The following is a 115,343-nucleotide window of genomic DNA, read 5'->3' as shown; positions in this document are numbered from 1 at the left end:
CTGACGAATTCGTGAGCGATAGTTCCGTCGTCGGCGATGTGAAGGAAGGCGAGCGTCGGCTCGGCACCGCCCTCGCGCAGGCTGCCGGGATTGAGCATCCACGTGCTGCCGTGGCGAACCCACTCCGTACGGTGCGAATGCCCGAAACAGACGAGATCGTAGTCCGGCCCGAGGGCTTCGGCGATTCTGGCGGAAAGGCCATCTACGGGACCGTAACCGAAGCCATGGACGAGGCCGACGGTTAGCCCGCCCACGCGCAGGGAGACGCGCACGTCAAGCTCCTGCGTAAGGGCATAGTCATCCACGTTGCCGGATACGGCGTGAAAACCGGGATGCTGGCACAGCCACGACCACACCGGATGGCCGGTGGTGTCGCCGCAGTGCAGCAACAGATCGGCACCGGCGAGGTAACGGTCATAGACCGCCTCCATCCACTCGGTGACCTCGTAGGCGTGCGTGTCGGAAATGACAGCAATCTTCATGTGCGCTCCGCTACTTGATGGGAACCGGCGAGGCGCTCATGAGGTACTTGAGATCGTCGTCGGTGAAGTACAGGCCAAGGCCCGTGTAGAAGGAGCTTCCGCCGTGCTCGCTGGCGAAGTCGTCCATACCGGCCATGGCATAGAAATTCTTGAGAAAATAGAGCTTGGCTCCGGCCTTGAGGTGCGGGGCGTCCTCGTCATCGAAGTCGTAGGCCTCGAAGGTGAACTTGAGGCGATCGTCCCACACGTAGTAGTCGAGTCCCGCACCGCCGGTGGATTCGAAGAGACCGCCGCGCAGGGCCAGATCGCCCCAGCGCTTGCCGATCTGCGCGTTGAAGGTGATTTCGTCGCGCTCGGTCTTTTCCTCGACCTCATGCGTCGTGGTGGGCTTGCCACCGTCCACGCTGGTGGTGGTAAAAGTTTCCGTCTCGCGGGTACGGCCGTTGGGGTTGGCGACCACGCCGACCATGTAGAAATGGTCGGCCGACGGCTCGATGAGCATGTTCAGATAGGTCTTGGTGTCGCCGGAGTCGGCGAGGTACTCGGCACCGAAGTCCACGCTGGTCTTGAAGGTCTCCTGCTTCTCAAGGTAGGTGTTGATGCCTTCGAGGGCCTTGTCCAGCTCGCGGGAGGTGGTGTCGTCGTTGACGAGCCTGCCGAGGGTGCCCTGCCCCTCATCGATCTTGCGGGCCACGCTTTCGAGGGATGCCACGGCCTCGTGCAGATTGCGTCCCATTTCCTCGTCGTTGACCAGCCGCCCGGCCGCGCCCTGCCCCTCGTCGATCTTGGCGAGCACGCTGTTGACGGTGGTCAGCGTATCGCGCAGGCCGTTGGATGCCGTCTCGAAATTCTGGATGATGGAGCCGATGCTCTGCTTGTTGGCGGAGGAAAGGTCCCGCAGGTCGCCGGAGAAATCGCGCATGTTGGTGACGATGAGGTCGATGCTCTCCACGTTACGCTGCACCATCTGGTTGAGCGTCACGGTGAGGTCGCGCAGGTTCTCGAAGGTGTCGCGCAGGCCGCGCTCGCCGTCCGGACCGCCAAGCACGCTGGAGACGCTCTTGGACACGGTGCCGATGTCGTCGGCGATCTGGCCGATCTTGTTCATGAGCACTTCAAGGTCGGCGCTGCGGTCAGAGCGCTGGATGACACCGCCCTCGGCAAGCTCCGGATAGGCCTCCGTACCGCCGGACAGGGCGACATACTTGTCGCCGAGCACACCACGGGTCATGATGCGGGCGACGACGTCGGCGCGCAGCCGCACACGGTCCTCAAGCTCAAGGACCAGCTTCGCGCGGCCGTTTTCGAGCTCGATACCGCTCACGCGGCCCACCTCGATGCCCGCGATCTCGACGGGAGCGCCCTCCTTGAGTCCGGTCACGCTGTCGAAGTAGACCACGAGGTCGTAGACACCACTACGCAGCAGTTCACGCTCGCCCACCTGAAGCGACATGTAGGCCAGCATGATTACCGCCACAAATACGAAAATGCCGACCTTGATCTCGGCTCCGCTCTTGCCTGCCATAAGCCTCTCTCTCTTTTCGTGTGATCGGTCCCCGCGCTACGGCGCGGTCAGGCCAATCCAATGGGACCGTCAGCGCGGCCCTCGATGAACTGTCGCACCACCGGATCATCCGAGGCGCGTATCTCGTCCGGGCTGCCACTGGCGATGATGCGCCCGTTGTAGAGCATAAAAATCTCGTCCGCGATGGCCATGGTCGCCGGAATGTCGTGGCTGATGACCACGCAGGTGGCCCCGAACTCGCCACGGGTGCGTAAGATGAGGTCGTTGATGGCCGCGGACATCACGGGATCGAGACCGGACGTCGGCTCGTCGAAGAGCACGATCTTCGGGTCCAGCGCGATGGCGCGGGCCAGGCCCACACGCTTGCGCATGCCGCCCGAAAGCTCGGCGGGCATCTTGTGCCCTGCGCCGGAAAGCCCCACCGCGGCGAGCTTGGCATCCACGATGTCCGCTATCTCCCGCCGCGACAGGCCGGAGTGCTCCACCAGCGGAAAGGCGACGTTCTCGGCCACGTTCATGGAGTCGAACAGCGCGCCCTCCTGAAAAAGCAGGCCGAACTGCCGCCGTGCGGCCACGAGTTCGCGCTCGGACAGGGCGGTGATGTCCTGCCCGTTCACCAGCACCCGGCCGGAATCCGGCCGCATGAGTCCGATGATGTGCTTGAGCAGCACGGACTTGCCCCCGCCGCTGCGCCCAATGATGACGCTCACGGAGTCGGGGCGGAGGGTGATATCCAGCCCGTCGAGCACCGTCTGCTCGCCGAAGCTCTTGCGGAGGCCTTCACATTGGATGATCGGTTTCATGGCTACATCATGAGTGCGGTAAGCACATAGTCGCTGGAAAGAATGAGTACGGACGACAGGACCACCGCCTCGGTGGTGGAGCGTCCCACGCCCTCCGCGCCGCCATGGGTGCCGAAGCCCTTGTAGCAGCCGACGAGGGTCAGGATGACGCCGAACACGGCCGCCTTGACCAATCCATTGTAGATGTCTTCAAGTTCCACGAGTTCGTAAATCTTGTTCATGAAGATGCCGGAGTTGATGCCGAGCATCTTCACGCCGACGAGATAGCCGCCCACCATGCCCACGAAGTCCGAGAGCACGGTCAGAAGCGGCAGCATGGCGAACCCGGCCAGAATGCGCGGCACGGCGAGATACTGCACGGGATTGATGGCCATGACCGTCAGCGCGTCCACCTGCTCGGTGACGCGCATGGTGCCAATCTCGGCGGCGATGGCCGATCCGGCGCGCCCGGTGACCATAAGCGCGGTGATGACGGGACCGAGCTCGCGCGTCATGGACAGGGCCACGGTAGCGCCGACAAGCGATTCGGCGGAAAACAGGCGGAAGGCATAGTAGGTCTGCAAGGCAAGCACCATGCCCGTAAACAGGGAGGTGAGCGCCACGACGAACAGCGAGCGCACCCCCACGAATTCCATCTGCCCAAACAGCAGACGGAAGCGGAAGGGCGGGCGCACCATCCACGCGCAAACATCCACGAAAAGCAGCGCCATGCGCCCCATTTCGCGGACCATTCCGATGGTTCCAGCCCCAAGCCATTCGAAAAATCGTGTGAACATCTCTCCCCGCGCCATCCCTCTTCATGATTCCGGGGCAGACTCGCTCCGGCAGAGTTTCGTCTTTATCATGCATTACCGCAATTTGCCAGAGAGCGCACGGGCCTTGCGTCCATGAATCCAGGCCATTCTTGACGCATCCCGCCCATGGCTTACAATGGATGCTCGAATTGTCACGAGTGAGCATGCGGAGGACCCCATGCCCGAGCTCTGTCCGTGCCCCAAGGTGCACGAGGACATCGTCAACGAAATCATTCGCGTGAACGATGAGCTGGCCCAGCTCAAAGACCTCGACGCGATACTCGACCGCGTGCTGACGCGGGCGCGCAAGGTCACGCGCGCCGACGCGGGCACGATCTACCTCGTCGAGGATGGTCGGCTTCGCTTCAGCTACGTCCACAACGACACCCTGTTCACCTCGTCCGTGAACAAGGAGGTCTACGCCAACTTCTCAATGCCCATGAACGACGACTCCATCGTGGGCTACGCGGCCGGGCACCGGGAGCTCATCGCCATAGACGACGCCTACGACATGCCGGCGGACTCGCCGGTGCGCTTCAACCCCGCCTTCGACATCAAGACGGGCTACCGCACGCGCTCCATCCTCACCTTCCCCATCACCACCTCGCAGGGAAGCGTAGTGGGCGTCATCCAGATCATCAATGCCAAGGACGACAACGGGGAATCCGTTCCCTTCTCCGAAGAGGCGAGGCACTACCTGCCGCTCTTCGCAACGACGGCTTCCGTGGCCATAGAACGCGCCATCATGACCCGCGAACTCATCCTGCGTATGATTCAGATGGCCGAACTGCGTGACCCCTCGGAAACAGGCGCGCACGTGCAACGCGTAGGGGCCTATTCGGCCGAAATCTACCACCAGTGGGCTCTCAACAAGGGCGTGCCGGAACACGAGCTCAAGAAATTCAAGGATCACATACGCATCGCGGCCATGCTGCACGACGTGGGCAAGGTCGGCATCTCCGACGCCATCCTCAAAAAACCGGCAAAGCTCGACCCCGACGAATTCGCGACCATGCAGTTCCACACGGTATTCGGGGCAAAACTCTTCACCAACTCGACCTCCGAGCTCGACGCCATGTCCGGAGAAATCGCCCTGCGCCATCACGAGAAATGGAACGGAAACGGCTATCCCGGACGCGTGAGCGACCTGCACGGGACGGTGAAAAGCCTCGGACAGCCCCTCTCTGGCAAAGCCATTCCCCTTGCCGCGCGCATCTGCGCACTGGCCGACGTCTTCGACGCGCTGTCGTCCCGACGCACCTACAAGCCGCCGTGGCCAGACGAAAAGATCATCACGGTCATCAAGGAGGATTCCGGAACGCACTTCGATCCCGACGTGGTCGAAAGCTTCCTGTCCATATGGGACGTCGTCACCGCCATCCGTGAAAAATTCACAGAAAACCTGCCCGAGGACGAACGCCCCAACCCGCAGGACGATGCCGCGAAGAAGGTTGCCGAGGATATCGAAAGGAAACGCGTCAGCAAAGATTGAGCGCATCCGACATCTACGTATTGCGCAGAGTGGACCGCTTTGTGCTCGCGCTTTCGAACACACGATTCCAGCATTTGTCACCCGGCAGGCTTCTGGTACTATCGCAGGATACCGAGGAGCAACCACCATGCACCCCGCCCTGACCTTCGCCCAACTCGTCGATCCGGACGAACTCCAGCACATCGCAGATGCGCTCCACGCCGCGGCTGGGATACCCTTCACCATCCTCGATCTCAACGGCACGGTACTGGTGCGCACCGGCTGGCAACGCATCTGCACGGATTTCCACCGCAAGAACTCCGTCTCCGCCGCCCGATGCCGAGAAAGCGACGCAAGGATCTACAGTCGGCTCGGCACCGCACCATACATCGAATACCGCTGCGCCAACGGCATGTGGGACATTGCCATGCCGATCATAGTTGAAGGCACGCATCTCGCTACGCTGTTCGTAGGCCAGTTCTTCTACGACGACGAACGCCCCGACGAAGACTTCTTCCGCAATCAGGCGAGGGAACTTGGCTTCGACGAAGCGGATTACCTGGCCGCACTGGCCGAAGTTCCATTCTTCAGCCGTGACAAGATGCGTAAAATCATGGACTTCAACTTGCACCTTGTGCGGTTTATTTCCCATCAAGCGCTTGCGAAACTCCAGCTTGAGGCGGAAATGGCCGAGCGCAAACGCGCCGAGGAGGAACTGCACGACCAGCTGACCTTCATCCGAACCCTCACCGACGCCATCCCCACCCCCATCTTCTTCAAGGATCAGGGAGGAAGCTACAGGCTGTGCAATACGGCCTTCGAGCAGTTCCTCGGGCTCCCGCGCGAGGAGATCATCGGCAGATCGGCACAGGAATGCGCTCCCGAGCCGTTCGGCAGCATTTACCGCGACATGGACCAGAAACTCATGCACGAAGGCGGGCTACAAACCTACGAGCTGAAGGTCACCACGCCCGACGGGGCTGAACGGACCGTCGTTCTCATCAAGACCAGGATCGGCAAAAACGCCCGCCACGAAGGCATCATCGGCATCATCATGGACATCACCGACCGCATGCAGGCCGAGCGGGAATCGCGCAGGCTACGCACGCTCCTTGACCGCACCTTCAATTCCATGCCGTCGATGCTCGTCGGCGTCACGCCGGACGGCACCGTGACGCAATGGAACCAGCGCGCCGAAGCCATGGCGGGAAGCGATACGCGGCCCGCGGAAGGCATGCCGCTGGCGGAGGCCTTTCCAGCGTTGGGGTTCTGCCTGAACATGATTCGAAGCGCCCTCGCCACCGGCCAACCGCAGACGCGGGAAAAGGTCCGCAGGACCACTGCCGAGGGCGCCGTCCGCTACGAGGACATCATCGTCTTTCCCCTTGCGGGCGAAGAGGTCGATGGTGCCGTCATCCGCGTGGACGACGTGACGGAGCGCACCCGCATCGAGGACCTCATGATCCAGACGGAAAAGATGATGTCCGTCGGCGGGCTGGCCGCGGGCATGGCCCACGAAATCAACAACCCCCTCGGCATCATCCTCCAGTGCTCGCAAAACATCGAACGCCGCTTCGACCCGCATCTCCCGGCCAACACCAAGGTTGCCAACGAATTCGAGGTGAATCTCGAAGGCGTTCGCCAGTACATTGAAAAACGTGGAATCGGCAACTATATCTCCGGCATTCGCGACGCGGCCAGCCGCGCGGCGCGCATCGTGCGCAACATGCTGGACTTCAGCCGCAAGAGCGAATCGACCCGCAAGCCGGAGGACGTGAACGCGCTGCTCGACAGGACACTTGAACTGGCATCAAGCGACTATGATCTGAAGAAGAATTACGATTTTAGGCTGATTCACATAGATAAGGACTACGCACCGGACCTGCCACAGGTGGAAATGGTGCAAACGGAGATCGAACAGGTGGTCCTGAACGTCTTGCGCAATGCGGCAGAAGCCATGGCCATGTCCGGCATGACCGAACAGCCGCACATCCTGCTGCGCAGCCGCAGGGATGGAAACCACGTCCGTATAGAGATTTCCGACAACGGCCCGGGGCTTGGGGAATCCACCCGCAAGCGCATCTTCGAGCCGTTCTTCACGACCAAGGAACCCGGAGTCGGCACGGGACTCGGGCTTTCGGTTTCCTATTTCATCATCACCAACAAGCACCGTGGCGACTTCTTCGTGGAGTCCGAGGAAGGCCACGGCGCAACATTCATCATCCGCCTTCCCATCTGAGTGTTGCGCAATCGCGCAACACTCGCAAAACGCGCCACACGCAACGCGCTGCCACCAGCGCCCAGCCCTTCCCGAGGTGGGAAACGGCTCGGCGCCAACGCGTAGCGACACGGCGCGACAAACATCCACCGTTCACTTCGGGCAAACACATGCGGCGGCCACCCGGTGTGATGGCCGCCGCACAATCCCGCGGTGCGTCATGCGCTACCGCTAGTTCTTTGCGCGCTGCTCGCGCTCAACGTCCTGCCGCACGGTCTTGAGGTCGATGACGATGGGGTCGATGAGGGTGAACCCGCTGGGATCGCACCAGTCCTCCTCGTCCGCCCAGCGGCCGTCGTACATGACGTTGTCGATGACGAAATAGTTCGGCTCGCCCATCACACGGTCCCAGCGCTGCACACTGAAACTGAACAGGGTGGGATCGAAGTCCTTCACGTCATGCCACATCCACTGGAACTTGCAGTATTCGTCGTCGAAGCCGAGCACGGCGAGGAACTTGGCCTTGCTGTTCAGGTACAGGCGGCGGCGAATCTCGATGACGTCGCGCGTGATGAGCGACTCGTCGAATTTCACGGGGGTGTCGTTCGTCAGCACGCGCACGTTGCTGTCGTCGCCAAAGCGCATGCCGTATGTGGCGGTGTTGCCCTTGCGCCACCAGGACAGATACTTCTGCTTGTAAATATCTCTTCCCTGTTCCCGTATCCGTTGCGCGGTCTTCTCGGAAATCGGATGCAGGGCGAGGTCACAACTGGGGCCGGCGATTTCAAAGGTCAGGTTCATTGCGTACTCCTCCTATTTTGGGCACTTGCCCGAGTCACAAAGCAACCAGCGTGCCAATGCACACCGTCCAGGAAATCAGCCAGCCTCAAGGCTTTCCGCGCGGCTTTTGCGCAAGATGCATTGCGAGACTCACCGCGGTGCATCTTTTGCGACATTTCCAGCCAGTTGCGCGATACCAAAAAATCATCCCTCGGTCCGTCCCGTCGTCTTCGGACCGACACAGACGACAAAGGCCCGGCGGGAGGCCGGGCCTTTGCGATGGGAATGGGCGCTCGCGTCATCCCCGAATTCTCTACTGCCCCGCAGGTTGCGGAGCATCATGCACAGTGCGCATCCCTCCACGCCAGTCTACGCGCGCGAAGGGAAAGGAGTGGCGGATTCCGCCCTACTCCTTCTTCTTGCCGTTCTTGCGGGTCCACCACGAGGTGTCGGGACCAAGGAACCACCAGTCGGACTGGTCCGTGGTGCTGATCTTCTCGGCCAACGCCTTGCCCTGCGGGGTGCGCAGGCGCTGAAGCGCGCTCTCCAGCCATTTCGTGGCGTACGTGTTGCCAAGATCGGCCTGTTCCTTGAGGTTCAGGATGAAGTCGATCTGGTCGGCGTCCTGCGCAAGCTGCGCCTCAAGGCTTTCAGTCGTCTCCAACTCCTCCCACAGGGACAAGATGCCCTCGGAGAGACCCGTCCCAGCCGTGGCGTCACGCAGGGCGCGGGTACGATCCGAGGAATTGTACATACGGTTCACGTAATTGAAATCGGCCGTGCGCGCCTCGTGCAGGTCGTGAAACAGGCACAGGAGCGTGGTCCGCGCCGTGTCCGCGCCCGCCATCTCGGCCAGCACGTAACCGGTCACCGCCGTACGGAAGCTATGCTCCGCCACGTTTTCGCTGCCCGTTCCGAGAAACTGGTAGCCGGTGCGGGGCGTCTTGCGCAGCATGCCCACTTCGAAAAGGAAATCCGCCAGTCGCTTCAGGCGGTCCATGTCCAGATTCTTCAACGCCGGAGACTGGGCCTCCGGATGTGCGTCATTCATGTGCTTGTGCCTTGTCGGCGGACTACGATCGGTAGTCCGCGTTGATGCTCACGTAGTCGTGCGTCAGGTCCGAGGCGAGCAGTTCGCAGCCGCCCGGCCCCCGGCCAAGGGAAATCCTGATGTCGATGTCCGGTTTGCGAAGATGCGGAGCCAGCAGGCTATCAAAGTCGATATCCACGGGCTGTCCGGCCTCGAAGATGACCAGTCCGGCGATGCTGATGCTCACGTCCTCGGGCATGAAGGCCGCTCCGCTCCGCCCAAGGGCCGCGGCGATGCGCCCCCAGTTGGGGTCCTGACCGAACATGGCGGTCTTGACCAAGGGGGAGTTGCCAACGGCCCGCGCGGCCATGTCGGCCTCTGCGTCGTCGCGCGCACCGGAGACGGTGATGCGCACCACCTTGGTGCCACCCTCGGCATCCTGCACGATCATGTACGCCAGCGAGCGGCACACCTCGCGCACAGCATCGGCCAGCGCCGTAGCGCCGATGTCGTCCACACTCACGCCACTGGCTCCGTTGGCCAGCCCGAACACCGTATCGTTGGTGCTGGTGTCGCCGTCCACGGTGACGCAATTGAAGCTCGCGTCCACGGCCTCGCGCAGCATGCTCCGCCACACCTGCGGCGGAACGGCGGCGTCGGTCAGCACGCAGCCGAGCATGGTGGCCATGTTCGGGCAGATCATGCCCGCACCCTTGGCGAAACCGAGCACGCGCACCTGCGCGTCGCCCTCGCCGACGGATGCCCACGCCACCTTGGCGAAGGTATCCGTGGTCATGATCGCCTTGGCGACGTCGAGGGGACCATTGGCGCCAAGCGTCTTCGCGAGCTGCGGCACGGTCTCGCGCCAGAGGTCCATCTTGAGCTGCTGTCCGATGACGCCGGTAGACGCGCACAGCACGTCGCACTTGTCAACGCCCACCGCACGGCCCACCAGTCGCAGAGTTTCGCGGCAGTTGGCGAGGCCCTCGTCACCGGTGCAGGCATTGGCCTGACCGGAATTGATGACCACGGCCATGGCCGTTTCGGACTCCACGAGGCGCTCACGAGAGACGAGCACCGGAGCGGCCTGAAAACGGTTCGTGGTGAATACACCCGCCGCGGAGGCGGGAGTGTCGCTAAGCACGAGCGCAAGATCGTTCCGGCCGGGCTTCTTGAATCCCGCTGCCGCCGTTGCGAATCTGAATCCCTGTGGGACAAGCATTTTCGTTTCCCCCATGCGTGATGGAACCGGGATGATGCCGCCGGGCTTGCCGGAAGACATCCTGCAAAAACCACCGCGTCGCCTGCGCGGATGCCCGCGCAGCGCCCCCGTGGGGGCTGAATCGACAAAGGCGAAGGGCCTTCACCCCCCGCCTTCATCACAAAGGCCAACCGGCCTGGAACCGCAGCCTATCGGCCGCAGCACTTCTTGAATTTCTTGCCGCTTCCGCAAGGGCAGAGGTCGTTGCGGCCCACCTTCGGCTCGTCGCGGCGCACGGGTTCCTTGCGCTGCGGCTCGGCCTTGGCGGAACCGCCCCCGGCATACTGCACCTTGGTCTCCTGCTCCTTGTGCTGGAAATCGTCCTCGTGGACCTCGGTGCGCAGGCGCAGACGGCACAGGGAACGCAGGCAGCCTTCCTTGATGCGGTCCAGCATATCCTGGAACAACTCGAAGCCCTCGCGCTTGTACTCCTGCTTGGGGTCCTTCTGACCATAGCCGCGCAGGCCAATGCCCTCGCGCAGGTGATCCATGTTCAGCAGGTGCTCCTTCCAGTTGCGGTCGAGGCTATCGAGCAGGAAGAAGCGGAATATCTCCCAGTACATGTCCGGCGCGCCGGTGCGCAGGGTGTCCAGCTTGGCGGACACGGCGGCCTTGGCGTCGTCGAGGGTGGGCACGGCGTGCTTGAGGTCCTCGGCGCGGCCGAGGTCGAAGATTTCGTCCAGACGCCCAGCGACGAACTCGGTCTCCTCCTCACCGCTCTTGGACGAACCAAGCGCGGCGTAGAGGCCTTCGAGCGTTTCCCCGGTAAACTGGCCGATCATCTCCTCCAGCTCGTCCTTCTCCGCAGCCATGATCTCGCGGCGCTGGGAGTAGATGACCGTGCGCTGCTGGTTCATGGTGTCGTCGAAGTCGAGGAGCTGCTTTCTGATGTCGAAGTTGTGGCCTTCCACCCGGCGCTGGGCGTTCTCGATGGCGCGGGAGACCATGCGGTTCTCGATGGCCTCGTCGTCTTCAAGGCCGAGCTTGTCCATGATGCCGGACAGCCGGTCAGAACCGAACAGGCGCATCAGTTCGTCGTCGAGGGCGAGATAGAAGCGCGAGGAGCCGGGATCGCCCTGACGGCCGGCGCGGCCGCGCAACTGGTTGTCGATGCGGCGGGACTCGTGGCGCTCCGTGCCGAGGATGTGCAGGCCGCCCAACTCGCGCACGCCCTCGCCGAGCACGATGTCCGTGCCGCGACCGGCCATGTTCGTGGCGATGGTGACCTTGCCGCGCTGTCCGGCCTCGGCCACGATCTCGGCTTCCTGCTCGTGATGCTTGGCATTGAGCACGCTGTGCGGAATGCGCTTTCTGGTCAGCATGGTCGAGAGCATCTCGGACTTCTCGATGCTGGTGGTACCCACGAGCACCGGGCGGCCAGAGGTGTGCAACTCGGCCACCTCGGTGGCGATGGCCTTGTACTTGGCGTCCTGATTCTTGTAGATGACGTCGGGGTGGTCCTTGCGCACCATCTCGCGATGGGTGGGGATGACCGTCACTTCAAGATTGTAGATCTGCTGGAACTCCACGGCCTCGGTGTCGGCCGTGCCGGTCATACCCGCCAACTTGTCATACATGCGGAAGTAGTTCTGGAAGGTGATGGAGGCCAGCGTCTGGTTCTCAGCCTCGACCTTCACGCCCTCCTTGGCTTCGAGTGCCTGATGCAGGCCATCGGAGAAGCGGCGGCCGGGCATGAGGCGGCCCGTGAACTCGTCGACGATGACGACCTGTCCATCCTTGACCACGTAGTCGTCGTCGCGCTGGAAGAGCTTGTGTGCCTTGAGCGCCTGCAACACGTGGTGCTGGTAGGTGATGTTGGCCGGATCGTAGAGGTTCTCGAGTCCGAGAATCTGCTCACAGTGGGCGACACCGTCGTCCGTGAGGGCCACGGAACGCGCCTTCTCGTCCACGGTGTAGTCCGCCTCGCCCTTGAGCTGGGCGACGATGGAGTTCATCTGCGCGTACATGCCCACAGACGCCTCGGCCTGACCGGAAATGATCAGCGGGGTGCGGGCCTCGTCGATGAGGATGGAGTCCACTTCGTCGACGATGGCGAAGTGCAGGTCGCGCTGGACCAGCTGGTCCAGATAGAACTTCATGTTGTCGCGCAGGTAGTCGAAACCGAATTCGTTGTTGGTGCCGTAGGTAATGTCCGCACCGTAGGCGACCTTGCGCTCCTCGTCGGACATACCGTGGAGCACGGTACCGACGGACAGGCCGAGGAAGCGATAGATGTTGCCCATCCACTCGGCGTCGCGCCGGGCGAGGTAGTCGTTGACGGTCACGACATGCACGCCGCGACCGGTCAGGGCATTGAGCACCACGGGCAGCGTGGCCACGAGGGTCTTGCCTTCACCGGTGCGCATCTCGGCGATACGGCCATCATGCAGCACCGCGCCGCCGATGAGCTGCACGTCGAAGTGACGCATGTTCATGGTCCGGCGACCGGCCTCGCGCACCAGCGCGAAGACTTCGGGCAGCATCTCGTCGAGGCTGCGGCCATTCTCCACCTGCTGCCGCAACTCGGCGATATGCGTCGGAAAATCGGTGTCACCAAGCTTGCGGACGTTCTCTTCATGGGCGTTGACCCTGTCCACGATGGGGCGAAGCCGCTTGAGGTAGCGCTCGTTCTTGGTTCCGAAAAGCATCCGGCCAATGGCACCGATCATATGTGTCTCCTGATGTATGTTCTGCGCACCGGGCACACCGGGCGTCATTCCTCGAAATGCAGTGCGTCGAGCCAGTGGGCCACGCGGACTCCCCGTGGAGCCGAGGCCGCAAGCTGAAGCACGCAGCCGCTGCACCCGGTGAGGACCACGGTCCCCTCGACGGCGTCAAGCCCGTCCCAGCATGCATCGGCCACCTGCGCCGACAATTCCGGCGCGGAAAGTTGCAGCACCCCGCCCATGCCGCAGCAGCGGGCACGGTCAGGAATGCGAAGTCGCCCACCAAGGGCCTTGCGCAGCAAGCGGGCATCCGGATCGTCCTGCGGAGCGTGGCAGGGGCGATGATAGACCACCGCCGCCGGACCGCCGTCCTCCACGCGAAACCCGCCATCGGCCACAAGCACCGACAGGGGCACCAGCGCGGCGGCAAAGGCCGCGGCCTCCGCCGCGTCAGCGAACAGCGTCGCATCGGCGGCATACTCGGCAAGCCCGGCATGGCAACTGGCGCAGAAGGTGACCATACGCGGTCGCCCTGCGGCACGCCATGCGGCCACGTTGCGGGCGCGGGCCTTGGCCTGTTCGACACCGAGCCCGGCGTGCCCGAGGGTTCCCCCGCAGCAGCCGAAATCCGGCATGGACTCGACCTCCGCACCGCACCACGACAGGAGCGCCGTGGCCGCGCGCACATAGCGTCTGCGCACGTTCGATGCGAGGCAGCCCGGAAAAAGTACGGTCTTCTCCCCTGGAGCGCAAGCGGGCGCGACATCGGGGACAATCCACGGCGTCACCGTCTCCTCGGCGGCCATGGCCGAAAGGCTGCGCAGCGTCCGTGCAGCGCGGGATTCGCTCCCAGCGGGAGCAAGGCGCACCGCCGCCCGGCCAAGGCGCGCGGCGGCAGGCCACGACAGGCGCGACGAGCCGATCCACGCCTTCCACAGCCAGCGTGCGAAGCCCGGATGCGCCTGCCGGACGCGGGCCACGGCGAGGGGCACATTCACCTTCTGGGGGCAAACCTTCGCGCAGCGTCCGCAGGACAGACACATGGACGCCAGACGCGCCGCGTCATCCTCGCAAAGCGTCTGCGGAGCCTCGCGCAGGCGGAGGAGCAACAGCATCTTGCCGCGTGGGCCAAGCTCCTCCCGTCCTGTGGCGGCCACCAGCGGGCACACCTCAAGGCAGCGTCCGCAGAGGATGCACTGGGGTTCGTTTCGGCCCTCGGCCTGTTGGGTTACCTTGTCTTCGTCAGTCATGCGGGTGGATGCGCCGGGCGGAAATGCGGGGAAAAGGGCGGCGCAATGCAGGACAATAAGACCGAGGGTGGCGGTCGTCAATGAACCCGCGCACATTCCTAGGAAAGGCTGGACATACCGTGATGCGGGATATAGACCTCGATACCCGAGCGTCTACTCAACCGACACCATGCAGGATACAGAAATGACTGGCAGAACGGACCGCGCGCGCCTTTTTCCCTTTCTCACGCTTCTTCTCGCCGTGCTCCTGTGGAGCAGTTCCTTCATCGCCATGAAGATCGTGCTGCGCTCTTTCGACCCCTACGTCATGATCTTCGGCCGTCTGTTCATCGCCAGCATTGCCCTACTGCCGTTCCTGAAGCTCCTGCGCGAGGTGCGCTACCAGCCCGGCGACTGGAAATACCTGTGCTTCATGGCCCTGTGTGAGCCGTGCCTGTACTTCGTCTTTGAATCCAACGCACTGCGGTTCACATCCGCGTCGCAGGCGGGCATGGTCACGGCGACCCTGCCGCTCCTCGTGGCCGTAGCCGCCGTGCCGCTGCTGAACGAAAAGATTTCGCGCTCCATGATGGCGGGATTCGTCATGGCCGTGGGCGGCGTGGTCTGGCTGAGCCTGTCCGGCGAGGCCTGCGAAGGTGCGCCCAACCCCGCACTCGGCAACACCCTCGAAGGGCTGGCCATGTGCGCGGCCACGGGCTACATCGTCACCCTCAAGCGCCTGTCCTTCCGCTATTCCCCGCACTTCCTCACCGGCTTTCAGGCAGTGGCCGGAGCGACGTTCTTCCTGCCGCTGCTCTTTCTGCCGAGCACCGTGCTGCCCACGCACTTCCCCCTCGACGCCACGCTGAGCATCGTCTACCTCGGCCTCGTCGTGACCCTTGGCGCCTACGGCATGCACAACTACGCCGTGAGCAAGATCCCCGCGAGCAAGTCCACCGCGTTCATCAACCTGATTCCGGTCTTCACCGTGATCATGGGCTGGCTCATCCTCGACGAGCGCTTCACGCCGCAGCAGTTCGCGGCCTCGGCCCTCGTTCTGGCGGGCGTCATCATCAGCCAGCGGCGGGACCGCTGAACATGGCCTTGGCGGCGCGGACATCCTGCGCGCTGACCATGTCGAGCAGAATCAAGACTTCCTCCATCGACAGTTCCGTGCGCGTTCCGCGTCGGTACTCCTCGGCCTTGCGCAGGTTTTCCGGCGTCAGCTTCTCCACGCTCACCAGCCACTCGGCAGGCGTGCGCGGAGCGGGCCGCCCCTTCGCGGGCGCGACGGTGACCTGCGCGGAATCCTGAAGCTCGTCGCGTAGCACGCCCACCCGGCATTCCAGCTGCTCCTGCGCATCACGCAGCCGGTCGCGCTCAAGCTCCGCAGAAGAGAGGCGATCCATCAGCCGCATGCGCTCCAACTCCAGCCCACGCATCACCGCCCGATAGTCCGCGCATACCCGCGACAACCAGAAGCCGCCGATGCCGCCCAGCACAAGAAGCACCGCCGCCGTGCACATGATGCTCATCGCGCGGCCGCCTCGCGTCGTTTCGGGCGTCCGCCGGGCACCCGGCGCTCGAAGTCAGCCACCTCGCGTTCAAGCGTGGCCACGGTCTGGCGTCTGGAGCGGATGTCGGCGCTCAGGCACACATACTCATCCTCCAGCTTCTGCACCTCGCACTTCAACGCATTGATGCGCTCCGTATAGTCGCGACGGACGCAGGTATAGTGGAACAGCGAAAAACCGATACTTATCAAAGCCAGAAAGATGCTGGCAAACGTTTCCATGGACCATCCCCCCTCTTCGCGGCGCAGTCGTCGCATGGCGACAATAGTGAATGAGCCATGCCAAGGCAACATCCATCATCGCCACACCATGATTGCGCACACAACAATCATGCAAAAGCACCGTTTCAGCAGACGGATATACCATGGGCTATCACGAGACACCCGCCACATCGACAGGGACCGCATGCAACGATGAGGAGAAAAGGAGACCGCGCCGACAGCGCCGGACGCGCGATGACATGACGTCAGATCACGACGAAGCCTTCCGCTTCGCGTTCTCCATGTCGTAGGACGAAACGAGATCGAGCATGACGAGGACGTCCTCCAGCTCGTAAGGACTTTGGGAGCCTGCCTTGAAGTCTTTGGCCTTCTGGAGATCCTCTGGACGTAGCTTCCCGGACTGCATCAGGTACTCCACTGCGGACGATGCCCCGCCGGATTCGGTGAACGAGGCCAGCCCGTGTGCCGCCTGAACGAGGGCGATGCGCTCGCTGTTGAGCTCCTCCTCCCGCTCCATCAGCACGTCGCGCTCGGCCTTGAGGGCTTCAAGCTCGTCATCGAGCTGTTGTAGGCCGTATTCCAGCGTGCGGATGGCGTCGGTGTAACCCCGGATCATCCGCGAGTAGTAGGCTGGCCCTGCACACAGGAAGAGCAGGATCAGCACGGAAAGATAGAGCACCGTCATCGACGCCCTCCCCACGCCCGCGCTCGCGGCGAGGCGTCACCCCTTGCGCGCCGCGACCTTGGCACTGTGCACCTCTTCGGGGCTGACGATTTCGAGCAGCACGAGAATCTCCTCGATGGTCGATTCGCTCCCGCTGCGAGTGCGAAATTCCTCGGCCCGGGCAAGGTCCTCCGCAGTGATTCGGCCCATGGACTGCAAAACGGAGAGCGGTGTCTTTTCGACATTGGAAGCCGCCTCTTCCGCAGCCCTCCTCTCGCGCTCGCCCTCCCAGCGCAGTTTCTCCAGCTGCTTTTCCAGTAGCCGGACGTTCTCGCGGCGCACGGCCAAATCATTGCGCACGTCGCCGAGTTCCGTCTCCTTGCGCCGTGCCTGAAGCCGAAGCGTCTGAATCCGCGCTATGTAGCGCGCCCGCGCCCCACGCACATACAGACTGAAGGCAATGGCCCCAGCCAGCATGACGACGCAGACGACGACGAAATTCATCACTCCCCCTTTCCGAAGAGAGCCAAACGCATGGAGATTCCTTTCACCATGTACGCAACATTCCGGAACTATTCAAGACTTGCGTGATGATTGCGCGTTCGGCAGCGCTAGCCAACAGGCCGAAACATGGCGAATCAGTATGCCTTGCCGGGATTGAGAATCCCATGCGGGTCGAAAACTGCCTTCACCTGCCGCATGATCTCCAGCTCGCGTCCCCCGATCTGCCTGTCGATGTAGGGACGCTTGGTCAGGCCCACCCCGTGCTCGCCGGACATGGTCCCCCCCACGTCGAGGACGATGCCGAGCACCGTTTCCTTCAGGGTCCGCGCCCGCTCGCCCTCGCCGCCCGCCGCGTCGTGCATGATGTTCACATGCAGGTTCCCGTCGCCCAGATGCCCGAACACGAGCACCGTCAGCCCGGCCTCGCGTCCCGCATCGCGGATGCGTGCCACGGCCTCGGCCACGCGCCCACGCGGCACGGTCACATCGTCGCTCATCTTGTCCGGCGCGACACGAAACGACGCGGGATTGATGAGCCGACGAACCTCCCACAGGGCTTCCTCATCCGCGCCCATGCCCCGGGCCATGAACGACGGCGACGAAGGCGCAAGCGCCGTCTCCAGCCGTTTGAGTTCCAGCGGCAGGGTCTCGCCGCTGCCGTCGAGCTTGAGCAGCAGCACGGCCTGCGTGCCCTGCGGCCACGGCGCATCCGTGACCTTCGCCAACGCGCGCAGCACCTCGTCGGCCATGAATTCCATGGCCACGGGCAGGATGCCCGCGCGGAACACGTCGCGCGCGGCGTCGAGCGCCGCTTCCAGCGCAGCGAACCCAGCCAGCACAGAGGCCGACGCTTCGGGACGTGGCAGGAGCTTCAGCGTCACCTCGGTGATGAAGCCAAGCGTGCCCTCCGCACCCACGAAGAGCCGCGTCAGGTCCAGCCCCACTACGTTCTTGTGCGTACGCCCGCCCGTGCGAATCACCTCGCCACCGGGCAGCACGGCCTCAAGCCCCAGCACATAGTCGCGCGTGACGCCGTACTTCACGGCCCGCATGCCCCCCGCATTGGTGGACACGTTGCCCCCGATGGTCGAAATACGCACGCTGGCGGGGTCAGGCGGGTAGAAAAGGCCCTTGGCCTCGCAGGCGCGCTGGAGATCGGCAGTGACCACGCCGGGCTGCGCCACGGCCACGAAGTCATCGCCGCTCACCTCCACGATGCGGTTCATGCGCAGGGCCGAGACCACCACGCCGCCGCCCTTGGGAGTGCAGTCGCCCACCACGTTGGTCCCGCGCGAGCGCGGAAACAGCGGGACGCGCTCCTCGTGCGCCCACTTGAGCAGGCTACGCGTCTGGTCGAGGGTTTCGGGGCGGACCACCGCCCATGGCTGCGCGAAGATGCGGCTGGAATCCGCGCCAAAGGCGCATGTTTCCTCCGGCGTGAGCACGCAGGCGTCGCCGGGGAAAAGGTCGGTGAGGAAGCGTTTCTGGGTGGCTGTGAGCATTGCGGTCTGGGTGCCTCCGGCGGCCGGGAGAAGGGGAACCCCCTTTTTGAAAGGAAAAAAGGGGGTTCCCCTTCTCCCGGACCCTCATCCCTTCCCCCAAAAACCTTTACTTGGCGGGCGGGGAAAAAAGAGGGGGAGGGGGGTAGAAAGATGGTTGTGCCCGCGACGACAATGGTACGGAGTGCGCGAGGAAAAGGGAAGAGGGACGCAGGGATGGAAACGACGCAGCCGCCCGGAGGCGGCTGCGGAGAAAGACGAGGGGGAGCGGGCGGCGCTATTTGTAGCGCGCCACTTCGCGCTCGGTATCACGCGCGATATCGCGATTCTTGATGTCGTCGCGACGGTCGTAGTTCTTCTTGCCGCGCCCGAGGGCGATCTCCACCTTCACGCGGCCACGGGTGAAGTAAATCTTAGTGGGCACCACGGACAGGCCCTTCTGCTCCACCTTGGCGGCAAGGATCAGAATCTCGCGCGCATGGAGCAAGAGCTTGCGCTCGCGCTCCGGCTCGTGACCGGTGTGCACGGCATGCTCGTAGGGTGCGATATGCACGCCGATAAGGAACGCCTCACCATCAGCAAGGCGCACGTAACCGTCCTTGAAATTCACCCGGCCCTCGCGCAGGGACTTCACTTCCGAACCCATGAGCGCAATGCCTGCCTCGAAGGTTTCGAGAATCTCGTAATTGCGCCAGGCGTTCTTGTTCTGGGCGATAATCTTGATGCCGGACTTCTGGGGAGTGTTTGCCATGGATGCCTAGACGAAATCGTCCACGTCGAGCAAGGACGAGTAGAATGTGAGTTCCTCGGGGAATCGCTGAAAAATGGAATCCATCACGAGGCGGTTTATGCGGGTCACGGTGCGACATTCGAGGATGCGCCGCAGCAGCTCCTTGCATTCGTCCATCGTGGTCTGCCTAATGATGCGCTTGATGCCCGGAATGGCCTGCGGATTCATGCTGATGGAGTCGATCTGCATACCCAGAAGAATGGGGATGCAAAACGGGTCCGACGCCACCTCGCCGCACAGGCTGACCTCTATCCCGCCCTGATGCGCGGCGTCCACCACCAGCTTGATGGAGCGCAGCACCGCCGGGTGCAGCGGCTGATAGAGGTACGAGACGTCCTTGTTCGTCCGGTCGATGCCGAGCGAATACTGGATGAGATCGTTAGTGCCGATGGAGAAGAAATCCACCTCGCGGGCCAGCAGTTCGGCCGTCATCACCGCCGAAGGCAGCTCCACCATGATGCCGACGGGAATGTCGGAGGCGTGGGGCAGCCCGTCGCGCTTGAGCTCCTGCTTGACCTCGAAGAGCACCTTGTTGGCCTCGCGCAGTTCACGCAGGCCGGAAATCATCGGATACATCATGGCGCAGTTGCCTTCCACGCTGGCGCGCAGGATGGCCCGAAGCTGCGTCTTGAACATCTCCTTGTGCCGCAGGCAGAAGCGGATGGACCGCAGGCCGAGGGCGGGATTGCGCTCCTGCGTCTGGCCGTACTGGGACATGTACTTGTCCGATCCGAGATCCAGCGTGCGGTAGACGACCTTGCGCCCGTCCATGATCGCCGCCAGATCGCGATACTCCTCGTAGAGTTCGTCCTCGCTCGGCAGCGTCTTGCGGTTCATGTAGGAATATTCGGTGCGGTACAGGCCGATGCCCTCGCCGCCGTGATCCAGAACCGCCGCGACCTCCTCGAAGAGTTCGATGTTGGCCATCACCTTCACCCGGTAGCCGTCGATGGTCTCTCCGGGCTGGTGGCAGTTGCGGTGGATGTTCTTCTGGTACGACTCGAACCTGTTCTGAAGGTCCGTATAGCGAGCCAGTTCGTCCTCGTTGGGTTCCACGAGGATGCGCCCCTTGAGCGCGTCTATGATGATGAACTGCCCGTCCTGCACGTTGTCCTCAAGCCCCACGACGCCCACGATGGCCGGAATCTGGAGCGAACGAGCCAGAATGCCGGTATGCGAGGTCTTGCCGCCCTCCGCGGTGGTGAAGGCCATGATCTTGTCGACCTCAAGCCCCGCCGTGTCCGACGGAGCGAGATCGTGGGCAAGCAGGATGACGCGCCCCTCGATGGCCTTGAGGCCCGTGGACAGGCCCATGAGCTTGGACAACACGCGGTCGGCCATGAGCCGCACATCCTGAATGCGGTCGCGGATGTAGTCGTCCTTGATGGCCGAGAACGCCTGCTCCATGTCCTTGACGGCCTTGAGCAGCGCCCACTCCGCGTTAATGCGCATGTCCTCGATGTAGAAACGGGCGGACTTCGCAAGCTTCGGATCGCGCAGGATGGTGATGTGCGAATCGATGAGCAGCGCGTGGTCGCGCAATTCCGGCGGCAGGCTCTCGCGCACCTCGGAGAGTTCCGCTGCCGCACGGGCGATGGACTCCTCCAGACGCGCCACCTCGTCGGACACGATGTCCGCGGCGATGGACTGCCTCGGGATGAAACCGTAGAGCCTGCGGTTCATGAAGAAGGCCTTGCCGATGGCAATGCCCGAAGACACCGGAATGCCCGTGATGACCTTGGTCGCCACTATTTCTCCTCGCCGAAGCGGGTCCGGAACAGTTCGATGAGCGCGGCCAGCGCCTCGGTGGCGTCGTGCCCGTTGGCCCGAAGCGTCAGCCCGCAGCCTTGCGGCGCGGCAAGGGTCAGAATGTCCAGAATGCTCTTGGCATCCACTTCCTGATCCTGCGTCGCCAGCCTGATTTCAGCGTCAAACCGCTGCGCCTCCTGGGCCAGCCGCGCAGCGGGGCGGGCATGCAGCCCCAGCTCGTTGCGCACACAGACCTCGGCGCTTCGGTAGCCTTCTTCCTCAGCTCCCGGTTCGATCACCGCATCCTCCAAAATGTATGTTCTCGCCCTATGGGCGTCGTCGTCATCTCTCATTCGGCCCGTCACGAGAAAAGCCCCGCGACGATGCGCTCCAGCCATGGGTAGCCGAGATACCCGGCCACCAGCAGCGCCACGATGATCTCGCGGGACAGCCCGGCGGTGAACACCACCCCGGCAAGTCCCCCGAGTGCGAGCACCGCGGCCAGCCACTCGTACCATAGGAAGGGTTCCGGCCATGCCAGCACCCACACCAGCACCACAAGGGCCGCGTTCAGCATCTTGACGCGCTGGCCCCAGTTGATGAGATCCCAGCGCTTCAAGGTATGCACGAACTGCAAGCCCTGACGGAACCCGGCAAAGAAGGTGTATGCCTTGAAGGCCTGAAGCGCCAGAAAGCACACCACACCCAGTACCACGGCAAGCCAACCATAGCCAGCCGCCCACAGAAGGAAGGTGGCCAGCGACCACAAAACCAGCACACTGCCGCCGAAGAACGAGTCCCCGATGGCCGACAGCGCATAGATCGTGGTGCCGCGCAGGCTCTCGAAGCTCTCGGGAGCCAGAAGCCCGCGCGAAATTTTCATCTCCACGCCGAGGAATATGCCCACCAGCAGCGGAGTCCAGAAGGGATGCGTGTTGTAGTGCCCAACGTAGCGCTTGCGCGCGCGGCGCAACTGCTCGCCGGAGCCGTAGATGGCCCGCAGGCCGGGGTCCATGGCGTTGGCCAGCCCCACGTTCTGCATGCCGCGCGTGTTGAAGCCCGCACCCACGAAAAGGGTGCGCACGAAGCAGTCGTGCAGCACGCGGGCGTTGGGGAATACCCTTCGCCCGGCCGCATCGGTGCGTCTTGTCGCGCCAGCCTCGGCCACTCGCCCTCCCGGGTTTCGGGGCTACTCCTGTGGAGTCTCGTCCCCCAGTTCATTCAACAGCGCATAGACGTCCTTGGACGACCATCCCTCCACGCGCTCAAGCACCCTGCGCACGACCTGACGCGGTTTGCCGCCGCGCTCGCGTTCCTCGCGAAGCACATCGAGCAGTTCATCGCGCTCGGCCACCTCGACCTCGGCCGGCGGGCCGATCACGATGGTGAATTCGCCAAGCATGGGGACGTCGAGAGCGTCGAGGTCGTCCAAGCGACCATATATAAATTCCTCATGCGTCTTGGTCAATTCCCGTGCAATGCACACCTCGCGCGCGCCCAGAACCTGCGCCGCGACGGCGAGGCTCTCCATAAGGCGATTCTTGCGCTCGAAGAAGACGAGGGTGGCCCCGGTGGCCCCATGCGCGGTGAGCAGCCGAACCTTGTCGCTATCCTTGCGGGGCAGGAAGCCGAGAAAAGTAAACGGCAGGGGTGGCAATCCGCAGGCGCACAGGGCGGTGAGCGGTGCGCTCGGCCCCGGCACGGGAACCACGGCCAGCCCCCGCTGGCGGCAGGCGCGCACCAGCGTGAAGCCGGGGTCGGACAACAGCGGGGTGCCCGCGTCGGACACCATGGCCACGCTCTTGCCCTCCTCCAGCGCGGAGACGACGTGCTCCACACGCTGGTCCTCATTGTGCTCGTGAAAGCTCACGAAGCCGTGCGAGGGAATATCAAGACGCTGATAGAGCTGACCTGCGCGACGAGTGTCCTCCGCGAGGACGACCTCGGCATTGGCCAGCACGAAACGGGCACGCGGCGACAGATCGTCGGCGTTGCCAAGGGGAGTTGCCACGACGTACAGCGCCGGGCGCAAAACTTCTTCGTTCACGACGTGTTCTTTCATTTCGGGATGTAAGCGATGCAAAACGCGCGACCGCAATGATGGCTGTACGCGCTTTCGCCCAGCGGGACAATGGAAAAGGATTCGCCTACCAGGGCTGCCACGGACAGGCCCCGAGGCCGGAATGCGTCAGCTCGAAGGCATTTTCGAGATGCTCGATGTCTGGTGCGTCGCCGTTTGTGCCGTTGAGCACGGAAACCATGTCGAAGCGGCAGGGGCGTCCCCACGCGTCGTGGATGGTGAGGTACTCGCCCGCCGCCCGCGAGAGGCGGGCCTTCTTGGCGCGGTTCACGGCACCGCAGGGGTCGGCCATCGCGCCATTGGTGCGCGTCTTGACCTCGACGAAGACGATGGTGCCGCCCTGATCGCAGATGAGGTCCAACTCGCCGCTACGGCAGCGCCAATTGCGTTCGACGACGCGATATCCGTGCGCGCGCAGATAGTCCTCTGCGGCGCGCTCGCCCTTCTCTCCGGTTTCTAGATGCCGGGCAGACACAGCGCCTCCTCCTTGGATGTCTCTCCGGGAAGCACGCCCCGGAAGGTCATGCGATGCATCCGGCATGGCCCAAGCCTCCGGATGGCCTCAAGATGTACCTTGGTACCATAGCCCTTGTGCACTGCAAACCCATAACCGGGATAGCGGACATCGAGCTTGATCATGAGCCTGTCACGAAAGGTCTTGGCAAGGATGGATGCTGCGGAAATGGCCGGAATCTTCCCGTCGCCGCCCACCACGGTCTGCTGGGGCGTATCGAGGGGAACAGGCTGGTTGCCGTCCACGGCGAGGAAAACGGGGGGAATGCGAAGGACGCCCACCGCGCGGCACATGGCCGTCAGCGATGCGCGAAGGATATTAATGCTGTCGATCTCGCCGGGCCACGCCACGCCGATGCCCCACGCGAGGGCCTGCGACTTGACCAGCGGTTCGAGAACCGAACGTCTCTTTTCCGTGAGTTTTTTTGAATCGGCAAGACCCGGAAGGTCGAACCTTTCGGGCAGAATGACGGCGGCGGCGACGACCGGACCGGCGAGACAGCCCCGCCCGGCCTCGTCTACGCCTGCAAATGGCCGGGGATAGGAATCCCCGGCCATTCTCTCACATGCAAGCAACGGCATGGATACGGTCTCCTGCCGCCTGCGGCGCCCCCGGCCGGGACGGCCGGACGGCATCCAGCGGAACTAATCCCACTGGTTCTTGGTCTTGATGCGGGCAGCCTTACCCTTGCGCTGACGCAGGTAGTAAATGCGGCCACGGCGAACCTTGCCCTCGGCGAGCACTTCAACGCGCTCGATGAAGGGGCTGTTCATGGGGTAGATGCGCTCCACGCCCACGCCGTCGGAAACCTTGCGCACGGTGAAGGTGCTGTCAAGGGTACCGCGCTGCACGCGCAGCACAACACCCTGGAACACCTGGATGCGTTCCTTCTCGCCCTCGATGATGCGCTGATGCACCTTGACGGTGTCACCGGCCTTGAACTGAGGAATGTCCAGGCGGAGGTGTTCACTCTCGATCTTACGGATAGCGTCCATATTAAAACTCCTTCACGGGATATTTTACGTCGTCCGAAAACATTTTAATACGCGTCACCGAGGACGCGGTCAACGATAATGGCCGTGGCCGAACGAACGGAGAGGTGGTTGTACCTTCCGATGCCGCGCACGGGCCGCAACACCGCGTCGGCGTCCTCCATCACTTCCGGGGCCAGCCCGGAGGCCGTACCCATCACCAGCAGCACGGGTTTGTCCGCCAGCCATTGTCTGACGGCGGGCACGCTCGCGTTGCCAGCGCCACGGGCGGTCGTTGCCACCACAACCGGCCTCTGCCCTGCTCTTCGTTCCACGTCGGCGATGATCTCGAAAAGATCACTGGCCGTGCGGATGGCTCCGAATGCGTCGGTCCGGTCGCGGTTCGCTCGCTGACCGGGCCCGTCGACCCAGTGCCCGACGAGACGTTCGAGCAGATTGCGCTGATCGGTCAGGGGCGTTGCGATGTAATAACCCCCGAGACCATAGGTGCGCGAAACGCGGGCTATATCGTGAACGTCGAGGTTTGTCAAAGACACAGCAACGGTTTGCCCAAATTTATTGAGCACCGGTGCATGTAGCAACGCAACGTACAAATTGCGCCCAAGCGTTTCAATGCCGCCCTGAGCGCGAATTTCGCGAAGCACCTCGATGTCGTCGCCGGTGAGCGACGCTTGTTCCAGAATGTCCGGACGGTTGGCGAGGGTGACTTCCAGCGCCTTGTGCCTGCGCCATGCGGCGATACGGCCATGATCGCCACAGGTCAGGATGTCCGGAACAGACTGCCCACGGAAGACCGGTGGCCGCGTGTAGTGCGGATATTCCAGCAGTCCGTGCGAAAAGCTCTCCTCGTCGCCGGAATCCTCGTGGCCCATAAACTCGGGCACGAGCCGCGCCACGGACTCGATGACGCACAACGCGGCGGCCTCGCCACCGTTGAGCACGAAATCGCCCACGGAGACGCCCTCAATTGGATACTGATCGAAGATGCGCTCGTCGATGCCCTCGTAGCGGCCACAGATGAGCGTCAGATTCTCCTGCGCGGCGAGCTCGCGCGCAAAAGCCTGATCGAGCGGACGCCCACGCGGGGTGAGCGCCAGCATGCGTCCGGGAGTCTCGATACTGTCGAGCGCACGGGAAAGCGGCTCGCACATCATGACCATGCCGGGGCCGCCGCCGTAGGGGCGGTCGTCCACGGTCCGGTGGCGATCCTCGGTGAAGTCCCGCGGGTTGGTCCGGGTGAAGGCCACGAGTCCCTCCTCCGCCCCCTTGCCGAGCATGGCGCTGGACAGGGGGGAATCGAAGAACTCGGGAAAGAGAGTGACGATATGGAACTTCACGTGAAGCGTTTCCTTGGGATGGCCGTGCCGCGTAGCGCGGCCCGAGGGGTCAGGCGTCGTCGCTAAGATAGAGATCGAGAAGTCCGGGCGGCGGAGCTATCTCCACGAATCCGGCCTCCAGATCAACGGCGAGAACGAACTGCTCCGCCACGGGAAAGAGGACCTCGCGGCCGTCCGGCGTTTCGATGGCCCAGATTTCCTGTCCCGCGGGCGTGAGCACCTCGCGCACGACACCGAGCGGCTCGCCGCCTTCCAGGCGCACGGCAAGTCCCTCGATCTGATGGATGTAGACCTCGTCGTCCGAGAGGTCGGGAAGTTCGGTCTCGCGGACGAGGATTTCGCTGCCGCGCAATGCTTCGGCGGCGGAACGGTCCTGCGCGCCTTCGAAGACGAGCAGTACCATGCCCTTGTGCTCGCGCCACGACACGATGCGCACACGGCGCATGCGGGGTGGTTGCGGACGAGCGGGACGACGGCCGCGACCTGCGGGTACCGGATCGGGAGCTGGCGCTTCCGCTGCGGGACGCAGGTGGACGACGTCCACGAGATCAAAAAAAGAAGGGGAGTCCGCGTACAGACGTACGCAGACTTCCCCCCTGAGTCCATGAGGTTTGGTCACCTCGCCAACGAGGACGAGGTTCCCGCTCCCGGCTTGCATGCCGAATGATTTGCTCATCACGGAATACGCGCATGTACCGTATACGGCACACCACGAGCGTGTCGGCTCATGGGAGCACGAGACGGAACCGCTGGCCGCGAGGCCGGCGTTCCTACTCGATGATCTCCAGCACGGCCCGTTTTCGGGCCTTGGTGGAGGCTGCCCCGATGATGGTTCGCATGGCCCTGGCGGTGCGGCCTTGCTTGCCGATCACCTTGCCGAGGTCTTCCTTGGCGACCTTCAACTCGATCACCGAAGTCTGCTCTCCCTCGATTTCCGAAACCTCGACCGCCTCAGGATTGTCGACCAAGGATTTCGCAATATAGGAAATCAGATCCTTCAACATGATGACCTCCGGCTAGGGAATCGACGGGGTGTGCGAACACTTCGCCGCGTGGTGTCCGTACGAACGGATGCTACTCGCTGGCAGACTCGGCCTTTTTCAGCAGGGAACGGACGGTGTCGGACGGCGTGGCGCCGCGCTCCATCCACTTCTGCACCTTCTCGGAATCGACGACGATCTCAGCAGGCTTGACCATGGGATTGTAGTGACCCAGGAAATCAAGCGCACGGCCATCACGGCGCGTGGTGCTCTCGACGGCGATAATCCTGTAGAAGGGACGCTTCTTGGAACCCATGCGGGTCAGTCTCAGTTTCAGAGCCATGTGGTTTCCCCCATTCTGATAGATAGTATTACAATTGAAAGAAAATGCAAGCAGTCTGCGCGTAACTCGCAGCCACTCGACCGCGATCCGAGCCGGAACCGGGCACACACCGATGCCCGCAACGATCCGGGATTACTTCTTTTTCTTCTTGTTCTTGCCGGCTGTCTTCTTGCGCTTCTTGCGCTCGGTCTTCGCCTTGGTGGAACCTGCGGATGCACGTCCTCCCTCGGCGTCACCCATGTCGCCCATGCCAGGCATTCCGGACATTCCCGGCATTCCACCGGGCATGCCGCCCATTCCGGGCAGACCCTTGGGCATTCCGGGCATACCCGGCATACCCTTGGGCATGCGCGGCATCCGGGGCGTCTTGCCCTTGGTGCCGCCGCCCATCATCCGCTTCATCATCTTGCGCATCTGCTCGAAGTTCTTCACCAGCTGATTCACGTCGTTGACGCTCACGCCGGAACCACGGGCGATGCGTTCCTTGCGGCTGGCATTGATGATGGCGGGGTTGCGGCGCTCCTCCATCGTCATGGAACTGATGATGGCGTCGATGCGGCCCATTTCCTTGTCAGGAACGGAGAGGTTGCCAAGCTTCTCCTTGAGGCCCTTCATGCCGGGAAGCAGCTTCAGGATGCCTTCGAGGGATCCGAGCTTCTTCAGCCGGCGCATCTGCGTGCGGAAGTCCTCGAAATCGAACTCCGCGCGCTGAAATTTCTTGCCGATGGCCTCGGCTTCCTCCTGGTCCATCGTGGTCTGCGCCTTCTCGATGAGGGTGAGGATGTCACCCATGCCGAGGATGCGCGACGCAGCGCGGTCAGGATGGAACACTTCGAGGTCGTTGACCTTTTCGCCCATGCCCACGAACTTGATGGGCTTGCCGGTCACGGACTTGATGGACAGGGCCGCGCCGCCACGGGCGTCGCCGTCCATCTTGGTGAGCACCACGCCGGAGATATCGAGCTTCTCGTTGAAGGCCTCGGCGACGGTGACGGCCTCCTGGCCGATCATCGCGTCGGCGACAAAGAGAATCTCGCCGGGGGCGCAGGCGGCCTTGATGTTGGCCAGCTCGTCCATGAGCGTTTCGTCGATGTGGAGACGACCGGCGGTGTCGAGCAGGACGACGTTGCAGCCCTCCTCGCGCGCGGCCTCGATGCCCTTGCGGCAGATCTCCACGGGGTCCATGGACGTGTCGGACGCGAAGACGGGCACGTCCAACTGACGGCCCAGCGTCTGCAACTGGTCGATGGCCGCGGGGCGATACACGTCCGCGGGGACGAGGTACGGCTTCATCTTGCGCAGGCGGCGGAAGTGCAGGGCCAGCTTTGCGGCGGAGGTCGTCTTGCCCGAGCCCTGCAGGCCGACCATCATCACGACGGCGGGCTTGCCGCGCAGATCGACGTCCTGCGTCTCGCCACCGAGCAGGCCGACCATCTCTTCATTGACGATCTTGATGACCTGCTGGCCGGGGGTCAGGCTGCCCAGAACCTCCTGCCCGAGGCAGCGCTCGCGGATGCGCTCGGTGAAGTCCTTGACGACCTTGAAATTGACGTCCGCTTCCAGAAGCGCCAGACGAACTTCGCGCAGGCCTTCCTGAATGTTGGACTCATCGAGGCGACCCTGCCCCTTGAACTTCTTGAATGCCGATTCCAGGCGGTCTGAAAGGCTGTCGAACATAGTGTGTTTCCCGTCCCAAAAAAATAAAAGAGGTTCTAGTTAAAGAACCTCTTCCATTTAGTCAAGCTTGACACGGCGCGGGTTGTTTACCCGACGGCCATGCGAAGGTCAAGAGGTTCGCCGCGGTCGTTCGTCCAGTCGTTCTGCACGCCGCCACGGTATCGGTTCCGGTCCGGCCGGGCGGGCGACGTCACCGTCGCCTCGGCCCCCTCGGGTTCCTACCGTCCTTCGCCCCGTCAGGCAACAGACGCCCCGGCCACGCAGGCGCGGCCGGGGCATCCCTTTTTCCTTCTTTGGGCGGAACATCCGGCCTAGCGGAACCCCTTGGGATGATGGGCCGAATCTCCTGCGGTCATGTCGGTTCCGACATGGCACAGGCCGCAACTTCCGCCGGAACCGATTGGTCCGGCATTGCCGACATACTGCAACGAAGGAATATTGTCACGATTTTCCCCGTACCCACTGTCGGCGACTGCCGGGTATTCCGCATGCGGACTTCCGTGACAGGCCGCGCACATGAGCGCTCCCATGTCGTCCCTGCGCATGCGGTACAATCCCGTCGCGTCCCCGGTCCACACATTGAACGCGTCATCGTTCTCCGGCGGCTGGAAATCCACATGGCACGTCAGGCAATCCGGCTCACCCAGCCACGGCGTGCGCGCATTCACGTCCGCTACCCCCGCCACGGCGCGTGGAGCCAACTGCCGCATGAGCCGCTTGGCTCCCGGAGCGCCCCGCTCGTCCTCGCGCTTGAGCAGCGACAGGGCGTGATCCTCCAGCGTACCGTGGCAGTTCGTGCAGTCGAGTCCGCGCTCGGCATGCACGCCGCGCAGGCAACGCGTTGCACCCTGCTCCGCATTGGGATGGCAGTAGGCACAGGCCTCGGCGCCTCGGTCGGTGAGATAGTTGGCGTGCCAGCCGTGTAGCGCGGCAGGCAGATTGAGTAGCCCCGGCTTGCCTTCTGCGCCCAGCACCGGATCGGGATGGCAGCTCTGACAGAGCATGGGCTTCCCGGATTGGGCCGTGGCAAGCAGATCGGTCTTGCTGATGCGGTCGTGAACGGCCAGCACGTCGGCCGATGTCTCATCCGTGAAGCCCGCCACCCCGGCCACGCGCCATGCGCCGCCGTGGCAGTTGCGGCAACCCATTTCCGTTGACGTCGGTGCCACGGTCCGCGTGCGGGCGAGGAGTTCGCCCGTCGTCGCGTCATGCGCCTCCACAGTAAATAGAGGATATGGGTTGTACCCGCCCTCATCGGGATAGGGCGCCACGGGAATGAGTCCCGCCTCGAACGCACCGAGCTTCTCGTCGAAATGCATCTCTCCCGACAGACCATTGCCAGAAACGCCCACATTGGCTTCCAGCCGCTTGCCGAACAGGCTCTCGGCAAACGCCCAGAAGCGCACATGGCCAGAAGGATTCATGAAGGCATCGTCGGCGCGGTAGGTGATCTTCACACCCTCGGTCACCAGCTCCGGCGTTTCGCCCCGGCGCACCAACTGACAGTACAGGTCGTTGGCCGGGGGCAGCAGAATCCAGAAGGGATCGGAATCCGAAATGCAGTGCATGCCGAGGTTGTTCCACGCCAGCAGCACATATTCGTCGGCCTTTGGATCAAAGGGCGGCACGTCCACCGTACCGCCCGAACGGCGCACAGCCTCCGCAGCGAGGGGCACCTCCGCCGCGCCGCCATGCAACGTCTCCACGATGTAGGCGGCCAGAGCGCCGCGCTCCTCCTCCGTGCCGAAGAAGGGCGGCATGTAGTCGTTGAGCTTCCCCTGTCCGTTCAACTGCGAATCCATGCCCACGACAGTGAATTTCGCCGTGAGCGGCAGGATGTCGTTAGACGGGCCGCCCACGCTGTGACAGGCAAGGCACTGCTTGACAAAAATCTCGCGCCCGGCATCGAGGCGGTTTTCTTGGGTGATCTCGCGATGCTCCACCCACTTGGCGACCTTGAGAAACCCTTCCGCCTCCACCCGTGCGACATCGGCCACGGTTATGGCGTTGGAATAGGTGTGTCCGACGATGATCCACGGCCGCCGCGCCGCCTCGCGTATCCACTCAAAGGAACCGATCTGCACGAACCCGGCGGTCAGCAGCAGCACAGCCACGAGGCTGCCCAGCGAACGGGGCATGCGCGCGGCCATGAGCAGGCTGGCGGCGACCACCACCGGCCCTGCGGTGAGGAAGGCCCGCAAAAACGGCGCGATCTCGTTGTTGCGTCCCGTAATCATGGCCTGCGAAATCTCCGGCAACGCACCGAAGTACCACCACGCGACGGGTGCCATGAGCACCACGGGTACCGCCGCCCACATGGCGGCGAAACGCGTAAGCGTCAGCCGCAGGTCGTCATCCTCGATGCGCATGGCCGTCAGAAAGGCGAACAGCCCAGCGATGGAGAAGGCCAGGAGTGAACGGAAGACCAGCGAGGGCCAGAACGAGGGGTTGAAGAAGCCATCCCAGAAATTGCCCGTGGCCACCCAGTCCCCCGGCGTGAGCATGGAGCCGATGATGCCGTTGATCATGAACAGCGACAGCCAGCCGAAGCCGAAGTACAGCCACCCGACCAGCAGGTGCCGCCTGCGCTCCATGCTGTCGAAGGTGTAGTGGTACACCAATAGCGTGACGATCTCGCCAAGGAAGAACACCCACTCCGTGGCCCAGCCAAAGGTGTAGGTGCGGATGAGCGTGAGCGTGGCCGCGGGATTGGTCAGGGCGATGATGAACCAGATGGCTACGCCGGTCAGGCTGCCGAAAACCATGGTCAGCAGCAGAAAGAACAGCGTGTGCCCGCGCACGTAGTCGAGGATTCCGCGCGATGCGCGCCGGTGCCCGAGCATCTCCGTGAGCACGAGAAACAGCCCGCCGCCCACGGCGAAGTGCGCCACGAACACATGCACCACGGCGATGACCGCCACGAGGATGCCGCCCCCGAAATAGGGAATCTGCCAGACGGGATATTCCATGCTAGGCCTCCTTCCTGCGTGCGCCGGACGCCAGCTTCAGGACGAAACCGATCACCCCAAGCCCGATGACGAGGGCCACCACGAACATGACCATCGGAGAGTGCTGCCCCTGCGAGGGCAACTCCGCCACGCGATAATACGGGGCCAGATACGCCACGCGCACCAATTCGCGCAGAACGGCCATCACGGCCACCGTGACCACCAGCGCCCATGCCGCCGACCCCGGCCGCCCACGGAAACCGAGGACGAGACAGACCGCTGCACCAGCCAGTGCGGCGAGGAACACCACCGTATGCAGCGCGCTGCCGCCCATGAACGTCAGCATCACCTCACGGGGCATGCTCACCAACCACCACGACCCCACGGCCACCTGCGCGGCCGTGGCGTAGGCAAAGGCGCGCATGCCGCGTGCGGCAGTCTCCACGGCACCGGGCAAGCCCCTACGGCCGGGGCGGGACCAGTACAGGGCTTGTACCAGCCCGCCCACGGCCACCGAGGCGAGGACGAAATGTAGATAACGCGGAACGAGCGTCGGCTCGGCAAAATTGAGCACCGTGCCGCCGGGATTCTCGAAATAAACGACCCAGCGTTCGGGGGTCAGCATCATCGACAGGTTGTTGACGAAAAGAAAAGCCACCGCCAGAAGCGCGAGAACGACCACGAAAAGGACAGCCGTGCGCCGGCTCCTCAACGCATCGAACCGGAAATCGTAGAGATAGCTCGCGTAGTATGCGATGATGATGAGCGCGACGACCGCCAGCCAGTACACGCCCATCAAAATGTCGGACACGTAGAAGAACTGGCCGTAGAGCACCTGCATGAACAGGAGCGGGGCGACGCCGAAGTTCACGGTCAACGCCGTGACGGTCGGCAGCTTTCGCGAGACGTGCCGACATACCGGCGCGGTGCTGCCATGACCGAGGCCCTCGGCCAACGCCATGACCGCGCTGCCGACAAGCGCATTCATGAGCAGCAGATGCGCCACGAAGGTGACAAGCAACAGTCCCTGAAACCATTGCCATTCGACCTGAATGATTCCCGCCGCGGGGACGAGGGTTGCCGGGTCCATTCGCGCCTCCCGGAAATTTCAATGTTCACGAGTCATTGCTTCCCCGATACTCGTGCCATTCTTATACCGGACAACGAAAAAGGACAACCGATCAGCGGCGTGTCGGACAAAAATAACAGCTTGAAATTCGGACCCAAACCGCTACATTCCCGATGGCGGCGCACGGCCAGCCCTGCCCGACACCCATCATCGGACACACTGCCCATGAGCACATCCCATTCCCTGCTGCTGGACATCGGCAACACCAACACGAAAATCGCCCTCTGGTCTCCCGAGGCCGGAGAGCGCCCCGCCGCGGTCGCTACCGTGCCCACGCTGACGGATTCCGCCGACGAGTGGGCCGCGCGCCTGCTCCATGTGGCCCGGCAGTGGGACATCGACACCCGGACCGTGGCCGACGTGGCCGCCTGTTCCGTGGTGCCCGCCGCGTCGGAGATGCTCGACCGCGCAGCCCGCAAGGCCTTCGGCCTGCGCGCCCGCCTCGCTCCGGACACGCTCGCCATTGCCTTCGACAATATCGACGACGTGCCGGACAATGTGGGACCGGACCGCATCGTGGCGGCCTTTGGCGCACGCAGAAGCCTCGCGGCCCTAAACGTCATCGTCCTCGATTTTGGCACCGCGACCACCGTGGACTGCGTGCGGGGCAACACTTACCTCGGCGGAGTCATCTGCCCCGGCATGCGCACGGCGGCCAGCGCCCTTACGGATCGCACGGCCCGCCTGCCTGAATTGACCTTCGAGATCGACTCGCCGAAGCTCGCCTTCGGCTTCGACACCATGCGAAGCCTCAATCAGGGGTTCATCTTCGGCTTCGCCGCGCTGGCCGAGGGGCTTATCTCCCGCATGACCGACGCGCTCGGCGGCCCCGCCGCCGTCATCGCCACCGGCGGCCTCGCCCCGATAGTCGCCACGGTCTGCCCCGCGCTGGACGACGTGCGCCCGGACCTGATTTTCACGGGCCTCGTGCACGCCTGTATGGAAGGATAACGCCGCATCTGATAGGATGAGGCGTTTGACGGGACCGGCCCAACGTGGCACACGGCCCCTGCACATAGGCAATTTCAAACGATTTCAAATACAAGAGGAGCACATCATGAGCACCATCGTGAACGTCTGGGCCCGCGAGATTTTGGACTCGCGCGGCAATCCCACCGTCGAGGTCGAAGTCACCACCGAATCCGGAGCGCGCGGCGTCGCAGCCGTTCCCTCCGGCGCATCCACCGGCACCCGCGAAGCCCTTGAGCTGCGCGACGGCGATGTGGACCGCTACCTCGGCAAGGGCGTGAGCAAGGCCGTCGAGAACGTCAACGGCGAGATCGCCGAAGCCATCGTGGGCATGGACGTCACCCGCCAGGTCGCCATCGACACCACCATGATCCACCTCGACGGCACCGACAACAAGTCCCGCCTCGGCGCCAACGCCATGCTCGGCGTGTCCATGGCCTGCGCCCGCGCCGCCGCCGACTACGTCGACCTGCCCCTGTACCGATACCTCGGCGGCCCCAACGCCAAGGTGCTGCCCACCCCGATGATGAACATCATCAACGGTGGCGCGCATGCCCCGAACAATCTGGACATCCAGGAATTCATGATCCTGCCCCTGTCCGCCCCGACCTTCGCCGAGGCCCTGCGCATGGGCGCGGAGACCTTCCATCACCTGAAGAAGATCCTCTCCAAGGACGGCCACGTCACCTCCGTGGGCGACGAGGGCGGCTTCGCCCCCAACCTGAAGAGCCACCGCGAGGCCTTCGAATACATCATCCGCGCCATCGAGGCCGCCGGCTACAAGCCCGGCTTCGACATCGCCCTTGGCATCGACGCCGCCGCCAGCGAGTTCTACGCCGACGGCAAGTACATCTTCGCCGGTGAGGGCCGCGAGTTCACCGCCGCAGAACTGGTCGAGTACTACAAGGAACTCACCGAGGACTTCCCCCTCGTGTCCATCGAGGACGGCCTTGCCGAAGGCGACTGGGAAGGCTGGAAGCTGCTCACCGAAGAACTGGGCGACACCATCCAGCTCGTGGGCGACGACATCTTCGTCACCAACCCCGAGATTCTGGCGCAGGGCATCGATGAAGATGTGGCCAACTCCATCCTCATCAAGCTGAACCAGATCGGCACCGTAACCGAGACCCTCGACACCATCGAGATGGCCAAGCAGTCCGCCTACACCACCGTCATCTCCCACCGCTCCGGCGAAACCGCCGACGACTTCATCGCCGACCTCGCCGTGGCCGTGAATGCGGGCCAGATCAAAACCGGCTCCCTGTGCCGCTCCGACCGCATCTCCAAGTACAACCAGCTGATGCGCATCGAGGAGAACCTCGAAGACGACGGCTTCTACTTCGGCCCCATCATGGGCGAACAGTGGTTTGACATGGACTAGCATCCGGTTGTAACCACAGCCGCATCACATGCTCATCGGGGGCGCGGAAAGCACATTTCCGCGCCCCATCCCTTTCATCAGACATATTCAAGGGGGAACCGACCATGATCCTGCTGGATGGCAAGGCTACCGCTGCCGCAATCAGAAGCGAGTTGAAGGACAAAGTGGCGGCACAGGAGGCCCGTGGCATCAGAACGCCCGGTCTGGCCGTCATTCTCGTCGGCGAGGACCCCGCGTCGCAGGTCTACGTCCGCAACAAGGAAAAGGCCTGCGAAAACGTCGGCATCCGCTCGCTGGCCTACCGCCTGCCCGCAGACTCCACGCAGGACGCCGTGGAAGGCCTCATCCGCGAGCTCAACGCCCGCGATGACGTGGACGGCATCCTTCTCCAGCTTCCGCTGCCCAAGGGCCTCGACAGTCAGGCCTGCCTCGACCTCATCGCGCCCGACAAGGACGTGGACGGATTCCACCCCGTGAACATGGGCCGCCTCGCCCTCGGCCTGCCCGGCTTCGCCCCCTGCACTCCCGCAGGCGTCATTGAGCTGCTGCGCCGCCACAATGTCACCACCTCCGGCAAGCGCGCCGTGGTCATCGGCCGCTCCAACATCGTGGGCAAGCCCATGGCCATGATGCTCTGGGGCTACGGCGACTTCGCCAATGCCACGGTCACCGTGTGCCATTCCCGCACGCCCGAGCTCGCCAAGCTCTGCGCCGAGGCCGACATCCTCGTGGCAGCCATCGGCCGCCCGCACTTCGTCACCGCCGACATGGTCAAGGACGGCGCGGTGGTCGTGGACGTGGGCATCAACCGCACGGACGACGGCCTCGTGGGTGACTGCGATTTCGCAGCCATCAAGGACAAGGTCAGCGCCATTACCCCGGTTCCCGGCGGCGTCGGTCCCATGACCATCGCCATGCTGCTGGTGAACACGGTCAAGGCCTGCGAGAACCATCTCGGCCTCGCGAACTAGTCCGTTCCCCCGCACGAATGTCAAAGGCCCCGAGGCGCTACCCCGGGGCCTTTTTCTCATCAAATCGCCCAACTACTCCTCCGCGTCGGCCTCCGGATCGGCGAAGCGGTACCCGCCCTTGCCCTCCGCCTTCATGCGGTAGAGCGCCCTGTCCGCCAGCCGGACGAGGGTCTGAGCGTCGCAGCCGTGGTCCGGGCAGATGCTCGCGCCGATGCTCACTCCAACGCGACAGGTCACGTCGTCGCAGTCGAAGGATCGCGACAGCGCGTCCACCACGTCCTGTGCGTAGGAGGCCACGGCCTCGCGCCCGGCGACATTCCACAACAGCACAGCGAATTCGTCGCCGCCAAGGCGCGCGGCAAGGTCAGAGCGTCGCAGCCGCGAACAGATGCGCTGCCCCACGGCAACGAGAAGCGTGTCGCCCGTCTGATGACCGTAGGTGTCGTTAATTCCCTTGAATCCGTCGAGGTCCATGTACAGCACGGCCACGCGCTCGCCGGAGCGCTCGCTCTGGGCCAGCATTCGCTCAAGAGTCTCCTCGAACACGGCCCGATTGGCGAGGCCGGTCAGATGATCGTGCGTCGCCCGATGCTCCATCTCGCTTACGGCCTCCACATACTCCGTTATGTCCGAAATGATGCCCTCGATGCTCACCAGTTCGCCATGCTCCGTCCGGATGCCGCGCAGGCTGGCCCCGGCCCACATGACGCTTCCGTCGCGCCTTCGGGCCTTGAAGCGCATGTTGCGGATCACGCCCTCCAGCACAAGGCGCTCCAGCATGGCCTTGCGTTCCTCGTCGTGCACGAAAATGTCGCGACCGCTGTTCCTGACGGTGGCGACCATTTCCTCTGGCGAATCGTATCCGAACAGCTCGGCCATGGCGCGATTCACCCGCAGGAAGCGACCCTGTGGACTCGTGGAAAACAGCCCCTCGCTGGCGTTGTCGAAAATGTTGCGATAGACGTCCTCGGCGTTGCGCAGGGCGGTTTCCGTGGCGCGGCGACGGGTGATGTCCCGGCTTATGCCCACGATGCCGAGCAGATCGCCCTGCGCCCCCAAAAGCGGCACCTTTACCGCCTCCATGAGCGCGGGCGTCCCGTCAGCGCGCGTCACCCACACCTCGCGCAGGCTTGGCCGCATGGTGGCGAGTGTCTCGCTATCCTGCTCGCGAAACGACGAGGCCACCGATTCATCGAACAGCTCGTAATCACTCCGCCCGACCACTTCCTCCTGCGCACAGCCCGCGAAGGCGGCGAACGCGGCATTGCAGCTCCGGTACACTCCGTGCGCGTCCTTGTAGAACACAAGGTCCGGCACAGTATCGATGAACGACACGAGAAGATTGCGATTCTCGACGAGTTCGCGCATGTGCCGCCGCGTCTCGGTCACGTCCGTGAACACGCCCACCACGCCAAACGTGCGACCGTGCGCGTCGCGCAGCAGCTCCTTGGTCACGACGACGTCGCGCACGTCGCCGGGTTGCACCTCCAGACGAAGTTCCTGCCGCAGGACGGCCGGGCCGTCGCTGGTCAAAAGCTGCGCATCCATATGCATGAGGGCCTTGGCGGCCTCGGGCGGGAACACGTCGACGGCGGTCCGCCCCATTATCTCCTCGGCCGATCTGCCAACCATGTCCTCATAGGCGGGATTCGCCAGCCGGATGCGCCCCCCGGCGTCCATGAAGGACAACGGGCTTGGCGTGGCCGCCATGATGTGGCGCAGCACCTCGTGCTCGCGCCAGCGGAAATCGTCCGCGCCGCCGAGCCGCACTCGGCCCCGCACGCGCGGGAACCACCGCGCCCGCCTGCCAAGCGCAACGGCGCACGCCACGACCAGCGCGAGCCAAAAGACCGCCCACGCCGTCTGCGCGGAAATGGCCGCCACCTGTGCAGCCCCCGACATCAGTTCGCCAAGCGCCATGTCCGCGTCTCACCCCCGCTCGTCCGCGTCCGGAATCAAGCCTCCGGCTCCATGCGGAAAGGACGATAGTTGCCCGGCCAGAACGGCTGATCCGTCGGCGTATCCATGATGCCAGACTGCTTGGAGCGATCCAGCAGGTCGAGCACCGTATACATGATCTCCGGCCCGCGCAGCGTCCCAAGCGCTCCGCGCGCGGCGTGGACCTCGTCGAAAGCCGCCACATCGTCCACGCGCACCCCGGCCCCGGCCATGGCCACGGGAACGCACTCCCCCGAATGCACCAGCGGTCCGGAACTGGGCGCGCTGTGGTCCGCGGCCACCACCACAAGCAGGTCCGGATCGCCGAGCATCCGCTCCAGATGCCTGCCGATGGCCGCGTCGAGCGCCTCCAGCACCGCCACCTTGCCCTCGGGATTCTTGGCGTGGCTGGCCAGATCCGGGGCCTTGGAATGCACATGCACGAAATCGTGGGTGCCAAGGGCGTTCATGGCCGCATCCAGCCGCCGCGCAAAGTCCTCGCCGCAGTCCGCGCCATCCTCCATGCGCAGGCAGTCCATGCCCAGATACTCGCACAGCCCCCAGTACACCACGCCAGCACACACGCTTGCCCCGCGCAGGCCGAAGCGCTCGGGAAAGCGCTCCACCAGCCGCCGCTGCCCGGCGCGCTGGGTGACCATGCCGTTGACGGGCGCAAGACCGCGACGGCGCCGCTCGGCGTTGACGGGATGCGCGTCGAGACGGCGATGCGCCCACGTCAGATACTCGAGCAGAACGCGCGACGTGCGCAGTGAGGAATTGTCCGACGCATGATGCCACAGGGCGGCAGGCTCCGAGAGGGCCGCTCCCTCACGCATGGGATTGGTGTCCGTGATATGGGGCGACACGTCGCCCCGCAGGCGCAGGATGCCGAACAGCCCCGCGTAGGGATGGAATGATATGCCAATGCCGTCGCCCTCGTAGGTCGAGAGCTCCGCACACAGCGCGGCCGTCTCCTCCTCCGCCACGGACGGACGGTCCGAGTCGAGGAAAAGAACGCCACCCTCGTTGCGCAGGCTGGCCAGATGCGCCAGCACCGCCACGTCGCGCGGGCCGAGTGCGATACCCGCGCCAAGGGCCTCCAGCGCTCCGCGTCCGGGAAACTCCTGCAGGCGGTAGCCGAACAGGGCAAAGTGGGCGTTTTCGCTGGCCAGCGGACGTCCGGGCATGGACGCGTGATACAGCCCGCTGGCACCGGCCCGGGCCAGCCTGTCGAGATTCGGCATCCGTGCGGCCTGAAGGGGGGTACGCCCGCCAAGGGCGGCCTGCGCCCGGTCGCCCGCTCCGTCCAGCAGCATGAGCACGCATCGCTTCGGCATGGGACCTCCAGTCTCCACAGCATACACCAGAATCCGCTCCGATGCGACGCCCCCGTGCGGCTGTCCCCCCATCACGACCTTTGCCCTCCGCCCCGGCCTCTGCTAGGATGCTCGGGCGAAAATTCATCACAGCAGGAGTCACCCACCCATGAAACTCACCAGCAGTTCCTTTCAGGAAGGGACGCGCATTCCCATCCAGTTCACCTGCGACGCCAGCGACTTCTCCCCCTCTCTCGACTGGGAGGACGCGCCCGAGGGCACCGAAAGCTTCGCCGTCATCTGCGACGATCACGACGCCCCCGCCGGAACCTGGACGCACTGGGTCATCTACGGCATCCCCGGCGTGGCCTTCCGCCTCGCGGCCAAGATTCCCCGCACCGCGGAGCACCCCTCCGGCATGCGCCAGGGCGTGAATTCCTTCGGCAACATCGGCTACAACGGCCCCTGCCCGCCCGAGGGACACGGCAAGCACGACTACGTCTTCACCATCTACGCGCTGGACACGACGCCCGACCTCGCCCCCGAGGCCACCCGCGACGAACTCCTCGCGGCCATGGACGGGCACACCCTCGCCACGGCGCAGCTCACGGGCCACTACTCCCGCTGATCGCCCACGTCTTTTGCCCACAAGGGCGACACGCACCGGCCGGAGAAGCCCAGCCTCTCCGGCCGCGTCGGGCGCTCCACGATTTTCCCCTTCCACCGCCCAGTTACGGACTTTTCGACATTCCGGACGCAAAACATGCGCTGCGGGGCTGTGCGATTCCCGATGGTGTGCTATGGTGTGCAACGATTTCATCCGCGAACCAGCCGGAGGAACGCAATGCACCACAGACCGGGCATTCTCATCCTGTACGCGGGACTCGTGCTTGCGGCGGCACTGGCCGCCTGCGCCACGTATCCCACTGCTGTAAGCCCCGTGCCACAGGACATTCCGACCTGCGCGGCGGACTATCCGCCGGACGCCGTCTTCGCCGCGCGCGCCATCTTCGCCGCCATGCAAGGCCGCGACCTGCGCGGGGCGACCATCGACCAGCAGACCGCCGCCGGTCTCGTAGGCGACTTCGCCTTCCCCGGCTTCCACATCGACGCGCATCGGCTGCTTGAATACCGCGCCCGCGAGGACGGTCCAACGGGGCGCTACGCCAGCGGCATCGTCTCGCTTCGCGATGCGCACGGGCGCTCGGCCCGCTTCATGTACAGCGCCCTTTACGACGCGGACCGCGACGGACTGCGCATCGACGCCGCCGAAACCAGCGCGGTGTACACGCACAGCCCCGCCGTACGCGTGATGCTCGTCCCGGACGACCATCTCCCCGCCGAAAACGCCCTGCCCGACTCGTGGGACGAACTGTTCACGCTCTTCGAGGGTCTCGACGCCATGCCCGCAGGCGGCATCACCGCCGCGTCGCAGCTGGAGGGCCACCATCTGGCCATCTTCGTCATGGACCGCACCCCCGCCGGGGCCGATGTCGCCCTGACCATCGACATCGCGGACATCATCCGCCTCGACCCGGCGGTAACGCTTTCGCGCGAGCAGTACAGGGACTTCTACGGCTGGCGGGTGGCAGTGCTGCGTCCGCTCCCACGTCGCATGGCGTCGCTTTCCGAAGCGCCCCCCTGCGCCGACTGACGCGCTGACAGCCAAACAAAAAGGCCCGTGGGGAACACCCACGGGCCTTTTCTCATCCGCACCGTCGCGCGCTCGCCGACGGCCGGTTTCTAGAATTCGTAATCCACGCAGCGGCGCTCGGCGGCCACCTTGCGGATGAAGTCGACCACTTCGAGATGCAGGGGATGCACGGCGTAGCCCTGCAGGGCCTCAGCGTTCTCGAACACCGAATACAGCGCCACGTGCGACACGCCGCCCGCCGGATCGACGTTGATGCCGACCTCCAGCTCCACGGGGCCAGGCACACGGCCCTTGAGCGCTTCGAGGCGCTCCTTCAGCTTGGCGGCATTGCCAGCGGCGGTGTCGCCCTCGGCCTCGTCCTTCAGCACCCACAACACGATGTGCTTCAACATGACTCGTCGTCTCCCTGTTCGTTGAGTGATGCGGTCTGCGCGGCCCGCTGGGATTCGCGCTCGCGCTGGCGCTCCTGCTTGCGGATGGCCCTGCGGGCCTCGGCCTCGCGCCAGCGGCGATGGTCCTCGTCCGTTTCGAGGATGAGCGGCGGGACCTCGTGCGGTCGCCCGTCCTTGTCCAGCGCCACGAAGGTCAGATAGGCCGACGCGCAGTAGCGCTTCTCGCCGGTGAACATGTTCTCGGCCTCCACGCGCACGCCGACTTCCATGGACGTGCGGCCGGTGTAGTTGAGGCTGGCCTTGAAGGTGACCAGATCCCCCACGTACACGGGCTGCAGGAAGTCCATGCGGTCGATGGACGCCGTGACGGCGTTGGTGCGGCAATGGCGCATGGCCACGGTGCCGCCCGCTATGTCGATGTACTTGAGCGTCACGCCGCCGTGAACGTTGCCCGCTGGGTTGGCGTCCTGCGGCAGCATCCGCTGGGTGAGCATGGTGGTCGATTCGCGCTTGGTCTTTCCCTTCATCGTGTCTCCAATCCGGATGTATTCGGCACCAATTCGTGCCGGACGTCGTTGCCGGGTTCGAGGATAGCGCGAATCATCGCGTTTGTCCGCCCGGTCCGCCGCATGGTGGGAGGCGGCGGACCGGGCGGCCGGGATGAGTCGGCGGACAGGGCTCGTCCGCCGGGGGGTGGGGGCAATGCCCCCTGTCGCGCTATTTCAGGCGCTCGGCAAGGGCCTCGGCGATGTGCCGGACCTGAAGGTCGTCACCACGACGGCGCGCACCGCCGCGAAGCTGCATAACGCAGCCGGGGCAGTCGGTGAGCAGCTGTTTCGCGCCGGTCTTGGCGACGTTGTCGAGCTTCTTGTTGAGCAGTTCCTTGGATTCCTCGGGGAACTTCATGGAGAAGGTGCCGCCGAATCCGCAGCACACGTCCTCCTCGTCCGCCTTCACGTAGTCGAGCCCGCTGTCGCTGATGAGCTCCTGCGAGGTGCCGACCACGCCAAGCCCGCGACACAGGTGGCACGGAGCGTGGTAGGCGGTCTTCGTGGTTACGGCCACGTTCTGGAAGTCGTCTGCGCCGATGCCGAGCACGTCGCGCACGAAGGAGCTGAAGTCGATGACCTTGTCCGCGAACTGCTTCGCCTTGAGGGACATGGCCGGATCATCGGCCAGCAGACGGGGGTAGCTGTGCTTGAGCTGCGATGCGCAGGACGCGCACAGGGTGACGATGTAATCGTAGCGCGCGGGATCGAGCGCGGCCACGTTCTGCGCGGCGACCTCGGCGGCGTGGGCGGTCTCGCCCATCATCTGCAGAGGCAGACCGCAGCAGGACTGCTCCATGGGGAAGTCCATGTGCGCCTTGCCGTGGTCCATCACCTTCACGGCGGCGGCCATCTGCTCGGGGTACACGAAATCCTGCACGCAGCCCGCGAACAGACCCACGCGCAGCTTGGTGCCGGTGAGCTTCGGCTCAATCTCCTTCCACATGTCGCGGAAGGGCTTCTCGGCGATGGTGGGCAGGGCGCGGTAGTTGTGCTCCTTGAAGAACATGAGCGGCAGGTGGCGCAGGAAGCCTTCGCCGTCCTTGAGCGGAGCCTGACCGAGCTTGGCCGTGCGCAGCAGCGTGTGGAAGAGCTTGCGGTTCTTCATGAGCTTGCCAAGCAGGTCGGAATACGTGGGGTGGCCGTCCTCGTCGAGGATGCGCGAGTGGATCTCCTTGATGAGCCTCGGCAGGTCGATACCCGCGGCGCAGACCTCCTTGCATGCACCGCAGTTGATGCAGTTCTGCACGAGGTTTCTGGCCTTGTCGCGCCCATGGAAGAAATAGGTCAGGATGAGACCGATGGCACCGATGTAGATGTGGCCCATCTTGTGGCCGCCCACCAGTCGGTACACGGGGCAAACGTTGGCGCACGCGCCGCAGCGCACGCACCGGAGCACCTGCGCGAAATCGGGGTCCTCGGCCATGGCGCTACGGCCGTTGTCGAGGAACACGACATGCATTTCCTTGCGGCCGCCCTCGGCCGTGGCACACTCGTTGGCACCGGTGATCCACGTGACGTAGGAGGTCAGCGCCTGACCGGTGGCATTGCGCGGCAGGGCCTTGAGCACGCGCAGGGCGTCGTGGATGCTCGGGGTCAGCTTGTCCAGACCGCACAGGGCCACGTGCACACGGGGCAGCGTGGTCACGAGGCGGGCATTGCCCTCGTTGGTGACGAGGCCAATGGAGCCGGTCTCGGCGATGGCGAAGTTCGCACCGGAGATGCCCATGTCCGCCTCGGCGTAGTGGCGGCGCAGTTCGCGGCGGGCAACCTTGACGAGCTTCTGAATGTCGGACTCCTGCTGCTGGCCAGTCACTTCGCTGAACAGGTCGCGGACCTGATGGCGCGAGAGATGGATGGCAGGCATGACCATGTGCGAGGGACCTTCATGGCGCAACTGGATGATCCACTCGCCGAGGTCGGTCTCCACCACCTCGAACTCGTCTTCGAGGGCGTGATTCAGCAGCGTCTCCTCGGCGGTCATGGACTTGGACTTGACGATCTTCTTCACGCCGTTGTCGCGCGCGATGCGGGCGATGATCTCGTTGGCCTCGCCAGCCGTGCGGGCAAGGTGCACCTTCACGCCAGCGGCCTCGGCCTTCGCGCGGAACTGCTCGAAGAGTTCCGGCAGACGCGCGATGGCGGCGTCCTTGGACTCGGCGATTTCGGCGATGAGTTCCTTCTCGTGCATGTCGGCGAAGGCATTGACGCGGTTGGCGCGGTAGGCGGTGGCGAACTTGTCCATGGCCTCGCGCAGGAAGTCATCGCCAAGTGCCTCCTGACAGGACTTGCGGTACTCGGAAAGATTCGTGGACTTCTGCATGCTATTCGCCCTCCAGCAGCAGGATGTGGAGTTCCAGCGGACCATGCACGCCAAGGGCGAGCACGCGTTCGATGTCTGCCGTACGGCTGGGACCGGTGATGAAGGCCATGTAGCTCGGGGACGCGTCAACCATGTTCACGAACTCGCGCTCCACATCGTAGGACGTGGCACGAATGCGCGAGACGGGTAGCACGGCCACGTGATTCTCGCTGACCATGGTCGCCAGTCGCAGTTCCTCGCTGTTGGAGTTCTGGACGATGGTGCCGGTCTCGGCGATGCCGTACTCGGCCACGGTGAAACCGATGTCGATTCCTGCAAGGTGCTTACGCATCCCATCGCTGATGAGGGTCATTCCCTTCGCTTCGCATGCAGCGGCAAGGGCCTCGCGCTCCTCTCCCGCAAGGGCGGGCGCGGCGACGACCTTCGGCTGGGTCCGTGCTTCGCACATCTCGCCAGCGGCGTCGGACAGCGGCAGGCCACAGCCCGAAAGCAGCAACTGGCAGGCATCCTTCCTCTCGCACAGATCAACCGTGTAGGCGAAGGCCTCGGACATGCTCTTCACCATGGAGACCACCGCACCGACCTTCTCGGCGCGCTGTGTGAACTCCGTGACCAGAGTATCGACTGAACTCATTGTTGGTATCTCCCTATTGCGGGCGCGTAAGAGTCCCTATGCGAACCGCTTGCGGTCCGGTTTCATTGAACAAATGGCGGGTGGAGACACCAAAGACTCCACCCGCCGCAATGTCAAGCGGGAATGATCAGGACTTTCTCGTGATGAGGTCCATGGTCTGGAGAGCTATCTCTAGCTCCTCGTTGGTGCGGATGACGAACACGGGAATGCGCGAATCATCGGTGGAGATGCGCATCCACTCGTCGGGACGCTTGGCGTTGGCCTCGGCATCGATGACGATGCCGTATTCTTCCAGTCCACTTATGGAGTTGTAGCGGACGATGTCGTCGTTCTCGCCGATTCCTGCAGTGAAGATGACGCCGTCCACATGCCCCAGTTCGGCCATGTAGGCACCGATGTACATGCGTACGCGGTGGCAGGCCATGTCCAGTGCGAGCTGGGCGCGCACGTCGCCCTTCTCCCGCGCGGCGTGGATATCGCGCATGTCGGACATGCCACAGATGCCCTGCAGGCCCGCCTTCTTGGTCAGCAGGTCGTCGATCTGCTGGATGTCCATGCCCTTCTCGCGGGCGAGGAAGCCGATAATGGCGGGGTCGATGTTACCGGAGCGGGTGCCCATGATCACGCCACCCGTGGGGGTGAGTCCCATGGACGTGTCATAGCTCTTGCCCTTTTTGATGGCCGTGATGGAGCTGCCATTGCCGAGGTGCACCGTAATGAGGTTCAGCTCGTCGAGCGGACGCCCCAGAAGCTGGGCCGCACGCTTGGCCACGTAGTGGTGCGAGGTGCCGTGGAAGCCGTAACGGCGCACGTGCAATTCCTCGTACAGCTCGTATGGCACGGCGTAGTGATACGCATGCGGCGGAATGCTCTGATGGAAGGCCGTATCGAACACGGTGACGTGCGCCGCGTTGGGGAACAGGCGCTGGGCCACATTGATACCCGCGAGGTGTCCGGGGTTGTGCAGGGGCGCAAGCGGTGCGACCTCCTCGATGCCCTTCTTGACCGTGTCATCCACCAGCATGGGCGTGGTGAACTTCTCGCCGCCATGCACCACGCGGTGGCCGACGCCGTCGATCTCCGAAGTGTCGTGAATGACGCCGATGTTCGCGTCGATGAGCTTCTCGATGACCAGCTCCATGCCGACCTCGTGGTCCGGGATGGGCTGCTCGAAGACGCTCTTGGATTCGTCCGGAGTGCCGGGGTAGCGCTTGTGGGTCAGGCTGCCCATGTCGAGGCCGATGCGCTCCACCACGCCAGACGCCATGACCGAACGGGCTGCCATGTCGAACAGCTGGTACTTGATGGACGAGCTGCCGGAATTGATGACCAGTATCTTCATTGCCGTATCTCCCTCGCGGACCTAGAGCAGGCCCTTTTCGGCCTGTGCCTGAATGGCCGTGATGGCCACGGTGTTAACGATGTCGGGGATGGTGCACCCCCGGGAAAGGTCGTTGACGGGCTTGTTCAGGCCCTGAAGCACCGGCCCAATGGCCACGGCCCCGGCGGAACGCTGGACGGCCTTGTAGGTGTTGTTGCCGGTGTTGAGGTCGGGGAAGATGAACACGGTGGCCTTGCCCGCGACCTCGCTGCCGGGCAGCTTGGTCTGCGCGACATCGGGGTCCACGGCGGCATCGAACTGCAACGGGCCTTCGATGGCCAACTCGGGCACGCGCTCGCGAGCGATGACCGTGGCCTCCTTCACCTTGTCCACGTCGGCACCCTTGCCGGATGCGCCCGTGGAGTAGGACAGCATGGCCACGCGCGGCTCCACGCCGAAGATGCGTGCCGTCTGCGCGGACACAATGGCGATCTCGGCGAGCTGCTGCGCGTTGGGATTAGGGTTCACCGCGCAGTCGCCGAACACATGCACGCGGTCCTTCATGCACATAAGGAACACACTGGACACGATGGACGCATCCGGCTTGGTCTTCACAAACTCGAAGGCGGGGCGGATGGTGTGGGCCGTGGTGTTGATGGCGCCGGAGACCATGCCGTCGGCATGGTCCTTGTGGACCATCATCGTGCCGAAGTAGGTGGGGTCGAGCATCTTGTCGCGCGCCTCGTCCATGAGGATGCCCTTGTGCTTGCGGGACTCGAAGTAGGTCTGCGCGTAGTCGTCCAGCAGCTCCGAGGTGGCGGGGTCGATGAGCCGCGCGCCGTCAAGGTTGAGGCCCAGCTCGGAAATCTTGGCCGTCAGCTTGTCCATGGTGCCGAGGATGATGACCTCGCACACGCCGCGCCGCAGCAGTATCTCGGCCGCGCGCAGGATGCGATCGCACTCGCCCTCGGGCATGACGATGCGCATGCGGTGCTTCTTGGCCGTCTCCACGAGGTTGTACTCGAACATCTTGGGCGTGATGCGGGTGGAGCGCCGCGTGACGAGACGCTCGGACAGCACGGGTACGTCCACGTGGGCCTCGAAGGTGCCGAGTGCCAGCGCCACCTTGCGCTGGTCGTCCGGGTCGATGCGGCCGTAGAGTTCGGCGAGCTTCTGGGTGGTCTGGTAGGTGTGACCCTTGACCGAAAGCACGGGCAGCGGCACGCCGGTCCAGCCCTCGATGAGGCGATGCACGCCAGCCGAGGGTTGCAGCCCGCCGGTGAGCACCACGCCGGAGATGTCCGGATAGGCGCTCGACAGGCGCGATGCCAGCGCGGTGAGGATGATGTCCTCACGGTCGCCGGGGGTGATAATCATGCTGCCCTTGGAAATATAGCCGAGGAAATTGCCGATCTGCATCGCGGCGACGAGGAAGTCGCCAACCACCGTCTCGAGGCGGCCGTGCCCGTAGAGCACCTGCGCGTCGAGCCATTTCATGACGTCCTTGACCGTGGGATTGCCAAGGCTCTCCTCCTCCGGGATCACGAACACGGACAGCGGCTGAGTGCAACGCACCTTGCATTCGAGACTGGACACGATGCGCTCGCGGTCCGCGCCCTTCTCCGCCCTGTTGACCACGGCGGCCACGAGGTCCACGCCCTTCTCTTCCATCGTGTCGATGGTGATCTGGGCAGAGGCCACGATCTCCTCGTCAGTCTTGCCACGGCCGGAGACGACGAGCATCACAGGACAGCCGAGGTTGGCCGCGATGTCGACGTTGAGGTCGAACTCGAAGGCCGGGTCCTTGCCCTGAAAGTCCGTCCCCTCGCACAGCACGAAATCGTACTCCGCTTCCAGCGCCTTGTACTTGTTGAGGATGTTCTCGAGGAGCTGGGCGTGCTGGCCGCTGTTGATGAGTTCGCGGGCCTGCGCGAGCGTGCAGGCGAACGTGTCCTCGTAGGGGATGTCGAGCTTGAACTGCCGGAGGATGAGGTTGATGTCATGATCCCTGCCACTATCAACGCCATTGTTGATGATGGGGCGGAAGAAGGCGACGTTGCGCACGTTTCGCGTGAGCAACTGCATCACGCCAAGCGCGATGGCCGACTTGCCGCTTCGGGACTCGGTTGCGGTGATGTACAGATTGTTCGACATTGCGATTTCCTCTGTCTCCGGGCGGCGGCACCGTGCCGCCGCCCGTCGCGGTGTTTAGCCGAGCGTCTCCGCGTAGATCTCGATGGCGTGCTTCACGGCGATGCCGTCACCCGCCTGCGAAAGCATGTCGCTAATCTGCAGCATGCAGGCCGGACAGCCCGTGGCGACAACCTTGGCCCCGCTGGCCACGATGTTCTCGCGCTTGCGCTCTCCGATCTTCTTGGAGACGTCGTAGTGATAGAGGTTGAAACTGCCGCCGCATCCGCAGCAGCGGTTGTGCTCGCTCATCTCCCGGAACTCGTAGTTCGGGTTGGATCTGAGCAGGGCACGCGGCTGCGCCGTGACGTGCAGGGACTTATCCAGATGGCAGGGGTCGTGGTAGGTCAGCGGCGTGCCACCCTTGGGGGCTTCCGTAGGCACCTCGACGCCCAGCTTGTCCACGATGAACGCGTTGATGTCGATAGCCTTATCGGCCAGCGTCATGGCTGCGTGACGGATGGCGGAGGGCATCTCCGCCGCGAACTTGGGCCAGACTTCCTTGAAGGCCGCCGTGCACGAACCGCACGGCGTGACCAGATAGTCGAAGGGCATCTGGCCGAAGAGCTTCACGTTCAGTTCCACCAGCCGCAGGAAGGACTCCATGTCGCCGGAGGCGAGGGACGGCAGGCCACAGCAGGCCTGTCCCTCGGGCATGAACACGCCCACGCCGTGATGCCTGAAGATCTTGAACGCCGCGTGCCCCACCTGCGGGAAGAACTTGTCCACCGCGCAGCCGGGATAGAAGGCAATCTTCAGCCCGGACGCGCCCACGGCAGTATCGAGCGACGGCACCGCCGCGTGCAGCGGCTCCTTGGCCAGCGGCTTGAAGTGGCGCTCGCCAATGATCGGGCTCATGAGCCGCGAGCACGACGTGCCCACGATCTCGTCGGCCTTGGAGGTGACCAGTCCCTGGAACTTGCCCGCCGTGTCGAGCAGGGCATTGAACAGCTTGGGCCGGGTCAGCATGCCGCGCAGGATGGCCTTCTTGGCCGGGGACAGGCCAAGGTAGCCGTTCACGATGCAGCGCGCCTTGAGGAAGATGTCCATGATGCGCACGCCCGAGGGGCAGTTGGCCGCGCACGAGCCGCACAACAGACACTTGTTGAGCTTGTCCTTGACACCCTCGGCGTCGACGACCAGCTCGTGGGCGAGGTTTTCGAGCAGCGCGATCTTGCCGCGGGTGACGTCGGCCTCAGCCATGGTCTCCGCGAAAACGGGGCAGACGCCCTGACACATGCCGCACTTCATGCAGGCGGCCATCTGGTCGTCCAGCTCCTGAAGCATCGTCGCGAGTTTCTGCAAGTCTGCCATGTCGCTACGCTCCTATGATCTTGCCGGGATTGAGGATGCCCTTGGGATCGATGGCAGCCTTGATCTTCTTGGCGTAGGCGATGGTCGCGGGGGAGGTTTCCTTCTCCAGCCACTTGGCCTTGGCCAGACCGATGCCGTGCTCTCCGGACAGCGTGCCCTTGAGGGACAGCGCCACCTCGAAGATTTCATCCACCGCGTCCTCCACGCGCTTGAACTCTTCCTTGTCGCGGCGATCGCAGAGGATGGTCGGGTGCAAATTGCCGTCGCCAGCGTGGCCGAAGGTGCCGATGGTCACGTTGTACTTCTCGGCGATGCGGTTGATGGCGCGAATCATGGTTGGGATCTGCGAGCGCGGGACGGTGGCGTCCTCAAGCACGGTGGTCGGACGGGCGCGGGCGAGCGCGGGCAACGCGGCGCGGCGGGCCTCCCAGATCTTGTTGCGTTCGGCGTCGGAGCTGGCGGCGCGCACGTCGATGGCACCGATGCGCCTGGCGATCTCGACGACCTTCTCGGCCTCGTCGGCAACCTGCGCGGGGTGGCCGTCCACCTCGATGAGCAGGATGGCCGCGGCGTCGGTGGGCAGACCGGCCTTGGTGAAGGCCTCGACCAGTTCGATGGTCTTCTTGTCCATCAGCTCAAGGGTGCAGGGCACGATCTTACCGGCGATGATGGCGGCCACGGTCTCGGAGGCCTTGTCGATGGAATCGAACACGGCCATCATGGCCTTGTTGGCCGCCGGCGGAGGAACGAGCTTGAAGATGATCTCGTTGATCACGCCGAGGCTGCCCTCGCCCGCCACCTGAAGGGCGGAGAGGTTGAAGCCGGTGACGCACTTCACGGTGCGCGATCCGGCCTTGACCAGTTCGCCGTTGACGTCGAAGAAGTCCACGCCCATCACGTAGTCCTTAGTCACGCCGTACTTGAGGCCGCGCAGGCCTCCGGCGTTCTCGGCCACGTTGCCACCAAGGGTGGACACGGCCTGCGAACCCGGGTCCGGCGGATAGAACAGGCCACGCCGGGCGACCTCGGCCGCGAACTTGGCGGTGACCACGCCGGGCTGCACCACGGCGTACATGTCCTGCTCGTTGATCTCGATGATCTTGTTCAGGGAGTTGGTCAGCAGCACCACTCCCTTGCGGCCGGGAATGGTGCCGCCGGAAAGATTGGTTCCAGCGCCGCGCGGGGTGATGGGCAGCGCGTTCTCGTTGCACAGGCGCACGGTCTTGCCGAGTGCCTCGCTGGTGGTCGGGCGCACAACCAAGTCGGGGACCACAGGTTCGAGCACTGCGGCGTCGTACGAGTAGGCCTGTCTGTCGGCCTCGGCGTGCATCACATTTTCCTTACCGACTATCGCTTCAAATTCCTTGATCAGGGCATCGTTCATCTTGCTCTCCAGAAACAAATGGGCTGACGTTTGGCGTCGGGGAGCGGGCGGCCTTGCGGCCGCCCGCGGCCCGCTCATTTTCCTTTCCGTCGGAGTCCATGGCGCGCGTGGCACGCCATCCGCTTCCGATCGATCCTTCTTCCGCTAGAACAGGTGCGGGAAGAACACGAAGCTCAGCAGGCTGGCCACGATGCCAACCACGGTGCCGTACAGCAGGAAGGGCCACACGGTCTTCTTGAGGATCTGGCCTTCCATGCCGGAGAGGCCAACCACGGCGCATGCCGCGACGATATTGTGGATGCAGACCATGTTGCCCATGGCGCCGCCGACGGCCTGCGCGGCAACGATGATCTGACGGGGCAGTTCGAGGGTGGTGGCCACGCCCCACTGGAATTCGGCAAACAGCAGGTCGGACACGGTGTTGGAGCCGGTGATGAACGCACCCAGACCGCCCACGAAGGAGGCGAACATGGGCCACGCGTTGCCGACCATCGCCGCCACGGTCTTGGCCATGGCCAGCGGCATGGAGGGGTACGCATTGGGGTTCAGCAGCTCGTTGCCCACGCCGGAACCGCGGAAGATGGACACCAGCGCCACGGCGAAGAACAGCGCGATGGTGGGGTTCTTCATCTTGGCGATGGACTCGGTCCATGCGCGCTTGGCGTTTGCGCCGCTCATGCCGTGGATGAAGATGGTCATCACGGCCACGAGCATGAAGGGAATGGTGCCCGGCAGGTACAGGTAGGCGATGGAGGCGTCCACGCCCTGATAACCGAGGATATCGGTGAAGGAGACCTTCTGTCCGGCCAGAATGCCCTTGAGGCCAAGCTCGGGAATGCGGGTCAGCACGAGGATGAGGCCGATGAGGATGTAAGGCACCCACGCGCGGAACTGGCTCATGTGGGCCTTGAACTCGGCCTTCTCGTCAGGGGCGATGGAACCGGTCCACTCAGGCTCCCACTTGTCGTGAGGGCCGAAATCCCAGGTGTCCTCGGGCACGCAGAAGCCTTTCTTGGCACCGAAGATCAGAATGCCGATACCCACGAGACCGCCGATGAGGGCCGGGAACTCGGGACCGACAAACCATGCGAAGATCATGTAGGGAATGGTGAAGGACACTGCCGCGAAAATGCAGAACTTCCACGCCTTGAAACCGTCGGTCCAGCTACGGTTGGGGCCGAAGAACCGGGTGATGAAACCGAGGGTGAAGATGGGCAGGATAAAGATCATGGGCAGGTGCATGAGCGTCGCCCACTGACCCACCAGCAGGTTGAAGGACTCCATGCTGGTGAAGTTCACCCCGGCCACGCCGGAGACCACCGCAGCCTCGACGAGGTCCTTCAGGAACTTCAGGCCGAGCACCACGGGGGTGCCGACGGCGCCGAAGGTCACAGGGAAGGAGTTGAAGACGAGGCACATCACGGCTGCGGCCAGCGGCGGGAAGCCGAGGCTCAGAAGCAGCGGTGCGGCCAGTGCGGCGGGCGTACCGAAGCCGGCTGCGCCTTCGATGAAGGCCGCGAACATGTAGCCAATGATGATGGCCTGCACGCGGCGGTCACGGGAGATTCCCTGGAAGCCACACTGGATCGTCTCCATGCCGCCGCTGTACTGCAGCGTGTAGAGGATCAGGATGGCTCCGAAAACGATGATCAGGATGCCGATGGCGGTCACGAAACCCTGAACGGTAAGGGCCGCGACGTATCCTGCGGGAAGCTGCCACGCAAGCACAGCGCCGAGCGCGGTGACAAGCCACGCGACGGGCATGGCCTTGGTGGCGGGCCAGCGCATGCCGACCATCAGCACGAGGGCCAGCACGATGGGTAGAACGGCGACAAGGGCCAGGACTCCAATGGACATAGAAAGGCTCCTTGGAAAGCGAGTTAGAGGTTGAACGATAATCCGTTTTTTCCAAGAACAAGTTGCGTGCCAACTTCTACATGTTGCGACTTCTTCCATTATTCCGGGATATTGTCTTCACGCCCTCCCCTTCTTCGGCTCCGGGGCTATCGGAACCGGTCCGGGAAAACGGACTCCGGCCACGCTGCGAGTACAACATGCCGAAATAAAAGACATTATCCATTGCGAGAGTCGATTTGGAGGAGGAGAAGTGAGTAGGCAAGATCCGTCGAATGAGGATTCATGCCGATGATACCGCGATTTTCCGGGTTTTGAAAGCGCGTCCGACAAACTGGACGACACTCTCCGGTCCGGAAAAACGGACGTGTTCGCCATTGCGGACAACCATCGACCGTTGCGGGACAATGCTTGCTGACGCAACGTCCCAGTCTCCTCAACACGGTATCCCGCTGTGGTGGACACCCCTCTTCCCTGTTCCCGTACGGCGCAGGCACGCTTTGCCGCCGGAATCTGCGCACGGGCGCTTCGCAAGGCGCACCGCCGCTCCTGTCAACTCCACAAAAAAAGACGGGGCGCGGCGTGTCGCCGCGCCCCGTTTCAAGCGTTCGAATGAACCAGTAGGGGCTACTTCCCTTCGCGACCGTCGTCGCAGGGTTCGCCGCCCTTGGCGCGGGCATGCTCGGCGGTGTCGGACACCGCGCACTGCTCGCCAGCTTCGCCGCCCTTGAGCGTGACGCCCTCGGGTCCGATGACCGTGGGGCCTTCAAGAGACGCAAGCGCCTTGAAGTGCTCGAAGCGGTGCAGGTACTGGGTCTCGATCTCGGCACGCAGCTTCTTGGATTCCTCGGGGAAGGTGCGTTCGAGCAGACCGTAGCGGTTCTCGCCGGAGAGGAACTCCTGAAGCGAGCCGTCGGGGTCCTTGGATTCGAGGATGAAGGGGTTCTTGCCCTCATCGGCCAGCTCGGGGTTGAAGCGGAACAGCGGCCAGTAGCCGGACTTGACGGCCAGCTCCTGCTCGTACTGCGACTTGCCCATACCCTTGCGGATGCCCTGATTGATGCAGGGGGCGTAGCAGATGACGAGCGAGGGGCCCTTGTAGGCCTCGGCCTCCTGGAAGGCCTTCATCATCTGCTGCTTGTTGGCGCCCATGGCCACGGAGGCCACGTAGACGTAGCCGTAGGTCATGGCCATGCGGCCGAGATCCTTCTTGCCGGTCTTCTTGCCGGAGGCCGCGAACTTGGCGATGGAGCCGAGCGGCGTGGCCTTGGAGGACTGGCCGCCGGTGTTGGAGTAGACCTCGGTGTCCATGACGAGGATGTTGATATCCTCGCCGGAGGCCAGCACGTGATCCACGCCGCCGTAGCCGATGTCGTAAGCCCATCCGTCACCGCCGAAGATCCACACGGACTTCTTGGTGAAAAGGTCTTCCATGGCGAAGATGTCGCTCAGCACGGGGCTCGGCGAAGCCTCGCACAGCATGTTGCGCACGGCGTCGCCGTAGACTCTGGACTTCTCAGCGTCGTCCTTGTTGTCCAGCCAGTTCTGCATGGCTTCCTTGAGCGCATCCGGGATGTCGGACTCGATGGCCTCGCGCATGAGGTCGCACAGCTTGTTGCGGCGCTGGGTCACGCCAAGGGCCATGCCGTAACCGAACTCGGCCGCGTCCTCGAACAGGGAGTTACCCCAGGTCGGGCCCTGACCGTTGCGGTTGGTGCAGTACGGCGTAGTGGGAGCGGACGCGCCCCAGATGGAGGAGCAGCCCGTGGCGTTGGAGATGATCATCCGCTCGCCGAAGAGCTGGGTAAGCACCTTCACGTACGGGGTTTCGCCGCAGCCAGCGCATGCGCCGGAGAACTCAAGCAGCGGCTGGAAGAACTGGGAGTTCTTCACGCTGTCGCGCTTGGCGAGCAGGTCGCTCTTGTCGCTGATGGAGGCCTCGGCAAAGGTAAGATTGGCCACCTGCGCCTCGATCTGGGTGCCCAGCGGCTTCATGACCAGCGCCTTCTCCTTGGCGGGGCAGATGTCCGCACAGTTGCCGCAGCCCAGGCAATCCTGCGCGTAGACCTGCATGCGGTACTTCATGTCCTTCAGCTCCTTGGCACCCTTCACGTCGACGGTGACGAAGGTCTCGGGAGCGCCCTCAAGCTCGCCCTCGGTGGCCACGAAGGGCCTGATGGCGGCATGGGGACACACGAAGGCGCACTGGTTGCACTGGATGCAGTTCTCGGGAATCCACTCGGGCACGTTGATGGCCACGCCGCGCTTCTCGTAGGCGGCGGTGGACACCGGGAACAGGCCATCGGGCTCGAAGGCGGACACGGGCAGATCGTCGCCCTTCTGAGCGAGGATGGGCCGCACCACGTCGGTGATGAACTCGGGGGCGTCGTGGCCGCAGCCGCAGCAACACTCGTCGGAAGCCTCAAGCCAGGACTCGGGAACCTTGACCTCGACGATGGCGTCGATGCCACGGTCAACGGCCTGATGGTTCATATTGACGATCTTCTCGCCCTTCTTGCCGTAGGTCTTGGTGATGGCGTCCTTGAGCAGCGCCACGGCCTGCTCGAAGGGAATAACCTTGGAGAGCTTGAAGAACGCGGTCTGCATGACCATGTTGATGCGTCCGCCAAGGCCGACCTCGCCGGCGATCTTCACGCCGTCCACGGTGTAGAACTTGAGCTTCTTCTCGGCGATGGTGCGCTTGAGGGAAGCGGGCAGCTCCTTCTCCATCTCCTCCACGGTCCACGGGCAGTTCAGCACGAAGGTGCCGCCGTCCTTGATGCCGTCCAGCAGGTCGTACTGGTGGACGTAGGCCGGGTTGTGGCACGCGATGTAGTCCGCGGCGTTGATGAGGTAGGTGGACTGGATGGGCGAGGAGCCGAAGCGCAGATGGGAAATGGTGATGCCGCCGGACTTCTTGGAGTCGTAGGCGAAGTATCCCTGCGCGTAGAGGTCGGTGTTGTCGCCGATGATCTTGATGGCGCTCTTGTTCGCGCCGACGGTGCCATCGGAGCCGAGGCCCCAGAACTTGCACTGCACGGTGCCCGCGGGGGTGGTGTCGAGATCGGCACGCAGCTCAAGGGAGGTGTGCGTGACGTCGTCCTCGATGCCCACGGTGAACTTGTTCTTGGGCTGGGCCACCTTCATGTTGTCGAAGACGGCCTTGATCATGGCGGGGGTGAATTCCTTGGAGCCGAGGCCGTAGCGGCCAGCGATGATGGTGGGCATCTCGCCGCGCTCCATGAAGGTGGTGCACACGTCCTGATAGAGCGGATCGCCCAGCGCGCCGGGTTCCTTGGTGCGGTCGAGCACGGTAATGGTGGTCGCCGTGGCGGGTAGCACGGAGAGCATGGCCTCGGTGGACCACGGGCGGAACAGGCGGACCTTGATCAGGCCGACGCGCTCGCCCTTGGCCAGCAGGTGGTTGATGACCTCCTCGATGGCCTCGCAGGCGGAGCCCATGGCCACGACGACACGCTCGGCCTCGGGATGTCCGACGTAGTCGAACAGGCGGTAGCGGCGGCCAGTGATGGACTCGACCTTCTTCATGTTCTCGACGGTGAGGGAAGCCAGCTCGTTGTAGTACGGGTTGGCAGCCTCGCGTCCCTGGAAGTAGATGTCGGGATTCTGGGCGGTGCCGCGAATCTCGGGATGCTCGGGGTTCGCGCCGCGCTGGCGGAAGGCCTCGATGGCGTCCCAGTTCACGACCTTCGCGATGTCCTCGTACTCGATGACCTCGATCTTCTGAATCTCGTGGGAGGTGCGGAAGCCGTCGAAGTAGTGCATGAAGGGCACGCTGGCCTCGATGGCGGTCAGGTGCGCGACCAGCGCGAGGTCCATGGCTTCCTGCACGGAAGCGGAGGACAGCATGGCGAAGCCCGTCTGGCGGCAGGCCATGACGTCCTGATGGTCGCCGAAGATGGACAGCGCGTGCGCGGCGATGGCGCGTGCGGAGACATGGAACACGCCGGGCAGCAGCTCGCCGGAAATCTTGTACATGTTGGGAATCATGAGCAGCAGGCCCTGCGAGGCGGTGAACGTGGTGGTCAGCGCGCCAGCGGCGAGGGAGCCATGCACCGCACCGGCCGCGCCGGCCTCGGACTGCATCTGCCGCACGTTCACGGTCTGGCCGAAGATGTTCTTGCGGCCCTGGGCGGCCCACTCATCAGCCACTTCGCCCATGTTGGACGACGGGGTGATGGGGTAGATGGCGGCGCAGTCAGACAGGGCGTAGGCGATGTGTGCCGTGGCCGTGTTGCCGTCCATGGTCTTCATGTGTTTAGACATAAATCCTCTCCTTAAGATTTATGAACGGTTTCCGTCGCATTGGGCACGGGAACCGAGGACGTGTGGGAAAAGCGCCCAAGTCCAACAAGAACCGTGCCAGAAACAGCTTTGCAAAATTTCCAAGCGAATACGGGGCATTGCAAGAATGACATCCCCGCCAACCCCGTCGGCATAGCCCCGGAGGTCTGTTTTTCCGGACAGGAATCGGCGAAGGCCGTTTATTCGCTCAATCAGCAAGCTTCTACCACGTTCATTCTCTACCTTCCATTTCATGAAATCATTGTCCACTCAAAATCAGCCGAGTGGCAAAATAGACGGGTGGACGGACGACGCGCACCGGGAACGGCGAATGCCGTCCGCTTTTCCGGACAGTGGTCCATCCGTCCGAAAAAGCGGACCTCCGCTCATCCCTGCCGCGAGGCGATGCCCGTCTTCTTGAGCAGCGCGTAGTAATGGGAGCGCGACAATCCGGACACCTTGAGGATGCTGGCGAGGTCGCCATCGTAGCGCTCCATCAGGTATTCGAGGTAGCGCTTCTCCATGATGGTCTTGAAGTCGCGAAGGTTGGGCAGCGGCCCGACGAACAGCGCATCCAGCCCGGCGAACGGCGAGCCGCTCTTCGCGTCCACGGCGGGAACGTGCGTCGCCTCCAGTCCGGGACGGGGCGTCTCGCGGCAGGGACCGCCCTTCCCGCCGAGGCTGGCCTTGGCCACCTTGATGCGGATGTCGTGCGGCAGGTGCATGGCATAGAGCGTCTTCTCCTGCCCGGAGGCCACGAAGGCGCGCTCCAGCACGTTGAACAGCTCGCGCACGTTGCCCGGCCACGAATAGGCCCCGAGCACCTCGAAGAAGTCCGAGCCGAACCCCTTCACCGGCAGGCAGTACTCCTCGCAGAGGTTCGTCACGTGGTACATGGCCAGCGGCCGGATGTCCTCCGGACGGCTGCGCAGGGGCGGCAACTCGATGGTAATGGTCTTGAGCCGGAAGAGCAGATCCTCGCGGAAGCGCCCCTCGCGGACCATGGCCTCCAGATCCTTGTTGGTGGCGGCGATGAGCCGAAAATCACTCTGCTCCTCGCGCGTGTCGCCCACGGGCCGAAAGCGCTTTTCCTGCAACACGCGCAGGAAGGACTTCTGGAGCGACATGGGCATCTCGCCCACCTCGTCGAGGAACAGCGTGCCGCCGTCGGCCATCCGGACCAGTCCGGTACGGTCCTTGTCCGCGCCGGTGAACGCGCCCTTGCGGTGGCCGAACAGTGTGCTCTCAACAAGCGTCTCAGTGAGCGAGGCGCAGTCCACCACCACAAAGCGCCCGTCCTTGCGCGGACCGTTCTCGTGGATGGTGCGCGCGGTGAGTTCCTTGCCGGTGCCCGTCTCGCCGGTGATGAGCGTGGACGACACGGACCGCGCCGCCTGCGCGATGAGGTCGAACACGGCGTGCATGCCCGGCGCATGGCCGATGACCCTGTCGAGATTCAGGGCCACCACCGGGGCCTCGGCCTTCTTCTCCTCATGATACTTGAGCGCGCGCTGCACGCTGAGCATGGTCTGCTTGATGGGCGTGGGCTTGACGAGGTAGTCCCACACGCCACCCTGAATGGCCAATTCAGCGCCGTCGGGATCGCCCTGCCCGGTGAGGATGATGACCTCGGGCGCGTCGGGGATGGCCTTGATCTCGGCCAGCGCCTCCAGTCCGTTGCCGTCCGGCAGGCGAACATCGAGAAAGACCACGTCGAAACTGCCCTCGCGCATGGCGCGCAGTCCCTCACCCAGCGTGGCCGCACACTCGCAGTGCAACAGCATCCGCCGCAGCAGGCTCTCCATGGTGCCACGGACCTCGGGATCGTCGTCCACCACGAGAATCCTGCCGAATATGTTCTGATCATTGAGCATTGTCACGCAGCACATCCCTTATGGCTTCGGACAGGATGTTCCTGTCGTATGGTTTGAGCACGACCCGCACGATGTTGGCCTCGTCCTCGGCTGCGGCCATGGCCAGCTCCCGGCCGGAGACCATGATGATGGGCAGATGCGGGGCCACGCCGCCGATCATCCGCGCCAATTGCACGCCGTTGTGTCCCGGCATATCGTAGTCGGTGATGACGAGGTCGATTCCCTGCGTGTCCGCACCGAGCAACTCCATCGCCGCGTCGGCGTCACAGGCGGCGACGACTGCGTAGCCGAGCATCTCCAGCACGCGGGGAATGGTGGCCAACTGGTCCTCGTCGTCCTCCACGAAGAGGATGCGCCCGCGTCCGGGCCGCGCCTGCTCCGCATCAAGGGTGCGCTCCGCGTCCGCGCCGTCGGCCCGCGGCAGGCGGATGGTGAAGGCCGTGCGCAGGCCCGGCGCGCTGGACACCTCGATGCCGCCCTTGTGGACCTTGACGATGCCGAGCACCACGGCAAGCCCGAGTCCGGTGCCCTCGGCCTTGCCCTTGGTGGTGAAGAAGGGGTCGAATATCTTGTCCAGAATGTCCGTGGGAATACCCGGTCCATTGTCCGCCACGGAGAGCGAAACGTAGCTGCCGCGCGGCAGGTTGTGCAGTTCCGCGCCCTCGGCGTCCAGCTCCTCCACTTCGAGACTTATCTCGATGCGCCCGCCCTCAGCGCGCAGGGCGTGGAAGGCGTTGGTGCACAGATTCATGATCACCTGATGAATCTGCGTAGGGTCAGCCAGACAGGTGCCGAGATCGACGCCGATATGGGTGGAGACCTTGATATTGCGCGGCAGCGAGGCCGAAAGAAGGCCCACGGCGTCGCGCACCACGTCCTCGATCTTCACGTACTGGAAGCCCTCCTGCGAGGGACGGCTGAAGGTGAGTATCTTCTTGACCAGCCCGCTACCGCGTTGTGCGGCCTTGAGCACGCGTTCGAGGTCTATTCCGGCTGGCGTATCCGGCGCGACGTCGAGCAAGGCGAGTTCCGTCGAATTGATGATGGACGTCAGGATGTTGTTGAAGTCGTGGGCAATGCCACCGGCCAGCGTGCCGATGGCCTCCATCTTCTGCGACTGGAGCAACTGCTTTTCGAGGCTCGATTCCTTGGTCACGTCCTCGCAGGTGGACAGCGTGCCCATCACGTTCCCCTTCTCGTCGAGCAGCGGCACCTTGTTCACTTCGAGCATACGCGCCTCGCCACGCGCGTTGACCACACTGCGCCGCAGGCGACGGATGGGGCTTTCATCACGAATCACGCGCCGGTCCAGCGGTTCGGCCCAACGCAGGAAGTCGTCAAGCACCGGAATGCCCGACTCCGCGTGCCCGATGAGGCTCCCCGGAGAGGACAGCCCGAAGAATTCCGCGAAGTACCGGTTCGCGCCAAGATAGCGCTGATCGCTGCCCTTCCACGTCACCAGCATGGGGATGGTGTCCATGAGGATTTCCTGAAACGACAACTGCTTCTCCATCTCCATCTCCGCCGTGCGCCTTCGCGCGATGTTGCGCACGAGGAAGAGCGTGATGAGCATGAGCAGGAAGAAGCTGACCATGATCGTCCAGAACAGGCCGCGATCCACCTCGTAGAAGGCGCGCGGCGCGTTGAGGATGAAGCTGCCCGAGGGCAGGTTCCCCTCGCGGATGCCAAGACGCTTCAATTCATTGTAATCGAATTCGTAGCGCCCGCCGGTGGCCTCGTGCAACGGGATATTCTCCACAGCCTCGCCACCCAGCACGCGCAGGGCCATCTGCGCGGCCATACGCCCGTGCTCGCGTCCGGAAATGAGCTTGCCGCCCACGATGCCGTGCCCGAGCAGGAATTCCCAACTCGAATAGATGGGGGCGTCCGAATTGGCGGCCACAACCTCCAGCACCTCCGAGGCCGAATAGAAGCGTCCCTTTATCTTCTGATAGAACGGAATGAAAAAATAGAAGGTGTCCGACGGTGTCTCGCGCACTCGTGAGCGCAGTTCGTCGATGTCGAAGCGCGACCAGTACCGCACATCCATCCTATCCGCGAAGCGCGGCGTCGCGGCGAGTATCTGATTGCGGATGGCCACGCCAGTGACCGACTCGTCGCCGATGATGACCAGTCTGCTCTTTTTAGGGTGCAGACGCAGGGCCAGCCGTAGCGTGGCCTCGGCGTCGAAGTTCTCCACCACCCCAGTTACGCGCCGTCCCTTGATGCGGTCGGGGTGGTAGTCATTCACCCCGCAGAACACCACCGGCACGCCGGGAAAGAGCGCCTCCCCATTGTCGAGGATGAAGTCGAAGGCGTTGTTGTCCGAAACGACGATGACGTCGAACCGACGATTCCGGAATTTTTTGCGGTAGAGATCGCCAAGAATGGACGACACGAGTTCACCCTCGTACCGCTTGAAGTCCATGTACTCGATCTGGAGATCGACGTCACGGTGTCCGGCCAGCGCACCGCGCAGACCGTCGAGAATATCGTCCGACCACGAGTATCCGTCGTGATAGGAATTGAGATAGAGAATGTTTCCGCGCGCGCCCGCGGCCCCGTCGGAGGAGGCCCACGCGCCGGAGCACGCCGCCGCGAAGAGGAGCGCTAGGCCCATACGCGCAAGTATCTTGAGCATCGTCACCTCTGTGGATCGAAACATGGCGGGTCATCCGCCTTCGGTCCAACCCCTTACAAGAATCATTCCCTGCGTATCAGAGGCAGGGCGCTGTGCGCAAATCCCATCGTCACCCCGAAGACGCCCCACCGGCAACGCCAATTCCGCATACAACACTCCGATACGAGGCATGCACAGTAAGCGACTGAATGCAACGCAACTCCATAAGCAATGGTTGATTTTGCCATGCGCCGGAATACCCAATATGCAACAAACCAGTCAAAGCATCATACATACACGAGATAACAGGTTGGTTTCAAACGAGTTCAACCCCAAAAACGCCCAACTCCGGCCATTTTTCACTGAAACAACAGGTTGTTGCGCATTTTGGGCATTGACACTGTTCCCAATACATATGTAATAGACGTACCATATCGTTCATTTCCGATGTTTGAGGGGCATCGGTTGTGAGCGGGCATGACTCATGATAGTGGACCAGCCGTTGCTTCGTGATCTGGCGGACTCAACGGCGCCACACGTCAACAAGGAAGGTTCTTCCACCAGAAAAGTCCGCTGAAACGGAGGGGGATTTTGGCGACTCGATCCGAAAACAGCTCCACGGAACGCCTGTTGCAGACGATCCGTGAGGGGTCTACCGTGCATGCCGCAAGCGACGACGCCACCCGGCAGCCCACACGGCAGACGTCTCGCGACGTCAAGGCTTCCGTGCCGACAAGGGACACGCGGAAGGGACTGCTTCCCACCAAGGGCAAAGGCATCATCGTCGGTCTCGACATCGCCCATGACTGCCTTCGCATCGTCTCAATGGAACGCTCCGGCGGACGACATGTCCTGCGCTCGTTCCGGGAAGCTCAATATCCTCCGCAATCCGGCCCCGGCACACCGGGATTTCCGGAATTTCTCCGAACGCAGGTCAACGCGGCAAGCGCAGGCTCGGGCAAGCCCGAGGTCTGGGCACTTGTGCCCACCGCCGAAGCGGACCTCTGGCGGGTCCGCGTGCCGCGCGTGCCCAAGAAACGCGAATCGGAAACCATTTACTGGGCCGCCCGGCGCGACAAGCAGCTCAACGAGGCCGAAACGCTTCTGGACTTCGAAATCCAGGGCGAGGTCATCGACAAGGGCGTCCCGAAGCTTCAGGCACTGGCCTACACCATCCCGCATGCAGCGCTGCGCCGCATCCGCGACCTCGTCGAAGGTGCGGGGCTGACGCTGACCGGTGCCACCATCCCGCCGCTGGCGCTCCAGACGGCATGCCGCACAACGGGCATCACCCACGGCGCGGCCACCGCGGCCTCGGTCTTCATCGGCCGCAACTGGTCGCGCATCGACATCTTCGATCACGGCAACCTCGTCATGAGCCGCGGCATCAAGGCCGGGCTCGGCAGCATGGTCGACGAACTTCAGGCCAACTACACGCCGCCCACCGTCCAGCCTCCGGCTCCCGAACCGGTCGGCATGGAGGACGCGGAGGTTCCGCTTCTCGAACTCGAACTCGAACCGGAAACCGAACCGGCCGAGATCGAGATCGCGCCCATTCTCGAACTGGAAACCGCCCAGCCCGCCACGCCGGCCCAGCCGGAACCCGTGCGCGAGGCCGCGCCGACGCTCACGCCGGATCAGGCCCGCGATCTGATCATGGCCCGCCTGCTTGGCACGCCCATCGGGGCAGACGTTCCGGGTGCGGAAATGGATGCCGACGCTCTCCTTACCGCCATCAGTAGCGCCCTCGACCGTCTCGTCAGGCAGATAGAGCGGACCTTCGAGCACTACGTGAACACCGAAGGCGGCGATCCCGTCGGGCACATCTTCCTGTCCGGACAGGTGGCGGCCAGCGCGCCCATGAAAAACTTCCTCGCCACGCAGCTCAACATCGAGTGCGGATTTTTCGATCCGCTCGCCGCCGGGGAGGTCGCCCTGCAGGGCGTCACGCCGCCGAGCGATCTCGCCGAGCGCATGACCTTCAACATCACCGCGGCGCTTGCCATGTCGGACAACGCCCACACGCCGAACCTGCTCTTCACCTACAAAGACAAGCAGAAGGCGTGGCAGTCCGCGCGTCAGACACGGATGGTCTACTCGTCCTTCCTCGGCGCGGCGGCTCTGCTCGTCGGACTCTTCGCATGGCAGACGGGCGTCGCCTCCTCCGAGCAGGCGCACCTCGACGCCATCAACGCGGAGATAGCGGCCTACGCCCCGCCGGTGGACGAGCAACTCCTGCTCAAGCTGGCCTCCCAGGTCCAGACCAAGCAGCGCAACCTCAAGGCACTGGCTGAAAAGTACGAGGGCCTCGCCGTCCTAAGCGAAGTGTCAAAACTCACGCCGTCCAACATCCGGCTGACCAAGTTGGATCTCGAAATCGGCAGGCCGAGCGACACGGCCAAGCCCGCCAAGGGCAAGGCTCGCGGACACAACGCCGCCATCGACGAACCGAGGCTGCTCATCCTTGAGGGGCGCATCACGCAAGGCGGTGACGCCAAGGATTCCATCCTCGCGTCATACATCGTCAAACTGCAGAACTCGCCGCTGTTCGCCGATCCCATGATCCACAGCCGCGAGGCCATCGGCCCGGCCGCCGAAAGCGGACTGCACTTCATCCTGCACGTCAACGTCCAGAGGTAGCGGCCATGCGCAAGACACAGACTCTCCACAAAAGCAATCTGGTACGGGGGCTGGTGTGCCTCGCGGTGCTGGCCGTGTTCTTCACGCTTTTCAACCTGCGCACGGCGACCCGCACGAAGGACATCCGCCGCGAGACGCAGCGCGCAGAATCCGTGCGCCAACGCCAGCAGATACTGCACCCGCTGTATGCGGAATTCGTGAGCAGCCTCAAAACCCGGGCATCCTCACTGCCCCTTCCCGAGTCAACCACACTCGCCACGGGGGACATCGAAGGCGTCAAGCCGGACATCACTGCTCTGGCCCGCAGCTGCAACCTCCTCCCACAGTGCGTGAACTGCGACCCGCTGTCGCTGGCGCTGGAGGAGGGCCGCATGGCCGTGGACATCACCGTCACCGGCGGTCTCGGCGATTTTCGCGACTTCTACGTGGAACTCGGCGCGCTGCCCTATCTGCGCGACATCGAGCGCATGCGCGTGACGGAAGGCCCCGGTGTCACGAGCTTCCAACTCAAGGCCTGGGTGGCCGTGGATAACGGCTAGCCGCCGGAGGAACCAGCATGCAGAAACGCGAAATCATCCTGATATGCATCATGGGGGTGGCCATCCTCTACGGCGGCTACACGCTGCTGTTCCAGGACACCGCCAGCGTGCGCGCCAAGGGCAAGGACATCGCCGCCGCGGACCTCAAGGCAATGATCAAGGATATGCGGTCCATGGTTGCCAAAGAACGCCCGAGCGAACTGGACATGTACAAGCTCTCGCTCGCCGAGGGCACCGAAATGGCCGATCCCTTCCTCAAGCTGCCCAAGGCCGACCTGGCCGGGCAGGAGGAAAACGTCGTGGTCACCACCAACAGCACCGACTACGTCTACAGCGGCTACGTCGAGTTCAACCGCCGCAAGCTCGCCATCATAAACGGCGAGGAATTCGGCATCGGCGAGCATGTCGACGAGAACGGCTGCGCCATCATCACCATTGGACCGGACACGGTCCGGCTGGAGCGCACCGATCCCGCAAGCGGCATGAGAGAACAGATCATCGTCCCCATCAGAGAGGACATCATAACCTTCACCGAGGACAGAAATGCGCAGAGAATCCCGCAATAAGCCCATTCTGCTCGGCGCCCTGGCCCTTTGTCTGATCCTTGCGATCGCCGGCTGCGCCCACGACAAGAAGGCCAAGGAGTCCGAGAAGTTCCTTGAGAAGTGGAAGACCATCGCGGCCCAGTCGGAAGGGCACTCCCCCTCCTTCAAACCGCATACCTACGAACCGCTCGTCCCGGCCGAGGTCGACAAGGCCGTCATCGCCGAAAAGGAGCTGCCGACCAAGGTCGTCTCCCTGCGCATGCACGACGCCAACATCGTGGCCGTGCTGCAGGCGCTGGGCCGCATCGCCGGACAGAGCATCATCGTCAGCCCCAACGTCTCCGGCTCCGTCAACGTGAACATCGTCAACCAGCCGTGGAACGAGATATTCAAGAGCATCGTCAAGACCAACGGCCTCGCCTACGAGTGGGAAGGCGACATCCTGCGCGTGATGACGCCGGAGGATCTCGAAACCTCCATCAAGCTCAACGCCCTCAGGAATCGCCAGCCGCTGGCGACCACCGTGCTCAATATCCGCTACGCCGAGGCCGCCAGCCTTCAGGAGTATCTGGGCAAGATGCTCACGCAGGATGGCGAGGGCAAGGCCCGTGGTACCGTGGAGGTCGACACGCAGGCCAACGCCCTCGTCGTGCAGGCCATCCCGGAGGACGTCCGCCGCATCGTGAAGCTGGTGGAGCATCTGGACCGGCCTAGCCGCCAGATCAAGCTCAAGGCCCACATCGTGGAGACCACCAGCGACACCGCGCGCGAACTGGGCATCCAGTGGGGCGGCGGCTTCAAAAGCGACGGCATGGGCGGCTACAACAACAACATGTGGGTCGTCCCGGGCGGCACCGGCGGCACCGTCGGCACCGATCCCGTTCAGGGCGGCGGCACCACGCCCACGCTCAACAACAACAATAACGGCCTGTCCGGTCACGGCATGGTGTCCAGCTTCATCCCCAAGACCTTCCCCAAGGACGGCTCGGGCCTGTCGCTTGGCCTCATGTTCGGCAAGATCGGCGGTAACATTCTCGAAGCCCAGTTGGCCGCGCTGGAAAGCGACGACAAGCTGCGCATCCTGTCGAGTCCGTCCATCACCACCCTCGACAACCAGACCGCATTCACCGAGAACGGCGCGGAAGTGCCCTACATCTCGCTGGACGAGGCCGGGAATGCCGACGTGGAATGGAAGGACGCCGTGTTGCGCCTCGAAATCACGCCGCACGTCATCGACAGCGACGTCATGAAGCTCAAGATCAAGGTCAAGAAGGACGAGGTGGACCTCACCCGCAACGTGCAGGGCAATCCCTACATCATCAAGAAGCAGACCGAGACCACCCTCGTCACGCGAGACGGCGAGACCGTCGTCATTTCCGGCCTGACCAAGCACCGCGCCTCCACGGGCGACACGGGCATTCCCGGACTCAAGGACGTGGCGGGCGTCGGCAAGCTCTTCTCCAGCGACAGCAAGTCCAATTCCCTCGAAGAGGTGCTCATCTTCATCACGCCGTCCATCCTGAGCGAATGGTCCGACGGCACTCCGACGAAGAACATCGAGCAGCTCGAAAAGGAATACGACGAGAAGACCGACGACGAAAACGGTGACCAGTAGCCAAACCCGAGGCGACAGCTGACGACATGGACTACTACGGCATACTTGGCTTCGGAAGGGAGCCGTTCTCCAACACCCCGGACCCGGATTTCTTCTTCCGGTCCGAGGGGCATGCGAACTGCCTGAATCGGCTGGAAATCGCCCTCAGGCTCCGCCGCGGACTCAACGTGGTGCTGGGCGAGGTCGGTCTCGGCAAGACCACCCTGTGCAGACAGCTTCTGCGCTGTCTGGACGTGGAAGGCATCGAGACCCACCTCATCCTCGACCCGGCATTCGGCTCCGCGGCGGAGCTTCTGGGGCAGTTGCACGCCATGTTGACCGACGCGCCCGCCCCGCCGGACGCATCGGAATGGGAGATCAAGGAGCGCATCAAGAACACCCTGTTCACCAAGGCGGTGGATCAGGGGCGCATCGTGGTGCTCATCGTGGACGAGGGGCAGAAGATCAGCCCCGAATGCCTCGAACTGCTCCGAGAACTGCTCAACTACGAGACCAACGACGCCAAGCTGCTGCAAATCGTCATCTTCGCCCAGCCGGAGTTCGACGAGCTGCTCGCCGCCATGCGCAACGTGGAGGATCGCATCAACGAGCGCATTCTCCTCGAACCGCTCACCCTCGCCCAAACCACCGAAATGGTCCGCCACCGCATCGACCTCGCCAAGGCGGGCTATGCGGAGCCGATCATCTTCTCGCGCGGGGCCTTTGCGGCTCTGCACATGGCCACGGGCGGGCATCCGCGCAAGATCATAAACCTCTGCCACAAGGTCATCCTCGCGCTCATCCTCCAGAACAAGACCACCGCTGACGCGGCGATGGTCCGGTCCTGCGCACGCAATATGCCACGACGCCACAAGCGCGGACTGCCCAGATGGGCTGCCGCGGCACTCGTGGTCATCGCCATCGGGGCGGCGATGCTCGCCTTTCCCGAGGTCCGCAGGCCAATGATCGAGCGCGTGAACGGATGGACCGAAGTCGCCATCACGACAGCTCCCCAACTGACAGCCGACACAACGGCGAACGGTCTGGAGCGTCCCCACGGCACTCCGGCGCTCGAAGGGACACTTCCCGCACCGGCCGAGGCAACCATGTCCGCGCTTCCCGCCCTGCGGGCGACGCCGTCCCCGGACGGACGCGACCTCGCAGCGACCGGGATCAGTCAGGATACTGCCGCCACGCACCCTGCGCCACTGCCCGCACAGGACATGCGCGAGGACACGGCGCAGGACTTCGAACCTCCCCGCCAACTGGGCTGCATCGTCGTCGCCCCGCGCGACAAGCTGTCGCTCATCATGGCCCGCGTCTACGGAATATACGACACCGCGGACCTCGCCCACGTGCTCGAAGCCAACGGGCAACTCCGCGATCCCAACGTCATCACGCCCGGTAGCGCCCTGCGCTTCCCCTGCGTGGCGACCTATCCGGCGGGGGAATTCTCCCGTCACACATGGATTGAACTGAACCGTGCGGGCACGCTACGCGAGGCCTATGCCCTGCTGCCGTCCGCGCCCGACGACTGCCGCATCCTGAGCCACTGGACCCCGCGCGAAGGCCTCGCCTTCAGCGTGGTCCTGCGCGATGCATTCACCTCGCCGGTCGAGGCCCGCGCCGCCATGGCGCGCCTGCCCCAGTCCCTGCGGGACAATGCACGCCTTCTGGACGGCAAGGCCGAGAACATGGTCTATCTGGGCGGCGCGGGCTTTTCCCGCTCCCTTGGCGGCTCGCGCCCCGGCGCCTGATCCGCGCCCCGGACCCGCATCGAAAAACATCAGCACCTGGAGAGGGGCATGACTGTTCGCAAACGCATGAGACTCGGCGAGATGCTCGTTCAGGCCGGACTTCTGGACGACAAGGAACTCCCTGCCATCCTCAAGGACCAGTCCTCCTCCGGCCTGCGACTGGGCCAGTATCTCGTTCAGAAGGGGTTCCTCAAGGAATCCCAGATCGTGGAACTTGTCAGCAGACAGCTCAAGATTCCCACCTACAAGGCGGACACCTACCCCGTGGAGGTGGGCGCGGAAAACCTCGTGCCCGCAGACCTCGCGCAGAAGCACAACCTCGTGCCGCTGCAGCGCAAGGGGCGGCTGCTGACGGTCGCCATGTCCGACCCCATGGACATCAACGCCATCGACGCGGTGGAGATATTCTCCAACCTCGAAGTGGACCCCATCATCTGCACCGAACGCGAATTGCAGGAACTGACCTACGCCACCTACGGCATCCAGTCGGACCTTGATGACGTGCTCGGCGCGATGGAGAACGCGGAAATCCAGACAGACGAGAACGCTTTGCCGGAGGCGGAGCAGGACCTCGCCGTGGATTCCCTCGAAGGCATGGCCTCCGAGGCTCCGGTGGTGAAGCTCCTGAACTCGATCCTCTCGCAGGCCGTGCGCGAAGGCGCGAGCGACGTGCACATCAGCCCCGAGAAGAACTACATCCAGCTTCGCTTCCGCGTGGACGGCAAGCTGCGCGAGATTCCCGCTCCGCCCAAAAGCTACTTCCTGCCGCTGGTCTCGCGCGTGAAGATTCTCGCGCACATGGACATCGCCGTGTCGCGCATCCCGCAGGACGGCCGCTTCTCCTTCCAGTTCGAGAAGCGGGACATCCACGTGCGCGCCTCCAGCCTGCCCACCATCCACGGCGAGAACATCATCCTGCGCCTGCTCGCCCGCGACGGTCAGATCGCCAATCTCGAAGACCTCGGCATGGCCGACGCAGACCGCGCCAAGGTCCTGAATGCGCTGCACAAGCCCTACGGCATGATTCTGACCACCGGCCCCACGGGCAGCGGCAAGAGCACCAGCCTCTACGCCGCGCTCAAGCGCCTGAACCAGCCGGACATCAACATCATCACCCTCGAAGACCCGGTGGAATACCGCGTCGCGAAAATCCGGCAGGTGCAGCTCAACCGCCGCGCGGGCATGACCTTTGCCAGCGGCCTGCGCTCCATCCTGCGGCAGGACCCGGACGTCATCCTCGTGGGCGAAATCCGTGACGGCGAGACGGCGGGCATCGCCGTACAGGCCGCCATGACCGGCCACCGCCTGCTGTCCACCCTGCACACCAACGATGCGTCGGGCGCGGTGACGCGCCTCATCGACATGGGCATCGAGCCGTTCCTCGTGGCCTCCACGCTGCTGGTATCCATCGCCCAGCGCCTGCTGCGGCGCAACTGCCCGCACTGCCTCGAAGAATACCAGCCGCCGGCACCGGCGCTTCGCGCCATGGGCCTGCCCGAAACCGGCCAGACCTACCTCCGGGGCACGGGCTGCCGCATGTGCAAGAACACCGGCTACTCGGGCCGCATCGCCGTGTTCGAGGTGCTGGAGATCGACGAGCAGATTCAGGACATGATCATGGCCCGCGCCTCGTCGGCGGACATCACCCGCGCCGCCATGGAGGCCGGAAAGCTCCACACCCTGAAGCAGGACGCCGCGGAAAAGGTTCTTCAGGGCATCACCACCCTCGAAGAAGCCGCCTCGACGGTCCTCATCTGATAGGGAAACGACGCCATGCAGAAATTCAGATATCAAGCCATCACGGACTCGGGATCGCCCGTCAGCGGCGTCATAGAGGCCGACAGCACGGAACTCGCGCTGGACATGCTCGTCTCCAAGGGTCTATTGCCCTCGGAGGTGCGCCCGGCGGGTGCAAGCCTCTCGCTAAACTTCAAGGCCATCGACGAAATGCTCGCCACGGTGAAGCCCGGCGACCTCATCCTGTTCACCAAGCAATTCCGGACCATGGTCAACGCGGGCCTGTCCATCCTGAACGTCCTCGACGTGCTGGAGCAACAGACCGAGAACCCCAAGCTCAAGAAGGCCGTCATCGCCATCTCACAGGACATCCGGCAGGGCACGACCATCTACGAGGCCTTCAGCAAGCACCCGCGCATCTTCGACAATCTCTATTGCAGCATGCTGCGCGCGGGCGAGGTCAGCGGCAATCTGTCCGAGGTGCTGGAGCGGCTCATCTACATCATCCAGCATGAGTTCGAGATCAAGCAGCAGATCAAGTCGGCCCTGACCTATCCGGCCATCGTGGTGACGGCGCTATTCGGCGCGTTCATCTTCCTGCTCACCTTCGTCATCCCGAAGTTCATGGGCATCTTCGCCTCGGCCAAGATCGAATTGCCCATGCCCACGCGCGTGTGCATCTTCCTGTATGATGGGCTGAACAACTACTGGCCGCTCATCGTGGGCGGCGTTGTGCTCGGCGTGACGGCGCTGGTCATGTACTGCCGCACCCCGCAGGGGCGGCTGGTGCGCGACAAGTTCCTGTTGCGCTGTCCGCTCATCGGCAAGGTGATGCTCAAGGCCGCTATGTCCCGCTTCGCCGCCATCTTCGCGCTGCTCCAGTCCAGCGGCGTGTCGGTCATCAACTCGGTGAGCGTGCTGGCGCAGACCATCGGCAATGCCGCCATCGAGCGCGTCTTCGAAAATCTCAAGGACCAGTTGCAGGAAGGCAAGGGCATCTCCCGGCCGCTCAAGTCCTCGCCCTTCTTCACCCCGCTCATCATCACCATGATCGCCATTGGCGAGGAGTCCGGCAATCTGGACGAGATGCTGCGCGAGGTGGCCAGCCACTACGACTACGAGGTGGAATACTCCGTGAAGAAAATGGCCGAGATGATCGGCCCCATCCTCATCCTCGTCCTCGCGGGCGTGGTGGGCTTCTTCGCGCTGGCCATCTTCCTGCCCATGTGGGACCTGACCAAAATGGCGGGATGACGCCATGCGGTTCCGCGTCGGTCTCGGCTTTCTGGTGCCGTTCGTCCTCGCGGGGGTGACGGTCCTCTCGGTGCTGGTCACGGACCGGGCACTGGCCCTTCTTCATCCCGGCTTCGCGCAGAGCATGGAGGCACGCCTCGCCCTGCTCTGCGCGGTGTCCGGCGGCGTGTGCTTCGCCGCATCGCTCATCACCTTCCGCTGGCTCACCGGCCCGCTGGAGCGCTTCCTCAAGCGCGCACGGGAGATCAACGTCCTCTCGGACGTGGCCGAGCGCGACACTGGTGACAAGCCCGCCACGGACCCCGCAATCCTCGACGACCTGTTCATGCAGGTGTCCAACGTGCTGAGCGCGCTGGACGCCAAGGCCCTGTTTCCGGACATCGTCTGCCACAGCCGCCCCATGCGCGAGGTGCTGACCCGCGCGGCCAAGGTGGCACAGAGCGACGCCACGGTACTCATCACCGGCGAATCCGGCACGGGCAAGGAACTGGTGGCCTCGGGCATCCACAGCCGCAGCCGCAGGGCGGAAGGTCCCTACATCGCCGTGAACTGCGCGGCCATTCCCGATCAACTGCTGGAAAGCGAACTCTTCGGACACGAGCGCGGCGCCTTCACCGGCGCGGTATCCGCCAAGCCGGGCAAGTTCGAGCTTGCCGACGGCGGCACGCTGTTTCTGGACGAGGTGGGGGACATGCCGCTGGCCACGCAGGCCAAGATTCTGCGCATGCTGGAGAACGGCGAATGCACGCGGGTGGGCGGGACAAAGGCGAAGAAGTTCAACGTGCGCGTGGTGGCCGCCACCAACCGCGACCTGCGAACCATGGTGGCCGAGCGGACCTTTCGCGAGGACCTCTACCACCGCCTGAACGTCTTCCCCATCCACATTCCGCCACTGCGCGAACGCCGGGAGGACATCCCTGCGCTGGTGCAGCACTTTCTGGAGCGGCAGGGGCACGACCTGCACTGCGCCCCGGAGATGCTGCAACTCTTCATTTCGCGGGACTGGCCGGGCAACATCCGCGAACTGGCCAACCACGTGGAGCGCGCGGCCGTGCTTGCGGAGGACGGCGTGATGCGCCCCCTGCCGGAGCAAACGTCACGCGGGGAAACGGCGCATGCTGATGACGCCGCATCCGATGCCACGCCGGGCCACCCCACAGCGGAGCACAGCCCAACCGGACAGACAGACATCGACACCTACCTCGCGGCCATGGAGCGTCAGATGATCTGCGCGGCGCTGCAACAGTCCGGCGGCATTCAGGCCAGAGCGGCGGAACTTCTGGGAATCAAGCCACGGAGTCTGTGGCACAGGGTAAAGAAGCTGGAGATCAATGTGGGGGAATACAAGGAAGGATGAAAAAAACGAAGGTAGCGCGACAGTAGAAACGCCTATCACCAAGGTGAGGGGCAGGCCCCTCACCTTGGACAAAAATTGATCAGCTACCGGTAAATCCAGTGGGGAGAGTGTAGGTGACTGATCTGGTCAATCCAGTACCCGTAACCTGGAAGGTGCACTGGCCCGTTCCGCCAGTACCTGTACCCACTGCACCAACGATGGACAGGCCAGAATTCGCCACCTCATGAGTCCAAGAGGTGTCCGCGGCAGCGCCGGTGGGGCACACGATAGTAGTCGCGTCATTCAACGCTGCATTGGCCACGCGGAGGCTGCACTCGCTCTGCCATGCGGCGATGATCCCATCAGCCGCAGCCTCACGCGCGTCAGCACGCGCATCAAGGAATCTCGGCACAGCGGCGGCGGCCAGGATGCCGAGGATGACGATCACCGCGATCAGTTCGATCATGGTGAAGCCGTTCTTCTTTCTGTTGTTCTGCTTCATCTCCATCTCCTCTTGTGTTCGAGTATGAGACTCATGGCCCCGGGCCATCCGAGACCCGCTTCACGCCAATCAGGTAGCATCTTCCGTGCCAGAGCGTACGACGGATGACGGTCAGCGTCGGCGAAAGTATCCACGCGATTCCGGGAAATTGCAAGAGGCAGGCACGACGGGAACGCAAGCCCAATACACTCCCCCCACATCCACGCTCCATGGTGTGATGCCCAGCAAGGACCATGCTCCACAGTTTGGAGCGCCACCTCCAAAAAATGATGTTCCCCAACCAAGCCAGACGGGGCGCGGGCTGGCCGGTTCAAATTCCTGACGAAAACTGCTGACAGGCACAGGCCTTCACGTTAGGAATGAGCCAACCGCCATAGCCAACCGGCTCATTTCATGGCGGAACATTCCCGCGCCAGCCCGCACGCCGGAGCACGGCGCACGCACGCTGTGAACGTCAAAAAATCCTGCCCTCGCGGGCATCGTACGAGGCACTCATGGGCACCACCACATTCCCTTCCCTGCACGTTCGCGAACGAAACGCCGCCGGGAAACGCCGCGTCTGCATCCTCTGCTCCCTCGCGGGGGCCGCATTCTGCATCGCCGCCGCCATCGGCGCGCTCGACAGCGCATGCATAACGTCCGGCTGCGAGCTTTACCGGGGCACATCGTTCCTCGGCCTTTCCCTGTGGTGGTGGGGCGCGGCGTGCTTCGTCACACTCGGCGGGCTGTGCTTTCGCAAACATCTCGACCTCGCGCGCGGGCTTGCCGCCGTGGCCCTCGGCGTGGACATCCTGCTGCTCGGCTGGATGGCGCTGTCCGCCACGTGCGTGAATTGCCTGCTGGCCGGAAGCCTCTTCGCGCTCGTCTTCCTCTGCCTCTACTCCGGCAAATTCCTCGCCCGGCCCGCCATGCTGACGCTCGGCGTCGTGTGGCTGTGCGCGCTCACGCCCAACCTCGCCGCCGTCGCGCAGGAAACCGCGCAGCCATGGATCATCGCCGGACCGCAGGTCTCGCCCGTGCGGCTGTACTTCTCGCCCTCCTGCCCGGCCTGTCGCAAGGCCCTGCACGATATGGCGGGCAACGAGGGCGTTGCCTATGTGCCCGTGCCGAAATCCGGAACGGACCTCATCCGCATGGCCCACGTGACCAAGCGCCTTGCCGAGGGAGCGAGCCTTGCCGAGGCCGTGGACGCCTCCGCCGAGGCGACGGAACTTCCCGAGCACTACGGATTCGGGGACCGCATGCGCCTGCGCTGGAATCTCTTCCTGAACCGCGTCACGTTTCGGCGCTTCGGCTCGCGGAATCTGCCGCTCATGACCACAGTAGGCTGGTATGGCGAAACGAGCGATGCGAATGCCGCACACACGGCGACGCCACAAAAAAAAGGCGTATGACGAAATACAGCCTCACGGCGGACCATTTCAAACATACGCTATCACGATTTGTTTCACGCGCCCTGCATTGAACACGCATCGTATTTGCGATGCATCGAAAGCAATGGTATCCATTTTGCTACCATTACAACATGATGCATGCCCATCATTGCACTTGCCACGAAACCACTAGCGACAGAGCGGCCCGACCATGCACAGACCACGCCTCCATTCGCACGCCACGGACGCTTCCGGCTTCACCCTGATTGAACTGATCGCGGTGATCGCCATCCTCGGCATCATGGCCGCCACGGCCATCGCCGGATTCGGCAACCTGTTCGATGTGAACCTGCGCGCCCAGAGCGAAGTGCTCAAACGGCACCTGCGCTACGCCCAGCACATGGCGCTCAGCACTAGCGATCCGTGGGGCGTGAGCAGTGCGGGAACGTCCTACTTCCTTTTCCACGGCACCACGGCCACGCAGGAACACCTGCCCGCGGAAAACGACATCGTGCGCACCATCCCGGACGGCATCTCCGCAGGCGCATGGACCGTCACCTTCGACGCCAATGGCGAACCCGCCGCCACGGGCGAGGGCATCGCCGCATCCACCGCAGGCTGGACCATTACCCTCAGTATGCCCGACCGCACTCCCGAAACGCTGACCGTCACCGCAGACACGGGGTTCATTCCATGACGTCGCGTCACGCCCGCAGCCGCCAGCACGGCTTCACGCTCATCGAGATCATCGTCACCATCGTGTTGCTCGCCTTCGTGGCCACCATCGTGGCCAACTACATGATGAGCGCAGTGGCGCACAGTTCCCTGCCGGTGGTCCGCGTGCTCGACCGAGGCTCGGCGCAGGGCGTCGTGGAGGCCGCCAGCGCAGACTACCGCCAGTTGCTGGCCGACAACCCCTCGGCATCGCAGACGGCCCTCTCGACCCTCAAAAGCCGCCTCGAAGGCGGGCACTACGGCACCTACACCGTCGAGACGAAATACATCTCCTTCGACGGCAGCGGCATGGAACAGACCGCCCCCTCGGGCGACAACATTCTCAAGGTCCGCATCACCGTCGGCGACCAGACCGTCGTCACGCTCTTCGCACGATAGGACGGCCACCATGACGCACACGCCCACCCATCCCCGAGGCAACGGCTTCACCCTCATCGAACTCATCGCCACGACAGTCCTGCTCGGCATCATCTCCGTGGCGGGCGGCATGTTCATCACCGAGGGCGCACGCGGCTATCTGCTCACCCGCGAAAACACGGAGACGAGCCAGAAGCTCGACCTCGCCATCATGCGCCTCGAACGCGAACTGCGCGAGGTCATGGCCGTGAGCAACATGGACAGCCCCACCTCGGACCACATCGTGTTCGAACGCCCCGGGAACTCCAATGGACGCGCCATCGCCCTCGTCGGCAACCAGATCAAGGTCATCGACGGAAGGACGCTGCCCACCGCCTCCACCGGGCATGTGCTCATCGACGACGTCAGCGGCTTCACCCTGACGCCCTTCAGCGGAACCAACGCGTGGCGCACCTCCGACGACATCGAGCTGCTGTCGGCCATCCGCATCAATCTGGCCTACCAGCACGAGAGCGCCGGAACGCTCACGGTGTCCACCACCGTTCTGCCGCGCAACAACAACAATCTCGGCGGCTCGCCGCCGCCCGACGAAGTGCCGGAGGTGCCGGACTACTGTTTCGTGGCCACGGCCGCGTGCGGTGGGGATACGCACCCCATGGTCATCGCCCTGCGCAACTTCCGCGACCGCTTCCTGCTGACATGGGACGGCGGCCGCGCCTTCGTGGACTTCTATTACACCAACGGCCCGGCGTGGGCGGACTACATCCGCGTGCGCCCATGGGCGCGCGATGCGGCCTATGTGGCCCTGCTGCCGCTCACCGGGCTGGCGCTCTTGCTGTTGTGGTCGCCATGGGCGGCCGCAGGCGTCGTGCTTGGCACGCCGCTGGCCGTACGCGCCGTCCGCCGCGCCTGCCGCCCCCGAGACCGTGACCGCAACATGTTCGATCACGCGCGGGGCAGCGTGATGCTCGCCGTCATCGGTGCCATGGTCTTCATGGGCATCGTGGGCGCGGCCATGGTCCCCATGTTCACGACCTCGATCACCGACCAGACCGTCATGAACCGTGGTAGCCGCGCCTTCTACCTCGCGGAGGCAGGATACGCCGTGGCCGCCCACGAGTATCTGACTGCAGACGGCACCAACAAGGACACCAAGCTCCTCGAACTCCACGGCAAGACCTATACCCTCGCCGACGGCGATGGCAGCTTTACCATCCGCATGCGCCCCCGCTGGTTCGAGGTGACCGGCAACAACAACACGCAACTGACAACGGTGGTCCTCGGCGAACTGGACAACAACTTTCCGCCGGACTCTGGCCAGTTGCTCGTCAACGGCGTGCCCTTCAACTACAACGGCGTCACCCGCTCCACGACAAGCTACGAAGGATACACCGTCCCGAGGCTCGTCTTCTCCCTGACCACGTCCGCCGCGGGCTACGACTTCACCGGCTTCGAGGCCCTGCCCCGAGCTACGGCGGCCTCGGACACGTTCAGCCGCACCAACGATCTCGTTCTGCAAAGCGGTGCGGACGCCTTCCCGGAATTCAGCGGCGCATTCACCATTTCATCTGATAGCAACACCTACACCTACCAGCGCCGTGTCGGCTCCACGCTCACGGGCATCCGCCTCGCCGACAGCCCAACCACGGACTTCCCCGCCGTCTCCGTCACGTCCGGAGACGTGGTGGCCCTCGACAAGTTCGTCACCATCCGCACCACGGGCCAGCTCGGCGACGCATCGCACACGCTGACCTACCTGACGCCCATCGGTTGGACGCAGGCGGGCGACGACATGGAACGCGCGAGCCTGCATGAACGCTTCGACAACATCAACGCGAACTTCGCCACGGGCGGGCACGACAGAGGACAGATCGGCTCGCACACCATCGCCAACGTCGACGGCGGCAACGCGCTGGATGTAACAGGATCGGAGAACATCTCACTGTTCGGAAACACCGGGTACTGGAGCAACATCTCCTTCAGCCCCGGCGCTGGCTCGCCGGTGAACCTGAGCAGCATCTGGCGCACCAACGGCAACACGCTCAGCTACGATGCGCAGCTCAAGCTGTACGTCGGCCCTGGAAGTCTTGACGACAACCGCTACTGGGTCGGCGGCATCACCTTCCGCATGCAGAACAATAGCAGCGGCAGCGAACTCTTCACCTACGGCCTCTCCTACCTTCGCGCGCGTCAGGTGAAGCGAGTCGGAGAATGGTACAGTTCAACGTTCCTCGATGGCGACGTGGACGAAGTTCCTAACGCCATCGTTCCAAGCCAACTCTTCACCGGGACAATGGAACGGTGGGACCAAGGCTTCTGGTGGCCGGAGCACCGCTACTCCCAGCCCGCAATCGTGCTCTGGGCGCGTGATGCCACAAGCCCGGACGCTGGCTTCAAGTGGCTGGCCTACAAGATTCTCGACGCCAGCGACTCCGTTCTCTCCGGTTCCTATCCGAACTTCCGCATGAAGCCATGGTCCACGCTCATGCTGCGGCTCGTGGAAGCCCAACCCATGAATTTCACGGCACCGGCCTCCACACCCATCATGTCCGGTGCCGTCATCAACATCGGCGGCGACACCCCGGGCAGCGCGCGTCTGGCCGGTCAGCCCATCCTCACCCGCAGGACATGGGGCGGCGGTGGCAATGTTCAGGGCACTCTGCCTCTGGCAAAGATCAAGGGGAACATCCGCAGCACCGGCGGCGTGCTCTTCGAGAATCCCGACGGCTCGCAGGGGACGCTCACCCTCACCGGCACCCTCGGCGCAAAGACAAACTATATCCGCGCGTTCTACGGCGACACGACCGCACACGGTACCACCGGAACGGCATGGAACGACAACAACCGCCACGCGAACCCGCGCAACGAGGTCCACTGGCCGCCGGACGACAGGCAGTCCCTCACCACCAACAACGACTGCATGACGCTGGTGCAATGGGACAACGTCAGCGGGGGTGCCACCAATGTCACCACATCCGTAGCGGAGGAGCAGAATTCCATCGTCACCATCAGCACGCTTCTTTCCCCGGATTCAGGGATGGCCTTGCAATCGACGGACCTCGGCATCCACGCAGTCGGCAACACGGCAACCAACCTCTACTTCGACGACTTCGGATTCCAGGCCTGGACGGGCCGCGGCGGCAAGGGCTTCCGCGCACCCATCATGTACTCCAACTAGACCCAAGGACTTTACGAACCGCATGCACCGATTCGACCGATTTTCGCTTTCGACCTACGCTGCGCCGCGCCGCGCGCTCCTTGCCGTGTGCGCGCTCTTGGCCCTCGTCCTTCCCGGCTGCAACGACGCGGGTACGGCGCACAAGCTCGTCGACGCGCCGGACGGCATCCTGCGCGAGGCGGCCATCGCCGCGTTCGTCGATCCCGACGCCGTGCGCGGTAGCTTCACCATCGAGGCGCTGGTGGCCCACTGCGACGAAGACTTCCACGCCACAACGGACCTCGACGGCATCAATCCGGACGGCCCCTTCGTCGAAGGCGTCATCGACAACGGCGACAAGGGCCAGACGCCCTTCGCCCTCGAACTGCGCCCCACGGATGACACCCGCGAGAGCTATCGCCTCATCCGCTTCGGCGCGCCCACCGGCCGCCCCGTGCCGCCCACGGACGCAGACTGGCGGCGCGTGCTCGACGACTTCATCGACACGCAGACCGGCACTGGCGGCCTCACCCCGGAGTACGACCGCTTCACGCGTCTCGCGCTCAAGGGCTACATCCGCGCCCAGATGGACCACTTCATCAACCACGCTCGCTTTGCGGGCAATCTGCGCGACCTCGAACGCCACGGCGCGGCTCCGCTTCCGCGCGGTATGAACCTCGAATTTCTCCCTAGCCCCGACGGTAGCGAATGCCTGATGACCGCCCACCACGGCGATGGACAGGCCATCTTCGGTTGCCTGCTGCCCGATGCGGACATCTTCGACTCGCGCGAGCGCATCGTACTCGCCACCATCCGCCTCGCCACGGCGGACCCCATCGACGCCGTGCGTCCACTCCTCACCGGTTTCGTCGACCTCGCACGGGCCGACGCATCGGGCAGGACGGCATTCGATCTGGCCGAGGAAAAGGCGTTTCCGCAAACATTGCGTGCGCTTGTGGACTACACTCCCCCGGAAAGCTAAAGTTGTTCCCCGGAGGAACACGCAGATGCAGCGATTCAGAAGCCTCGTCGTGGCCTGTCTCAAGGACGGCATCACCGACATGCACATCACCGGCGGACACCCCGTGGTGTTCCGCAAGCACGGGCAGGTGTTTCCGCAACGCAAGACCGCCTTTTCCCCGGAAGAGGTGGACACGCTGGTGGCGCGCCTTATCAACCCGCGCCAGAAGGAAACCCTGCGCAGTCGCTGGTCCGTGGACTTTGCCATCACCGAGGCCGGCGCGCGCCTGCGCATCAACGTCTTCTCCACCACGCGCGGGCTGTCCATGGCCATCCGCTTTCTGCCGGGAACCACGCCCACCATCGAATCCCTGAATCTGCACCCGAGCCTCAAGGACTTCTGCTCGCTGCGCTCCGGCCTGCTGCTCTTCTGCGGAGCGACCGGAAGCGGCAAGACCACGACCATCGCCGCCATGCTGGGCGAGATCAACCGCACCCGCTCCGCGCACATCGTCACCATGGAGGACCCAGTGGAATACCGTTTCCGCTCGGGGCAGTCCTTCATCGAACAGCGTGAGCACGGTCTGCATTTCCAAAGCTACGGGCAGGGACTTATCGACGTGCTGCGGCAGGCGCCGGACGTCATCGTCGTCGGCGAGCTGCGCGAGGCCGAAACCATGCGCCTCGCCCTCAACGCCGCCGAATCCGGCCACCTCGTCATCTCCACCCTGCACTCCAGCACGCCCGAGGAAGCCATCTACCGCATCTGCAACTCCTTCCCGCTCGAAGCACAGGAGTTCGTGCGCCTGCAACTCTCCTCCTGCCTCGCCGGAGTCATCGTCCAGCACCTCACCATGCTCCCCAGCGTCGGCTACCGCGTGCCGCACCTCGCCATTCTGCGCGGAAACGACGCCGTGCGAACCACCATCCGCGAGAACAAGTTCTCCCAGATCGAAAACATCATGGAGACCGGAAAGCGCGACGGCATGTTCTCCCTGCGCCGATACGAGCAGGAATTTCTCAACACGCGTGCGGCATTCACCCCGCCGTCCGTCAGCCTGCGCCCCTCCCGCGATACCGCGCAGGAAGCCGAACACCGCTCAGCGCTGCTCGACTACGACGCCGGACGCCCCGGATTCGCCAACACTCCCTCAATGCCGCAGTTTGCCCTGCGCCCCGCCACCGCCGATGACCCGCAATACGTCATCGACGACTCCGCCCCCCTCGACGAAATCATCCAACGCATCACCGAACGCTAGCCTCGCCCCGCGCAGCGGCTTCCGCGCCGTCTCAGTGGCTGGGCGTGTCGTTCACTGACAGGTGCAAGACGTAGGCTCCGCCGGCCAAGGGGCCGCTGGCCCCTTGGAACCCCGACATGCGATAGGCCGTCTGCCCTTGGCGAGCCGTACAGCTTTGCACAACGAAGCCCTAGTTGGGATTCTCAAGGGCCCACGGCCCTTGAGCGGGTCCGGGGCAGAGCCACGGTCGCCGGAGGCCTCGCCCCGCGCAGCGGCTTCCGCCCTGTCGCAGTGGCTGGGCGTATCGTTCACTGACAGGTGCAAGACGTAGGCTCCGCCGGCCAAGGGGCCGCTGGCCCCTTGGAACCCCGACATGCGACAAGCCGTCTGCCCTTGGCGAGCCGTACGGCTTTGCACAACGAAGCCCTAGTTGGGATTCTCAAGGGCCCACGGCCCTTGAGCGGGGCCGGGGCAGCGCCCCGGTCGCCGAAGGCTATGCCCCGCGCAGCGGCTCCCGCGCCTCGCCCCACGCCAACGCCAGCAGAAACTACTCCACCCAATCGAAGGTCCGCTGCACGGCCTTTTTCCAGCCTGCGTAGCCCTGTTCGCGCTGGCCATCGGGCATGAGGGGCTGCCATGTGCGGTCCTCTTCCCAGTTAGCAACGAGTTCGCTGCGATCGGTCCAGAAGCCGGAGGCGATGCCTGCGGCGTAGGCCGCGCCAAGGCAAGTGGTTTCGGAGACGCGTGGACGGACGACGGGGACGGCGAGCACGTCGGACTGGAACTGCATGAGCAATTCGTTACGCACCATGCCGCCATCGACCTTGAGGGACTTGAGCGGCACGCCGGAGTCAAGGTTCATGGCCTCGACGATGTCGCGCGTCTGGTAGGCCGTGGCTTCGAGGACGGCGCGGGCGATGTGATGCTTGTTCACGTAGCGGGTCAGCCCGGCGATGACGCCACGCGCGTCGGGCCGCCAGTAGGGAGCGAAGAGTCCGGAAAATGCGGGGACGACGTACACGCCGCCAGTATCCTCGACCTTGGCTGCGAGTTCCTCGATCTCGGCGGCGTCCTTGAACATCTCCATGTTGTCGCGCAGCCACTGCACCAGCGCCCCGGCGATGGCGATGGAGCCTTCAAGGCAGTAGGACGGCTCGCGTCCGCTGAACTGGTAGGCCAGCGTGGTGATGAGACCATGGCGGGAGGGCATGGGTTCGTGCCCGGTGTGCATGAGGAGAAAACAGCCGGTGCCGTAGGTGTTCTTGGCCTGCCCCGGCTCGAAGCAGGCCTGCCCGACCAGCGCGGCCTGCTGGTCGCCAAGCGCGCCGCACACGGGCACGCGGGCGGACAGAGGGCCGTGCTCGTCCGTGGTGCCCCACGTTCCGGCGTCGGACGAGGGGACGATGCGCGGAAGCATCTGCCGGGGAATGCCGAGGACGGCGAGGATGTCGTCGTCCCAACGCAGGGAGCGCAGGTCCATGAGCATGGTCCGGCTGGCGTTGGTAACGTCGGTAACGTGCGCCCCGCCCTGCGGCCCGCCGGTAAGCCACCAGATGACCCACGTCTCCATGGTGCCGAAGCAGGCATCGCCGCGCTCGGCGGCTTCTCGCGCACCGGGGACGTTGTCGAGAATCCAGCGTATCTTGGGGCCGGAAAAGTAGGTGGCCACGGCAAGCCCAGTCGTTTCGCGGAAGCGGTCCTGCCCGCCGTCGGCCATGAGGGTCTTGCAGATCTCGTGGGTGCGGGTGCACTGCCAGACAATGGCGTTGCCGAAGGGCTTTCCGGTGGCGCGATCCCACACCACGGTGGTCTCGCGCTGGTTGGTGATGCCGATGGCGGCGAGCTCCGCCCCCTTGATTCCGGACTTGGCAAGCGCTCCGCGGATGACCTCCTGCGTGTTGTGCCAGATTTCCATAGGATCGTGTTCCACCCAGCCGGGGCGAGGGTATATCTGGGCGTGTTCCTTCTGGTCGAGGGCGACGATGCGGCCCTTCCTGTCGAAAATTATGAAACGGGTGCTGGTGGTTCCCTGATCCACGGCACCGATGTAGCTAGCCATCGCTGTGCTCCTGTCTTGCGTTGTCCTGGAAGGCTGTATCCCTTGGGGATGCGGTGCTTCCCGGGGGGCGGGGTCCGAGGCGGAATCTCCGCTGCGGAACGCGGCTCCCGGAATGCGGTTCATTCAAATGTGTTTTCCGGGGACGCGGCGGACCGGGACGAATCGGCCCGCCGCGTCGGTCATGGCGCTACTGTCCGCGCCACTGCTTGATAAGCTCGTCATAGGGCATGGTCATGCCCTTCTCGTCGGGACGCTCGGGCTTGGGCGAACCGGGCTGGTTCAGCCAGTACTCACGATCCTTCATGGGGTTCAGCTTGGGCGAGTACTTGGCAAGGCGCAGCTTGCCCATCAGCTCGTCCATCTTGTAGGCCAACTGGTCCATGGCCTCCTGCGGAGTGGCCTCGCCGGTGACGGCCAGAGCCACGTGCTTCCACCACTGCTCGGCCAGAACCGGATAGTGGGGAACGTTCGGGCCGGAATCGGTCCACATGTGCTCCACGGGCGACTTGTAGAAGGTCACGATGCCGCCGTAGGTGCCCTTCTCCTCCTCCTTGGCGAGGTAGTCGGAGAACACGGTGGACTTGCGGATGGGCGTGCGGCCCACAACGAACTTCTTGAGGCACACGGTCTTGGAGATGCAGAACTGCGCCCACAGCCATGCGGCCTTGCGCTCGTCGCCCTTCACAGAGTTCTTGAGGATGGTCCAGGACCCGGCATCCTGATAGCCGACCTTCATGCCTTCGTCCCAGTACTTGCCGTGGGGAGTGGGGGCGACACGCCACAGGGGCTTGCCGTTCTCGTCCGTCACGGGGCTGGAGGGATCGTTGAATGCGGGGTCGGCCAGCCAGGTAATGTACTGGAACACGCGCTGGGCGATATTGCCACGCGCGGGGGTGGGACCGGCCTCGGACCACGTCATGGACGCGGCGTAGGGCGGCGCATACTTCTTCATCCATTCCACGTACTTGGTCGTGGCATACACGGCTGCGGGGCTGTTGGTCGCGCCACCGCGCTCCACGCAAGCGCCCACGGGGATCTTGTTTTCGCAACGGATGCCCCACTCGTCAACGGGGTAGCCATTGGGCAGACCCTTGTCGCCAACGCCGGCGATGGAGAGCCACGCATCGGTGAAGCGCCAGCCGAGGGACGGGGACTTCTTGCCGTAGTCCATGTGTCCGTAGACCTTCTGGCCGTTGATCTCCTTGCCGGTGAAGAACTCGGCGATGTCCTCGTAGGCCTGCCAGTTGATCGGCACGCCCAGCTCGTAGCCGTAGCGCTCCTTGAACTCCTTCATGAACTGGGGATTGGTGAACCAGTCGTAGCGGAACCAGTAGAGGTTCGCGAACTGCTGGTCGGGAATCTGAAGCTGGTTGCCGTCGTAGTCCTGCCCGAATTCGGGATTGAGCAGGTCGGCGAGGTCCAGACCGGGGTTGGTGACGTCCTTGCCCTCACCGGCCATGTACTCGGTGAAGTTCAGGGCGCTGTCGGCGCGCAGGTGCGTGCCGATGAGGTCCGCGTCATTCACGTAGATGTGGTAGATGGGGCGGTTGGTCTGAATCTGCCGCTGCACGCGGTCCACGACCTCACCTTCGCCGATGATGTCGTGGGTGACCTTGATGCCCGTCAGCTCGAAGAACGCCTTGGTCAGCACCTCGGATTCCCACTTGTGGGTGGCGATGCCCTCGGCCACGGACTTGATCTCCATGCCGCTAAAGGGCTTGGACGCCTCGGCGAACCATTTCAGTTCGGCGCGCTGCGCATCCTTGTCGATGGCGCAGGGCTGGAAGAACTCCACCCACTTCTCGATCGCGGCATCCTTGTCGGTGGCTCCCGATGCCGGGACGGCAAGAGAGAAGCTCAGCGCAAACGCGGCGATCAGACAGACGTAGCGTTTCAGCATGTCCCAGTCTCCTTTTGAAATTCGTGAAAGAGAACGCCTTGACCATTGGCCCCAATTCTTCGTGTCGGCCAGCCCTCCGTGCATGAGGTGAATGGTGTGCGCCCCTGTGGCGGCCAAAGGGGCCTGCCGCCTTAAGCGCATGCCGTCATCCGACGCGACGCCCCACCCGGAGCGTCGGAATTCCTATCCCCACCGTCCCTGCACCAGCCCCCATGCGGCGGACGCGGCGGCGGGAACCAGCAGGTTCTCGTCGCCCACGAAACCGAGCCACAGAAGGAAGATGAGGATGGTGGACATGATGGCGATGAAGAACCTGTCCCCCCGGCGCGTCTCGATGGGGTAGAAGCCCCGCCTCGGCACGCTTGGCGATACCACGTCCCACGCGGCCATTCCGGCGATGGCCACGAGAAGCCCGCCGATGGCAAGAAGACTCGGGGCCGTCCAGTACATCCACGCGGTCTGCTCCAGAATCCAGTCCCACATGTTCTAGACCCTCCCCAGGGCGAAGCCCTTGGCCATGTAGTTACGCACGAAGTAGACCACGATGGCGCCGGGAATGATGGTCAGGAACCCGGCAGCAGCCAGAAGGCCCCACTTCACGCCCTCCGCGCCGATGCCAACGGTCAATTGCACCACGGCGGGCTTGGCGTTGGTGACGGTGAGCGCCTTGGCGAGGATGAGTTCCACCCACGAGAAGGTGAAGCAGAAGAAGGCCGTCACGCCGATGCCGGGACCGATGAGCGGGAAGAAGACCTTCCGGAAGAACTGCGGGAAGGTGTAGCCGTCGATGAACGCGGTCTCGTCGATTTCGCGCGGGATGCCGGACATGAAGCCTTCGAGGATCCAGATGGCCAATGGGATGTTGAACAGGCAGTGCGCCAGCGCCACGGCCCAGCAGGTGTCGTAGAGGTGCAGGATGTAATACAGCTCCGTGAAGGGCACCATGAACACCGCCGCCGGGGCCATGCGGTTGGTCAGCAGCCAGAAGAACAGGTGATGCCCACCGCGAAACTTCCAGCGCGAAAAGGCGTAGGCTCCGGGCACCGCCACCATGAGCGTGATGACCACGTTGAGGAAGACGTAGGTCAGCGAGTTGGCAAAGCTGGCCCGCCAGAAGGGATTGGTGAATATCTCCACGTAGTTCTTGAAGGTGAGCTCGTGCGGGAAGAAGGTGAGTTCCTTCAGAATCTCGTTGTCGGTCTTGAGCGAGGTGATGATCATCCAGTAGATGGGGATGAACAGCAGGACGAAGTAGACGATCAGCGCGATGTGCCGCTTGCGGATTCTCATTGCTGCTCTCCCTTGCCGATGTTGGTCATTGCCTGGAAGAAGACGAAGCTGAACATGATGACGATGAACAGGTAGATGATGGACACCGCGCCCGCGTAGCCCAGCTCGTAGGACTCCGCCTTGCGCGCCACGTGCAGGCTGAAGAAGGTGGTGGAGTTGCCCGGTCCGCCGCCGGTGAGCAGAAGCGGCTCCGCGTAGATCTTGAAGGAATCCATGAAGCGCAGGAGCACCGCGAGGATGAGCACGGGCTTGAGCTTGGGCAGCGTGACGTAGCGGAAGGTCTTCCAAGTGGATGCCCCGTCGATCTGCGCGGCCTGATAGTAGGCGTCCGGAATGGCCTGTAGCCCCGCGAAGGACAACAACGCCACCAGCGGCGTCCAGTGCCACACGTCGAGCACGAAGATGGTCACCGGGGCGTCCACGGGGTTGAGCGCCACGCTGTAGGAATAATCGAAGAGCCGGAAGAAGCCCGGCACCACGCCGATGGACGCCTGCGTGAACAGCCGCCAGATGATGCCCACCACGTTGTAGGGAATGAGCAGCGGAATGCCGAGCATCACAAGGCACACGGCCAGCGCCGCACCCTGCCTCGGCATGGCCATGGCGATCATGATGCCGAGCGGAATCTCCACCAGCAACACCATGAGGCTAAAGCAGAGCTGCCGCGTCAGCGCGCCCCAGAAGGTCGGATCGCGCAGCACCTCCACGTAGTTCTCGAAGCCGACGAAGGTCGGGGCCGAGCCGGAAAAGATGTAGTGCAGCGAATAGTTGATGACCGTCATCAGTGGAACAAATGCGCTGATGGACATGAGCACCAGCGCGGGGATCAGGAAAAACCATGCCCGATTCTTCATTGCGCGTCTCCGGAATGTCGTTGAACGCCGGGGCTAGACGAGCCGTCTGCCTCCAGCGAAGAGCTTGATGCCTGCCTGCGGGAAGCGCACGCCCACGGTCTCGCCCTCGCCCGCGGCGAAGTTCTCGGCCACGCGAGCCTTGATGCGCGCGTCGCCCGTGACCAGCGTGAGAATCCTGTACGCGCCCGTATCCTCCACCACGGTGACCGTGAAGGGGATGCTGTCCTCCTCCGCGCTCGGGTACGCCTCCACAAACTCCGGCCGGATGCCGAGTTCGAGGGCCCCCGTGGCCCGCGAGGCCGCTCCGCGAAGCCCCGGCGACAGGGGAACGGTGAACGCCCCGCAGTCGAGCCCCGCGTCGTCGAGGGTGCAGGCCAGCACGTTCATGCCGGGGCTACCGATGAAGTAGCCGATGAACGGCGCGGCGGGATCGTCGTGCAGGTCCTTGGGGCTGCCCTTCTGCACCAGCACGCCGTCGCGGACCACGGTGACGTCATCGGCGAAGGTCAGCGCCTCGTGCTGGTCGTGGGTAACGTAGATCATGGTCTTGCCGAGGGCGCGCTGCACCTCGCGCAGCTTGCGCCGAAGCCCCCACTTGAGCTTGGGGTCGATGACGGTGAGTGGCTCGTCGAGGAGCACCGCCGCCGTGGACTCGCGCACGATGCCGCGTCCGAGGGAGATCTTCTGCTTGTCTGCCGGGTTGAGCCGCGCTGCGGGAACCTTCAGCCGGTCGGAAAGATCGAGAATGCGCGCCACCTCCATGACGCGCCCGCGCACGGCGGATTCGGCCATACCTTCGTTGCGCAGCGGAAAGGCGAGATTGTCGAAGACGTTCATGGAGTCGTAGACCACCGGGAACTGGAAGACCTGCGCGATGCCGCGCTCACGCGCGCCAAGGCCGGTGACGTCGCGCCCGTCCACGAGCACCTTGCCGCGCGTGGGCGCGGGCAGAAGGCCCGAAATGAGGTTGAGCAGCGTGGTCTTGCCGCAGCCGGACGGGCCGAGAAGCGCGTTGGCGCTGCCATCCTCCCACGTGACGGACAGGTCGCGCACGGCCCATGTGCGCTGGTCATCCGGGGTTCCGGGCGGGTCGTAGGAATGCGAAACGTTCAGAAACTGGACGGAAGCCATGGATACCCCCTGTGCTATTCGAGGAAGGTCTTGACCACCAGCTCTCGGGACCGGGGGTCGAACAGGAAGAGCCGGTTGGGATCGAGAAACAGTTCCACCTGCGTGCCGATGTAGTGGCGCTGCACCTCCTGCTGGAGCACCACGAGGGGACGTCCCTCGAAGAGGCAATGCAGCTCGGTGTCGGAGCCGAGCGTCTCGGACAGGGCCACCTCCGCCGTCAGCGGCACCAGATCGTCCCGCACGCGGTGGGTGTGCAGGTTGTAGGCGCGGATGCCCACCAGATAGTCGTCGCCGTTCACCTTGTCCGCAAAATGGCTCACGTCCACGCACAGCTCGTCGGACAGGCGGATCATGGTCCGCCCGTCGCGCACCTCGCGGCGGCCATCGAGAAGGTTCATGGTGGGATAGCTGAAGTACGCGCCCACGTCGGCGAGGCATGGATAGCGGTACACGCTTTCCAGATCGCCGAACTGGAGGATGCGCCCGTCCTGCATGTAGGCCACGTGCGTGGCCATGGACAGGGCGTCCACGGGTTCGGGCGTGGCGTAGACCACCACACCGCCCTTGCGGGACAGGATGTTCTTAAGTTCGCCGCGCAGTTCCTCGCGCAGCTTGTAGTCGAGGTTGGCCAATGGCTCGTCAAGGAAGGTGAACTTCGCCTCCTTGACCAGCGCCCGAGCAATGGCCGTACGCTGGCGCTGCCCGCCGCTCACCTCCTCGGGATAGTGGTCAAGTACCCGCGTGAGGCCCAGAAGCTCGGCGTACTGGCGCACCCGGCGGTCCACCTCCTCGCGCGGGGGCTTCTTCCCCCGCCCGGCCAGAAGCGGCGAGGCGATGTTGTCGTACACCGTCATAGACGGATAGTTGATGAACTGCTGATAGACCATGGCCACCGGCAGCTTCTGCACCGGCTCGTCGGTCACGTCGCGCCCGTCGTAGCGCACGCGTCCGCGCGTCGGCTTGTCGATGCCCGCCATGACCCGCAAGAGCGTGGTCTTGCCGGCCCCCAGCCCGCCGAGGATGGTGACGAAGGCCCCGTCCTCGATATCGAGTGACACGTCCTTCAGGACGTCCACGCCGTCGAATGTCATGGTGACGTTCTCGACTCGTATGCCCAAAGTGACACTCTCCTTGTGCGACCATACGCATCGCGGCCATGGGCCGCCCGGTCAGCTCTCCGGTTCCACGAACGCGTCCACGGCCCGGCAGGCCGTGGACACCGCCAACCCCGCGCCACACCGCGAACGAATCCAGTCCTGATGCGCAAGGACGGACCCGGCGGCGAACAGCGTGCCGGACACGGGCGCGCCATCGCGCCCAAGCGGACGCATGGCATCGTCCACCTCCAGTCCGGCCCTGTTGATCCCGTGGCCTCGGGGATCGAAACATTCACGGGCATGCCAGCCCGAACGGCTCTCCGGCTGCGACACGGGCAACCCGAACACCGTCTCCTCCACCCCGGCGCGCGTGGCGCGAAGCCCGCCGCCAAGGAAACGCCCCGTTGCGAGCACCACACCCCGCGCCCGCACGATGGTATCCGTCGCCCGCACCCCGGCCTCCAACTCGAAGCCCTCGCCGCTCTGCCGAACCGCCAGCACGCGGCGCGAAGGCACAAGCGTCACGCCCATCTTCGGCAGGGCCTCCTCAAGGGCCTCGCGTAGGCGGATTCCCGGCACCGAGGGCGGCATGCACGGAATCTCGAACACCGTGACGCCAAGCCGCTCCTCCAGCCGGGCGCGGACACGCTCCGGCGCGTGCACGCCGAGAATGGCGGGCAGCCCCACGTAGCGCACACCGCCCACGCGCGGGCGCAAAACTTCGGCGAACCCGTCGAGGATGTCGGGCACCTCCAGCGCGCGGGCCATATGCTCGGCATAGACGTCCTCGCGCCCCGCCATGCCCGGAAAGGCCACTCGTTCGACCAAGACGCCAGGGCGCGCAGCCGCCAGATTGGCCGCCACCTGCCGCGCGGAAAATCCCCGCAGCCCCTCCACGCCGACGATCATGCAGACCCCGCCATCAGACAGAGCCTCAACACCCGGCCGCATGGTGGCGGGCACGGCCCATGTGCGCTTGACGGTTCCGGCGGGCGTCATAGCCACGAAATTGGCGTCCCCGGCGGCGACGTAGGGCACGCCGGCCTGCGCAAGCACGTTCAGGAACCATTCGAGTGCCGCGCGGACCTCGCCCGCCCCCAACCGCGCAAGCGGATGCATGGGTTCGGCGTCCGAAAGCGCGGCGATGCCCGCCCACGGATCGTCGAGAGGACGGCGCTGCGGCCCCGGCGCGATACCAAGCGCGTCCAGATAGCCGCTGGTGAAGACCATGGCTCCGACGCTCCCGATCAACGCCACGCGCTGTCCGCGCTCGGCGGCGCGGGCAGCGGCGGCGCATCCAGCCAATCCGCAGCCGACCACGGCCAAATCGGCATCCACGATGGGTGGCGTCATGCCCCACCTCCGTCCGACGGCGGTTCATCCAGAAGATCAAGCCCCAGCAGCCCGCAATGCATGGCCTCGGCCAATTCGGCCTGCGCCAGTTGCACGCCCCACAACACGGGACGCTGGCCCTTGAAGCGTTCGGAAAGGAATTCGCGAATGCGCAGCAGCCCTCGTGGCGAATCGAAGACGCCCTCGTCGTAGAGATGCGCCCCCACCCGCATGCCGCAAAACGCCCCCTGACACGCGCCCTTGCCCACGCGGCTACGCAGCCCGATGGCGCGCAGGGCTGGCTGGCTGGCAAATTCGCGACAGCCGCCGAGGATGTCATCAACGGTGCTGCGCGGCACCATTTCGCACTCGCACAGGATGCCGTCCTCGCCGCCGGAGCGATGTGCCCACTCGCGCGGCGACAGCCCCGGTTCGGTCCAGCGGCAGCGGTCCGCCACGGGCAGGGGCATGCTGCGCGTGAGGCAGGGCGCGTCCACGCCGAGGCGCTCGCAGACGAGATCGGCGGTCTTCTCGGCCATGAGGCGAAACGTGGTGAGCTTGCCGCCGGTGATGGTCACGAAATTCTCCACGCCGTCGCGGGCATGATCGTAGAGTCCGAAGCCTCGGCTCGCCCCACGGTCGTCCTCGCCCCCCCCCTCTCCGATGAGCGGACGCACGCCCGCATAGGCGCGAATGTAGCGCGTGGTGCCCAGTCGCGGCACCATGGCCGCGCCTTCGTCCACGTTCTCGTCCACCTCGGCCATGGTCGGGCGTATCTCGTCCAGCGCCTCCAGGCGGATCGACGTGGTGCCAAGCACAGACACCGTGCCCCCCGGCACAAGGATGTCCCCGTTTCCCGGCGGCCGCAGACGATTGATGACCCGCGTGGCCATGCGCTCGTGCGTGACCAGAAGCGTGCCCTTGGAATAGAGCATGGGGATGCGGATGCCCGCCAGTTGGGCAACGTTCGCGGCCCACGCCCCGGAAGCGCTGACCACCAGTTCCGGTTCCACGATGGTCTCAGCCCCGGTGCGCACATGGCGCAGCACCACGCGACGAATGCGGCCGCCCTCAATGTCGAAACGGTCCACGCGGTTGCGGCGGATGTAGGTACAGCCGAGGTCGCGGGCGTGCCACAGATTCTCCAGCGACAGCCGGAACGGGTCGATGGACGCGTCGCGCACCTCGAAGGCGGCGATGGCGTGCGGTGAAATCTCCGGCTCCATCTCGCGAGCCTCGGAGACGCTGACGCCACGGCACGGCACCCCAGCCGCCGCGCACCAGCCCGGAAACCCCGCCACGTAGGACTCGTCGTCCCCGGCGACGGCAACAAAAAGCCCCCCGGTGTCATCAATGCACTGGGGGGCAAGCTTTCGCAGCAATTCGCCCTCTTCCCGACATTCCGCCGCAGAGTGAGGGTCGGACTGGACATAGCGCGCGCCACTGTGGAGCAGACCGTGATTGCCGCCGGATGCGCCCGCGTTGACGTCGCCCATTTCGGCAACCACGCAACGCACACCGCGAAGGGCCAAATCCCGCGCGAGACCGGTCCCCGTCGCGCCTCCGCCGATGATGAGCACCCGCGTCTGCATATCCGCTCCGGTGTTTTGGTTCCTGATACAACGGCGCAGCCGGAAAATCGTGGCAAACGTACCATATGACTGGCATTTGTCAACACAATGCATCCTGTTCACCCGCTCAACCGCCATACATGCGCATCACACGGCACACCCTGGCAGTGCGTGCGCATCAATGCTATATCAATGATACTGTGTGGCGCTTTGCATCATTCGGCATACACATCGAATGCACGGATGCAAAGCGCAACCCCCGTCCTGCCCCGAAATCCGACATGGAGGCATCATGCACGCATCCACGGAACACTCCGGCGCGTCCTCCTTCCGCGCCATCTCGCGCAGGCTCTTCCCCTCGGGCGGCAGCTTCGACACCTGCCTGACCTGCGGCATGTGCTCCTCGGCCTGCCCGGCCACCGGGCTTGCGGGCATGGACCCGCGCCGCTTCGTGCGCATGGCCACGCTGGGCATGGACGACGAGTTGGCCGCCACGCCGTGGGTATGGATGTGCACCATGTGCCGCCGCTGCGTGCACGTGTGCCCCATGCAGATCGACATCCCGGCCCTCGTTTACGAGGCCCGCGCCATGTGGCCGCGCGAAAGCCGCCCCCGAGGCATCGTCGGCTCCTGCGATCAGGCGCTACGCACCGAGGGGACCAGCGCCATGGGCGCAAGCTCCGAGGATTTCGCTTTCGTGGTCGGCGACGTGCTTGAGGAAGTCCGGGAAACGCAGGACGGCGAGACGACGCTCGACGCGCCCATCGACCGCAAGGGAGCCATGTTCTTTCTGAACCAGAACTCCCGCGAACCGGTCACAGAACCCGAGGAGATGGTCCCGCTGTGGAAGATCCTGAACCGCGTCGGCGCGGACTGGACCTACGGCTCCGTAGGCTGGGCGGCGGAGAACTACTGCATGTTCGCGGCGGATGACGACGGCTGGGAACGCATCGTGCGGCGCAAGGTGCAGGCCGTGGAGGACCTCGGCTGCAAGGTCTGGCTCAACACGGAGTGAGGCCACGAATTCTACGCAGTCCGGGCCGGACTGGAAAAATTCCACATCACCCCGTCGTTCGAGCTTCAAAGCATCATCCCGTGGTACGCACGCTGGATTCGCGAGGGCAGGCTTCCCGTCAACGCGGACTGGAACCGCGAGGGGCTGAAATTCACGGTGCAGGACCCCTGCCAGCTCGTGCGCAAGACCCTTGGCGATCCCGTGGCCGAGGACCTGCGCTTCGTGACGCGCGCCGTGGTGGGCGAAGAAAATTTCGTGGAGATGCACCCCAACCGTAGCGCCAACTACTGCTGTGGCGGGGGCGGCGGCGCGTTGCAGGCGGGCTTCCCGGCACAGCGCAGGGCCTACGGCGCATTCAAGGCGCACCAGATCATGGCCACCGGGGCGGATTACGTCATCACCCCCTGCCACAACTGCCATTCGCAGATACACGACCTGCGGGCGGCGTTCGGCGGCACATGGCACACCGTACACCTGTGGACGCTCATCTGCCTGTCCCTCGGCATCCTCGGCCCGCAGGAGCGCGCCTACCTCGGCCCGGAACTCCAGTCCGACTGTGTGTAGTGACGATTTCGCCGACATCCGGCAGCATCAACATGCAACGATTCACGCATTGACAGGAATGTCGCACCATTATACTTGATGGCCATGGGCGTTCCCACAGCGGAAACAATCATCCCCGTCTGCATCTGCGAGCCGGATGATTACCTGTGCGACGTAAAACAGGTCGTCCTCCACCTTGCGATGAAAGAGGCGCGCAATGCGTTCAACAACGCAATACGCGCCCATTGTCGTCACTACTACAAGCCGCGCATCCCCCACGAAATCCTGTCCATGGCTTCCAGCGCACAGCGCTGGCACGCATGGGCACGTCTACTCATGAACGGCGTGGAGACGCGCCTTGGTCCCGAACTGCGCGACCGGCTGGCCGACGTCCTCGCCGAACGCCTGCTTCAGGCCCCCATGCTCAGCACTTCGGGCATCCCCAAGGCCCCACCCTTCAACTTCTCGCGCTTTCTGCCGCTCTCGGCGGACATGCTCCGACTGACGGCGCACCCCACCCCGACGTTCCAATGTCCGGGCCTCGACGCGCTCTGGGCCGACGACGCCCTCGTGCGCGAAGCCACCGGCGACCGGGCGCTCTCCATCCCTCCGCAGCCCAGCGCCACCACTCTCGCCCCAGGCTGGGACGGCAGGCCCGAACCGCGCATCGCGGCATTCCTCGATCACCTCCGCACGGATACATCGCTCATCGAGGGCGGCCAGCTCGAACTGAGCGGGGACAGGCTCGTGTTGCGCCTGCTCTACCGCAGGCCCGTCGCCGCCGCGCCCGCCGAGGCGGACGCCTGATCATCCGCCCCGCCATGGCCCATCAGCGGTAGGCGTCGGCCGCGGCACGCACATCGCCGTACATGTCGAAGCTGCACCCCAGCCGCGCATCCCCCAGCACATCGCAAAACTCGTCCGACGGTGCCGCGAGCCAGATATCCGCACCACGTTCGCGAAGCGCACGGCGCGCACGCGCCAGTGTGCCGATGGCCTCCTCGTTCACCTCATCAAGTCCGCTCAAGTCCAGAATAAATCGATAGCGCCCACCATCGACGCGCCGGGCAATCTCATCCGCCACGACCCCGGCGGCGTCCACATCGAACGCGCCTTCCAGATACAGCACACAGACTCCGGCCAGCTTGAGACACGTCATGCGCATGTTCCACTCCTTTTTTGTTCCCCGCCGCACGGCGCGGGGCACGCAGTCCACACTACTATATACACGCAACATGAACATTTGCAAAGGGATACACAAACAGGAGCGGTCAACATCCGCACTCACCGGCGTGCAGCCGCTCCATACTCACTTCCGGCACACGCGTTTCTTGCGACACACTGCGCCAAAACTCCATCCTCCCACCTCATTCCACATGCCATAGCGTTTCAATACAGATTGTCGTCAGAATTTTGGAAACGCACGCGGAGTCCAAGCAATTCATTGTCATTTATGGTTGCCTTCAGTTCTTTTTAGTAAGTATTACACTATCCGCCTTCCAACCATCTTGAGCACACTTTTGCACACCATTTACAACGATTCATGACAGTTACCTTGACAATACCGAACCCGACTTATTAGCCCTGAACCCGGAGCACCTTTCGGCGGCGTGGCAACATGTGGCCGAAGCATCCATTCTCGCACGGACCTTGGACTCCGCACGCAGTCGCCTGCGTGCCACTCTCGAACTCACACGGAGGTTGGAATCATGAGGAGGCTCGGCATCCGCCTGTTGGCGCTCGCGCTGGCCGTGACGTTCACGACCACCGCCGCCTGGGCGGACGATTCGGAACAGGTCTTCACCCTTGGCGAGATCATCGTCAGTGGCGAAAAACCCGGCGTTCGGGACATTTCCATCAACACGGTCATCGATGCGCAGGAAATCGAGGCCATGGGTGCAAAAACCCTTGTCGACGCGCTCCAGTACGCGCCCGGCATCCACGTGGGCACGGGCGCAAAAAGCGAACCGCAATTCTTCGTGCACGGCTTCGACCAGTCGCGCTCGCTGGTGCTCATCGACGGCGTGCCCTACTATGAGACCTACTACGGCAAGCTGAACCTGCGCCAGATTCCCGCGTCCATCATCTCGAAGATCGAAATCTCCAAGGGCGCCCCCTCGGTGCTCTACGGTCCCAACTACCTTGGCGCGGTGATCAACGTGATCACCAAGAAGGGCACCGCCAAACCGACCATCGACCTCACCGGCGAAGTCAGTGACGCGAACACCTACCGCGTGGCAGCCGCCCACGCCAACACCGTGGGCAACGTCAACTACTGGCTGAGCTACGACCGCACCTCCACCGACGGCTACTGGCTCTCGGACGACTACGAGACCCACGTGGCCGACATCAAGGGCACCAGCTATGTCCACGAGGACGGCGGCCTGCGCGACCACTCCGACCGCGAGGCAGACACCCTGTGGGCCCGCATCGGCATAAGCCCCGACGAGGACACCGACGTCTACCTCAACGCCTTCCACACGCGGTCCGAATACGGCATCCCGGTCAGCGACAAGGGCGGCTTCGTCAAGAAGGGCAACATCTTCTCCGACATGGCGGACATCGACGAATACCGCGACTGGGGCTTCGACCTGAGCGCCCGCCGCGTGGCAACCCAGTGGCTGACCCTGCGCGGGCAGGCCTTCTACCACTCCCATGACGACGAATATTCCTCCTATGCGGAGCCGGACCACTCCACCTTCCTGGCCACCAGCCGTTTCGAAGATCACGTGCTTGGCGCCGCGCTCTTCGCGGACGTCGCCCCCTGCGAGTGGGACACCGTGCGCTTCGCCGTCCACTACCGGGGCGATTCGCACAAGAGTCGCGAAACCGAAGATGCCGAGTTCGAGGAGTACTACTCCTACACCGGCTCGGTGGCCGTGGAGAACGAAATGAACTACGGCGACTGGCCCACCGTGGTCGTCGGCGCAAGTTACGACTGGTCCACCGTGGACAAGGCCGAGGAGGCCGACGGCACGGAGCTGGAGACTCCCGACGACAAAACCGCGTTCAATCCCATGATCGGCCTGAGCTACCGCTTCGAGGACGGCACGCGGCTCTACGGCTCCGTGGCGCACAAGTCCCGCTTCCCCACCCTGAGCAACTACTTCAGCAGCAAGGGTGGCAATCCTGACCTCAAGACCGAAAAGTCCATCAACTACCTCATCGGTGCGGAGCGCGCCCTGACCGACCGCCTCGATGTGGAACTCTCCCTCTTCATGCATGACGTCGACGACTACATCACCCTCACCGAAGACTCCGCAGGAAACAGGCTCCAGCAGAACATCGGCGAAGTACGCATGATGGGCTTCGAGGCAGGAACACGCTTCAGACCTATCGACGACCTTGCGCTCAGCGCCAGCTACACCTACAACAATGCTCGCAACCGCACGGACGGACGCGCAACGGACTACATCGAGCGCGCACCGGAGCACATCCTGAGCCTCGGGCTCGACTACCTCGTGCCCAAGGCGCTGGTGAACCTGCACCTGCGTGCGCGTCACATGCGCGGCGCGTACTCCGATCTTCCGGACATGACCAACCCCACCGACGAGGAAGTGAAGATGAAGGACTTCTTCGTGGTGGATGGCCGCATCTCCAAGGAGTTCATGGAGCACTACGAAGTGTACTTCGAGATGAAGAACATCTTCGACGTCAACTACTACGACGACGGGAACGAATACCCCTCGCCCGGCCGCAACTTCCTGCTCGGCCTCAAGGCGAGCTTCTAGCGCAAACCGCCCCGGCGGGAGGGTCCGCCCTCCCGCCGCACGGCGCGGAGACACGATGAACAAGCGGCCAGCCGCCATCTTCGTCACCGGAGACAGGCACGTCGGCAAGAGCACCCTTGTCGCGCGGCTCGCCGAGCGCGAGCGCGCGCAGGGCCGCGCCCTCGCCGGAGTGCTGGCCCACGGCCTGTGGGAGGACGGCATCCGCTCCGGCTTCGTGCTGGAGGACCTCTCCACCGGGACGCGCACGCCGCTCTCGCGCCGCGTGTCGCCCCCCGGCAACGGCGCACCCTTCGCGTTCCAGCCCGGCGCGGACGAAGCCATCCGCCGCGCCCTCGCGCCCGCACGCTGCCTCGCGGCCGGGGTGGCCGTGGTCGACGAAGTGGGCCGGATGGAACTCAACGGCGGGGGATTCGCGCCGCTGCTCGCCCCACTTCTCGCCCTGCCCGTGACGCATCTGTGGGTTGTGCGGACGGCCTTCGCGGCCGACGTGGCCCAAGCTTTTTCCCTCTCGCCCATCTGCGTCGACGCCGCAGCGCCCGACGCCCTCGACAGGCTCTCCCGCCTGCTCGACACATCCCGAGGAGACCTGTCGTGAACGAAGTCCATGTCCATCAGGCCTTCAGCCTGGCCCTCGCCGCGAGTTTCGCCGCAGCCGGGCTGTTCCGGCTGGAGCGCCCGGCCGCCGCGCGTGCGGCGGCGCTCATCGCCATGGCGGCCAACGCCGCCGCTGTGGGGCTGGTGATCCTCATCGCCAAACGCCCACCGCTGTTCGGCGCCATGGAGGCCTTCCCCTACATCGCCCTCGTCGGCGGCATCGCGGCATGGATAGGCGACCGCCGCCCCGGCGCGGTGCAGACCTCACCCGCCGCGTGGGCCATTGGCGCATTCCTGCTGGCGCTGGCCCCGCTGTCGACCTACACGCTCAATGCGGACTACTTCATGTACGCCTCGCCGTGGGCGCAGGGCTTCTTCTTCATGCGCATGACGGCCATGGCCCTTCTGGCCTGCGCCGCCGCCCCCTGCCTCGGCGCGCTCCTGCCAGACCGCACCGAGGACGAACGCGCCCAGCTCGCCGCGCGCGGCCGGGTGCACCTCGTGCTGGCCGCGGCGGCCTTCCTGTGCGGGGAGCTGTGTGGCAGCGTGTGGTGCCTGCTCGGCTGGGGCGACACGTGGCAGTGGAATTTCAACTTCTTCATGGGTTACGGCATGTTTCTGCTGATCATGATCCCTTGCCACCTGCCGCCGAGACTCGCCGCGTCGCCACGCACGCGGGCGGCGGTGTCGCTGGCGGCATCGGTGACAATTCTCGCGGTCTACGTGGCCCAGCAGTTTCTGGAGGCATGATGCGCAGACTCGCCTCGCTCACCTGCACCATGTGGTGCTTCGCCGCGCTGGCGGCATGGCTCGTCGTCGGCTGCGTCATGGCCTCGCGCATCGGCGCTCCCGAGATCTTCAAGGCCATGAACGCCACCCTCGTCATCGATTGGCTCGCCGACGCCGCACGCTCGCACCCGCTCATCGCGGCGTGGTTCGCCTGCGGACTCGCGGCCGCGGGCATGCTGATGCTCAACCTGCTGGCCAGCCTGTGGACACGCCTCGTCCCGCAGGCCCGCCGCCACCGCGACGCCGAGCGCACGGCCATGCTCCTCGTGCATCTGCTCTTCGCGGTGGTGCTCATCGGCCACCTCTCGGACATCACCGTGGGCTTCAAGCACACGGGCATCCGCCTTTCCCCCGGCGAACAGGCCGAACTCGACGATGGATACGCCGTGCGCGTCGCGACCATCGACTTCACTGACAATCCGGAACTGCTGCGCCACAGCCGCTCCGACCCGCGCGGGCGCATGACGCGCGCCGAATTCCACCCCGAGGCCAACCCGGTGACCGTGCAGGTGCTACGCAATGGCGAAACGCTCATGGACGGCACGGTGCGCGTGCTCGCCCCCCTCGTGCGCGAGGGCCTGCGCCTCACGCTGACGCGCATCGAGCGCGACGACGCTCTGGACGCACCCCTGCGCGCGGTGTTCGCGCTGTCATGGAATCCGCTGCACGAAGTGTTCTTCTGCGTCTATGCGGTGATGATCGCATGCATCGTGGTCCTCGCCCTGCGCCTTGCCCGGCGCGAAACAGCACGCATCGGAGGCGCACGCACAGGAGGCCCGCAATGAAACGCCCCGTCCCGACGCCCCACATCCCCGCATGGTCCGCCCTCGCGCTGTGCGCGGCGGTGGTCCTTGCCACGCTCTTCGCGCCAACCATAGGCTCCGCCCGCACGGTGACGGACATGGCCGGGCGCGTTGTCGAGGCCCCAGAGCGCGCCACGCGCATCGTGACCACCTACAAGCCCGCGAGCCTATGCCTCGCCGCTCTCGGCCTCATGGACCGGCTGGCGGGCATCGACACGGACTCCAAGTTCGACGACCTGCAAAGCGGCCTGCGCCCACAACTGCGCAAACTGCCCGGCGTTGGCCGCAAATCCACCGGGCTCAACCTCGAAACCATCCTCTCGGTGCAACCGGACCTCGTCATCCTCTACTCGCAGAAGGACGGCAGGCAGATCGCCGAACGCCTGCGCGAGTACGGCATCTGCGCCGTCATCATCGAACCGGAGACCTTCGAGGGACTCTTCGCCGCGCTACGCCTTATCGCCACCGCCGCAGGCGAGCCGCAGCGCGCCGAACGCGCCATCGCCGAATGCGAGCGGGTTCTCGGCCTCGTTCGGGACCGCGTGGACGAAATCCCGGCTACGGCCCGGCGTTCGGTCTACTTCGCCGCACCGCACGACTTCTTCGCCACGGCCACCGGCGATCTCCTGCAGGACGACATCATCACCCGCGCCGGCGGCCGCAACGTGGGCCACGAGCTGTCCGGCTTCTTCCACGAGATTTCGCCGGAACAGTTCATGCTGTGGAACCCCGATCTGGTGGCGGTATCCGCCCATGCCCGGCGCAAGGCCGCCGAGGCGCTGGCCGGGGCGCAGTTCGCGCAGGTGTCCGCCGTGGTCAGCGGGCAGGTCTACGGATTCCCGTCGGAACTCGCTCCGTGGGACTTTCCCTCGCCGCTCTCGGCACTTGGCGTGCTGTGGCTGGCCAAGCGCCTGTACCCGGAGCGCATGGCCGACGTGGACCTCATGACCGAGATCGACCGCTTCCACGCAACGCTCTTCGGACGCAGCTTCACGGACCTCGAAGGCCGTCTTGACGACGGAACGGACGGCTAGAACCATGCTCCACCGCGCCATCACACTCCACCACCACGGAGCCGCAGAGTGACCGAACACGCCATCGCCCTCGCGGCCGCCCGCGCACGCAGGACCGACGTCACGCCACTCGCCGCGCTGTGCGCCCTGTTCTGCTGCGTCTTCGCGGCATCGCTGTGGGTTGGGCGGGTGGACATCTCCCCCGCTGAACTCCCCATGGCGTGGGACGCCTTCCGGGGTGTGGAGGGCGCGGACCCGGCCCTTCGCGTCAAGGCGCTGGCCTTCTTCCTCGTGCGGCTGCCGCGCTGCATCATGGCCGCGCTGGTGGGCGCGGGGCTGGCCGTGTCCGGCGCGGCCTATCAGGGACTCTTCCGCAATCCCCTCGTGTCTCCGGACATTCTCGGCGTCTCCGCCGGCGCGACCTTCGGCGCGGCCCTTGGCCTCGTGCTGCCCGGAACGGCCTTCGGCTCCATCCAGACGCTGGCCTTCGTCTTCGGGATGCTCGCCGTGGGGCTGGCCGTGTCCATCGCACGGGCCGTGGCGGTGAAGCCGGTGCTCGTGCTCGTGCTGGCCGGGCTGGTAGTGCTCTCAGTGTTCAACGCGGGCATCACCCTGCTCAAATACGTCGCCGATCCCTACAACGAGCTGCCCGCCATCATCTTCTGGATCATGGGCAGCATGAGTCGCGCCTCGTGGCACGAACTGACCGTGGCCCTGCCCGTCATCGGCGTGGGAATCGCCCTCATCCTCGGCCTGCGCTACCGGCTGAACGTCCTCTCCCTCGGCGACATGCAGGCGCGCTCCCTCGGCGTCACGCCCGGACCGTGGCGGCTGTTGTTCCTCGCGACGGGGTCCATGATCGTGGCGGTCAGCGTGGCCACCTGCGGGCAGGTCTGCTGGGTGGGGCTGGTCATCCCGCATATCGCCAGGACGCTCGTCGGCCCGAACCATGGGCGCATGCTGCCCGTGGCGGCCGTGGCCGGGGCCGTGTTCCTGCTTCTGGCCGACACCGCCGCGCGCAGCATCACCACGGCCGAAATGCCCATCAGCGTCGTCACCGCCTTCACCGGCGCACCGCTGTTCGCCTATCTCCTGTACCGCAACCGGGGGAGCGGCTGGTCATGAGCCTCATCTGCGAATCCCTCGGTTTCGCCTACAACGGCCGCCCCATCCTCGCGGACATTTCCTTTCGCGTGGAGCGCGGGGAACTGTGCGCCGTGCTCGGGCGCAACGGCTCCGGCAAGTCCACCCTGCTCGCCTGCCTGTGCGGGCTGGAACGCCCGCGCTCCGGCCGCGTCACCATCAACGGGTTGGACATCACGCGCGCGGACCGGGCCAGCGTGGCGCGCACGGTGAGCCTCGTCCCGCAGGAACACGTCGACATCTTTCCCTTTCCGGTCCTCGACGTGGTGGTCATGGGCCGCACGGCCCACCTCGGGCTGTCCGGTCGCCCCACGCCGGAGGACTACGAGGCAGCTATGGACGTTCTGCGCACGCTCAACGCCGCCCACCTCGCCACGCGCAACTTCAACCGCATCTCCGGCGGCGAGCGGCAGACGGCGCTTCTGGCGCGGGCGCTCCTCCAGACGCGCGAGGCACTACTCATGGACGAGCCGACCAACCATCTCGACTTCAACAACCAGCACACCCTGCTGGCGCGCATCCGCGAACTGTGCCGCCAACGCGGCACCCGCGTGGTGGCCACCCTGCACGATCCCAACGTCGCCCGCCTGTTCGCGGACCACGTCATCATGCTGCGCGACGGCCACATCATCGCACAGGGTCCGCCAAGCGAGGTCATGACCGAGGACAGCGTGAGCCGCCTCTACGAGACGCCGACCCGGCGCATCACCACCGCCGAGGGCATGGAACTCTTCCTGCCCGAGATGGCGTGGGAGGCAGCCGTCGGCAACGGGACACGCGGGAACAATGCTCCGTGATTCCGGTCCAGTAACACTTTCCGCCATTTGGTGACACGAGCTTCATTTTCATGTACGGGAGACGCATGACAAGACAACCGCTCCATTCCGCCCTCCTCGCGGGAGCGCTCTGCTGCCTGCTGGCCACCGCGCCGCAGGCGGTCCGCGCCGCAGACGCGCCCGACGCCACGCAGGCCCAGCGCGCCGTGCGCAGCACGGTGAGCGTGTCCGCCGAGGCCCAGCGCATCGCCAACGCATGGGCCGACGAACGCGCGGACCTGCAAGCCCGCCTGCGCGACCTCAAGGCACGCGAGGCGTGGCTCGGCTTCCGCCGCGACAAGTACCGCGCCTACATCGCCAACCAGCGCGAGACCATCGCCGAACTCGAACGCCGCAAGGACGAGTTCGCCAAGGTCCGCGATCAGCTCGAACCCTTTCTGGACGACACCGCCAAGCGGCTGGATGCCGCCATCGCGGCGGACCTGCCGTTCCTCGCCGAGGAACGCGCGGCGCGCATGGCCTTCCTGCGCGACTCCCTCGACGACTACCACCTGCCCTTGAGCGAGAAGCTCCGGCGCACACTGGAGACCCTGCAGGTGGAGGCCGGTTACGGACGCGGCGCAGAGGCCACGGACACCGTGCTCGACATCGGCGGACGCAGGCTTCAGGTCACCCTGCTGCGCCTCGGGCGCATCGGACTTTACTGCCGCGCGGCGGACGGCTCCCTGTGCGCCATGTGGGACCGCGCCAGCGGCGAATGGACCGTCATCGACGACGACGGCGCACGCTCCGTGCGTCAGGGCATCGAAATGGCCCAGCGCAGGCGTGCGGCGGACATTCTCGCCCTGCCCATGGGAGGTGCGCGATGACCCGCAACATGATCGTGCTCTTCGTGGTGCTGGCGGCCATGGCCGCCTTCGCGGCAACGGGACGCGGCGCGGAAACCGGCTGGCCCGAGGCCGCGCGCGGCGTGGAGGCCAATCTCGCCACCGCTCGGGCCGACGCCGCAGAAACGCGGCGCGCCATGGAGCAGGAGCGAGACGCCCTCATCGCCGAACACCGCGCGGCCAAGGACTCCACGGCGGCTCTCGAACGCGAGGTCCGCGACCTTGAACGCGAATTCAACGCCCTGCTCGAACGCGAACAGGGGCTACGCACCGAACTGGCGGACCAGCAGGAAGAGATGAAGGCCCTCGAAGGCACCATCCGCACCGCCGCCAAGGAGGCCGACACCCTTTCGCGCCAGAACCCCATCACCGCCGAACATCCGGACCGCGACGACGTGGTGCGCGCGCTTTTGGATACAAAACGCTTCCCCGGCATGGACGACGTGCGCGCGCTGACGGGCATCTTCTTCGACGAAATCACTGCCACGGGCGAGCTGGCCCGGCGCGAGGGCGATTTCACCGGTCCGGACGGCAGCCCTGCCCACGGCAGCATCCTGCGCATCGGCCGCTTCGCGACCTGCTATAGCCTGCCTGACGGACGTGCCGGATACCTGCTGCCCGACGCCGCCGGAACCGGCCTCACCGCCGTCACCGGCGGCGCTGACGCCGACGCCGCAGACGACGCCGCCGACTTCATGGCCGCAAAGGCGACGCTTTTGCCCGTGGACCTCTCGGGCGGCGCGGTGTTCGCCCGCATCGCAGACGAAAAGGACCTCCTCGGCTGGCTCGCGTCCGGCGGCCTGCTCATCTGGCCGATCCTGCTTGTCGGCGTCGCGGCGCTGGCGCTCATCGTGGAGCGCATCGCCGCCCTGTGGCGCGTGCACTCGGCAACGGGCGACGAACTCCGCGACATCCAGAGCCTCGCCACCGCGAAGGACTGGAACGCCTGCCGCGAACGCTGCGCAGCGAACACCCGGTCCCCGGCCTGCCGGGTCATCGGGAGCATGCTCGAATCCATTGGCACCACGCGCGAAATCCTCGAAGACACCATGCAGGAAGCCATCCTGCGCGAACTGCCGCGCCTCGAACGCTTCCTGCCCACGCTGTCGGTGCTGGCGGCCATCGCGCCGCTGCTCGGCCTGCTTGGCACCGTGACCGGCATGATCAACACCTTCCAGGCCATCACCCTGTTCGGCGCGGGCAACCCGCGCATGATGTCCGGCGGCATCTCCGAAGCGCTCATCACCACGCAGGTGGGCCTTGCCGTGGCCATCCCGATCATGGTGGCCCACCACGCCCTCGAACGCCGCGTGGACGCCATCATCGGCGACATGGAGGAAAAGGGCGCGTCCCTTGCCATCGAACTGGCCAGAAACGGCGCGGTGGGCACGGAGAACGGCCATGCATGATCTGCTTGCGGCCATGAGCGACCATTTCGCCGGAGGCGGTCCGGTCATGCTTCCCCTTGCCGCGGCATCGGGTCTCATGTGGTGGCTCGCCGTGCGCAAGTTCATGGAACTTACGGCCCTCAAGCGCGAGGAGGCCCCCCTCGCCGATTGTCTGAAGAGTGACGCGGGCAACGGCTGGCAACGCGCCATCGTCGGCGGCTGGCTCGCCGGACGCACCGGCAACGCCAAGCTGGACCGCAGGCTCCTCGAACGCCTGCGCCACGAGCAGTCGCGCCGCGCGGGCAGCCGCATCGCCTCGGTCTTCGTGCTGGCCTCGCTGGCCCCGCTTCTGGGGCTGCTTGGCACCGTCTCTGGCATGATCGACACCTTCGACGCCATCACCCGCTTCGGCACCGGCAACGCCCGCGCCATGGCGTCGGGCATCTCCGCCGCGCTCATTTCCACGCAGGCGGGCCTCGTGGTCGCCGTTCCGGGCCTGCTTGCCGGGAACATGCTGCGCCGCAGGGCCGAACGCCTGCGCGGACGCATCAAGCGGTTCTGTCTCCAGCTCCCGCGGGGCACCGCGCGGCGGGAGGCGGCATGAACAGCATCCGCTACAGCCGCAGACGTCGCGGTCGGGGCGTGGAGCTAAACATGGCCCCGCTCATCGACATGATCTTCATCCTGCTCATCTTCTTCCTCGTGACCACGAACTTCGTGCGCGAGTCCGGCGTGGACGTGCAGCGTCCCACCGCCGCCACGGCCTCGGTCAAGGACAAGGCGGGCATGGTCATCGGCGTCACCGAGGCGGGCAGCGTGCACATCGCGGGCAGGCCCGTGGACCTGCGCCTCGTGCGCGCCCACGTGGAGCGCTTCCTCGCCGAAACGCCCGGCGGGTCCGTGGTCATCGCGGCGGACCGCGACAGCCGCACCGGCACGGTCATCACCGTGCTCGACGCCTGCCGCCTCGCCGGAGCGGCCAACGTCAGCGTGGCCGCCCGGAGGCCCCAGTGAGCGCCCGCACGCTGCGCCCCATCGCGGCCACCGTGGTCGCGCTGGTCATCAACACCGTGCTCTTTTGCAGCCTGCCGCTGCTCACGGACGCGCGCCGCACACCGGAGCCGCCCGACTACGGCGATGCCTTCCTGCTCGCCCAGCTTCCGCCGCCTCTGCCCAAGAACGAGGAACCGCAGGTCCTGCGCCGCCCGCCGCGCGAAACCCCGCGTGAGACGCCGCGCACGCACCTGCCCCGGCCCGAGCGCACCCCGCGCCCCCGGCCGGACGTCACCCCGCCGGACATCGCCTTCGACCCGGCTCCGCCGCTGGCCGCCGCCATGCGCGTGGACCCGTCCATGCTCGCCAGCGCCGCGCCGTCCATATCCACGCCAAGCGCGGGATTCGAACTCGGCGAGGTGGACACGCCGCCCCGGCTCACGCGGCCGGTGCGCCCCGTCTACCCCTACACCGCCCGGCGCAAGGGCATCACCGGCGTGGTCACCGTGCGCTTCCTCGTGGACGCCGCAGGCAACGTCTCGCGCCCCGTCATCGTCCGCGCCGAACCGCAGGGCGTGTTCGAGGCCGCCGTGCTCGACGCCGTGGCCCGCTGGCGCTTCCATCCCGGCGTATATCAGGGCAGCGCCGTGCCCACGTGGGTGGAGGTTCCCCTGCGTTTCGATCTGGATTCCTGACGCCATGCGACACACAGCTTCACGCATATTTCGGACACTTGCCGTCCTGTGCCTTGTGCTGGCGTCCTGCGCCCCCGCAGCGGCCCTTGCCTCGCGCATGCCGGATTTCGCCGTGCAGGCCCTATGCGCCGCGCAAGAAGCCATGGAGCATGACGACGCCGCGCGCGCCGTGGCCATCCTCGAAAAATGCATCGCCCGGCACGAGGAACACCCCGTTGCGGAGGTGCTACTGGCACTCGGCAACGCCCACTGGACCCTCGGCGAGGTGGACAAGGCCCGCATCGCCTTTGAGAAGGGATACGAAACCGCGCCGGACAATGCGCTCCTCTGCCGCAACTACGCGCTGACCCTCTCGGAAAGCGAACGCCACGCCGAGGCATCGCGCCTGTTCGAAAAGGCCTACAGCCTCGACGGCACCGAGCACGTTCTGCTGTACCACGCGGCGGCCGAGGCCTTCCGCGCCGACAACGCCACGCGCTGCCGCGACCTCTTGCGCGCCCTGTTCGCCGTGGTCCCGGCTGTGGAACCGGCATGGGCGGAACTCATGGCCCACGCCTGCCTGCGCATCCCGGCCCTCGCGGAGGCGGAGAGCGTGCTGGATGCCACGCTCTCCCGGCACCCGGACCAGACGCGCCTGTGGCGACTCCTCGGCCATGTGCGCCTCATGCGCGACAACACCGCAGGTGCTGCGGCGGCCCTCGAAATCGCCTGCCGCATCGGCCCAGCCAGCCCTTCGGACTGGTCCACGCTGGCCGACATCTACTTCTCCCTCGACGCGCCGCTCGAAGCCGTGCGTTGCCTGCTGCGCCACGACGACGCCGACCGCGCGAACGAGGCCCCGAACGCGAATGCCGTCCATGAGGCAAACACGACCAACGCCACGGACGATACCCGCCGCATGGCACCCACGCGCAAGGCCGCGCGAGCACTGGCCAGCACCGGCCGCACGGAGCGCGCCATCGCCCTGCTCGACACAGCCCTCGCCGCCACCCCGGCGCAGGACCTGTACATGGACAAGGCCCGCATCCTCTTCGACGCCGGACGCTTCGCCGACTGCCGCGCCACGCTCGCCGCATGCCTCGCGACCAACGCCGCCAACCGCCGCGCCCTCGTGCTCGACGCCTACGCCGCATGGAACCTTGGCGACTGGACCGCCGCCGAGCGCTCGCTTCGCGCGGCGGACGCGCAGCCCGCCCCCCGCAAGGACACCACCGTGCACCAGCTCCTCGCCTACATTGAAGACCTCCTGCGCGAGCGCGACGACGCCAAACGCATCGCCACCGAAGGCATTCCAAACGACCGAGACTGATCCCCTGCGCATCGCCACGCAGGAGCGTACGCCATCGACGCGCTCCACACGCACCGTCCCGCTCCCATAAATGCACAGTGACACGCCGCCGCGACAACGGACGAAACATCTTCGCCCGATATTCCGGCATGTTATTCATTGACCACGCAAACAAGTCCCTGAATCCGGTTGACGCCGCGCCACGCCACCCTGTAGACCACCCGCTTGATTCGGCACTCTCCCGAGTGCATCGCAACACACCGTCTTTCGCATGGGGGCAAGACGATGAACCTGTTCATCAGCGTTTTCACCAAATTCTTCTTCGTGCTCGCGCCATTCTTCGTGCTGTCCATGTTCCTGGCCATGACCAAGGGCATGACACGCGCGGAGCAGCGTGGCATCGCCATCCGCGTCACGATTTCCAACATCGTGCTGTGCGGCGTGATCTTCTTCTTCGGCAACCCGCTGTTCGAGATTCTCGGCATCACGCTCGACAGCTTCCGCATCGGCGCGGGCGCACTGCTGTTCCTCTCCGCCGTGTCCCTCGTGCAGGGGCAAAAGGGCGGCAAAATCCAGACCGGAGACGGCGACATCAGCGTGGTGCCGCTGTCCATTCCCATCACCATCGGTCCCGCCACCGTGGGCGTCATGATGGTCATGAGCGCCGGTCTGCCCGACGCCGTGCAGCAGGCCATCGGCTTCGGCGCACTGTTCGCCGCCGTTATCTGCCTTGGCGCGATCCTCTACTCGGCCTCGCGCATCGAGAAGGCCCTCGGCAAGATGGGCATCGAAATCCTAACCAAGCTCTCCGGCCTCGTGCTGGCCGCGCTGGCCGCGCAGATCATCTTCACCGGCATCAAGAATTTCCTCATGTAGACGGGCACCCCGTCCGCATGACCAGACGACGAAAGCCCCGGCCAATGGCCGGGGCTTTCCCGTTTTCCGCGCTCACCAACCGCGCATGAGATGGACCCGCCACGCCGTCACACAATGGGCATCGCCGCGTCCAAAGCGCCGCCATACGCGGCGACAATGCGTTCCACCACACAGGTACCGCTGCCCGGCGTCAGCGCATCGAGAAGCGCCACGTCGCCGCCAAGGGCCTCCAAACGACACAGCAGATCACGCAGGGCGCAATCCGCGCAAAAGCGCCCGACATCGTCCCCGGCGAACGCTGCGCCTACGCGCTCCACGGCCCGCCGCAGAAGCGGCACCCACGCCTCGCCACGCCGCGAAACGAGCTTCGCCACGCGCTCTGCGTCGTCAGGCGCATAGTCCACCCCAATGCGAACCCGAACGTCCGACACGCCGACCGCACCAGTCAGCGCAGCCATAGCGCCCTCGCACAGCGCACCGGGACGCGTTGTCCACACCGCCGTAGCCAACGCGCGGGCGACGCACTCGCGCTCGTCAGCCAAAAACAGCCCTTCCGCCTCGCCAAGCGCCGCCATGAGCGCCGCCGCGTCGCCTTTGCCATGGGCGGAGAAAATGCCATCCAGCGCCGCACAGCGCTCCCCCTCGCGCCGCGCCGCCTGATCGCTCTGTTCCATGGCAGCTCGAATGCGGCATTCCGCGGTCGCCAGCGTCGCGACCTCGACGTCAACGTCCAGTTCCGCCCGCCCCTCGTCCGTGACCAGCCGCGAACCGGCTACGTCCCAGTCCGTTCGGCCATCAGGACCCACGCACTCCCGCGACAGGCGCTCCATGACGCGCCGCACGCGGCCGCGAAGCGCCACACGGCGCACCTCCTCCACACGCGCGGGGGCAACGCCGTCCAGACAGACGCCCTCGGAGCACGCATCCACGCCACTCTCAATGAGCCGCCGGGCGCGTCGCACCACGATCTCGGAGCGTACCGATTCGGCCAGCGCCTCGCCTTCGCCGGGGCGCAGCCACGCCGCAGCGGCATCGAGACGCTTGGCGATGAGCGACAGTTCCCTGTCCGCAGCCGCTCCATCCACAGCCGCCGCACGGTCCGCAAGGTGATCGAGGTCCGCAGCAAGGCGCTCCACACGCTCCCCGCGCTCGCGCAACACGCCGTCCACACGGCGCTCGGTCATACGCCGACGCACCTCACATTCGTGGAAGCGCTGGAGCCGCTCCCGCATCTGCGGATCGTCCACGCCATCGAGCACCCGTTCCCGGTGCCCGTCGAGTTCCTCGCGCAGGGCCTCGCCGTCGGTCGCACCATCCACGATTCCGGCCACGCCCCGCAGAATCTCCACCATGCACGCAGCCTCGTCATCCGCCATGCGGCAGGCGTCGAGCCGTCGCTCCTGCGAGGACAGCGCCGCCACAAGCGCGGGGCTCTTCCCCCGCACCGCGTCGTTCGTCACGCGAATCTCAGCCATGCCTCACCTCCCCGCGCGTCGCGCCTACCACAGCCTACCCGCCCCCACGCCAATGCCCGCCTCAAGAAGCGTCCGATTGCGGCGCAGGGCGTACCCGCGCGAGCGATCGCCGAAGGCGTCGGACCGCAACGCACCACCGTAGCGGGCTTCTTCCGCCCGCAACCGCGAATCGAACTCCATGTCCAGAAGCTCGCGCTCGTAGGCCGCCGCATGGCCGGACAGCACCTCCACGGCGGAACCGCTCCCGGCGTCGATGCCGCTTCCGGCAAGGGCCACGCGCCCGCTGGCCAGCGCACGCCGCCGGGCGTCGTCGAGGGCCACGCGCTCGCGCCGCGCCCGCTCCTCCACCACCTTGGCCTCGCGCTCCCCGGCCGCACGCGCGGCGTCGGCCTGCCATCCCGCCATCCGGGCCTGATTTCCGTAGTCGTCAACCCGCATCGCGGTGGATACGGCCAGAAGCGCCCCCGCCGTCAACGTTTGAAAGGCCATCGCTCAACCTCGCATAAATGTAGTAGTTCCGCCCACCGCTGAACCGCCGCAGCAGACCTTCGCACTCAAAGCCCAGCCGTTCGAGCCAGCGGCGGCTCGTCGCGTGCTCCTCCAGCACCAGCGCCTGCACGCGAACGAGATGCCACTCGGCCATGAGCGCCGGAAGCATGCGCGAGAACGCCCTGCAAAACGACAGCGCGAAATGCGGCACCTCCACGCCGGTCAGCGCCCATCCGTCGCCCACGCCCGGCGCGCCGAGCACAATCCCGGCACAGGCCACTGGCCGCCCATCGACCAAACCCGTGAAGGCCGGCCCGCCAGCGGCGTACACGCGCCCAAGCCGCAGCGGGTCGCCGCCGCATACGGCTCCGGTCAGCCCGAGGCTGTCCAGCGGCCGTAAATCCAGTTCCGCCGCGTGCTCCGGCCTAAAGGGAACGATGTCGAGCCGCATGTCACTCCCCCACCACTTCCGGAACGCAGCAGATCACCGTCATGGGCAACGGCTCATCCTGCCGCACGGTGAAAATGCCGTCCCTGTCGAAACCGCCGGACAGCCGCACCAGCCTGTCGCCGGAATCGAGGCGTGGGGCATGCCCGGCCCGCTCTCCGGAATGATGGGGCAGAATGGCCTCGTACGCACCGGGCCTGTCATCACCGACGCAGACGCTTCCGCCCACGGAATCGAGCACGCGAAGGGTCACGCCCATGATGCGCTTACGCCGCGTCTGCGACGTGCCGCCCGCGCTTCCCATCTCCAGCCGCATGGGTTGCAGGACGCTCGCGTAGCCAAGGCCCATGTGCACCACCCGCGCCTCGCGCCCGAGGTCCACCCGGCCCTCGCGCACCATCCTTTCGCCCAGCACACAACCATCGGCCAGCACCTGCACGGTCTCGCCCTCCAGATGCTCCATGCCGCAGATGACCCGCCGGGCTTCGCCGCGATAGGTCAGCCCGCTGTCCACGAAAAACGCGTCGCGCGCATCGCCCGCCGTCTCCACGAAGGCGGGATCCAGCCGCTCCACGTAGCGCCGCTCGGCCCCGGCGACGGTCCGACGCACCACGAGCCACACCTCGTCGCCTTGCGGACCGGGAATGACGGCCACGGATTCCGCCCTGCCGCCTCCGCCCAGCGGATGCCGGTGCCACGAGCGGACATTCTCCTCGCGCAGATAGGTGCAGCCGATGAGCATGCCGTCGTCGCGCACGCACCACAGCACGCCGTCCGGCTCGCGGGCATAGTCCATGTCCGCGATGCCGGGACCGGTGACGTGCTCGGCCAAAAGCGTCAATTCCGGCGCGCGGTAGCTGTTGGAGGAGAAATCGAAGAGCAGCTCGCGCACCTTGCGCCGCGTCCGCGTGACGTAGAGCACCGTGCCCGAAACCAGCTGCGCGGGAAGCGACGCGCTCCCATGGGCGGACTGGCGTTTGCGCTGGCAGCGCGAGGGCGTCATGCCCTCGCCGTCGGTCCCGGACCAGACCTTGATTTCCGAGGCGTTGGTCCCCACCAGCAGATGCTCCTGATCCATGACCCAGCGGATGGGATTGACCCGCGACCCGGACAGGGTGATTTCGATGGCGTCGTCGTCCAGCGGCTCGCCCTGCACGCCGGAATCGTACATGCTCGTGTTGAGCCGGAAATCCTCGTACGCTCCCGTTCGCGAAAGCCACAGCGTCAGCGGCTTCTCCGGCGTCGCCGCCAGGACGAGGCGGTCCTCGTAGAATCCGATGCACGACGGCCACGAACCGTCCTTCCACGCCTTGGGCATGGTGTGCGAGACGCTCTCACGCCGCCAGAAGTCCCCGCGCACCGTGCCGTCGGCCTTGCGGATGCTTTCGATCTGGTCCGACGCGTCCTTGTCCGGCGTATCGCGGAAGGTCACCGCGAGGGCCGCGTCCAGCGCGTCCAACTGTCGGGTGCCGAGGTAGCGGAACCATTCGCCGCCGTCCTCGCCACCCGCGCAGCGGACCAGCCAACAGCCCTCGAAGAGCGTTCCCTCGGGCAGGGACATGCTGTTCCCCTGCCGTCCGTCGCTCGCCACGCCGTCCGGACCGAGCACATCAATGTTCCAGCCCGGCGCATGGAAGACCATGGGTTCGAGCGCCCAGTCGTCATGCCCGCGCCGGGTCAGGGTGTGCGGACACACCTCGGGATGGACGAGATACAGGACGTCCGCGCTCTGCACGGTGTTCACCGCGTCCACCTGCGCAGCGCTCCACGGGGCGGGAATCTCACAGGGCGTTCCGTCCTCGCGAAGGACCATTCCGCCATCCGCGAAAAAGCGCAGATAGCCATCGCCCATCTCGATGACGTAGCTTTGCGAGGCCGTGGCGTTGAAGTCGAAGGACAGAAGCCTGCACCGGCGGTCCGCATGCCGCGCGGGCGCGATGAAGCGCGTGCCCGGCCTGCGGAACACGCTGCCGTGGGGGCGGGTGATGAAGTTCTCCAGCCTGCGGCAGCCGGAATAGTACTTCTCGTGATCGGTGCGGCCGTCGAGGTGGCGGGACAGCTCGCCCGCCGTGAAGGCGTTGATGATGGGCGTCGCCGTGACCATGGCCTACCCCCTCGCCCGGATGAAGGCGTCCGGGCGGATGCTTTCGGGCCTACCGCCGCCCTGCGCGTCGCGCCCCTTGGCCGTACGCAGACGTTCGCGATAGAGCGCCTCCATGCGCTCCTTCTCCGCCGAGGAGCCGGTGATCTTGCGTGCGGCACGCGCGGCGATGCGCGCGGCGAGGGCCGAACGGAAGGTCGGCGGCATCTCGGAGACCACCGTCACCCTGCGCACGTAGCGCACACGCACGCCCCGTGCGTCGGCCAGCAGGCACTGACCTTCCACCGCGTAGCGTGCGTCCGGGTCCGTCTCGATGACGTGCAGACAGTCCGGCGGCAGCATGAATCGGTTCGCATAGCCGTAACACGGCCCTCCGGCCGCCCGGGCCAGTTCGGCCCGGGCGACGGCGAAGTTCCACGGATGCTCCTCCAGCAGGGCGTCACGCTCCCCCTCGTAGAGGGCCGAGACGACCCGCGCGCGCTCCGAGTCCTGATCGGCAGAGGTGATGCGGTCCTCGCCCAGTTCCAGAAGCGCTGCGGAAAGAATCCTGGCGGGCATGGTCAGACACCCCCCTCGAACACCGCCCGGTAGAAGTCCTCGTCATTGTCCCCCGAACGCGCGGATTGCGGGGCAAGGGCCATCAGCTTCAGAGCGAACGGCACGCGCCCGGCCGCGTCGCCGTGGTCATCGGGGCGACCGGCCACGGCCTCGGCCCGCAGCTCGAAGCGCTGCCCCTCGGCCACGGCATCCTTGACGCCGAGGGGCGCCAGTTCCTCGCGCCCAAGGGTGATGCGCACGCTCGCGCCGCGCCGCTCGCGGCTGGCCTGTGCGCCTTGTTCCTCGCGCGCCTCGCCTCCGGCATCCTTGTGACCGCCAAGTCTCGTGAACTCCATGTTCGCCTCCATGCTTTGCCGCCATGCGGCGGGTATCGAAAAGGGCCGGACCGCCTTCAGACGGTCCGGCCGCGTCCTATCGCGCGAGATAGTGGGGATAGATGTCGAGACAGCCGCTGGCCGCAGCATCCGTGGTGGAGACCACAGCCTTGACCAGTTCCCCGGCGTCGGTGGGGATGACGAAGCGCCCAAGCACC

Annotated in this window: 99 protein-coding genes (2 of these 99 only partly in view); 38 read left to right on the top strand and 61 right to left on the bottom strand. The window is 64.8% G+C overall.

What is annotated here, in order from left to right; all coding sequences use genetic code 11:
* The 4 genes in view from GGQ74_RS11450 to GGQ74_RS11435 are tightly spaced (at most 47 nt apart) and all read right to left on the bottom strand, a layout consistent with a single transcriptional unit that may run on beyond the window.
* On the bottom strand, positions 1-482 hold the 5' portion of the coding sequence (locus GGQ74_RS11450; RefSeq protein ID WP_167941674.1) for a metallophosphoesterase family protein. The gene continues 37 nt to the left of window position 1, outside the view; only the first 482 of its 519 coding nucleotides appear in the window; it begins with the start codon at positions 480-482; its stop codon lies beyond the left edge, outside the window.
* Positions 483-492: 10 nt separating this feature from the next.
* On the bottom strand, positions 493-2,007 hold the full coding sequence (locus GGQ74_RS11445; protein ID WP_167941673.1) for an MlaD family protein: 1,515 nt from the start codon (positions 2,005-2,007) through the stop codon (positions 493-495).
* A gap of 47 nt (positions 2,008-2,054) precedes the next feature.
* The gene (locus GGQ74_RS11440; protein WP_209280162.1) at positions 2,055-2,810 is read right to left on the bottom strand and encodes an ABC transporter ATP-binding protein; all 756 of its coding nucleotides are present in this window, start codon (positions 2,808-2,810) and stop codon (positions 2,055-2,057) included.
* A gap of 2 nt (positions 2,811-2,812) precedes the next feature.
* Positions 2,813-3,586: an MlaE family ABC transporter permease gene (locus GGQ74_RS11435; RefSeq protein WP_167941672.1), complete on the bottom strand. Its 774-nt coding sequence runs from the start codon at positions 3,584-3,586 to the stop codon at positions 2,813-2,815.
* Between the two features lie 196 nt (positions 3,587-3,782).
* Here GGQ74_RS11435 and GGQ74_RS11430 point away from each other — a divergent pair, with 196 nt between their 5' ends.
* Positions 3,783-5,096 (top strand): HD domain-containing phosphohydrolase, encoded by a 1,314-nt coding sequence (locus GGQ74_RS11430; protein WP_167941671.1) that lies wholly within the window; start codon positions 3,783-3,785, stop codon positions 5,094-5,096.
* Between the two features lie 127 nt (positions 5,097-5,223).
* On the top strand, positions 5,224-7,314 hold the full coding sequence (locus GGQ74_RS11425; RefSeq protein ID WP_167941670.1) for a PocR ligand-binding domain-containing protein: 2,091 nt from the start codon (positions 5,224-5,226) through the stop codon (positions 7,312-7,314).
* A 210-nt stretch (positions 7,315-7,524) separates the two neighbouring features.
* On the opposite strand, the gene GGQ74_RS11420 is transcribed toward GGQ74_RS11425, so the two are convergent.
* The 5 genes from GGQ74_RS11420 to GGQ74_RS11400 all read right to left on the bottom strand — a co-directional run bounded on the left by GGQ74_RS11420 (position 7,525) and on the right by GGQ74_RS11400 (position 14,280).
* On the bottom strand, positions 7,525-8,094 hold the full coding sequence (locus tag GGQ74_RS11420) for a hypothetical protein (protein ID WP_167941669.1): 570 nt from the start codon (positions 8,092-8,094) through the stop codon (positions 7,525-7,527).
* Between the two features lie 385 nt (positions 8,095-8,479).
* Positions 8,480-9,124 (bottom strand): HD domain-containing protein, encoded by a 645-nt coding sequence (locus tag GGQ74_RS11415; protein WP_167941668.1) that lies wholly within the window; start codon positions 9,122-9,124, stop codon positions 8,480-8,482.
* Between the two features lie 22 nt (positions 9,125-9,146).
* Entirely contained in the window at positions 9,147-10,325 is a 1,179-nt protein-coding gene (gene argJ / locus GGQ74_RS11410) for a bifunctional glutamate N-acetyltransferase/amino-acid acetyltransferase ArgJ (RefSeq protein WP_245168234.1), read from the bottom strand.
* A gap of 188 nt (positions 10,326-10,513) precedes the next feature.
* Positions 10,514-13,033 carry a preprotein translocase subunit SecA gene (gene secA / locus GGQ74_RS11405; protein ID WP_167941667.1) on the bottom strand — a complete coding sequence of 840 codons (2,520 nt, stop codon included), beginning with the start codon at positions 13,031-13,033 and terminating at the stop codon, positions 10,514-10,516.
* Between the two features lie 44 nt (positions 13,034-13,077).
* Positions 13,078-14,280, bottom strand: a complete 1,203-nt coding sequence (locus GGQ74_RS11400) for a (Fe-S)-binding protein (protein WP_167941666.1) — start codon at positions 14,278-14,280, stop codon at positions 13,078-13,080.
* 184 nt (positions 14,281-14,464) lie between these two features.
* Here GGQ74_RS11400 and GGQ74_RS11395 point away from each other — a divergent pair, with 184 nt between their 5' ends.
* Entirely contained in the window at positions 14,465-15,355 is an 891-nt protein-coding gene (locus GGQ74_RS11395) for a DMT family transporter (protein WP_167941665.1), read from the top strand.
* Here the strand turns inward: GGQ74_RS11395 and GGQ74_RS11390 are convergent.
* From GGQ74_RS11390 to GGQ74_RS11295, 20 genes are all read right to left on the bottom strand, one after another.
* Positions 15,333-15,794 (bottom strand): hypothetical protein, encoded by a 462-nt coding sequence (locus GGQ74_RS11390; protein WP_167941664.1) that lies wholly within the window; start codon positions 15,792-15,794, stop codon positions 15,333-15,335. The genes GGQ74_RS11395 and GGQ74_RS11390 overlap by 23 nt on opposite strands.
* Positions 15,791-16,054, bottom strand: coding sequence for a hypothetical protein (locus GGQ74_RS11385; protein ID WP_167941663.1), 264 nt, complete (start codon positions 16,052-16,054; stop codon positions 15,791-15,793). Before GGQ74_RS11385 ends, GGQ74_RS11390 begins: the two co-directional genes overlap by 4 nt.
* Before the next feature lie 250 nt (positions 16,055-16,304).
* Positions 16,305-16,739, bottom strand: coding sequence for a hypothetical protein (locus GGQ74_RS11380; RefSeq protein WP_167941662.1), 435 nt, complete (start codon positions 16,737-16,739; stop codon positions 16,305-16,307).
* A gap of 36 nt (positions 16,740-16,775) precedes the next feature.
* Positions 16,776-17,222, bottom strand: a complete 447-nt coding sequence (locus GGQ74_RS11375; protein WP_167941661.1) for a hypothetical protein — start codon at positions 17,220-17,222, stop codon at positions 16,776-16,778.
* A 134-nt stretch (positions 17,223-17,356) separates the two neighbouring features.
* The gene (locus tag GGQ74_RS11370; RefSeq protein WP_167941660.1) at positions 17,357-18,724 is read right to left on the bottom strand and encodes an FAD-binding oxidoreductase; all 1,368 of its coding nucleotides are present in this window, start codon (positions 18,722-18,724) and stop codon (positions 17,357-17,359) included.
* Between the two features lie 274 nt (positions 18,725-18,998).
* Positions 18,999-19,472 (bottom strand): SsrA-binding protein SmpB, encoded by a 474-nt coding sequence (gene smpB, locus GGQ74_RS11365; RefSeq protein WP_167941659.1) that lies wholly within the window; start codon positions 19,470-19,472, stop codon positions 18,999-19,001.
* A gap of 6 nt (positions 19,473-19,478) precedes the next feature.
* The gene (ptsP, locus tag GGQ74_RS11360) at positions 19,479-21,260 is read right to left on the bottom strand and encodes a phosphoenolpyruvate--protein phosphotransferase (protein ID WP_167941658.1); all 1,782 of its coding nucleotides are present in this window, start codon (positions 21,258-21,260) and stop codon (positions 19,479-19,481) included.
* On the bottom strand, positions 21,260-21,559 hold the full coding sequence (locus GGQ74_RS11355) for an HPr family phosphocarrier protein (RefSeq protein ID WP_342448619.1): 300 nt from the start codon (positions 21,557-21,559) through the stop codon (positions 21,260-21,262). The genes ptsP and GGQ74_RS11355 overlap by 1 nt, the downstream gene beginning before the upstream one ends.
* A gap of 62 nt (positions 21,560-21,621) precedes the next feature.
* Positions 21,622-22,428 (bottom strand): PTS system mannose/fructose/sorbose family transporter subunit IID, encoded by an 807-nt coding sequence (locus tag GGQ74_RS11350; RefSeq protein WP_342448618.1) that lies wholly within the window; start codon positions 22,426-22,428, stop codon positions 21,622-21,624.
* A 21-nt stretch (positions 22,429-22,449) separates the two neighbouring features.
* The gene (rsmI, locus tag GGQ74_RS11345; RefSeq protein WP_342448617.1) at positions 22,450-23,307 is read right to left on the bottom strand and encodes a 16S rRNA (cytidine(1402)-2'-O)-methyltransferase; all 858 of its coding nucleotides are present in this window, start codon (positions 23,305-23,307) and stop codon (positions 22,450-22,452) included.
* 100 nt (positions 23,308-23,407) lie between these two features.
* Positions 23,408-23,815: a YraN family protein gene (locus GGQ74_RS11340; RefSeq protein WP_342448616.1), complete on the bottom strand. Its 408-nt coding sequence runs from the start codon at positions 23,813-23,815 to the stop codon at positions 23,408-23,410.
* Entirely contained in the window at positions 23,797-24,435 is a 639-nt protein-coding gene (locus GGQ74_RS11335) for a ribonuclease HII (RefSeq protein WP_245168233.1), read from the bottom strand. Before GGQ74_RS11335 ends, GGQ74_RS11340 begins: the two co-directional genes overlap by 19 nt.
* 63 nt (positions 24,436-24,498) lie before the next feature.
* The gene (gene rplS, locus GGQ74_RS11330) at positions 24,499-24,849 is read right to left on the bottom strand and encodes a 50S ribosomal protein L19 (RefSeq protein WP_167941654.1); all 351 of its coding nucleotides are present in this window, start codon (positions 24,847-24,849) and stop codon (positions 24,499-24,501) included.
* A 44-nt stretch (positions 24,850-24,893) separates the two neighbouring features.
* Positions 24,894-26,183, bottom strand: a complete 1,290-nt coding sequence (gene trmD / locus GGQ74_RS11325) for a tRNA (guanosine(37)-N1)-methyltransferase TrmD (RefSeq protein WP_167941653.1) — start codon at positions 26,181-26,183, stop codon at positions 24,894-24,896.
* A gap of 49 nt (positions 26,184-26,232) precedes the next feature.
* Positions 26,233-26,841 (bottom strand): ribosome maturation factor RimM, encoded by a 609-nt coding sequence (gene rimM, locus GGQ74_RS11320; RefSeq protein WP_167941986.1) that lies wholly within the window; start codon positions 26,839-26,841, stop codon positions 26,233-26,235.
* Positions 26,842-26,953: 112 nt separating this feature from the next.
* The gene (locus GGQ74_RS11315) at positions 26,954-27,187 is read right to left on the bottom strand and encodes a KH domain-containing protein (protein WP_167941652.1); all 234 of its coding nucleotides are present in this window, start codon (positions 27,185-27,187) and stop codon (positions 26,954-26,956) included.
* A gap of 70 nt (positions 27,188-27,257) precedes the next feature.
* Positions 27,258-27,506, bottom strand: a complete 249-nt coding sequence (gene rpsP, locus GGQ74_RS11310) for a 30S ribosomal protein S16 (RefSeq protein WP_167941651.1) — start codon at positions 27,504-27,506, stop codon at positions 27,258-27,260.
* 132 nt (positions 27,507-27,638) lie between these two features.
* Positions 27,639-29,183: a signal recognition particle protein gene (gene ffh, locus GGQ74_RS11305; RefSeq protein ID WP_167941650.1), complete on the bottom strand. Its 1,545-nt coding sequence runs from the start codon at positions 29,181-29,183 to the stop codon at positions 27,639-27,641.
* A 311-nt stretch (positions 29,184-29,494) separates the two neighbouring features.
* Complete coding sequence (locus GGQ74_RS11300; RefSeq protein WP_167941649.1) at positions 29,495-32,152, bottom strand: c-type cytochrome; 2,658 nt, start codon at positions 32,150-32,152, stop codon at positions 29,495-29,497.
* Between the two features lies 1 nt (position 32,153).
* Positions 32,154-33,221 carry a hypothetical protein gene (locus GGQ74_RS11295; RefSeq protein ID WP_167941648.1) on the bottom strand — a complete coding sequence of 356 codons (1,068 nt, stop codon included), beginning with the start codon at positions 33,219-33,221 and terminating at the stop codon, positions 32,154-32,156.
* Between the two features lie 204 nt (positions 33,222-33,425).
* On the opposite strand from GGQ74_RS11295, the gene GGQ74_RS11290 reads away from it, so the two are divergent.
* The 3 genes from GGQ74_RS11290 to folD all read left to right on the top strand — a co-directional run bounded on the left by GGQ74_RS11290 (position 33,426) and on the right by folD (position 36,581).
* Positions 33,426-34,211 (top strand): type III pantothenate kinase, encoded by a 786-nt coding sequence (locus GGQ74_RS11290; RefSeq protein WP_167941647.1) that lies wholly within the window; start codon positions 33,426-33,428, stop codon positions 34,209-34,211.
* 106 nt (positions 34,212-34,317) lie between these two features.
* Positions 34,318-35,610, top strand: a complete 1,293-nt coding sequence (gene eno / locus GGQ74_RS11285; RefSeq protein WP_167941646.1) for a phosphopyruvate hydratase — start codon at positions 34,318-34,320, stop codon at positions 35,608-35,610.
* A gap of 104 nt (positions 35,611-35,714) precedes the next feature.
* A complete protein-coding gene (gene folD, locus GGQ74_RS11280) occupies positions 35,715-36,581 on the top strand; it encodes a bifunctional methylenetetrahydrofolate dehydrogenase/methenyltetrahydrofolate cyclohydrolase FolD (protein WP_167941645.1) in 867 nt (288 codons plus the stop codon).
* 72 nt (positions 36,582-36,653) lie between these two features.
* On the opposite strand, the gene GGQ74_RS11275 is transcribed toward folD, so the two are convergent.
* Both GGQ74_RS11275 and GGQ74_RS11270 read right to left on the bottom strand, forming a co-directional pair.
* Entirely contained in the window at positions 36,654-38,501 is a 1,848-nt protein-coding gene (locus tag GGQ74_RS11275) for a sensor domain-containing protein (protein WP_167941644.1), read from the bottom strand.
* A gap of 35 nt (positions 38,502-38,536) precedes the next feature.
* Positions 38,537-39,856, bottom strand: a complete 1,320-nt coding sequence (locus tag GGQ74_RS11270) for a BPG-independent phosphoglycerate mutase family protein (protein ID WP_167941643.1) — start codon at positions 39,854-39,856, stop codon at positions 38,537-38,539.
* Positions 39,857-40,004: 148 nt separating this feature from the next.
* Here GGQ74_RS11270 and GGQ74_RS11265 point away from each other — a divergent pair, with 148 nt between their 5' ends.
* A complete protein-coding gene (locus GGQ74_RS11265; RefSeq protein ID WP_167941642.1) occupies positions 40,005-40,463 on the top strand; it encodes a YbhB/YbcL family Raf kinase inhibitor-like protein in 459 nt (152 codons plus the stop codon).
* A gap of 216 nt (positions 40,464-40,679) precedes the next feature.
* Positions 40,680-41,489, top strand: a complete 810-nt coding sequence (locus GGQ74_RS11260) for a hypothetical protein (RefSeq protein ID WP_167941641.1) — start codon at positions 40,680-40,682, stop codon at positions 41,487-41,489.
* Positions 41,490-41,578: 89 nt separating this feature from the next.
* Here GGQ74_RS11260 and GGQ74_RS11255 read toward each other — a convergent pair whose 3' ends face one another.
* The 12 genes from GGQ74_RS11255 to GGQ74_RS11200 all read right to left on the bottom strand — a co-directional run bounded on the left by GGQ74_RS11255 (position 41,579) and on the right by GGQ74_RS11200 (position 62,293).
* Entirely contained in the window at positions 41,579-41,881 is a 303-nt protein-coding gene (locus tag GGQ74_RS11255; protein ID WP_167941640.1) for a Dabb family protein, read from the bottom strand.
* Positions 41,875-42,408, bottom strand: a complete 534-nt coding sequence (locus tag GGQ74_RS11250) for an acyl-CoA thioesterase (RefSeq protein WP_167941639.1) — start codon at positions 42,406-42,408, stop codon at positions 41,875-41,877. The genes GGQ74_RS11255 and GGQ74_RS11250 overlap by 7 nt, the downstream gene beginning before the upstream one ends.
* A 190-nt stretch (positions 42,409-42,598) precedes the next feature.
* A complete protein-coding gene (gene ldhH / locus GGQ74_RS11245) occupies positions 42,599-44,752 on the bottom strand; it encodes an L-lactate dehydrogenase (quinone) large subunit LdhH (RefSeq protein WP_167941638.1) in 2,154 nt (717 codons plus the stop codon).
* Between the two features lies 1 nt (position 44,753).
* Entirely contained in the window at positions 44,754-45,386 is a 633-nt protein-coding gene (locus GGQ74_RS11240; protein ID WP_167941637.1) for a LutC/YkgG family protein, read from the bottom strand.
* A 127-nt stretch (positions 45,387-45,513) separates the two neighbouring features.
* Entirely contained in the window at positions 45,514-46,728 is a 1,215-nt protein-coding gene (locus tag GGQ74_RS11235) for an acetate kinase (protein ID WP_167941636.1), read from the bottom strand.
* Positions 46,729-46,749: 21 nt separating this feature from the next.
* Positions 46,750-48,861, bottom strand: coding sequence for a phosphate acetyltransferase (pta, locus tag GGQ74_RS11230; RefSeq protein ID WP_167941635.1), 2,112 nt, complete (start codon positions 48,859-48,861; stop codon positions 46,750-46,752).
* A 54-nt stretch (positions 48,862-48,915) separates the two neighbouring features.
* Positions 48,916-50,211, bottom strand: coding sequence for a (Fe-S)-binding protein (locus GGQ74_RS11225; protein WP_167941634.1), 1,296 nt, complete (start codon positions 50,209-50,211; stop codon positions 48,916-48,918).
* A gap of 4 nt (positions 50,212-50,215) precedes the next feature.
* Positions 50,216-51,595, bottom strand: coding sequence for an FAD-binding oxidoreductase (locus GGQ74_RS11220; RefSeq protein WP_167941633.1), 1,380 nt, complete (start codon positions 51,593-51,595; stop codon positions 50,216-50,218).
* Positions 51,596-51,739: 144 nt separating this feature from the next.
* Positions 51,740-53,452, bottom strand: a complete 1,713-nt coding sequence (locus tag GGQ74_RS11215) for an L-lactate permease (RefSeq protein WP_167941632.1) — start codon at positions 53,450-53,452, stop codon at positions 51,740-51,742.
* 624 nt (positions 53,453-54,076) lie between these two features.
* Positions 54,077-57,736 (bottom strand): pyruvate:ferredoxin (flavodoxin) oxidoreductase, encoded by a 3,660-nt coding sequence (gene nifJ, locus GGQ74_RS11210; RefSeq protein ID WP_167941631.1) that lies wholly within the window; start codon positions 57,734-57,736, stop codon positions 54,077-54,079.
* A gap of 404 nt (positions 57,737-58,140) precedes the next feature.
* Positions 58,141-59,628, bottom strand: a complete 1,488-nt coding sequence (locus tag GGQ74_RS11205; RefSeq protein ID WP_167941985.1) for a sigma-54-dependent transcriptional regulator — start codon at positions 59,626-59,628, stop codon at positions 58,141-58,143.
* The gene (locus GGQ74_RS11200) at positions 59,618-62,293 is read right to left on the bottom strand and encodes a hybrid sensor histidine kinase/response regulator (protein ID WP_245168232.1); all 2,676 of its coding nucleotides are present in this window, start codon (positions 62,291-62,293) and stop codon (positions 59,618-59,620) included. The genes GGQ74_RS11205 and GGQ74_RS11200 overlap by 11 nt, the downstream gene beginning before the upstream one ends.
* A gap of 546 nt (positions 62,294-62,839) precedes the next feature.
* On the opposite strand from GGQ74_RS11200, the gene GGQ74_RS11195 reads away from it, so the two are divergent.
* The 8 genes from GGQ74_RS11195 to GGQ74_RS11160 are packed head-to-tail and all read left to right on the top strand — an operon-like array spanning position 62,840 to position 73,671.
* A complete protein-coding gene (locus GGQ74_RS11195) occupies positions 62,840-64,888 on the top strand; it encodes a type IV pilus biogenesis protein PilM (protein WP_167941630.1) in 2,049 nt (682 codons plus the stop codon).
* A gap of 5 nt (positions 64,889-64,893) precedes the next feature.
* Positions 64,894-65,427: a hypothetical protein gene (locus tag GGQ74_RS11190; protein ID WP_167941629.1), complete on the top strand. Its 534-nt coding sequence runs from the start codon at positions 64,894-64,896 to the stop codon at positions 65,425-65,427.
* Between the two features lie 17 nt (positions 65,428-65,444).
* Positions 65,445-65,993: a hypothetical protein gene (locus GGQ74_RS11185; RefSeq protein WP_167941628.1), complete on the top strand. Its 549-nt coding sequence runs from the start codon at positions 65,445-65,447 to the stop codon at positions 65,991-65,993.
* Positions 65,971-67,587 carry a type IV pilus secretin PilQ gene (pilQ, locus tag GGQ74_RS11180; RefSeq protein WP_167941627.1) on the top strand — a complete coding sequence of 539 codons (1,617 nt, stop codon included), beginning with the start codon at positions 65,971-65,973 and terminating at the stop codon, positions 67,585-67,587. Before GGQ74_RS11185 ends, pilQ begins: the two co-directional genes overlap by 23 nt.
* Before the next feature lie 26 nt (positions 67,588-67,613).
* Entirely contained in the window at positions 67,614-69,323 is a 1,710-nt protein-coding gene (locus tag GGQ74_RS11175; RefSeq protein WP_167941626.1) for an ExeA family protein, read from the top strand.
* Between the two features lie 48 nt (positions 69,324-69,371).
* On the top strand, positions 69,372-71,081 hold the full coding sequence (locus tag GGQ74_RS11170) for a GspE/PulE family protein (protein ID WP_167941625.1): 1,710 nt from the start codon (positions 69,372-69,374) through the stop codon (positions 71,079-71,081).
* A gap of 15 nt (positions 71,082-71,096) precedes the next feature.
* Positions 71,097-72,314 carry a type II secretion system F family protein gene (locus tag GGQ74_RS11165; protein ID WP_167941624.1) on the top strand — a complete coding sequence of 406 codons (1,218 nt, stop codon included), beginning with the start codon at positions 71,097-71,099 and terminating at the stop codon, positions 72,312-72,314.
* A 4-nt stretch (positions 72,315-72,318) separates the two neighbouring features.
* Positions 72,319-73,671 (top strand): sigma-54 interaction domain-containing protein, encoded by a 1,353-nt coding sequence (locus GGQ74_RS11160; RefSeq protein WP_167941623.1) that lies wholly within the window; start codon positions 72,319-72,321, stop codon positions 73,669-73,671.
* A 79-nt stretch (positions 73,672-73,750) separates the two neighbouring features.
* Here GGQ74_RS11160 and GGQ74_RS11155 read toward each other — a convergent pair whose 3' ends face one another.
* Positions 73,751-74,152, bottom strand: a complete 402-nt coding sequence (locus GGQ74_RS11155; RefSeq protein WP_167941622.1) for a type II secretion system protein — start codon at positions 74,150-74,152, stop codon at positions 73,751-73,753.
* 494 nt (positions 74,153-74,646) lie between these two features.
* On the opposite strand from GGQ74_RS11155, the gene GGQ74_RS11150 reads away from it, so the two are divergent.
* The 6 genes from GGQ74_RS11150 (at position 74,647) to GGQ74_RS11125 (ending at position 81,993) form a co-directional block, all read left to right on the top strand.
* Positions 74,647-75,546 carry a hypothetical protein gene (locus GGQ74_RS11150; protein WP_167941621.1) on the top strand — a complete coding sequence of 300 codons (900 nt, stop codon included), beginning with the start codon at positions 74,647-74,649 and terminating at the stop codon, positions 75,544-75,546.
* 190 nt (positions 75,547-75,736) lie between these two features.
* A complete protein-coding gene (locus tag GGQ74_RS11145) occupies positions 75,737-76,222 on the top strand; it encodes a pilus assembly FimT family protein (protein ID WP_167941620.1) in 486 nt (161 codons plus the stop codon).
* Entirely contained in the window at positions 76,219-76,638 is a 420-nt protein-coding gene (locus tag GGQ74_RS11140; protein WP_167941619.1) for a type II secretion system protein, read from the top strand. Before GGQ74_RS11145 ends, GGQ74_RS11140 begins: the two co-directional genes overlap by 4 nt.
* 10 nt (positions 76,639-76,648) lie before the next feature.
* Complete coding sequence (locus GGQ74_RS11135; RefSeq protein ID WP_167941618.1) at positions 76,649-79,795, top strand: prepilin-type N-terminal cleavage/methylation domain-containing protein; 3,147 nt, start codon at positions 76,649-76,651, stop codon at positions 79,793-79,795.
* A gap of 22 nt (positions 79,796-79,817) precedes the next feature.
* Positions 79,818-80,756 carry a hypothetical protein gene (locus GGQ74_RS11130; RefSeq protein ID WP_167941617.1) on the top strand — a complete coding sequence of 313 codons (939 nt, stop codon included), beginning with the start codon at positions 79,818-79,820 and terminating at the stop codon, positions 80,754-80,756.
* Positions 80,757-80,781: 25 nt separating this feature from the next.
* Complete coding sequence (locus tag GGQ74_RS11125; protein WP_167941616.1) at positions 80,782-81,993, top strand: type IV pilus twitching motility protein PilT; 1,212 nt, start codon at positions 80,782-80,784, stop codon at positions 81,991-81,993.
* Positions 81,994-82,519: 526 nt separating this feature from the next.
* Here GGQ74_RS11125 and glpK read toward each other — a convergent pair.
* The 9 genes from glpK to glpA all read right to left on the bottom strand — a co-directional run bounded on the left by glpK (position 82,520) and on the right by glpA (position 93,227).
* A complete protein-coding gene (glpK, locus tag GGQ74_RS11120) occupies positions 82,520-84,031 on the bottom strand; it encodes a glycerol kinase GlpK (protein ID WP_167941615.1) in 1,512 nt (503 codons plus the stop codon).
* A gap of 187 nt (positions 84,032-84,218) precedes the next feature.
* On the bottom strand, positions 84,219-85,931 hold the full coding sequence (locus tag GGQ74_RS11115; RefSeq protein ID WP_167941614.1) for an ABC transporter substrate-binding protein: 1,713 nt from the start codon (positions 85,929-85,931) through the stop codon (positions 84,219-84,221).
* A gap of 183 nt (positions 85,932-86,114) precedes the next feature.
* A complete protein-coding gene (locus GGQ74_RS11110; protein ID WP_167941613.1) occupies positions 86,115-86,414 on the bottom strand; it encodes a DUF2160 domain-containing protein in 300 nt (99 codons plus the stop codon).
* Positions 86,415-86,417: 3 nt separating this feature from the next.
* Positions 86,418-87,221 (bottom strand): carbohydrate ABC transporter permease, encoded by an 804-nt coding sequence (locus tag GGQ74_RS11105; protein WP_167941612.1) that lies wholly within the window; start codon positions 87,219-87,221, stop codon positions 86,418-86,420.
* Complete coding sequence (locus GGQ74_RS11100; protein ID WP_167941611.1) at positions 87,218-88,075, bottom strand: carbohydrate ABC transporter permease; 858 nt, start codon at positions 88,073-88,075, stop codon at positions 87,218-87,220. The genes GGQ74_RS11105 and GGQ74_RS11100 overlap by 4 nt, the downstream gene beginning before the upstream one ends.
* 33 nt (positions 88,076-88,108) lie before the next feature.
* The gene (locus GGQ74_RS11095) at positions 88,109-89,206 is read right to left on the bottom strand and encodes an ABC transporter ATP-binding protein (protein ID WP_167941610.1); all 1,098 of its coding nucleotides are present in this window, start codon (positions 89,204-89,206) and stop codon (positions 88,109-88,111) included.
* Positions 89,207-89,220: 14 nt separating this feature from the next.
* Positions 89,221-90,324: an ABC transporter ATP-binding protein gene (locus tag GGQ74_RS11090; protein WP_167941609.1), complete on the bottom strand. Its 1,104-nt coding sequence runs from the start codon at positions 90,322-90,324 to the stop codon at positions 89,221-89,223.
* A gap of 51 nt (positions 90,325-90,375) precedes the next feature.
* A complete protein-coding gene (gene glpB / locus GGQ74_RS11085) occupies positions 90,376-91,656 on the bottom strand; it encodes a glycerol-3-phosphate dehydrogenase subunit GlpB (protein ID WP_167941608.1) in 1,281 nt (426 codons plus the stop codon).
* The gene (gene glpA, locus GGQ74_RS11080; protein WP_167941607.1) at positions 91,653-93,227 is read right to left on the bottom strand and encodes an anaerobic glycerol-3-phosphate dehydrogenase subunit A; all 1,575 of its coding nucleotides are present in this window, start codon (positions 93,225-93,227) and stop codon (positions 91,653-91,655) included. Before glpA ends, glpB begins: the two co-directional genes overlap by 4 nt.
* A 271-nt stretch (positions 93,228-93,498) precedes the next feature.
* Here glpA and GGQ74_RS11075 point away from each other — a divergent pair, with 271 nt between their 5' ends.
* Positions 93,499-94,785, top strand: a complete 1,287-nt coding sequence (locus GGQ74_RS11075) for a (Fe-S)-binding protein (protein ID WP_167941606.1) — start codon at positions 93,499-93,501, stop codon at positions 94,783-94,785.
* Between the two features lie 84 nt (positions 94,786-94,869).
* A complete protein-coding gene (locus tag GGQ74_RS11070; RefSeq protein WP_167941605.1) occupies positions 94,870-95,571 on the top strand; it encodes a hypothetical protein in 702 nt (233 codons plus the stop codon).
* A gap of 22 nt (positions 95,572-95,593) precedes the next feature.
* Here the strand turns inward: GGQ74_RS11070 and GGQ74_RS11065 are convergent, their stop codons facing one another.
* Positions 95,594-95,929, bottom strand: a complete 336-nt coding sequence (locus tag GGQ74_RS11065; RefSeq protein ID WP_167941604.1) for an STAS domain-containing protein — start codon at positions 95,927-95,929, stop codon at positions 95,594-95,596.
* 544 nt (positions 95,930-96,473) lie between these two features.
* Here GGQ74_RS11065 and GGQ74_RS11060 point away from each other — a divergent pair.
* The 14 genes from GGQ74_RS11060 (at position 96,474) to GGQ74_RS10995 (ending at position 109,740) form a co-directional block, all read left to right on the top strand.
* Entirely contained in the window at positions 96,474-98,495 is a 2,022-nt protein-coding gene (locus GGQ74_RS11060; protein ID WP_167941603.1) for a TonB-dependent receptor, read from the top strand.
* A 55-nt stretch (positions 98,496-98,550) separates the two neighbouring features.
* The gene (locus tag GGQ74_RS11055) at positions 98,551-99,090 is read left to right on the top strand and encodes a nucleoside-triphosphatase (protein WP_167941602.1); all 540 of its coding nucleotides are present in this window, start codon (positions 98,551-98,553) and stop codon (positions 99,088-99,090) included.
* Positions 99,087-99,839 (top strand): hypothetical protein, encoded by a 753-nt coding sequence (locus tag GGQ74_RS11050; protein WP_167941601.1) that lies wholly within the window; start codon positions 99,087-99,089, stop codon positions 99,837-99,839. Before GGQ74_RS11055 ends, GGQ74_RS11050 begins: the two co-directional genes overlap by 4 nt.
* Complete coding sequence (locus GGQ74_RS11045; protein WP_167941600.1) at positions 99,836-100,663, top strand: hypothetical protein; 828 nt, start codon at positions 99,836-99,838, stop codon at positions 100,661-100,663. The genes GGQ74_RS11050 and GGQ74_RS11045 overlap by 4 nt, the downstream gene beginning before the upstream one ends.
* Positions 100,660-101,715, top strand: a complete 1,056-nt coding sequence (locus GGQ74_RS11040; protein ID WP_167941599.1) for an ABC transporter substrate-binding protein — start codon at positions 100,660-100,662, stop codon at positions 101,713-101,715. Before GGQ74_RS11045 ends, GGQ74_RS11040 begins: the two co-directional genes overlap by 4 nt.
* Before the next feature lie 48 nt (positions 101,716-101,763).
* The gene (locus tag GGQ74_RS11035; RefSeq protein WP_167941598.1) at positions 101,764-102,819 is read left to right on the top strand and encodes an iron chelate uptake ABC transporter family permease subunit; all 1,056 of its coding nucleotides are present in this window, start codon (positions 101,764-101,766) and stop codon (positions 102,817-102,819) included.
* The gene (locus tag GGQ74_RS11030; protein ID WP_167941597.1) at positions 102,816-103,634 is read left to right on the top strand and encodes an ABC transporter ATP-binding protein; all 819 of its coding nucleotides are present in this window, start codon (positions 102,816-102,818) and stop codon (positions 103,632-103,634) included. Before GGQ74_RS11035 ends, GGQ74_RS11030 begins: the two co-directional genes overlap by 4 nt.
* 65 nt (positions 103,635-103,699) lie before the next feature.
* Positions 103,700-104,482 (top strand): DUF3450 domain-containing protein, encoded by a 783-nt coding sequence (locus GGQ74_RS11025; protein ID WP_167941596.1) that lies wholly within the window; start codon positions 103,700-103,702, stop codon positions 104,480-104,482.
* Positions 104,479-105,909, top strand: a complete 1,431-nt coding sequence (locus tag GGQ74_RS11020; protein WP_167941595.1) for a MotA/TolQ/ExbB proton channel family protein — start codon at positions 104,479-104,481, stop codon at positions 105,907-105,909. Before GGQ74_RS11025 ends, GGQ74_RS11020 begins: the two co-directional genes overlap by 4 nt.
* Positions 105,902-106,492, top strand: coding sequence for a MotA/TolQ/ExbB proton channel family protein (locus GGQ74_RS11015; protein WP_167941594.1), 591 nt, complete (start codon positions 105,902-105,904; stop codon positions 106,490-106,492). The genes GGQ74_RS11020 and GGQ74_RS11015 overlap by 8 nt, the downstream gene beginning before the upstream one ends.
* Entirely contained in the window at positions 106,489-106,902 is a 414-nt protein-coding gene (locus tag GGQ74_RS11010) for an ExbD/TolR family protein (protein WP_167941593.1), read from the top strand. Before GGQ74_RS11015 ends, GGQ74_RS11010 begins: the two co-directional genes overlap by 4 nt.
* A complete protein-coding gene (locus GGQ74_RS16510; protein WP_167941592.1) occupies positions 106,899-107,576 on the top strand; it encodes a TonB family protein in 678 nt (225 codons plus the stop codon). The genes GGQ74_RS11010 and GGQ74_RS16510 overlap by 4 nt, the downstream gene beginning before the upstream one ends.
* Before the next feature lie 4 nt (positions 107,577-107,580).
* Positions 107,581-108,885, top strand: coding sequence for a tetratricopeptide repeat protein (locus GGQ74_RS11000; RefSeq protein WP_167941591.1), 1,305 nt, complete (start codon positions 107,581-107,583; stop codon positions 108,883-108,885).
* 264 nt (positions 108,886-109,149) lie between these two features.
* Positions 109,150-109,740: a MarC family protein gene (locus GGQ74_RS10995; RefSeq protein WP_167941590.1), complete on the top strand. Its 591-nt coding sequence runs from the start codon at positions 109,150-109,152 to the stop codon at positions 109,738-109,740.
* Between the two features lie 107 nt (positions 109,741-109,847).
* Here GGQ74_RS10995 and GGQ74_RS10990 read toward each other — a convergent pair whose 3' ends face one another.
* From GGQ74_RS10990 to GGQ74_RS10960, 7 genes are all read right to left on the bottom strand, one after another.
* On the bottom strand, positions 109,848-111,215 hold the full coding sequence (locus tag GGQ74_RS10990) for a hypothetical protein (RefSeq protein WP_167941589.1): 1,368 nt from the start codon (positions 111,213-111,215) through the stop codon (positions 109,848-109,850).
* A 24-nt stretch (positions 111,216-111,239) separates the two neighbouring features.
* Positions 111,240-111,620 carry a hypothetical protein gene (locus GGQ74_RS10985; RefSeq protein ID WP_167941588.1) on the bottom strand — a complete coding sequence of 127 codons (381 nt, stop codon included), beginning with the start codon at positions 111,618-111,620 and terminating at the stop codon, positions 111,240-111,242.
* Positions 111,621-111,642: 22 nt separating this feature from the next.
* Entirely contained in the window at positions 111,643-112,155 is a 513-nt protein-coding gene (locus GGQ74_RS10980) for a GNAT family N-acetyltransferase (RefSeq protein ID WP_167941587.1), read from the bottom strand.
* Position 112,156: 1 nt separating this feature from the next.
* Positions 112,157-114,256, bottom strand: coding sequence for a phage tail protein (locus GGQ74_RS10975; RefSeq protein ID WP_167941586.1), 2,100 nt, complete (start codon positions 114,254-114,256; stop codon positions 112,157-112,159).
* Positions 114,257-114,259: 3 nt separating this feature from the next.
* Positions 114,260-114,811 carry a phage connector family protein gene (locus GGQ74_RS10970; protein WP_167941585.1) on the bottom strand — a complete coding sequence of 184 codons (552 nt, stop codon included), beginning with the start codon at positions 114,809-114,811 and terminating at the stop codon, positions 114,260-114,262.
* A 2-nt stretch (positions 114,812-114,813) separates the two neighbouring features.
* Positions 114,814-115,146, bottom strand: a complete 333-nt coding sequence (locus GGQ74_RS10965; protein WP_167941584.1) for a hypothetical protein — start codon at positions 115,144-115,146, stop codon at positions 114,814-114,816.
* 76 nt (positions 115,147-115,222) lie between these two features.
* Positions 115,223-115,343, bottom strand: partial view of a hypothetical protein gene (locus GGQ74_RS10960; RefSeq protein ID WP_167941583.1) — the final stretch only. 269 nt of this gene lie beyond the right edge of the window; 121 of the gene's 390 nt are visible here — the last part of the coding sequence; its start codon lies off the right edge, out of view; its stop codon occupies positions 115,223-115,225.

The organism is Desulfobaculum xiamenense (genome assembly GCF_011927665.1).
GTDB lineage: Bacteria > Desulfobacterota > Desulfovibrionia > Desulfovibrionales > Desulfovibrionaceae > Desulfobaculum > Desulfobaculum xiamenense.
This window is presented reverse-complemented; position numbering and strand designations above follow the sequence as displayed.

Excerpts from the sequence above, each read along its gene's own strand:
- GGQ74_RS11445 (WP_167941673.1), bottom strand. The coding sequence starts at position 2,007 with ATGGCAGGCAAGAGCGGAGCCGAGATCAAGGTCGGCATTTTCGTATTT.
- GGQ74_RS11440 (WP_209280162.1), bottom strand. The coding sequence starts at position 2,810 with ATGAAACCGATCATCCAATGTGAAGGCCTCCGCAAGAGCTTCGGCGAG.
- GGQ74_RS11435 (WP_167941672.1), bottom strand. The coding sequence starts at position 3,586 with ATGTTCACACGATTTTTCGAATGGCTTGGGGCTGGAACCATCGGAATG.
- GGQ74_RS11430 (WP_167941671.1), top strand. The coding sequence starts at position 3,783 with ATGCCCGAGCTCTGTCCGTGCCCCAAGGTGCACGAGGACATCGTCAAC.
- GGQ74_RS11425 (WP_167941670.1), top strand. The coding sequence starts at position 5,224 with ATGCACCCCGCCCTGACCTTCGCCCAACTCGTCGATCCGGACGAACTC.
- GGQ74_RS11420 (WP_167941669.1), bottom strand. The coding sequence starts at position 8,094 with ATGAACCTGACCTTTGAAATCGCCGGCCCCAGTTGTGACCTCGCCCTG.
- GGQ74_RS11415 (WP_167941668.1), bottom strand. The coding sequence starts at position 9,124 with ATGAATGACGCACATCCGGAGGCCCAGTCTCCGGCGTTGAAGAATCTG.
- argJ (WP_245168234.1), bottom strand. The coding sequence starts at position 10,325 with ATGCTTGTCCCACAGGGATTCAGATTCGCAACGGCGGCAGCGGGATTC.
- secA (WP_167941667.1), bottom strand. The coding sequence starts at position 13,033 with ATGATCGGTGCCATTGGCCGGATGCTTTTCGGAACCAAGAACGAGCGC.
- GGQ74_RS11400 (WP_167941666.1), bottom strand. The coding sequence starts at position 14,280 with ATGACTGACGAAGACAAGGTAACCCAACAGGCCGAGGGCCGAAACGAA.
- GGQ74_RS11395 (WP_167941665.1), top strand. The coding sequence starts at position 14,465 with ATGACTGGCAGAACGGACCGCGCGCGCCTTTTTCCCTTTCTCACGCTT.
- GGQ74_RS11390 (WP_167941664.1), bottom strand. The coding sequence starts at position 15,794 with ATGAGCATCATGTGCACGGCGGCGGTGCTTCTTGTGCTGGGCGGCATC.
- GGQ74_RS11385 (WP_167941663.1), bottom strand. The coding sequence starts at position 16,054 with ATGGAAACGTTTGCCAGCATCTTTCTGGCTTTGATAAGTATCGGTTTT.
- GGQ74_RS11380 (WP_167941662.1), bottom strand. The coding sequence starts at position 16,739 with ATGACGGTGCTCTATCTTTCCGTGCTGATCCTGCTCTTCCTGTGTGCA.
- GGQ74_RS11375 (WP_167941661.1), bottom strand. The coding sequence starts at position 17,222 with ATGAATTTCGTCGTCGTCTGCGTCGTCATGCTGGCTGGGGCCATTGCC.
- GGQ74_RS11370 (WP_167941660.1), bottom strand. The coding sequence starts at position 18,724 with ATGCTCACAGCCACCCAGAAACGCTTCCTCACCGACCTTTTCCCCGGC.
- smpB (WP_167941659.1), bottom strand. The coding sequence starts at position 19,472 with ATGGCAAACACTCCCCAGAAGTCCGGCATCAAGATTATCGCCCAGAAC.
- GGQ74_RS11335 (WP_245168233.1), bottom strand. The coding sequence starts at position 24,435 with ATGCCGTTGCTTGCATGTGAGAGAATGGCCGGGGATTCCTATCCCCGG.
- rplS (WP_167941654.1), bottom strand. The coding sequence starts at position 24,849 with ATGGACGCTATCCGTAAGATCGAGAGTGAACACCTCCGCCTGGACATT.
- rimM (WP_167941986.1), bottom strand. The coding sequence starts at position 26,841 with ATGCAAGCCGGGAGCGGGAACCTCGTCCTCGTTGGCGAGGTGACCAAA.
- GGQ74_RS11315 (WP_167941652.1), bottom strand. The coding sequence starts at position 27,187 with ATGTTGAAGGATCTGATTTCCTATATTGCGAAATCCTTGGTCGACAAT.
- rpsP (WP_167941651.1), bottom strand. The coding sequence starts at position 27,506 with ATGGCTCTGAAACTGAGACTGACCCGCATGGGTTCCAAGAAGCGTCCC.
- ffh (WP_167941650.1), bottom strand. The coding sequence starts at position 29,183 with ATGTTCGACAGCCTTTCAGACCGCCTGGAATCGGCATTCAAGAAGTTC.
- GGQ74_RS11300 (WP_167941649.1), bottom strand. The coding sequence starts at position 32,152 with ATGGAATATCCCGTCTGGCAGATTCCCTATTTCGGGGGCGGCATCCTC.
- GGQ74_RS11295 (WP_167941648.1), bottom strand. The coding sequence starts at position 33,221 with ATGGACCCGGCAACCCTCGTCCCCGCGGCGGGAATCATTCAGGTCGAA.
- GGQ74_RS11290 (WP_167941647.1), top strand. The coding sequence starts at position 33,426 with ATGAGCACATCCCATTCCCTGCTGCTGGACATCGGCAACACCAACACG.
- eno (WP_167941646.1), top strand. The coding sequence starts at position 34,318 with ATGAGCACCATCGTGAACGTCTGGGCCCGCGAGATTTTGGACTCGCGC.
- folD (WP_167941645.1), top strand. The coding sequence starts at position 35,715 with ATGATCCTGCTGGATGGCAAGGCTACCGCTGCCGCAATCAGAAGCGAG.
- GGQ74_RS11275 (WP_167941644.1), bottom strand. The coding sequence starts at position 38,501 with ATGGCGCTTGGCGAACTGATGTCGGGGGCTGCACAGGTGGCGGCCATT.
- GGQ74_RS11270 (WP_167941643.1), bottom strand. The coding sequence starts at position 39,856 with ATGCCGAAGCGATGCGTGCTCATGCTGCTGGACGGAGCGGGCGACCGG.
- GGQ74_RS11265 (WP_167941642.1), top strand. The coding sequence starts at position 40,005 with ATGAAACTCACCAGCAGTTCCTTTCAGGAAGGGACGCGCATTCCCATC.
- GGQ74_RS11260 (WP_167941641.1), top strand. The coding sequence starts at position 40,680 with ATGCACCACAGACCGGGCATTCTCATCCTGTACGCGGGACTCGTGCTT.
- GGQ74_RS11255 (WP_167941640.1), bottom strand. The coding sequence starts at position 41,881 with ATGTTGAAGCACATCGTGTTGTGGGTGCTGAAGGACGAGGCCGAGGGC.
- GGQ74_RS11250 (WP_167941639.1), bottom strand. The coding sequence starts at position 42,408 with ATGAAGGGAAAGACCAAGCGCGAATCGACCACCATGCTCACCCAGCGG.
- ldhH (WP_167941638.1), bottom strand. The coding sequence starts at position 44,752 with ATGCAGAAGTCCACGAATCTTTCCGAGTACCGCAAGTCCTGTCAGGAG.
- GGQ74_RS11240 (WP_167941637.1), bottom strand. The coding sequence starts at position 45,386 with ATGAGTTCAGTCGATACTCTGGTCACGGAGTTCACACAGCGCGCCGAG.
- GGQ74_RS11235 (WP_167941636.1), bottom strand. The coding sequence starts at position 46,728 with ATGAAGATACTGGTCATCAATTCCGGCAGCTCGTCCATCAAGTACCAG.
- pta (WP_167941635.1), bottom strand. The coding sequence starts at position 48,861 with ATGTCGAACAATCTGTACATCACCGCAACCGAGTCCCGAAGCGGCAAG.
- GGQ74_RS11225 (WP_167941634.1), bottom strand. The coding sequence starts at position 50,211 with ATGGCAGACTTGCAGAAACTCGCGACGATGCTTCAGGAGCTGGACGAC.
- GGQ74_RS11220 (WP_167941633.1), bottom strand. The coding sequence starts at position 51,595 with ATGAACGATGCCCTGATCAAGGAATTTGAAGCGATAGTCGGTAAGGAA.
- GGQ74_RS11215 (WP_167941632.1), bottom strand. The coding sequence starts at position 53,452 with ATGTCCATTGGAGTCCTGGCCCTTGTCGCCGTTCTACCCATCGTGCTG.
- nifJ (WP_167941631.1), bottom strand. The coding sequence starts at position 57,736 with ATGTCTAAACACATGAAGACCATGGACGGCAACACGGCCACGGCACAC.
- GGQ74_RS11205 (WP_167941985.1), bottom strand. The coding sequence starts at position 59,628 with ATGCTCAATGATCAGAACATATTCGGCAGGATTCTCGTGGTGGACGAC.
- GGQ74_RS11200 (WP_245168232.1), bottom strand. The coding sequence starts at position 62,293 with ATGTTTCGATCCACAGAGGTGACGATGCTCAAGATACTTGCGCGTATG.
- GGQ74_RS11190 (WP_167941629.1), top strand. The coding sequence starts at position 64,894 with ATGCGCAAGACACAGACTCTCCACAAAAGCAATCTGGTACGGGGGCTG.
- GGQ74_RS11185 (WP_167941628.1), top strand. The coding sequence starts at position 65,445 with ATGCAGAAACGCGAAATCATCCTGATATGCATCATGGGGGTGGCCATC.
- pilQ (WP_167941627.1), top strand. The coding sequence starts at position 65,971 with ATGCGCAGAGAATCCCGCAATAAGCCCATTCTGCTCGGCGCCCTGGCC.
- GGQ74_RS11175 (WP_167941626.1), top strand. The coding sequence starts at position 67,614 with ATGGACTACTACGGCATACTTGGCTTCGGAAGGGAGCCGTTCTCCAAC.
- GGQ74_RS11170 (WP_167941625.1), top strand. The coding sequence starts at position 69,372 with ATGACTGTTCGCAAACGCATGAGACTCGGCGAGATGCTCGTTCAGGCC.
- GGQ74_RS11165 (WP_167941624.1), top strand. The coding sequence starts at position 71,097 with ATGCAGAAATTCAGATATCAAGCCATCACGGACTCGGGATCGCCCGTC.
- GGQ74_RS11160 (WP_167941623.1), top strand. The coding sequence starts at position 72,319 with ATGCGGTTCCGCGTCGGTCTCGGCTTTCTGGTGCCGTTCGTCCTCGCG.
- GGQ74_RS11155 (WP_167941622.1), bottom strand. The coding sequence starts at position 74,152 with ATGAAGCAGAACAACAGAAAGAAGAACGGCTTCACCATGATCGAACTG.
- GGQ74_RS11150 (WP_167941621.1), top strand. The coding sequence starts at position 74,647 with ATGGGCACCACCACATTCCCTTCCCTGCACGTTCGCGAACGAAACGCC.
- GGQ74_RS11145 (WP_167941620.1), top strand. The coding sequence starts at position 75,737 with ATGCACAGACCACGCCTCCATTCGCACGCCACGGACGCTTCCGGCTTC.
- GGQ74_RS11140 (WP_167941619.1), top strand. The coding sequence starts at position 76,219 with ATGACGTCGCGTCACGCCCGCAGCCGCCAGCACGGCTTCACGCTCATC.
- GGQ74_RS11135 (WP_167941618.1), top strand. The coding sequence starts at position 76,649 with ATGACGCACACGCCCACCCATCCCCGAGGCAACGGCTTCACCCTCATC.
- GGQ74_RS11130 (WP_167941617.1), top strand. The coding sequence starts at position 79,818 with ATGCACCGATTCGACCGATTTTCGCTTTCGACCTACGCTGCGCCGCGC.
- GGQ74_RS11125 (WP_167941616.1), top strand. The coding sequence starts at position 80,782 with ATGCAGCGATTCAGAAGCCTCGTCGTGGCCTGTCTCAAGGACGGCATC.
- glpK (WP_167941615.1), bottom strand. The coding sequence starts at position 84,031 with ATGGCTAGCTACATCGGTGCCGTGGATCAGGGAACCACCAGCACCCGT.
- GGQ74_RS11115 (WP_167941614.1), bottom strand. The coding sequence starts at position 85,931 with ATGCTGAAACGCTACGTCTGTCTGATCGCCGCGTTTGCGCTGAGCTTC.
- GGQ74_RS11110 (WP_167941613.1), bottom strand. The coding sequence starts at position 86,414 with ATGTGGGACTGGATTCTGGAGCAGACCGCGTGGATGTACTGGACGGCC.
- GGQ74_RS11105 (WP_167941612.1), bottom strand. The coding sequence starts at position 87,221 with ATGAGAATCCGCAAGCGGCACATCGCGCTGATCGTCTACTTCGTCCTG.
- GGQ74_RS11100 (WP_167941611.1), bottom strand. The coding sequence starts at position 88,075 with ATGAAGAATCGGGCATGGTTTTTCCTGATCCCCGCGCTGGTGCTCATG.
- GGQ74_RS11095 (WP_167941610.1), bottom strand. The coding sequence starts at position 89,206 with ATGGCTTCCGTCCAGTTTCTGAACGTTTCGCATTCCTACGACCCGCCC.
- glpB (WP_167941608.1), bottom strand. The coding sequence starts at position 91,656 with ATGACGCCACCCATCGTGGATGCCGATTTGGCCGTGGTCGGCTGCGGA.
- glpA (WP_167941607.1), bottom strand. The coding sequence starts at position 93,227 with ATGCAGACGCGGGTGCTCATCATCGGCGGAGGCGCGACGGGGACCGGT.
- GGQ74_RS11070 (WP_167941605.1), top strand. The coding sequence starts at position 94,870 with ATGGGCGTTCCCACAGCGGAAACAATCATCCCCGTCTGCATCTGCGAG.
- GGQ74_RS11065 (WP_167941604.1), bottom strand. The coding sequence starts at position 95,929 with ATGCGCATGACGTGTCTCAAGCTGGCCGGAGTCTGTGTGCTGTATCTG.
- GGQ74_RS11060 (WP_167941603.1), top strand. The coding sequence starts at position 96,474 with ATGAGGAGGCTCGGCATCCGCCTGTTGGCGCTCGCGCTGGCCGTGACG.
- GGQ74_RS11055 (WP_167941602.1), top strand. The coding sequence starts at position 98,551 with ATGAACAAGCGGCCAGCCGCCATCTTCGTCACCGGAGACAGGCACGTC.
- GGQ74_RS11045 (WP_167941600.1), top strand. The coding sequence starts at position 99,836 with ATGATGCGCAGACTCGCCTCGCTCACCTGCACCATGTGGTGCTTCGCC.
- GGQ74_RS11040 (WP_167941599.1), top strand. The coding sequence starts at position 100,660 with ATGAAACGCCCCGTCCCGACGCCCCACATCCCCGCATGGTCCGCCCTC.
- GGQ74_RS11030 (WP_167941597.1), top strand. The coding sequence starts at position 102,816 with ATGAGCCTCATCTGCGAATCCCTCGGTTTCGCCTACAACGGCCGCCCC.
- GGQ74_RS11025 (WP_167941596.1), top strand. The coding sequence starts at position 103,700 with ATGACAAGACAACCGCTCCATTCCGCCCTCCTCGCGGGAGCGCTCTGC.
- GGQ74_RS11020 (WP_167941595.1), top strand. The coding sequence starts at position 104,479 with ATGACCCGCAACATGATCGTGCTCTTCGTGGTGCTGGCGGCCATGGCC.
- GGQ74_RS11015 (WP_167941594.1), top strand. The coding sequence starts at position 105,902 with ATGCATGATCTGCTTGCGGCCATGAGCGACCATTTCGCCGGAGGCGGT.
- GGQ74_RS11010 (WP_167941593.1), top strand. The coding sequence starts at position 106,489 with ATGAACAGCATCCGCTACAGCCGCAGACGTCGCGGTCGGGGCGTGGAG.
- GGQ74_RS11000 (WP_167941591.1), top strand. The coding sequence starts at position 107,581 with ATGCGACACACAGCTTCACGCATATTTCGGACACTTGCCGTCCTGTGC.
- GGQ74_RS10995 (WP_167941590.1), top strand. The coding sequence starts at position 109,150 with ATGAACCTGTTCATCAGCGTTTTCACCAAATTCTTCTTCGTGCTCGCG.
- GGQ74_RS10990 (WP_167941589.1), bottom strand. The coding sequence starts at position 111,215 with ATGGCTGAGATTCGCGTGACGAACGACGCGGTGCGGGGGAAGAGCCCC.
- GGQ74_RS10985 (WP_167941588.1), bottom strand. The coding sequence starts at position 111,620 with ATGGCGGGATGGCAGGCCGACGCCGCGCGTGCGGCCGGGGAGCGCGAG.
- GGQ74_RS10980 (WP_167941587.1), bottom strand. The coding sequence starts at position 112,155 with ATGCGGCTCGACATCGTTCCCTTTAGGCCGGAGCACGCGGCGGAACTG.
- GGQ74_RS10975 (WP_167941586.1), bottom strand. The coding sequence starts at position 114,256 with ATGGTCACGGCGACGCCCATCATCAACGCCTTCACGGCGGGCGAGCTG.
- GGQ74_RS10970 (WP_167941585.1), bottom strand. The coding sequence starts at position 114,811 with ATGCCCGCCAGGATTCTTTCCGCAGCGCTTCTGGAACTGGGCGAGGAC.
- GGQ74_RS10965 (WP_167941584.1), bottom strand. The coding sequence starts at position 115,146 with ATGGAGTTCACGAGACTTGGCGGTCACAAGGATGCCGGAGGCGAGGCG.